The sequence below is a fragment of the Kitasatospora sp. NPDC093550 genome, assembly GCF_044764985.1.
GTDB lineage: Bacteria > Actinomycetota > Actinomycetes > Streptomycetales > Streptomycetaceae > Kitasatospora.
The window spans coordinates 114107-227820 of record NZ_JBIWJF010000008.1 but is presented as its reverse complement, the minus strand read 5'-3'; the positions used below and the strand labels follow the sequence as shown (position 1 = coordinate 227820).

Annotated in this window: 104 protein-coding genes and 3 tRNA genes (2 of these 107 running past the window's edge); 48 read left to right on the top strand and 59 right to left on the bottom strand. The window is 73.0% G+C overall.

Features of this window, described 5'->3' with window-relative positions:
* Positions 1-1026: the 5' portion of an HpcH/HpaI aldolase/citrate lyase family protein gene (locus ACIRD3_RS15515; RefSeq protein WP_402216021.1), read on the bottom strand. Its footprint begins 180 nt before the window's first position; 1026 of the gene's 1206 nt are visible here — the first part of the coding sequence; it begins with the start codon at positions 1024-1026; its stop codon lies beyond the left edge, outside the window.
* 371 nt (positions 1027-1397) lie between these two features.
* Between ACIRD3_RS15515 and ACIRD3_RS15510 the strand changes: the two genes are divergently transcribed.
* On the top strand, positions 1398-2612 hold the full coding sequence (locus tag ACIRD3_RS15510) for a TerD family protein (protein ID WP_402216018.1): 1215 nt from the start codon (positions 1398-1400) through the stop codon (positions 2610-2612).
* A gap of 99 nt (positions 2613-2711) precedes the next feature.
* Here ACIRD3_RS15510 and ACIRD3_RS15505 read toward each other — a convergent pair whose 3' ends face one another.
* The gene (locus ACIRD3_RS15505) at positions 2712-3464 is read right to left on the bottom strand and encodes a Tellurium resistance (RefSeq protein ID WP_402216015.1); all 753 of its coding nucleotides are present in this window, start codon (positions 3462-3464) and stop codon (positions 2712-2714) included.
* Between the two features lie 481 nt (positions 3465-3945).
* Here ACIRD3_RS15505 and ACIRD3_RS15500 point away from each other — a divergent pair, with 481 nt between their 5' ends.
* Positions 3946-5136 (top strand): DUF2637 domain-containing protein, encoded by a 1191-nt coding sequence (locus ACIRD3_RS15500; RefSeq protein ID WP_402216012.1) that lies wholly within the window; start codon positions 3946-3948, stop codon positions 5134-5136.
* A gap of 127 nt (positions 5137-5263) precedes the next feature.
* On the opposite strand, the gene ACIRD3_RS15495 is transcribed toward ACIRD3_RS15500, so the two are convergent.
* From ACIRD3_RS15495 to ACIRD3_RS15475, 5 genes are all read right to left on the bottom strand, one after another.
* A complete protein-coding gene (locus ACIRD3_RS15495; protein WP_402216010.1) occupies positions 5264-6358 on the bottom strand; it encodes a DUF475 domain-containing protein in 1095 nt (364 codons plus the stop codon).
* Positions 6359-6504: 146 nt separating this feature from the next.
* Positions 6505-7083: a TerD family protein gene (locus ACIRD3_RS15490; protein WP_402216007.1), complete on the bottom strand. Its 579-nt coding sequence runs from the start codon at positions 7081-7083 to the stop codon at positions 6505-6507.
* Between the two features lie 380 nt (positions 7084-7463).
* Positions 7464-8039 carry a TerD family protein gene (locus ACIRD3_RS15485; protein ID WP_402216004.1) on the bottom strand — a complete coding sequence of 192 codons (576 nt, stop codon included), beginning with the start codon at positions 8037-8039 and terminating at the stop codon, positions 7464-7466.
* A 280-nt stretch (positions 8040-8319) separates the two neighbouring features.
* Positions 8320-8778, bottom strand: a complete 459-nt coding sequence (locus tag ACIRD3_RS15480; protein ID WP_402216003.1) for a peroxiredoxin — start codon at positions 8776-8778, stop codon at positions 8320-8322.
* Between the two features lie 270 nt (positions 8779-9048).
* Positions 9049-9486: a DUF3052 domain-containing protein gene (locus ACIRD3_RS15475; RefSeq protein ID WP_402216000.1), complete on the bottom strand. Its 438-nt coding sequence runs from the start codon at positions 9484-9486 to the stop codon at positions 9049-9051.
* Between the two features lie 517 nt (positions 9487-10003).
* On the opposite strand from ACIRD3_RS15475, the gene aceE reads away from it, so the two are divergent.
* A complete protein-coding gene (gene aceE / locus ACIRD3_RS15470; RefSeq protein ID WP_402215997.1) occupies positions 10004-12754 on the top strand; it encodes a pyruvate dehydrogenase (acetyl-transferring), homodimeric type in 2751 nt (916 codons plus the stop codon).
* A 202-nt stretch (positions 12755-12956) separates the two neighbouring features.
* On the opposite strand, the gene ACIRD3_RS15465 is transcribed toward aceE, so the two are convergent.
* The gene (locus ACIRD3_RS15465; RefSeq protein WP_402215995.1) at positions 12957-14552 is read right to left on the bottom strand and encodes an MFS transporter; all 1596 of its coding nucleotides are present in this window, start codon (positions 14550-14552) and stop codon (positions 12957-12959) included.
* A 213-nt stretch (positions 14553-14765) separates the two neighbouring features.
* Between ACIRD3_RS15465 and ACIRD3_RS15460 the strand changes: the two genes are divergently transcribed.
* The 9 genes from ACIRD3_RS15460 (at position 14766) to ACIRD3_RS15420 (ending at position 26523) form a co-directional block, all read left to right on the top strand.
* On the top strand, positions 14766-15452 hold the full coding sequence (locus tag ACIRD3_RS15460; protein WP_402215993.1) for a TetR/AcrR family transcriptional regulator: 687 nt from the start codon (positions 14766-14768) through the stop codon (positions 15450-15452).
* A gap of 72 nt (positions 15453-15524) precedes the next feature.
* Complete coding sequence (locus ACIRD3_RS15455) at positions 15525-16826, top strand: sensor histidine kinase (RefSeq protein WP_402215990.1); 1302 nt, start codon at positions 15525-15527, stop codon at positions 16824-16826.
* Positions 16823-17497, top strand: a complete 675-nt coding sequence (locus ACIRD3_RS15450; protein ID WP_402215987.1) for a response regulator — start codon at positions 16823-16825, stop codon at positions 17495-17497. Before ACIRD3_RS15455 ends, ACIRD3_RS15450 begins: the two co-directional genes overlap by 4 nt.
* Before the next feature lie 174 nt (positions 17498-17671).
* On the top strand, positions 17672-18796 hold the full coding sequence (locus ACIRD3_RS15445) for an alpha/beta hydrolase (RefSeq protein WP_402215986.1): 1125 nt from the start codon (positions 17672-17674) through the stop codon (positions 18794-18796).
* 80 nt (positions 18797-18876) lie between these two features.
* The gene (locus ACIRD3_RS15440; RefSeq protein ID WP_402215983.1) at positions 18877-20106 is read left to right on the top strand and encodes an acyltransferase; all 1230 of its coding nucleotides are present in this window, start codon (positions 18877-18879) and stop codon (positions 20104-20106) included.
* A gap of 187 nt (positions 20107-20293) precedes the next feature.
* Positions 20294-22231 (top strand): galactose oxidase-like domain-containing protein, encoded by a 1938-nt coding sequence (locus ACIRD3_RS15435; RefSeq protein WP_402215981.1) that lies wholly within the window; start codon positions 20294-20296, stop codon positions 22229-22231.
* A 31-nt stretch (positions 22232-22262) separates the two neighbouring features.
* Complete coding sequence (locus ACIRD3_RS15430; RefSeq protein ID WP_402215978.1) at positions 22263-24671, top strand: Dyp-type peroxidase; 2409 nt, start codon at positions 22263-22265, stop codon at positions 24669-24671.
* A gap of 102 nt (positions 24672-24773) precedes the next feature.
* A complete protein-coding gene (locus ACIRD3_RS15425; RefSeq protein ID WP_402215975.1) occupies positions 24774-25109 on the top strand; it encodes an MmcQ/YjbR family DNA-binding protein in 336 nt (111 codons plus the stop codon).
* A 199-nt stretch (positions 25110-25308) separates the two neighbouring features.
* Positions 25309-26523 (top strand): alpha/beta hydrolase, encoded by a 1215-nt coding sequence (locus ACIRD3_RS15420; protein WP_402215972.1) that lies wholly within the window; start codon positions 25309-25311, stop codon positions 26521-26523.
* Between the two features lie 12 nt (positions 26524-26535).
* Here the strand turns inward: ACIRD3_RS15420 and ACIRD3_RS15415 are convergent, their stop codons facing one another.
* Positions 26536-27528 (bottom strand): helix-turn-helix transcriptional regulator, encoded by a 993-nt coding sequence (locus tag ACIRD3_RS15415; protein WP_402215969.1) that lies wholly within the window; start codon positions 27526-27528, stop codon positions 26536-26538.
* Between the two features lie 101 nt (positions 27529-27629).
* Here ACIRD3_RS15415 and ACIRD3_RS15410 point away from each other — a divergent pair, with 101 nt between their 5' ends.
* Positions 27630-28208 carry a TIGR03086 family metal-binding protein gene (locus tag ACIRD3_RS15410; RefSeq protein WP_402215968.1) on the top strand — a complete coding sequence of 193 codons (579 nt, stop codon included), beginning with the start codon at positions 27630-27632 and terminating at the stop codon, positions 28206-28208.
* A 72-nt stretch (positions 28209-28280) separates the two neighbouring features.
* On the opposite strand, the gene ACIRD3_RS15405 is transcribed toward ACIRD3_RS15410, so the two are convergent.
* Positions 28281-29294, bottom strand: a complete 1014-nt coding sequence (locus tag ACIRD3_RS15405; RefSeq protein WP_402215965.1) for an aldo/keto reductase — start codon at positions 29292-29294, stop codon at positions 28281-28283.
* Positions 29291-29794 (bottom strand): MerR family transcriptional regulator, encoded by a 504-nt coding sequence (locus tag ACIRD3_RS15400; protein WP_402215963.1) that lies wholly within the window; start codon positions 29792-29794, stop codon positions 29291-29293. The genes ACIRD3_RS15405 and ACIRD3_RS15400 overlap by 4 nt, the downstream gene beginning before the upstream one ends.
* 186 nt (positions 29795-29980) lie before the next feature.
* Between ACIRD3_RS15400 and ACIRD3_RS15395 the strand changes: the two genes are divergently transcribed.
* Positions 29981-30811, top strand: coding sequence for a serine hydrolase domain-containing protein (locus ACIRD3_RS15395; protein ID WP_402215962.1), 831 nt, complete (start codon positions 29981-29983; stop codon positions 30809-30811).
* A gap of 30 nt (positions 30812-30841) precedes the next feature.
* On the opposite strand, the gene ACIRD3_RS15390 is transcribed toward ACIRD3_RS15395, so the two are convergent.
* Positions 30842-31618, bottom strand: a complete 777-nt coding sequence (locus tag ACIRD3_RS15390; protein ID WP_402215959.1) for a pirin family protein — start codon at positions 31616-31618, stop codon at positions 30842-30844.
* Between the two features lie 229 nt (positions 31619-31847).
* Here ACIRD3_RS15390 and ACIRD3_RS15385 point away from each other — a divergent pair, with 229 nt between their 5' ends.
* The 5 genes from ACIRD3_RS15385 to fabF all read left to right on the top strand — a co-directional run bounded on the left by ACIRD3_RS15385 (position 31848) and on the right by fabF (position 36884).
* Entirely contained in the window at positions 31848-33044 is a 1197-nt protein-coding gene (locus ACIRD3_RS15385) for a PucR family transcriptional regulator (RefSeq protein WP_402216357.1), read from the top strand.
* Between the two features lie 91 nt (positions 33045-33135).
* A complete protein-coding gene (locus ACIRD3_RS15380) occupies positions 33136-34086 on the top strand; it encodes an ACP S-malonyltransferase (RefSeq protein WP_402215958.1) in 951 nt (316 codons plus the stop codon).
* Positions 34083-35114: a beta-ketoacyl-ACP synthase III gene (locus ACIRD3_RS15375; protein ID WP_402215955.1), complete on the top strand. Its 1032-nt coding sequence runs from the start codon at positions 34083-34085 to the stop codon at positions 35112-35114. The genes ACIRD3_RS15380 and ACIRD3_RS15375 overlap by 4 nt, the downstream gene beginning before the upstream one ends.
* Before the next feature lie 79 nt (positions 35115-35193).
* Positions 35194-35436, top strand: a complete 243-nt coding sequence (locus tag ACIRD3_RS15370; RefSeq protein ID WP_402215953.1) for an acyl carrier protein — start codon at positions 35194-35196, stop codon at positions 35434-35436.
* Positions 35437-35618: 182 nt separating this feature from the next.
* Positions 35619-36884: a beta-ketoacyl-ACP synthase II gene (gene fabF, locus ACIRD3_RS15365; RefSeq protein ID WP_402215950.1), complete on the top strand. Its 1266-nt coding sequence runs from the start codon at positions 35619-35621 to the stop codon at positions 36882-36884.
* 76 nt (positions 36885-36960) lie between these two features.
* On the opposite strand, the gene ACIRD3_RS15360 is transcribed toward fabF, so the two are convergent.
* Together ACIRD3_RS15360 and ACIRD3_RS15355 are read right to left on the bottom strand one after the other, a co-directional pair.
* A complete protein-coding gene (locus ACIRD3_RS15360) occupies positions 36961-37455 on the bottom strand; it encodes a DUF3145 domain-containing protein (RefSeq protein ID WP_188296478.1) in 495 nt (164 codons plus the stop codon).
* A gap of 365 nt (positions 37456-37820) precedes the next feature.
* Positions 37821-38846, bottom strand: a complete 1026-nt coding sequence (locus ACIRD3_RS15355; RefSeq protein WP_402215947.1) for an NADP-dependent oxidoreductase — start codon at positions 38844-38846, stop codon at positions 37821-37823.
* 101 nt (positions 38847-38947) lie between these two features.
* Between ACIRD3_RS15355 and ACIRD3_RS15350 the strand changes: the two genes are divergently transcribed.
* The gene (locus tag ACIRD3_RS15350; RefSeq protein ID WP_402215946.1) at positions 38948-39412 is read left to right on the top strand and encodes a MarR family winged helix-turn-helix transcriptional regulator; all 465 of its coding nucleotides are present in this window, start codon (positions 38948-38950) and stop codon (positions 39410-39412) included.
* Positions 39413-39531: 119 nt separating this feature from the next.
* Positions 39532-41058, top strand: coding sequence for an LCP family protein (locus ACIRD3_RS15345; RefSeq protein ID WP_402215943.1), 1527 nt, complete (start codon positions 39532-39534; stop codon positions 41056-41058).
* 30 nt (positions 41059-41088) lie between these two features.
* On the opposite strand, the gene ACIRD3_RS15340 is transcribed toward ACIRD3_RS15345, so the two are convergent.
* The 5 genes from ACIRD3_RS15340 to ACIRD3_RS15320 form a co-directional block, all read right to left on the bottom strand.
* Positions 41089-42021 (bottom strand): 1-aminocyclopropane-1-carboxylate deaminase/D-cysteine desulfhydrase, encoded by a 933-nt coding sequence (locus ACIRD3_RS15340; protein ID WP_402215940.1) that lies wholly within the window; start codon positions 42019-42021, stop codon positions 41089-41091.
* Between the two features lie 109 nt (positions 42022-42130).
* Complete coding sequence (locus ACIRD3_RS15335) at positions 42131-42760, bottom strand: GPP34 family phosphoprotein (protein ID WP_402215937.1); 630 nt, start codon at positions 42758-42760, stop codon at positions 42131-42133.
* A gap of 51 nt (positions 42761-42811) precedes the next feature.
* Positions 42812-43084, bottom strand: a complete 273-nt coding sequence (locus tag ACIRD3_RS15330; RefSeq protein ID WP_402215934.1) for a hypothetical protein — start codon at positions 43082-43084, stop codon at positions 42812-42814.
* 9 nt (positions 43085-43093) lie between these two features.
* A complete protein-coding gene (locus ACIRD3_RS15325) occupies positions 43094-44041 on the bottom strand; it encodes an SPFH domain-containing protein (RefSeq protein WP_402215933.1) in 948 nt (315 codons plus the stop codon).
* Between the two features lie 284 nt (positions 44042-44325).
* Positions 44326-44399 (bottom strand) — tRNA-Ile (locus ACIRD3_RS15320).
* A 191-nt stretch (positions 44400-44590) separates the two neighbouring features.
* Between ACIRD3_RS15320 and ACIRD3_RS15315 the strand changes: the two genes are divergently transcribed.
* Positions 44591-45484 carry a trypsin-like serine peptidase gene (locus ACIRD3_RS15315; protein ID WP_402215931.1) on the top strand — a complete coding sequence of 298 codons (894 nt, stop codon included), beginning with the start codon at positions 44591-44593 and terminating at the stop codon, positions 45482-45484.
* A gap of 119 nt (positions 45485-45603) precedes the next feature.
* The gene (locus ACIRD3_RS15310; protein ID WP_402215928.1) at positions 45604-46350 is read left to right on the top strand and encodes a trypsin-like serine peptidase; all 747 of its coding nucleotides are present in this window, start codon (positions 45604-45606) and stop codon (positions 46348-46350) included.
* 125 nt (positions 46351-46475) lie between these two features.
* On the opposite strand, the gene ACIRD3_RS15305 is transcribed toward ACIRD3_RS15310, so the two are convergent.
* Together ACIRD3_RS15305 and ACIRD3_RS15300 are read right to left on the bottom strand one after the other, a co-directional pair.
* A tRNA-Asn gene (locus ACIRD3_RS15305) sits at positions 46476-46548 on the bottom strand.
* 62 nt (positions 46549-46610) lie between these two features.
* Positions 46611-46683 (bottom strand) — tRNA-Asn (locus ACIRD3_RS15300).
* A gap of 252 nt (positions 46684-46935) precedes the next feature.
* Between ACIRD3_RS15300 and ACIRD3_RS15295 the strand changes: the two genes are divergently transcribed.
* From ACIRD3_RS15295 to ACIRD3_RS15280, 4 genes are all read left to right on the top strand, one after another.
* The gene (locus tag ACIRD3_RS15295; protein WP_402216355.1) at positions 46936-47232 is read left to right on the top strand and encodes a hypothetical protein; all 297 of its coding nucleotides are present in this window, start codon (positions 46936-46938) and stop codon (positions 47230-47232) included.
* Between the two features lie 107 nt (positions 47233-47339).
* Positions 47340-48776, top strand: a complete 1437-nt coding sequence (locus ACIRD3_RS15290) for an FGGY family carbohydrate kinase (protein WP_402215925.1) — start codon at positions 47340-47342, stop codon at positions 48774-48776.
* Between the two features lie 142 nt (positions 48777-48918).
* The gene (locus tag ACIRD3_RS15285) at positions 48919-50322 is read left to right on the top strand and encodes a glutamate decarboxylase (RefSeq protein WP_402215922.1); all 1404 of its coding nucleotides are present in this window, start codon (positions 48919-48921) and stop codon (positions 50320-50322) included.
* Positions 50323-50730: 408 nt separating this feature from the next.
* A complete protein-coding gene (locus ACIRD3_RS15280) occupies positions 50731-51891 on the top strand; it encodes a DUF2690 domain-containing protein (RefSeq protein ID WP_402215920.1) in 1161 nt (386 codons plus the stop codon).
* 3 nt (positions 51892-51894) lie between these two features.
* Here the strand turns inward: ACIRD3_RS15280 and ACIRD3_RS15275 are convergent, their stop codons facing one another.
* The 5 genes from ACIRD3_RS15275 to ACIRD3_RS15255 form a co-directional block, all read right to left on the bottom strand.
* Positions 51895-53127: an RNA polymerase sigma factor gene (locus tag ACIRD3_RS15275; protein ID WP_402215918.1), complete on the bottom strand. Its 1233-nt coding sequence runs from the start codon at positions 53125-53127 to the stop codon at positions 51895-51897.
* A 133-nt stretch (positions 53128-53260) separates the two neighbouring features.
* Positions 53261-55174, bottom strand: a complete 1914-nt coding sequence (gene dnaG / locus ACIRD3_RS15270) for a DNA primase (RefSeq protein ID WP_402215915.1) — start codon at positions 55172-55174, stop codon at positions 53261-53263.
* Positions 55175-55217: 43 nt separating this feature from the next.
* Positions 55218-56525, bottom strand: a complete 1308-nt coding sequence (locus ACIRD3_RS15265; RefSeq protein WP_402215913.1) for a deoxyguanosinetriphosphate triphosphohydrolase — start codon at positions 56523-56525, stop codon at positions 55218-55220.
* A gap of 163 nt (positions 56526-56688) precedes the next feature.
* Positions 56689-57687, bottom strand: coding sequence for an SGNH/GDSL hydrolase family protein (locus tag ACIRD3_RS15260; RefSeq protein WP_402215910.1), 999 nt, complete (start codon positions 57685-57687; stop codon positions 56689-56691).
* Positions 57688-57889: 202 nt separating this feature from the next.
* Complete coding sequence (locus tag ACIRD3_RS15255; RefSeq protein WP_402215908.1) at positions 57890-58834, bottom strand: PAC2 family protein; 945 nt, start codon at positions 58832-58834, stop codon at positions 57890-57892.
* Between the two features lie 649 nt (positions 58835-59483).
* On the opposite strand from ACIRD3_RS15255, the gene ACIRD3_RS15250 reads away from it, so the two are divergent.
* Complete coding sequence (locus ACIRD3_RS15250) at positions 59484-60218, top strand: GNAT family N-acetyltransferase (protein WP_402215905.1); 735 nt, start codon at positions 59484-59486, stop codon at positions 60216-60218.
* Positions 60219-60239: 21 nt separating this feature from the next.
* On the opposite strand, the gene ACIRD3_RS15245 is transcribed toward ACIRD3_RS15250, so the two are convergent.
* The gene (locus tag ACIRD3_RS15245) at positions 60240-61493 is read right to left on the bottom strand and encodes an ADP-ribosylglycohydrolase family protein (protein WP_402215902.1); all 1254 of its coding nucleotides are present in this window, start codon (positions 61491-61493) and stop codon (positions 60240-60242) included.
* 110 nt (positions 61494-61603) lie between these two features.
* Here ACIRD3_RS15245 and ACIRD3_RS15240 point away from each other — a divergent pair, with 110 nt between their 5' ends.
* Complete coding sequence (locus ACIRD3_RS15240; protein WP_402215900.1) at positions 61604-62599, top strand: hypothetical protein; 996 nt, start codon at positions 61604-61606, stop codon at positions 62597-62599.
* A 53-nt stretch (positions 62600-62652) separates the two neighbouring features.
* Here the strand turns inward: ACIRD3_RS15240 and ACIRD3_RS15235 are convergent, their stop codons facing one another.
* From ACIRD3_RS15235 to ACIRD3_RS15205, 7 genes are all read right to left on the bottom strand, one after another.
* Positions 62653-63165: a ribonuclease gene (locus ACIRD3_RS15235; protein ID WP_402215898.1), complete on the bottom strand. Its 513-nt coding sequence runs from the start codon at positions 63163-63165 to the stop codon at positions 62653-62655.
* Between the two features lie 262 nt (positions 63166-63427).
* Positions 63428-66136: a pyruvate, phosphate dikinase gene (gene ppdK / locus ACIRD3_RS15230; RefSeq protein ID WP_402215896.1), complete on the bottom strand. Its 2709-nt coding sequence runs from the start codon at positions 66134-66136 to the stop codon at positions 63428-63430.
* Between the two features lie 110 nt (positions 66137-66246).
* The gene (locus ACIRD3_RS15225; RefSeq protein ID WP_402215893.1) at positions 66247-66480 is read right to left on the bottom strand and encodes a hypothetical protein; all 234 of its coding nucleotides are present in this window, start codon (positions 66478-66480) and stop codon (positions 66247-66249) included.
* Positions 66481-66699: 219 nt separating this feature from the next.
* The gene (dusB, locus tag ACIRD3_RS15220) at positions 66700-67869 is read right to left on the bottom strand and encodes a tRNA dihydrouridine synthase DusB (protein WP_402215890.1); all 1170 of its coding nucleotides are present in this window, start codon (positions 67867-67869) and stop codon (positions 66700-66702) included.
* A gap of 102 nt (positions 67870-67971) precedes the next feature.
* Entirely contained in the window at positions 67972-68745 is a 774-nt protein-coding gene (locus ACIRD3_RS15215; protein ID WP_402215888.1) for a DUF4097 family beta strand repeat-containing protein, read from the bottom strand.
* Entirely contained in the window at positions 68742-69386 is a 645-nt protein-coding gene (locus ACIRD3_RS15210; protein ID WP_402215886.1) for a response regulator, read from the bottom strand. Before ACIRD3_RS15210 ends, ACIRD3_RS15215 begins: the two co-directional genes overlap by 4 nt.
* Positions 69374-70483 carry a sensor histidine kinase gene (locus ACIRD3_RS15205; protein WP_402215883.1) on the bottom strand — a complete coding sequence of 370 codons (1110 nt, stop codon included), beginning with the start codon at positions 70481-70483 and terminating at the stop codon, positions 69374-69376. The genes ACIRD3_RS15210 and ACIRD3_RS15205 overlap by 13 nt, the downstream gene beginning before the upstream one ends.
* A 240-nt stretch (positions 70484-70723) precedes the next feature.
* Here ACIRD3_RS15205 and ACIRD3_RS15200 point away from each other — a divergent pair, with 240 nt between their 5' ends.
* Together ACIRD3_RS15200 and ACIRD3_RS15195 are read left to right on the top strand one after the other, a co-directional pair.
* Entirely contained in the window at positions 70724-71257 is a 534-nt protein-coding gene (locus tag ACIRD3_RS15200) for a hypothetical protein (protein WP_402215881.1), read from the top strand.
* Positions 71254-71673 (top strand): hypothetical protein, encoded by a 420-nt coding sequence (locus tag ACIRD3_RS15195; RefSeq protein ID WP_402215878.1) that lies wholly within the window; start codon positions 71254-71256, stop codon positions 71671-71673. The genes ACIRD3_RS15200 and ACIRD3_RS15195 overlap by 4 nt, the downstream gene beginning before the upstream one ends.
* Positions 71674-71705: 32 nt before the next feature.
* On the opposite strand, the gene ACIRD3_RS15190 is transcribed toward ACIRD3_RS15195, so the two are convergent.
* On the bottom strand, positions 71706-72596 hold the full coding sequence (locus tag ACIRD3_RS15190) for a helix-turn-helix transcriptional regulator (protein ID WP_402216352.1): 891 nt from the start codon (positions 72594-72596) through the stop codon (positions 71706-71708).
* A gap of 111 nt (positions 72597-72707) precedes the next feature.
* Between ACIRD3_RS15190 and ACIRD3_RS15185 the strand changes: the two genes are divergently transcribed.
* The 3 genes from ACIRD3_RS15185 (at position 72708) to ACIRD3_RS15175 (ending at position 75313) form a co-directional block, all read left to right on the top strand.
* The gene (locus tag ACIRD3_RS15185) at positions 72708-74162 is read left to right on the top strand and encodes an MFS transporter (RefSeq protein WP_402215876.1); all 1455 of its coding nucleotides are present in this window, start codon (positions 72708-72710) and stop codon (positions 74160-74162) included.
* A gap of 252 nt (positions 74163-74414) precedes the next feature.
* Positions 74415-74843, top strand: a complete 429-nt coding sequence (locus ACIRD3_RS15180; protein WP_402216350.1) for a MarR family winged helix-turn-helix transcriptional regulator — start codon at positions 74415-74417, stop codon at positions 74841-74843.
* Entirely contained in the window at positions 74840-75313 is a 474-nt protein-coding gene (locus ACIRD3_RS15175) for a MarR family transcriptional regulator (RefSeq protein WP_402215873.1), read from the top strand. The genes ACIRD3_RS15180 and ACIRD3_RS15175 overlap by 4 nt, the downstream gene beginning before the upstream one ends.
* 48 nt (positions 75314-75361) lie before the next feature.
* Here ACIRD3_RS15175 and ACIRD3_RS15170 read toward each other — a convergent pair whose 3' ends face one another.
* A complete protein-coding gene (locus ACIRD3_RS15170) occupies positions 75362-75808 on the bottom strand; it encodes an Lrp/AsnC family transcriptional regulator (protein WP_402215871.1) in 447 nt (148 codons plus the stop codon).
* Between the two features lie 94 nt (positions 75809-75902).
* Here ACIRD3_RS15170 and ACIRD3_RS15165 point away from each other — a divergent pair, with 94 nt between their 5' ends.
* The 4 genes from ACIRD3_RS15165 to ACIRD3_RS15150 all read left to right on the top strand — a co-directional run bounded on the left by ACIRD3_RS15165 (position 75903) and on the right by ACIRD3_RS15150 (position 79203).
* Positions 75903-76715 carry an LLM class flavin-dependent oxidoreductase gene (locus ACIRD3_RS15165; RefSeq protein WP_402215869.1) on the top strand — a complete coding sequence of 271 codons (813 nt, stop codon included), beginning with the start codon at positions 75903-75905 and terminating at the stop codon, positions 76713-76715.
* Positions 76712-77146 carry a nucleoside deaminase gene (locus ACIRD3_RS15160; protein WP_402216348.1) on the top strand — a complete coding sequence of 145 codons (435 nt, stop codon included), beginning with the start codon at positions 76712-76714 and terminating at the stop codon, positions 77144-77146. The genes ACIRD3_RS15165 and ACIRD3_RS15160 overlap by 4 nt, the downstream gene beginning before the upstream one ends.
* A gap of 100 nt (positions 77147-77246) precedes the next feature.
* Positions 77247-77825, top strand: a complete 579-nt coding sequence (locus ACIRD3_RS15155; protein WP_402215867.1) for an NADAR family protein — start codon at positions 77247-77249, stop codon at positions 77823-77825.
* 244 nt (positions 77826-78069) lie between these two features.
* Positions 78070-79203 (top strand): hypothetical protein, encoded by a 1134-nt coding sequence (locus ACIRD3_RS15150; protein WP_402215864.1) that lies wholly within the window; start codon positions 78070-78072, stop codon positions 79201-79203.
* A 156-nt stretch (positions 79204-79359) separates the two neighbouring features.
* Here the strand turns inward: ACIRD3_RS15150 and ACIRD3_RS15145 are convergent, their stop codons facing one another.
* Complete coding sequence (locus ACIRD3_RS15145) at positions 79360-80742, bottom strand: glycine--tRNA ligase (protein ID WP_402215862.1); 1383 nt, start codon at positions 80740-80742, stop codon at positions 79360-79362.
* A gap of 191 nt (positions 80743-80933) precedes the next feature.
* Between ACIRD3_RS15145 and ACIRD3_RS15140 the strand changes: the two genes are divergently transcribed.
* From ACIRD3_RS15140 to ACIRD3_RS15125, 4 genes are read left to right on the top strand one after another with little or no spacing between them, the layout of a single operon-like run.
* Complete coding sequence (locus ACIRD3_RS15140; RefSeq protein ID WP_402215860.1) at positions 80934-81965, top strand: metal ABC transporter solute-binding protein, Zn/Mn family; 1032 nt, start codon at positions 80934-80936, stop codon at positions 81963-81965.
* Between the two features lie 13 nt (positions 81966-81978).
* Positions 81979-82743, top strand: a complete 765-nt coding sequence (locus tag ACIRD3_RS15135; RefSeq protein ID WP_402215857.1) for a metal ABC transporter ATP-binding protein — start codon at positions 81979-81981, stop codon at positions 82741-82743.
* Positions 82740-83672: a metal ABC transporter permease gene (locus tag ACIRD3_RS15130; protein ID WP_402215855.1), complete on the top strand. Its 933-nt coding sequence runs from the start codon at positions 82740-82742 to the stop codon at positions 83670-83672. Before ACIRD3_RS15135 ends, ACIRD3_RS15130 begins: the two co-directional genes overlap by 4 nt.
* 35 nt (positions 83673-83707) lie before the next feature.
* Positions 83708-84118 carry a Fur family transcriptional regulator gene (locus ACIRD3_RS15125; protein ID WP_189918013.1) on the top strand — a complete coding sequence of 137 codons (411 nt, stop codon included), beginning with the start codon at positions 83708-83710 and terminating at the stop codon, positions 84116-84118.
* A 165-nt stretch (positions 84119-84283) separates the two neighbouring features.
* Here the strand turns inward: ACIRD3_RS15125 and ACIRD3_RS15120 are convergent, their stop codons facing one another.
* From ACIRD3_RS15120 to leuA, 4 genes are all read right to left on the bottom strand, one after another.
* Positions 84284-85117 (bottom strand): isoprenyl transferase, encoded by an 834-nt coding sequence (locus tag ACIRD3_RS15120; RefSeq protein ID WP_402215853.1) that lies wholly within the window; start codon positions 85115-85117, stop codon positions 84284-84286.
* Positions 85118-85121: 4 nt separating this feature from the next.
* Positions 85122-85868: a DNA repair protein RecO gene (gene recO / locus ACIRD3_RS15115; protein ID WP_402215850.1), complete on the bottom strand. Its 747-nt coding sequence runs from the start codon at positions 85866-85868 to the stop codon at positions 85122-85124.
* Positions 85869-86081: 213 nt separating this feature from the next.
* Entirely contained in the window at positions 86082-86747 is a 666-nt protein-coding gene (locus ACIRD3_RS15110; protein ID WP_402215848.1) for a TerB family tellurite resistance protein, read from the bottom strand.
* 250 nt (positions 86748-86997) lie between these two features.
* Positions 86998-88794: a 2-isopropylmalate synthase gene (gene leuA / locus ACIRD3_RS15105; RefSeq protein ID WP_402215845.1), complete on the bottom strand. Its 1797-nt coding sequence runs from the start codon at positions 88792-88794 to the stop codon at positions 86998-87000.
* A 472-nt stretch (positions 88795-89266) separates the two neighbouring features.
* Between leuA and ACIRD3_RS15100 the strand changes: the two genes are divergently transcribed.
* Positions 89267-89533: a protealysin inhibitor emfourin gene (locus tag ACIRD3_RS15100; RefSeq protein WP_363570514.1), complete on the top strand. Its 267-nt coding sequence runs from the start codon at positions 89267-89269 to the stop codon at positions 89531-89533.
* A gap of 173 nt (positions 89534-89706) precedes the next feature.
* Here ACIRD3_RS15100 and era read toward each other — a convergent pair whose 3' ends face one another.
* The 15 genes from era to hrcA form a co-directional block, all read right to left on the bottom strand.
* Positions 89707-90636, bottom strand: a complete 930-nt coding sequence (era, locus tag ACIRD3_RS15095) for a GTPase Era (RefSeq protein ID WP_402215843.1) — start codon at positions 90634-90636, stop codon at positions 89707-89709.
* 73 nt (positions 90637-90709) lie between these two features.
* On the bottom strand, positions 90710-90871 hold the full coding sequence (locus tag ACIRD3_RS15090; RefSeq protein ID WP_402215840.1) for a hypothetical protein: 162 nt from the start codon (positions 90869-90871) through the stop codon (positions 90710-90712).
* 117 nt (positions 90872-90988) lie between these two features.
* Positions 90989-91342 carry a cytidine deaminase gene (locus ACIRD3_RS15085; protein ID WP_402215838.1) on the bottom strand — a complete coding sequence of 118 codons (354 nt, stop codon included), beginning with the start codon at positions 91340-91342 and terminating at the stop codon, positions 90989-90991.
* Positions 91343-91370: 28 nt separating this feature from the next.
* Positions 91371-91916 carry a DUF4383 domain-containing protein gene (locus ACIRD3_RS15080; protein ID WP_402215835.1) on the bottom strand — a complete coding sequence of 182 codons (546 nt, stop codon included), beginning with the start codon at positions 91914-91916 and terminating at the stop codon, positions 91371-91373.
* 26 nt (positions 91917-91942) lie between these two features.
* On the bottom strand, positions 91943-92179 hold the full coding sequence (locus ACIRD3_RS15075; RefSeq protein WP_402215832.1) for a hypothetical protein: 237 nt from the start codon (positions 92177-92179) through the stop codon (positions 91943-91945).
* Between the two features lie 33 nt (positions 92180-92212).
* A complete protein-coding gene (locus tag ACIRD3_RS15070; protein ID WP_402215829.1) occupies positions 92213-93538 on the bottom strand; it encodes a hemolysin family protein in 1326 nt (441 codons plus the stop codon).
* 19 nt (positions 93539-93557) lie between these two features.
* Positions 93558-94052 (bottom strand): rRNA maturation RNase YbeY, encoded by a 495-nt coding sequence (gene ybeY / locus ACIRD3_RS15065; RefSeq protein WP_030061268.1) that lies wholly within the window; start codon positions 94050-94052, stop codon positions 93558-93560.
* 14 nt (positions 94053-94066) lie between these two features.
* Positions 94067-95203: a PhoH family protein gene (locus ACIRD3_RS15060; protein WP_402215827.1), complete on the bottom strand. Its 1137-nt coding sequence runs from the start codon at positions 95201-95203 to the stop codon at positions 94067-94069.
* Positions 95204-95383: 180 nt separating this feature from the next.
* The gene (locus ACIRD3_RS15055) at positions 95384-96307 is read right to left on the bottom strand and encodes a ribonuclease Z (protein ID WP_402215824.1); all 924 of its coding nucleotides are present in this window, start codon (positions 96305-96307) and stop codon (positions 95384-95386) included.
* Positions 96308-96313: 6 nt separating this feature from the next.
* Positions 96314-96667, bottom strand: a complete 354-nt coding sequence (locus ACIRD3_RS15050) for a histidine triad nucleotide-binding protein (protein WP_402215821.1) — start codon at positions 96665-96667, stop codon at positions 96314-96316.
* A gap of 52 nt (positions 96668-96719) precedes the next feature.
* On the bottom strand, positions 96720-97448 hold the full coding sequence (locus tag ACIRD3_RS15045) for an RDD family protein (protein ID WP_402215818.1): 729 nt from the start codon (positions 97446-97448) through the stop codon (positions 96720-96722).
* Positions 97449-97550: 102 nt separating this feature from the next.
* Entirely contained in the window at positions 97551-100808 is a 3258-nt protein-coding gene (locus tag ACIRD3_RS15040) for a S41 family peptidase (protein ID WP_402215816.1), read from the bottom strand.
* Between the two features lie 124 nt (positions 100809-100932).
* Entirely contained in the window at positions 100933-101682 is a 750-nt protein-coding gene (locus ACIRD3_RS15035) for a 16S rRNA (uracil(1498)-N(3))-methyltransferase (protein WP_402215813.1), read from the bottom strand.
* 105 nt (positions 101683-101787) lie between these two features.
* A complete protein-coding gene (dnaJ, locus tag ACIRD3_RS15030; protein WP_402215811.1) occupies positions 101788-102927 on the bottom strand; it encodes a molecular chaperone DnaJ in 1140 nt (379 codons plus the stop codon).
* A gap of 79 nt (positions 102928-103006) precedes the next feature.
* Entirely contained in the window at positions 103007-104041 is a 1035-nt protein-coding gene (hrcA, locus tag ACIRD3_RS15025) for a heat-inducible transcriptional repressor HrcA (RefSeq protein WP_402215808.1), read from the bottom strand.
* A 320-nt stretch (positions 104042-104361) separates the two neighbouring features.
* On the opposite strand from hrcA, the gene htpX reads away from it, so the two are divergent.
* The 3 genes from htpX to ACIRD3_RS15010 all read left to right on the top strand — a co-directional run bounded on the left by htpX (position 104362) and on the right by ACIRD3_RS15010 (position 106818).
* Positions 104362-105282, top strand: coding sequence for a zinc metalloprotease HtpX (gene htpX, locus ACIRD3_RS15020; protein ID WP_402215805.1), 921 nt, complete (start codon positions 104362-104364; stop codon positions 105280-105282).
* Positions 105283-105368: 86 nt separating this feature from the next.
* The gene (locus ACIRD3_RS15015; protein ID WP_402215802.1) at positions 105369-105953 is read left to right on the top strand and encodes a hypothetical protein; all 585 of its coding nucleotides are present in this window, start codon (positions 105369-105371) and stop codon (positions 105951-105953) included.
* 31 nt (positions 105954-105984) lie between these two features.
* Positions 105985-106818: a DUF3097 domain-containing protein gene (locus tag ACIRD3_RS15010; protein WP_402215799.1), complete on the top strand. Its 834-nt coding sequence runs from the start codon at positions 105985-105987 to the stop codon at positions 106816-106818.
* Here the strand turns inward: ACIRD3_RS15010 and ACIRD3_RS15005 are convergent.
* From ACIRD3_RS15005 to ACIRD3_RS14995, 3 genes are read right to left on the bottom strand one after another with little or no spacing between them, the layout of a single operon-like run.
* Positions 106809-107363: a Uma2 family endonuclease gene (locus ACIRD3_RS15005; protein ID WP_402215796.1), complete on the bottom strand. Its 555-nt coding sequence runs from the start codon at positions 107361-107363 to the stop codon at positions 106809-106811. The genes ACIRD3_RS15010 and ACIRD3_RS15005 overlap by 10 nt on opposite strands.
* A gap of 40 nt (positions 107364-107403) precedes the next feature.
* Positions 107404-108633 carry a radical SAM family heme chaperone HemW gene (gene hemW / locus ACIRD3_RS15000; RefSeq protein ID WP_402215793.1) on the bottom strand — a complete coding sequence of 410 codons (1230 nt, stop codon included), beginning with the start codon at positions 108631-108633 and terminating at the stop codon, positions 107404-107406.
* Between the two features lie 58 nt (positions 108634-108691).
* Entirely contained in the window at positions 108692-110614 is a 1923-nt protein-coding gene (locus ACIRD3_RS14995; protein ID WP_402215790.1) for an AMP-dependent synthetase/ligase, read from the bottom strand.
* Positions 110615-110982: 368 nt separating this feature from the next.
* On the opposite strand from ACIRD3_RS14995, the gene ACIRD3_RS14990 reads away from it, so the two are divergent.
* Together ACIRD3_RS14990 and ACIRD3_RS14985 are read left to right on the top strand one after the other, a co-directional pair.
* On the top strand, positions 110983-112716 hold the full coding sequence (locus tag ACIRD3_RS14990) for an ABC transporter ATP-binding protein (RefSeq protein ID WP_402215788.1): 1734 nt from the start codon (positions 110983-110985) through the stop codon (positions 112714-112716).
* 203 nt (positions 112717-112919) lie between these two features.
* Positions 112920-113714: the 5' portion of an ABC transporter ATP-binding protein gene (locus ACIRD3_RS14985; RefSeq protein WP_402216346.1), read on the top strand. Its footprint extends 1104 nt past the window's final position; only the first 795 of its 1899 coding nucleotides appear in the window; the start codon lies at positions 112920-112922; the stop codon falls past the right edge of the window.

The window sequence follows — 113714 nt, the reverse complement described above, 5'->3', positions numbered from 1 at the left end:
GTCCCGGGCGTCGCAGTACTCCTCGTGCGTGACCACCGACAGGGCGTGCACGGCGGGCACGTGGCTGGGATGGATGCAGGTCTTGCCGAGCAGGCCGTTGGCCCGGTCGAGTTCGACCTCGCGGATCAGCCCGTCCAGGTCGTGCTCGATGATCCGCCGGCGGATCTCCTCGCCGGAGGCCCGGACCGTCCCGGCGGCCGTGAGCGAGGCCCCGGCGAACGGGGTGCGGCGCAGCTGCGGCTTGAACATGCGCTCCTGCACCGGGAAGTACTCCCAGACCGGCCCGGTGACGGTGTACCCGGTGCCGTCCGCCCGGCCGAGCACGTTGACCACGTCCCCGATCACCGCCGCGACCAGCGCGACGTCGTACGCGGTGAGGTCGGGCGAGCGCCGCAGGCCGTACGCGGAGCAGAGGTCGGTGACGCCGAGCCGGACGGCGAGCACCCGGTCCCGGTGCCCGGCGAGCAGGTCGGCGATGCCGAAGAGCTGCTCGCGCCGGGTCTCCAGGTGGGCGAGCTCGGGCGATTCCAGGACGGGCATGGCGAACAGCCGCCGCCCGGTCGCGGCCTCGGCGGCGGCGAGCGCGGCCAGGTAGGCGGCGCCGTTCTCCGGGGTGAACTTCGGCAGCACGAAACCGCTGAGCAGCTCGACGGCCGGACCGAGGCGCTCCGCCAGGTCGAGGATCTGGGAGGCCGCGCGGACTCTGATGAAGAGCAGTGGATGACTCTGTGCGCAGTCGGTGAAATCCTTGACCAGGTCATTCAACTGCTCGACCAGGTTCCGCTCCCCGGCGCCCACCTCGTGGTCGGCGATCGCGTCCTCCAGGCAGAGCACCATCGACACCACGCCGCGAGCAGCCTGTTTGCGGATGTCGGCGGCCAGCGCGGGCCTGGTGGCGGGGCTGTAGAGGGTGCCGCCGAGCGCGGTGGCGAGCACCTCGGGCTCGCTGCGCGCGGTGAAGGCGCGCGGCTGCTCCAGGAAGAGTCGACCGCGTACGTCCTCGGCGAGGTGGCCGAAATGGCGCAACGTGCTCTCCTCCACGAAGTGAACGGGCCTGCGGCCCCTTGCCGACGACGCCCCCGACGCCGGCCGCCGGGCCGACACCGTCCCACCAAGCCGACGCCGTCCCACCGAGCTGTCGAAGCCCTCCGTGGAAACCGGTCGGCACCCCTCTGCCGAACCCCGGGCGGGCCTCTCGACCGCCCATCGTACGGACGGGATCCGGCCGCTCCCGGTTCCCCGGCACTGAACTCCCGGAACATCCCGGTCCACTTGGTCGATCACGGGGGTGTCGGCGGCAAACCCCGGGAAGCGCAAGTCTTGGCAAAGTCCACCACGGCGCGGACCGGTCCGGTCACGTTGTCCGAAGGGGTGGCGAACAGGCAGGATGGTCCGCTATGACGCACGTGATGGCCAAGGGCGCCAACATCGCACTGCCGGCGGCGGCGGTCCGCGCCGTGCTGCGCTGGAGCGCCGCGCCCGGTGCGCCGGACGTGGACGCGTCCGCGCTGCTGCTCGGCGCCGACGGCAGGGTCCGTTCGGACGCCGACTTCGTCTTCTACAACCAGCCGCGCCACCCCTCCGGCCTGGTCCGCCACCTGCCCAAGCAGCAGACCACCGGCGGCGCCGAGATCACCGACACGATCGAGGTCGAGCTCGGCAAGCTGCCCGCCGACGTGGACCGCGTGGTGCTGGCCGGTTCCTCCGAGGGCGGACCGTTCCGGATGGTCCCGGGCCTGCGGCTTCTGCTGTTCGACGCCACCGCCGGTGAAGGCGCGCACGCGCTGGCCGAGTTCGAGATCAGCGACGCCGAGAGCGTCACCGCGCTGGTCGCGGGCGAGCTGTACCGCCGGGCCGGATCCTGGAAGTTCCGGGCGATCGGCCAGGGCTACACCTCCGGGCTGATCGGCCTGGCCACCGACTTCGGCATCACCGTCGAGGACGAGGCGGCGGGTTCCGCGCCCGCCCCGGCGCCGACCCCGGCTCCCGCCTCCACCGCCTCGCCCACCGGCGCCGTGGACCCGCGCAGCACCCCGCTGCCGGACCCGCGCTCGACCGCCGCCGAGCCGGGCACCTTCACCCTGGCCCCGGCCGTCCCCCAGCCGCCCTCGCCGGCGTCGGCCACCCCGGCCCCGGTCGCCGCCACCACCGGCGGCCCGACGGGGGCGCACACGGGCGCGCCGGCCAGCCCCCCGCCCGCCACGCCGCCGACCCCGCCGCCGCCCACGGCCCCGCCGACGTTGCCCCCGACCGCCCCGCCGGCCCCGCCCACCCAGCCGCCGGGCCACCAGCCCGGCGCCGGCTACGGCTACCCCCAGCAGCAGCCCGGCACGGGGTACGGCTACCCGCAGCAGCACCCCGGGACGGGCTACGGCTACCCGCAGCCCACCCAGCCGTACCAGCAGCAGGGCACCGGTTACGGCTACCCCCAGCCGAACCAGCCCGTCCCGCCACAGCAGCAGCCGCACCAGAGCGGCTACGGCTACCCGCAACAGCCCGGCACCGGCCAGCAGCCGCCCGTCCCGCCGCAGCCCCCGACGGCCCAGCCGCCGGCGCCCACCGGCGAGGAGTTCGCCCTGCCCCCGCAGGGCCCGCAGTTCCAGCCCCGCTGACACCCCCCACCCGGACGGCGGCCACCCCGGACGGCAGCCACCCGGGGCGGCAGCCGCCCGGGACACCACCCACCCGGGACGGCGGCCACCCGACGAGAGTCAGTCGCCGCCGCCCGGCTGGTTCTTGTAGCCGCGCTGCCACTGCATCCCGAAGCCGTACAGCCGGTCGATGTCCGCCTGGAAGCCGTTGACGTACCGCACCTCGCGACGCACGGTCAGCTGGTTGTCCCCCGCGTTCTCGATCAGCACCACCGCACAGGACCGGGCCGCCCGGGCCCGCTCCTCCAGCTTGATCTCGATCCGCGGCCCGGTCTGCGGCACGATCGTCACGACCGCCTGGGACTGCTCGAAGGCCGGCGTGCCGTCGTAGATGTAGACGAAGATCAACAGCCGCTTGAACTTGTCCTTCTTCTCCAGGTTGACGTACATCGTCTCGCCCGAGGGCGCCCCGTACTGGTCGTCGCCGCTGAGCTTGATGTACGGCGCCTTCTGGAGGTCGCCGAAGAGACCGCCGAGCGGCTGCACCACGCCGGTGGAGCCGTCGGAGAGTTCGTACATGCAGGCCAGGTCGAGGTCGACGTTCATCGGCTCGTTGCCCTGCGGCGAGTCCGGCTCCAGCGGGCTGAGGATCCGCGGGCTGAAGAACCGCTTGACCGATTCCCGGGTGCTCGGCCGGCCGGCGCCCGCACGCATCGACCAGTGCAGGTTGACGTAGAGGTAGCCGGTGGTGGCGGCCGACCCGGTGATCGCGTGCTGCGGGGCCGACTTGGTGAGTATGACCTTGTGCTGACCGCCGGGGTTGTCGAAGGTGTAGCTCTTGTCCCCGCGCAGGTACTCCCAGATCGAGACCATCCCGGCTTCTCCCCTCCCCCTGCTCCCGCCAGGCGATCTGACGGTCCGCCGACCAATGATCGGGCATCCGCCCGGCCGACCGATACCCCGTCCGCCCCCGCCCTACCCCGACCGGCCACCCGACCGGCCACCGGAGCGACCACCGGACAACCAAGCCAGCCGTCGGCCCGGTTACCGGACACCGGGAGCGATCACCGCCCCGACCACCCGCCCGATCACCGAACTGGCAAGCGAACCACGGGAGAACCGGAGGCGAACCGGCGGGCCGATTGGCCCCGTTCGACCGCCCTCCCGTAACATGCCGCCCCTTCGGACGCGATATCGTCTAGCCGCACAGGTGTCCCGTCCGCCCCTGCGCGGGCGCGGTCGGCACTCCGTGCGGCGACGAACGATCCGTCAGGCAGTGCCCACCCGGCGGGACCTGACCGCCTGTGTCGCACCGTGAACCTGTCCCCTTCGGAAACCCGAGGCCCGACCCGCAATGAACCTGACCTCCATACAGCTGGTCTGGACCGTCGTCGGCGGCGCAGCCCTGCTGTTCGTCGCCGTCCTGATGGCGACGCTGCGTTTCAAGAACTCGAAGAAGGACGAGTCCACCGACTCCTGGGAGCGCAGCGAGGAGCGCCGGCGCCGCAAGGAGATGATCTACGGCATCTCCTCCTACACGCTGCTGTTCTGCTGCGCGGGTGTCGCCGCCGCGCTGTCCTTCCACGGCCTGGTCGGCTTCGGCAAGGAGAACCTGGGCCTGTCCGACGGCTGGGAGTACCTCGTCCCGTTCGGCCTGGACGGCGCCGCGATGTTCTGCTCGGTCCTCGCCGTCCGCGAGGCCAGCCACGGTGACGCCGCGCTCGGCTCCCGCCTGCTGGTCTGGGTGTTCGCGATCGCCTCGGCCTGGTTCAACTGGGTGCACGCCCCGCGCGGCTTCGGCCACGCCGGCGCGCCGCAGTTCTTCTCCGGCATGTCGATCTCGGCGGCCATCCTGTTCGACCGGGCGCTCAAGCAGACCCGCAAGGCCGCGCTGCGCGAGCAGGGCCTGGTGCCCCGCCCGCTGCCGCAGATCCGCATCGTCCGCTGGCTGCGCGCCCCGCGCGAGACCTACGCGGCCTGGTCGCTGATGCTCCTGGAGAACGTCCGCAGCCTGGACGAGGCGGTCGACGAGGTGCGTGAGGAGCGTCAGGCGAAGCTGGACGCCAAGGCGCGCGCCCGCACCGCGGACCGCCGCGAGCGCGCCGAGCTGAAGGCCATCTCCCGCCAGGGCGGCGGCATGCTGGCCCGGGCCCGCGGTGGCCGCCAGGTGCCCGCCCTCACGGCTGCCGGAGACGGCCCGAGCGCTACGGAGCCTGCCCTAGCCGCGGGGTCCGACGCCACCACCTCGACCTCGCACGCCTCGACGGCCGGCACCTCCTCGCTGGAGCCCGCCGCCCTGGACTCCGGCCGCCGCCCCCGCGCCGCCGTCGGCTCCTCGTACTCCTCCTACTCCTCGCCCTCGACCTACTCGTCCGCGTCGAGCTCCGGGTCCGCTCCGTCCTCCTCGTCCTCGTCGTCCGACCTCTTCGGCTCCTCCCGCCGCAGCTCGTCGATCGACCTGACGGCCGACGACGACACCCTGTCGATGCCGAAGCTGGACTCGCTGGAGCGCAAGCTGCGCGCGATCGAGCAGCAGCTCGGCTGACGCTCGCCGCCGCGCCGGAACAACGGGAACGGCCGCCCCCGGGAAACCCCGGAGGCGGCCGTTCCCGCTTGCCCGCGAGCCACTCGCCCGGCGAAGCACTCACCCGGAAAGCCACTCGCCCTACGGGCTACTGCCCGCTGCCGACCAACTCCCGCTCCTCGTCCGCGCCCTCGCGGCGGTTGCGCACGATCGACGAGCCGAGCGCCAGCCCGATGAAGGCCACCCCGATCAGGCCGGTGACGATCTCCGGGATGTGGTACTTGATCCCGACGAGCAGGATCGCCGCCAACGCGCCGATCGCGTAGTGCGCGCCGTGCTCCAGGTAGACGTAGTCGTCCAGGGTGCCCTTGCGGACCAGGAAGACGGTCAGCGAGCGGATGTACATCGCGCCGATGCCGAGGCCCAGGGTGATCTGGAAGATGTCACTGGAGATGGCGAACGCGCCGACCACGCCGTCGAAGGAGAACGAGGCGTCCAGCACCTCCAGGTAGAGGAACAGGAAGAACGCGGCCTTGCCGCCGACCTGGACGATCGACTTGCCGGCCTTCTCCGCCTCCTCCTCGCGCTCCTCCTCGGCCTCCAGGCCCGACTCGAAGATCGAGGAGAGACCGTTGACCGCGAGGTAGGTGACCAGGCCCAGGACACCCGCGAGCAGCACCGTCTCGGCGTGCTCCCCGGCGAAGAAGTTGGAGGCCAGCAGCAGGGCGACCAGGGCGACGACGGTGGAGAAGGCCTCCAGCTTGCCGACCTTCTCCAGCGGGCGCTCGATCCAGGACAGCCAGTTGTAGTCCTTCTCCTCGAAGATGAAGTCGAGGAAGATCATGAGCAGGAAGACGCCGCCGAAGGCCGCGATGGCCGGGTTGGCCGCCTCCAGGTACTGGCCGTAGGTGAGGCCCTCGTACGTCTTGTCGGAGTGCAGCGCGAGGTCGATGACGGTCGCGGGGGCGAGCTTCGCGGTGAGGCCGACGACCAGCAGCGGGAAGATCAGTCGCATCCCGAAGACGGCGATGAGCACGCCCACGGTCAGGAAGATCTTCTGCCAGAACGGGTTCATCCGCTTCAACACCGTGGCGTTGACCACCGCGTTGTCGAACGACAGGGAGATCTCCAGGATGGAGAGGATCAGCACGATGCCGAAGCCTTCGGCCCCCCAGATCAGGCCGGCCGCGATCAGGCCGATGACGGTGATCGCGAACGACCAGCCGAATGTGCGGAGGAACACGGGAGTTGGCTACCTTTCGGGTTCTGGCCGTGCCGGGGGCGGCCTCGTCCCCGAGACGCCCTGACCGGGCCCGGCCCGGTCAGGTCACCCCCGCACTGCCCTTGGTTCTCATGGTCGGGTCGGGTGCGATGGTCCGATTTCCGCCCTTACTGTACGTTGACGCCGAAGTCGAGCGCGATACCGCGCAGGCCGGAGGCGTAGCCCTGGCCCACTGCGCGGAACTTCCACTCGCCCCCGTAGCGGTACAGCTCGCCGAAGATCATCGCGGTCTCGCTGGACGCGTCCTCGGACAGGTCGTAGCGGGCGATCTCCTGGCCGTCGACCGAGTTGACGACCCGGATGTAGGCGTTGCGGACCTGCCCGAAGTTCTGCAGCCGCGCCTCGGCGTCGTAGATCGAGACCGCGAAGACGACCTTGTCCGCCTGCGCCGGGACCAGCTCCAGGTTGACCAGGACCACTTCGTCGTCACCCGTGTCCTCGCCACCGGTGAGGTTGTCGCCCTGGTGCTCCACCGAGCCCTCGGGGCTCTTGAGGTTGTTGTAGAAGACGAAGTACTCGTCACCGAGCACTCGCCCGCCACCGCAGAGCAGGGCGCTCGCGTCGAGGTCGAACGGGGCGCCCGTGGTCGAACGGGCGGACCAGCCGAGGCCGATCTGGACCTGCGTCAGGTTCGGCGCGGCCTTGGTGAGCGAGACGTTGCCACCCTTGGCGAGCGTGACCACCATGACGTTCTTCCTCCCTTGCTTCTCCCGGGGCGCGCCTTCCAGGTGTAGTGCCCCGCGCCCCCGGCCGACCGGCTTTGGTCGGCTGAACTTCCTGAACTCACATCCTCGCAGCGCGGCGGACCCCCGCGGCACCGGATCGGACGAACCCCCGACCGGCCCGCGCCCGGCCGTACGAACACGGGCCGCACGACCACAGGCCGTACGAACACGGGCCGCACGACCACGGGCCGTACGAACACCGACGGCACGAACACCGATCGTACGAACGATCGCCGCACGGAACCGGGGCGGCCCCGGACCTCAGTGGTCCGGGGCCGCCCCGGGATGACCGCGCCGCTGCGCGCCGACGGGCGCCGACGAGGACTCAGACGTTGACGGACTCAGACGTTGACGCCGAAGTCCTGCGCGATGCCGCGCAGGCCGGAGGCGTACCCCTGGCCGATGGCACGGAACTTCCACTCGGCGCCGTTGCGGTACAGCTCGCCGAAGACCATCGCCGTCTCGGTGGAGGCGTCCTCGGAGAGGTCGTAACGGGCCAGCTCCGTGTTGTCGGCCTGGTTCACCACGCGGATGAAGGCGTTGCGCACCTGGCCGAAGTTCTGGCCGCGGGTCTCGGCGTCGTAGATCGACACCGGGAAGACGATCTTCTCCACGTCCGCCGGGACGCCGGCCAGGTTGACCTTGATGGCCTCGTCGTCGCCCTCGCCCTCGCCGGTGAGGTTGTCGCCGGTGTGCTCGACCGAGCCGTCCGGGCTCTTCAGGTTGTTGAAGAACACGAAGTTGCCGTCCGAGGCCACCTTGCCCTGGGCGTTGCACAGCAGTGCGCTGGCGTCCAGGTCGAAGTCCGCGCCGGTGGTGGTCCGGACGTCCCAGCCCAGGCCCACGACCACGGCCGTGAGGCCGGGGGCCTCCTTGGTGAGCGAGACGTTGCCGCCCTTGCTGAGGCTGACTCCCACGTGTCCTCCAAGAATCGGGAGGCACGTCCTGTCACGGTGCCCCCGGTGGTGCGGTCCGGGGCGCCGGGAGACGAATCGGCTCCCGCACCCCACTCCGCCAACGGCCCGAGCGTAGTACGCGGTTCCCGTCCGCAGCGCGGTTCGGGTCGGACACGGCCGTTCGACACCCGGCCGGACGTGGGCGGACGGGCGGCGGCACCCCCGGCGCCCCCGGCGCCCCCGGCGCCCCCCGACGCACCCCCCGACGCCCCGCGTCGGCGCGAGCCCCCGGGCGAGCGGCTCAGAGCCCGGCGAGGACCTTGAGGTACTCCTGCTCGTCCCGGGCGTCCGGGAGGCCGTTGACGACGCTCCAGCGCACCACGCCGGCCCGGTCGATCACGAAGGTGCCGCGCAGCGGGCAGCCCCGCTCCTCGTCCAGGACGCCGTACGCCCGGGTGACCTCGCCGTGCGGCCAGAAGTCGGCCAGCAGCGGGAACTCCAGGCCCTCCCGGTCGGCCAGCACGCGCTGGGAGAACTGCGAGTCGCAGGAGAGGCCGAGCACCTGGACGTCCTCGTTCTGCAGCCCGGCCAGCTCGCGCTGGATCGCGCCCAGCTCGCCGGTGCAGACGCCGGTGAAGGCGAACGGGTAGAAGACCAGGACGACGTTCTTCTCACCGCGGAAGTCGGCGAGCCGGACCGACTCCCCGTGCTGGTTGTTGAGCTCGAAGTCCGGAGCCTGGGTGCCGACCTCGACGGCCATGGGCGGGACCTTTCTGACGCGACCGCGCCGCGCGGCGGGCGCGGCCGGACCCATCCTCGCATTCGCTCACGGCCGTTCGGCCGAACGGATGACGCGACCCCGCCCGGCACCCGATCCCTTTCGCCCTGGGCGAACGCGCCGGGGGGCTCCGGACCCCCCGCAGCCCGGCCCCGGGCCGACAGGGGCCCACCGGGGAGCAGCGACCGCAAAGCGCCGGGCCCCGTCGGAGCGTGACTCCGACGGGGCCCGGCGCGGGGCTTCAGATCCCGTTCAGCGCTTGCTCGGCTTCGCCGTCGACTTGGTCGCGAGCCGGGTGGCCGCCCAGTCCTTGACGATGTTGATCGAGCTGGTCTGGGAGAGACCCGCGGTCTTGGCCGCGTCGTTGATCTCGGAAGCCTCGACGTGGCCGTCCCGCCCGGTCTTGGGGGTCATCAGCCAGATGATGCCGCCCTCCGCCAGGTACTCCAGGGCGTCGACGAGGGAGTCCGTGAGGTCCCCGTCCTCGTCGCGGTGCCACAGCAGGACGGCGTCCGCGACGTCGTCGTAGTCCTCGTCGACGAGATCCGTCCCGGTGATCTCCTCGATGCCCTCGCGGAGGTCCTGGTCAGTGTCTTCGTCGTACCCCAGCTCCTGGATGATCTGGCCCTCTTCGAAGCCGAGACGGGTCGCCGGGTTGGACTTGTCCGCGGGATCCGCGGTCGCGCTCACGGGAATAACCTCCAGTATTCGGCTCGGCGTCCATGCCGAGGCTGTGGCCGTAGTCCACACGGGCGCGGCGGTTCGCGCAAGTACCCGACCCCCGATCCCCTCCAAAGGTTGACGTGTCGCACCGGGACACGCCGCTTCGACGTGTCGGGAATCACACCGATTTGCCCTTCTCCGCACGAGACAAGGATGCTTCGGGTGGTCCCGGCCCACAGGCCGTACGCGTGCCCGAGATGCGAACGGCATTCGGGGTCCGCGCGTGCGCGGGCGTAGAGTCTCCTGTTGGCCCTCACCCCGGCCGCCCGCCATCGGGCGGACGGGACACCAGGTCGGACCACCTCTTTTCGTAACACCCGGGGGTGTGCGAGCGGACGAAGACGCCCGCGCAGCGCACCACCAGACCGGCCCGCCCACCAGGCGGAACGGTTACCGATCGGTAGAGATGACGGATCTCCGAGCGCGGTAGCACGATGGAGGCGGCGCGACACACCTCAGTTTCGACCGACAGTGAAGGAACAGCGTGGCTTCCGGATCCGATCGCAACCCGATCATCATTGGCGGCCTTCCGAGTCAGGTCCCGGACTTCGATCCCGAGGAGACCGCGGAATGGCTGGAGTCGCTCGATGCGGCCATCGACGAGCGGGGGCGTGAGCGTGCCCGTTACCTGATGCTGCGGCTGATCGAGCGCGCCCGCGAGAAGCGTGTCGCCGTGCCCGAGATGCGCAGCACGGACTACGTCAACACCATCGCCACCAAGGACGAGCCGTTCTTCCCCGGCAACGAGGAGATCGAGCGCAGGATCCTGAACGCGACGCGATGGAACGCGGCCGTCATGGTCTCCCGGGCGCAGCGCCCGGGCATCGGCGTCGGTGGCCACATCGCCACCTTCGCCTCTTCCGCGTCGCTCTACGACGTCGGCTTCAACTACTTCTTCCGCGGCAAGGACGCCGAGGGCGAGTCCGGCGACCAGATCTTCTTCCAGGGCCACGCCTCCCCCGGCATCTACGCCCGCGCCTTCCTGCTGGACCGACTCACCGAGCAGCAGCTCGACGCGTTCCGCCAGGAGAAGTCGAAGGCCCCGTACGGCCTGTCCAGCTACCCGCACCCGCGGCTGATGCCGGACTTCTGGGAGTTCCCGACCGTCTCGATGGGCCTCGGCCCCCTCGGCGCGATCTACCAGGCCCGGATGAACCGCTACCTGGAGCACCGCGGCATCAAGGACACCTCCGACTCGCAGGTGTACGCCTTCCTCGGCGACGGCGAGATGGACGAGCCCGAGTCGCTCGGCCAGCTCTCCCTGGCCGCCCGTGAGGGCCTGGACAACCTGACCTTCGTGGTGAACTGCAACCTGCAGCGCCTCGACGGCCCGGTCCGCGGCAACGGCAAGATCATCCAGGAGCTGGAGTCCCAGTTCCGGGGCGCCGGCTGGAACGTGATCAAGCTCATCTGGGACCGCAGCTGGGACCCGCTGCTCGCGCAGGACCGCGACGGCGTCCTGGTCAACAAGCTGAACACCACGGTGGACGGCCAGTTCCAGACCTACGCCACCGAGTCCGGCGAGTACATCCGCGAGCACTTCTTCGGCTCCGACCTGCGCCTGCGCAAGATGGTCGAGAGCATGACCGACCAGCAGATCCAGCACCTGGGTCGCGGCGGCCACGACCACAAGAAGATCTACGCGGCGTTCAAGGCGGCCCGCGAGCACAAGGGCCAGCCGACGGTCATCCTGGCCCAGACGGTCAAGGGCTGGACGCTGGGCCCCAACTTCGAGGGCCGCAACGCCACCCACCAGATGAAGAAGCTGACGGTCGAGGACCTGAAGCGCTTCCGCGACCGGCTGCACCTGCCGATCACCGACAAGCAGCTCGAGGAGGGCTACCCGCCCTACTACCACCCGGGCCGCGACTCGGAGGAGATCCAGTACATGCACGACCGCCGGCAGGAGCTCGGCGGCTACGTGCCGACCCGCAAGGTCCGCCCGCGGAAGCTGGAACTGCCCGGCGACGACGCGTACAAGGCGGTCAAGAAGGGTTCCGGCAACCAGACCATCGCCACCACCATGGCGTTCGTCCGGCTGCTCAAGGACCTGATGCGGGACAAGGGCATCGGCAACCGCTTCGTGCCGATCGCGCCGGACGAGTACCGCACCTTCGGCATGGACTCGCTCTTCCCGTCGGCGAAGATCTACAACCCGCTCGGCCAGACCTACGAGTCGGTCGACCGGGACCTGCTCCTCGCCTACAAGGAGTCCCCGACCGGCCAGATGCTGCACGACGGCATCTCCGAGGCGGGCTGCACCGCCTCGCTGATCGCCGCGGGCTCGGCCTACGCCACCCACGGCGAGCCGCTGATCCCGGTGTACGTCTTCTACTCGATGTTCGGGTTCCAGCGCACCGGGGACCAGTTCTGGCAGATGGCCGACCAGCTGGCCCGCGGCTTCGTGCTCGGCGCCACCGCCGGTCGCACCACCCTGACCGGTGAGGGCCTGCAGCACGCCGACGGCCACTCGCACCTGCTGGCCTCGACCAACCCCGGTGTCGTCGCGTACGACCCGGCGTACGGCTTCGAGATCGCGCACATCGTCCAGGACGGTCTGCGCCGGATGTACGGCTCCAGCGCCGAGCACCCGAACGGCGAGGACGTCTTCTACTACCTCACCGTGTACAACGAGCCGATCAAGATGCCGGCCGAGCCCGAGAACGTGGACGTCGAGGGCATCCTCAAGGGTCTGCACAAGTACGCTCCGGGCACCGCCGGCCAGATCCCGGCCCAGATCCTCGCCTCCGGCGTGGCCGTGCCGTGGGCCCTGGAGGCCCAGCGCATCCTCGCCGAGGAGTGGAACGTCAAGGCCGACGTCTGGTCCGCGACCTCCTGGAACGAGCTGCGCCGCGACGCGGTGGAGGCCGAGGAGTTCAACCTGCTGCACCCCGAGGAGCAGCAGCGCGTGCCGTACGTCACCCAGAAGCTCCAGGGTGCCGAGGGCCCGGTCGTCGCGGTGTCCGACTGGATGCGCGCGGTGCCGGACCAGATCGCCCGCTGGGTGCCGGGCCAGTACCAGTCGCTGGGCGCCGACGGCTTCGGCTTCGCCGACACCCGTGGCGCGGCCCGTCGCTTCTTCCACATCGACGCGCAGTCGGTCGTCCTGGCGGTGCTCACCGAGCTCGCCAAGCAGGGCAAGATCGACCGCTCGGCGCTGAAGGACGCGATCGACCGCTACCAGCTGCTGGACGTCACCGCGGCCGACCCGGGCGCCGCCGGCGGCGACGCCTGATCGGCCGGTAGGCACTGAAGGGCCGGACTCCCCCGGGGGGCCGGCCCTTCGTCGTCCTCGCGCACCGGCCCCGCCCGGGAACCGGCACGCCCCGCGACACGACGCCCCGGGACACGACGCCGCGGGGCACCACACCCCGGGACAGCGCGACGGCCCCGGACTCCGCCGAGTCCGGGGCCGTGGCGTGCGGGGCGGCCGGCCGTCAGATGTGCACGGCCGGGCCCGCGTCGGTGGCGCCGCGGCGGGTGAGCAGGCCGAGCACGGCGGCGGCGAAGGCCACCACGGAGGCGACCGCGAAGGCCAGCGACATGCCGCTGACGAAGGACTCGTGGACGGCTCCGGCCATCGCGTCCACCACCTGCTGCGGGGTGCCGGCCGGGGCCGGCGGGGCGATGCCGAGCTGGGCGGCCTGCTTGAGGCCCTCGGCCTCGGCGCCCTGGACGGGCGGCAGGCCGGCCCCGGCCCAGTTGCCGGGCAGCACGTCGCCGACCTTGGCGGCCATCAGCGCGCCCAGCACCGCGGTGCCGAGGCTGCCGCCGACCTGCATCGCGGACTGCTGCAGCCCGCCGGCCACGCCGGACAGCTCCAGCGGGGCGTTGCCGACGATCACCTCGGTGGCGCCGACCATGACCGGGCTGATGCCGAGGCCCATCAGGACGAACCAGAGCGACATCACGCCGGTGCCGGAGCCGGTGTCCAGGGTGGACATGCCGAACATCGCGGTGGTGGTGATCAGCATGCCGGCCACGATCGGGATCCGCGGGCCGAGCTTGCCGATCGCGACCCCGGCCACCGGCGAGCCGACGATCATCATCCCGGTCATCGGCAGCAGGTGGACGCCGGCCTCGACCGGCTTCATCCCGTGCACGTTCTGCAGGTAGAAGGTCACGAAGAAGATCGCGCCGAAGAACGCGAAGGCCATCAGCACCATCAGCAGCACGCCCGCCGACAGCGGCACCGAGCGGAACAGGCTGAGCGGGATCAGCGGCTCGCGGGCCTTGCCCTGCCAGAGCGCGAACAGCACCATCAGCAGCACCGCGCCGACCAGGAACAGCAGTGTCCTGGTGTCGCCCCAGCCCCACTCGGGGGCCTTGATGATGCCGAAGACCAGCGCGAACATCCCGGCCGAGAGCAGCACGATGCCGGGCACGTCGAAGGACTTGGCGGCGTTCTCGGCCCGTACGTCCTTGAGGATCCACAGGCCCAGCGCCAGGGCGATCAGGCCGACCGGGACGTTGATGAAGAACACCGACTCCCAGTTGACGTGCTCGACCAGCAGCCCGCCGACGATCGGGCCGGCCGCGGTGGAGGCGCCGATCACGCCGCCCCAGATGCCGATCGCCATGTTGAGCCGCTCGGCCGGGAAGGCCCCGCGCAGCAGGCCGAGCGCGGCCGGCTGGAGCAGCGCGCCGAACAGGCCCTGGAGCACCCGGAAGGCGATCACGGTCTGGATGTTGCCCGCGAAGCCGATCGCGGCCGAGGTGGCGGCGAAGCCGACCGCGCCGACCAGGAAGGTGTTCTTGTGGCCGAACCGGTCGCCGATCTTGCCGGCGGTGATCAGGAAGACCGCGAGGGCGAGCAGGTAGCCGCTGGTGACCCACTGGATCTCGGACGGCGCCGCGTGCAGCTTCTCCTGGATCACCGGGTTGGCGATGGCGACGATCGTGCCGTCCAGCGCGACCATCATGACGCCGACCGCGACGGTCAGCAGGGTCAGCCAGGGGTGCCCCTTGAGGCCCCCGGACGGTGGCGACGGCGGGGCGTCCGCCTCGGAGTTCTTGACGACGGACTGGCTCATCTGGGCCCTCCGGGGCGTGGCTCGTGCGGAACGTGGTCGTGGCGCCCCGGCCCACCCGTCCCCACAGGTGCCCGGCCCGACGGGCGCCACTCGCGGCAGATTATGTCAGCCGCTGACATTCGGCAAACAGTGACTTCTGGCCAAGGCTGACATTTGTCAGAACGCTAAGGTTGTGCTCCCACCCGCCACACCCGCGCTCCGGAAGGCCCCGCCATGGCCGCTCACACCCCCCGCCCCACCGGCACCCCGGAGGACCTCGGGCGGACACCCGGACTCCGCGAGCGCAAGAAGCAGCAGACCCGGGACGCCCTGGTCCAGGCCGCCCACATGCTCTTCCTCAGCCAGGGCTTCGCCCGGACCACCGTCGACGAGATCGCCACCGCCGTCGACGTCTCCCAGCGCACCTTCTTCCGCTACTTCGCCAACAAGGACGAGGTCGCGCTCGCCGTGATGGCCGAGGCCGAGGACTACTTCATCGAGTGCCTGCGCAACCGCCCGGCCGAGGAGACCCCGCTCCAGGCCCTGCGCGCCTCGATCGTCAAGGCCTGGCGCGACCTCGGGAACGCCGAGACCTCCGGCCCCGGCTCGATCAGCAGCGCCCTGGAACTGCTGCGGATCATCGAGGAGACGCCCGCGCTGCTCGCCGCCCACCTGCGCCGGGTCACCGAGCAGGAGCGGCTGGTGGGCCGGGTGCTCGCCGAACGCGAGGGGCTGGACCCGGCCCGGGACCTGCGCCCGGTCGTGCTCGCCGCCGTCTTCGGCAGCCTGCTGCGCTCCGCCCACCTGTCCTGGACCGCCGAGCACGAACCGGCCGGCCCCGAGGGCATGGTCGCCGTGATCGAGCGCTACTTCGACCAGCTCGGCCCCGCCCTGGCCGGCCACTGGCGCCCGGAGGAGTAGTACTCCGGTACTACCCGGGATCCGGCCCCACGGTCGGATCCCGGCCGGGCCGCCCACCCCTACGCTGACGGGATGATCCACGCGTCCACCGGGCAGTCCCGCGCCCCGTCCCCGCGCAGCCTGCTCGCCCCGCTGCTGCACCCGTCCGGCGACCACACACCGCTGCTGGCGCAGTCCCGGTTCCCCTGGCTGCGGCACCTGCCCCTGGTCGCCGCGGTCGCGGCGATCTCCTCGCTGCTGCCCAGCTCGATCAACGTGCTGGCCAACGACTACGGGCTCGACACCGGCCTCGCCGCGGCCCTCTCGGTGGCCCTGACCGCGCCCCTGCTCCTCGCGCCCACCCGGCCGCTGCCCGCCTGGTGGATGATCGGGCTGACGAACCTGCTGACCTTCGCACTGGTGCTCACGACCGGCCGGAACACCTCCCCCTCCTGGCCCTGGCCCGCCACGAGCGTGATCGGCTACCTGCTGCTGATGCTGCCGCTCGCCCTCCGCGAGTCCCGCCGGACCCTGATCGCGGTCTGGCTGGCCACCGCCGGGGCGAGCCTCGTCTTCTCGGCGATCGGCGCGGTCCGGGACTGGGGCGGGGACAACAGCCTGCTGGTGATCGCCCTGACCGGCGCGGTCCTGGTCCTCGGCGGCGCCCTCCGGGAACGCGCCGTGGCGCGCCGACTGCTCTCCGAGCAGGAGCAGATCAGCGAGGTCGAGCGCGAGCGGCGCACCCTGCTGGAGGAACGCGCCCGGATCGCCCGGGAGTTGCACGACGTGGTGGCCCACCACATGTCGGTGATCGCGGTGCAGGCCGCCAGCGCGCCGTACCGGATCCCCGAGGTGCCGGCGGAGGCCGTCGAGGAGTTCACCGCGATCGCCGGCACCGCGCGCGAGTCGCTGGCCGAGATGCGCCGACTGCTGGGCGTGCTGCGCAGCGAGGAGACCGGCGGGGAGCGGGCCCCGCAGCCCGGGGTCGGCCAACTCGCCCAGCTGGTCGAGACGGTGGGACGCGCCGGAGTGCCGGCCGAACTGGCGGTGGACGAGGGGCTGGCCGAGCGGGTGCCGCAGGCCGTCGGCCTGTCCGTCTACCGGATCGTGCAGGAGGCGCTGGCCAACGTGGTGCGGCACGCCCCCGGCGCGCGGACCTGGGTGTCGCTCTCGGCGGACGGCCCGGACCTGCGGCTGACCGTGGTCAACGCGCCCCCGCCGCAGCGCACCGAGTCGCTGGAGGCCTCGGTCGAGGGCACCGGTCACGGCCTGGTCGGCATGCGGGAACGCGTGCGGCTCGTGGATGGCAGGCTGGACACCGGCCCGCTGCCGGACGGCGGCTTCAAGGTGGCCGCCGTCCTGCCCCTCGACCTTCCCCGGGAGACCACCGCATGACCATCCGCGTGATCATCGTCGACGACCAGGCCATGGTGCGCGCGGGGTTCGCCGCCCTGCTGAACGCCCAGACCGACATCGACGTGGTGGGGGACGCGGCGGACGGCGCCCAGGCCCTGGAGGCCGTCGGCCGCACCCACCCGGACGTGGTGCTGATGGACGTCCGGATGCCCGTGATGGACGGCCTGGAGGCGGCCCGGCGGCTGCTCGACCCGGCCGTCCCCGGCGCGCACCGGCCCAAGGTGCTGATGCTGACCACCTTCGACGTGGACGACTACGTGTACGAGGCGCTGCGCGCCGGGGCCAGCGGCTTCCTGCTCAAGGACGCCCCGCCGGCCGACCTGATCGCCGCGGTCCGGGTGGTCGCAGCGGGCGAGGCGCTGCTCGCCCCCTCGGTGACCCGGCGGCTGATCGAGGACTTCGCCCGCACCCGCCCGCCCAAGCGCCACGACCCCAGGGTGCGGCTCAACGGCCTGACCCCGCGCGAGACCGAGGTGCTGGAGCTGATCGCCCGCGGCCTGTCCAACCAGGAGATCGCCGCGAAGCTGGTGCTCGCCGAACAGACCGTCAAGACCCACATCGGCCGCATCCTCGGCAAGCTCGACCTGCGCGACCGCGCCCAGGCGGTGGTCCTGGCCTACGAGTCGGGCCTGGTGACCCCCGGCCAGTAGCAGGGGGGTCGTCCCCCCTGCCGGAAGGGGGGCGCCCCTCTCCCGGCAGGGGGGACAACCCCCTGATACCCCGGTACCACACGGGAGTTGGCCCCGCGGTGTGACGTCCGCGGGGCCTTCGCGTTCCTACCTTCCTCCCCGTCGCCAACCGAACGGACGAGGGAGACCAGGGACATGCGCGGATTTCGGGCCGGACGCGCGATCGCCGCCGGAGCGCTCGCACTGGCGGCGGTGCTCGGCGCGGGCGGCTGGGCCGCCGACACCCAGACCCCGCTCACCGGCCCGCCGCCCGGCAGCGCCGCCTGGACGGCCGACACCTCGCTCGGCCTGCCGCTGCCCGACCCGGCCACCGCCGCACCCGGCCGAGTCGCCTCCTTCTTCGCCGAGTTGACCCGGCAGCAGCAGGACGCGCTGGCCGCCCGGCACCCGCTGGTGGTCGGCAACCTGGACGGCGCCCCGGTCGAACTCCGGTACCGCGCCAACGCCCTGGCCCTGGCCGCCGAACGTGCCCGCGAACTCGCCCTGGCCGCCGACCCCGCCCGCACCCCGCAGGACCACGCGGCCGCCCGCACCCGCGCCGAGCGCTACCGCACCCTGCTGGAGGGCGGCCGGCAGGTCCTCGCCTTCGACCCGCGCGGCCGCGGCCAGGTCGCCGAGGTGTACGGCGACCTCGCCGCCGCCCGCCGCACCGCCGTGATCGTGCCCGGCTCGGACATCGACCTGCTCGACTTCGACCGCACCGCCGACCCGTACGGCACCCCGGCCGGCATGGCCCGCGCGCTGTACGAGGCCACCGGCCGGCAGACCGCCGTGATCGCCTGGGCCGGCTACACCACCCCGGTCGGCCTCGGCCTGGACGCCGCCACCGAGGACCTCGCCCGGGCCGGCGCCGACCGCCTGTCCCGACTGCTGGACGGACTCGCCGCCGCCACCCGCCCGCGGACCCCGCCCACCCTCTACTGCCACAGCTACGGCTCGGTGGTCTGCGGCCTGGCCCGCCCCACCCCCGCCCGGGCCTCCGGCGTGGTGGTGCTCGGCTCCCCCGGCATGGGCGTCGGCTCGGCCGCCGAACTCGACCCGGACGTCCCGCTCTGGGCCACCGCCCGCAACGGCTCCGACTGGATCGGCGACGTGCCCAAGGTCCGGCTGCTGGGCCTCGGCCACGGCGCCGACCCGACCGCCCCCGGCTTCGGCGCCCGCCCGCTGCCCGCCACCGGATCCCACGGCCACACCGGCTACTTCGCCCCCGGCACCGCCTCGCTCGCCGCCTACGCCGCCGTCGCCCTCGGCCGCGCCTGACCACCCCGCGCGCCGGCACCACCCGCACCGCCCCTACCGCCGCCACCACCCGCACCGCCCCTACCGGAAGGAGCACCCCCATGGCCCACCCGCTCGCCACGCTGCGCCGCGCCGCCGAGAAGGTCGACGCCCGGACGCCCGCCACCCGCGACCGAGCCCTGGACGGACTGCGCGCCCTCGCCCTGCTCGCCGTCCCGGTCGGGCACTGGATGCTCGGCGGCCTCACCCGCACCCCCGACGGCGCCCTGCACAACGCCAGCCCGCTCTCCTCGCTCGGCTTCTTCGCCCCGGCCAGCTGGGTGCTCCAGATGCTCGGGGTGTTCTTCCTGGTCGGCGGTCACTCCTCGGTCCGCTCGCTGGAGCGGGCCCGCGCCCGCGGCGCGACGTACGGGGGCTGGCTGCGCGCCCGGACGGTCCGGCTGCTGCGCCCGGTGCTCGGGGTCACGGCGGTGTGGGCGTTGCTGGTCCCGCTGCTGCCCGCGCTCGGCGTGCCCGGGGACACCCTGCGCACCGGCGCGACGCTGGTGGTGCAGCCGCTCTGGTACATCGGCGTCTACCTGGGGCTGACCGCGCTGACCCCGCTCTGCGTGGCCGCCGGACGCCGGCTGGGCGGCTGGTCGGCGGGCCTGCTGGTGGCCTCGGTCGCCGCCGTCGACCTGCTGCGGTACGGGCCGTGGGCGCAGGCGGTGCCGTCCTGGGTCGCACTGCTGAACATCCTGCCGGGCTGGCTGTTCGGCTACCAGCTCGGCGTGCTCTGGGCGCAGGGCCGGTTCGGGCGGCCGACCGCCCGGGCGCTGCTGGTCGGCGGCGGCGCGCTGTTCGCCACGCTGCTGCTGGTGTTCCACTACCCGGCCAGCATGGTCGGCGTGCCCGGGGACGAGCGCACCAACTCGCACCCGCCGTCCCTGCTGGTGCTCGCGCTGGCGGCGTTCCAGTGCGGCGCCGCGGTGCTGCTGCGGGAGCGGCTGGGCCGACTGCTGACGCGCCGTCCGCTGCTGTGGCTGCCCGTGGTGGTGGTCAACCTGTCGGCGATGACGATCTTCTGCTGGCACCAGAGCGCGATGCTCGCGGTGGCGGTGCCCGGCGCGGCCGGCCTCGGCGCCGTCCCGGGGCTGACCACCGCGCCGGATTCGCTCGGCTGGGTGGCCGCCCGGCTGGCGCTGCTTCCGCTGTTCGCGGGTGCCCTGGTGGCGATCGGGTGGTTCACCCGACGGTTCGACGGTCCGTGGACGTCCTTCTCCCGGGCCGGGAAGGCGGCGGCCGGCACCGGGTCGGCGCTGTTCGCGGCCTACGCGCTGGGCGTGGTGTGACCGGGACCGGCCGGGACGCGGCCCCGCCGGACGGCTTCCCCGAGGAGATGTATCCGCATGCGAACCACCACGCACTGTGATCTCCTGTGACGGTCGGCGACCATCGCAGGACCGCGCCCGCCCACGGCCCGTCCGTCCGCATTCGCCACCCTCCCCCCGACACCACCCCACCCTTCCGAGGAGTCCCATGTCCCCGTCCCCACCCCGCCCCGAGCCGCGGCGCCGGGCCCGCCGCCGACTGCCGGGCACCGCCGTGGTCCTCGCGGTGACCGCCGGCACCCTGCTGGGCACCGTCGCCCCCGCCGTCGCCCACGGCGGACCGGCCGCCCCCGGGGCGGACGACCTCACCCCGCACGTCGACTCCCCCCGGGTGATGGCCGAACTGCGCGAGGACGAGGTCGCGGCGCTCGGCCAGGAGCACGCCGAGGAGCACGCCCGGATGCGCGCCGCCATCCGCGGCATCGGCGACTACCCGCAGACCACCCGCACCAACCGGTACAACGCGCTGACGGCCTCCCAGGCCGACCACAACAAGGCCTTCGACCCGGCGACCTTCGGCGCGTTCCGCCAGTACTTCGACTCCCCCGACTTCGGCGACCACGTCGCGCTGCTGCCGACCGGCAAGGTGCTGCTGTTCTCCTTCGAACGGATCGAGACCAACCCGGAGAAGGAGCCCGCCCCCACCCAGACCATCGGCAAGGAGAACGCCGGCCGGGCCTTCCTCTGGGACCCGAAGAAGAACTACGGGCCGGACGCGTTCAAGCAGGTCAACCCCCCGGTCATCGACATGCCGGACGGCCTCGGCGAGAAGCGCCCGGCACCGTTCTTCTGCTCCGGCCACTCCTTCCTGCCCAACGGCATGCTCGGCGTGTTCGGCGGCAACCTCGGTGGCAACGGCGGCACCGGAGCCAAGCTCTCGCTGATCTTCGACCCGTGGACGGAGACCTGGACCCGCAACCCCGACATGTCGGTCGGCCGCTGGTACCCCTCGGTGGTGACCGGCGCCGACGGCCGCCAGCTGATCATGTCCGGCCAGTCCGAACTCGGCTACGGCACCCCCACGCCGGTGGTCGAGCGCTTCCCCGCCAAGGCCTTCGCGGTCCCGCTGAAGAAGACCGACACGCCCAGGGACACCCCGGTGGAGCGGTTCAAGTCGGACGCCCCCTTCTCCACCGACTACCCGCACCTGTTCTCGCTCAACGACGGCAACGTCTACGGCTTCGGCCGCCAGCCCGCCGAGCAGTGGAAGTTCGACCCGGTCGTCGAGTCCCGCAGCGACCTGGCCGCCCGCCCCGACGGCCGCAGGCGCAACTACGGCTCCGCCGTGCTGCTCCCCAACGGCACCAACGGCCCGGACTCCGCGCTGGTCCTCGGCGGCGACCGGGACAACCCGAGCACCCTGCGCTTCTCCAACGGCACCTGGACGGCCGAGAAGTCCCGCGCCTTCGGCCGCACCCAGGACGACACGATCCTGCTGCCCACCGGCCGGTTGATGACCGTCAACGGCGCCTACGACATCCGCGACTACGGCAACGGCCCGTACAACCCGAACGCGGACCTCAAGTACCGCCAGATCGAGCTGCGCGACGACCAGGGCAACTGGCAGCTCGGCCCGGTCCAGCGCCTCCCGCGCGGCTACCACTCCAACGCGGTCGTGCTGCCGGACGGGCGCGTCCTGGTCACCGGCGACGAACTCCAGCAGCTGGCCAACAACACCGACGTCAACCGCACGGTGAGCGGCATCCCCGGCACCACCGGCCCGGTCACCATGAACGGCACCATCGAGATCTACGAGCCCGCCTACCTGCACCAGGGCAGTCGGCCCGACCTGGACGACGCGCCGACCGTGCCGATCGGCTACGACAAGCGGTTCACGGTCTCCAGCTCGACCTCGGACCAGGTGGTCAAGGCCGTCCTGCTCGCGCCGACCACCTCCACCCACTCGGTCAACACCAGCCAGCGGTACCTCGACCTGCGGATCACCAGCCAGGCCGGCAACCGGATCCAGCTGCAGGCCCCGCCGGACGCCAAGGCCGCGCCGCCCGGCTGGTACATGATCTTCCTCCTCGACGCCAAGGGCGTGCCCAGCGAGGCGAAGTGGATCCAGCTCACCCCGTCCGCCTGACCCCACCCCCCCCCGGAAGGAACCCCCACCCATGGCAACGGACCTGAGTCTGCGCGAGAGCGACGAGATCCAGGGCGACATCCTCGCCGGCTTCAAGAAGGACAACGTCAGCGTCCTCTTCCTCAAGTTCGAGGACGCGACCCGGGCGCGCGACTGGCTCCGCAAGCTGACCCCGCAGATCTCCACCACCCGCGAAGTCGCCGCGTTCAACGAGGCGTTCAGCGAGGCCAGGGCCGCGTCCGGCGGCGACGACCCGAAGTCGCTGACCGCCACCTGGCTCGGCATCAGCTTCACCTACGAGGGCCTGCTGATGCTCTCCGGCGCCGACCCGCTCCCGTCGCTCCCCCAGGGCGACACCGGCCTGAAGGCCTTCAAGGAGGGCGCGGCCAAACGGGCCGGCGGGCTCGGCGACACCGGCGACAACTCCCCGGAGAACTGGCTCTTCGGCAACGGCAGGACGCAGTCCGTCCACGCCGTCCTGAAGATCTCCGCGGACACCGAGAAGGACCTGCAGGCGGCCGTCGAGGCCCAGCGGATCGCCGCCGCCGAATCCCGGGTCCTGATCGTCTACCAGCAGAACGCGAAGACCCTCCTGGGCAGCCGCCGCGGCAAGGAGCACTTCGGGTTCAAGGACGGCATCAGCGAGCCCGGCGTCCAGGGCTTCGACCGGCCCAGCCCGAGCGATCCGGAGCAGGTGGACGGCCACCCCGGCACCCGGATCATCCCGGCCGGCGAGTTCGTCTGCGGCCTGGACAACGACCGGTTCAGCTTCCCCAAGGAGCAGTACCCGGCCTGGACGCACAACGGCTCCTTCCAGGTGGTCCGCCGGCTCGCCCAGGACGTCCCCGGCTGGTGGGCGCAGGTCGCGGTCAAACTGGCGGAGCTCCGCCGGGCCAAGGCCGTCCCGGACCACGCCACCACCGAGTGGCTGGCCGCCCGGATGGTCGGCCGCTGGCGCTCCGGCGCCCCGGTCTGCCACTTCCAGGACCGGGACGCCCCGAACAACCCGACCGCCGCCAGGGACAACGCCTTCGACTTCTCGGACGACCCGGAGGGCCTGGTCACCCCGCTCTGGTCGCACCTGCGCAAGACCGAGCCGCGGGCCGGCCTGCAGGAGAGCCCGGACAAGCCCCCGTTCCCCGCCAAGGACCTCAACGGCCGGCGGATCATCCGCCGCGGCACCCCGTACGGAGAGCCGTTCGACCCGGCCTCCGAGGGCCCGGGCGGCCCCGACGACCCGCGCGGGCTGCTGTTCATCTGCTACCAGGCCGACCTCAAGCGGCAGTTCGAGTTCATCCAGGCCAGCTGGATGGACCGGGCGAACTTCCCGCCCAACCGCGACTCGCAGGACACCACCCCGCCCGGGCACGCCAACCCCAGACCCGTGCCCGGCCGGGACCCGGTCACCCAGAACTGCACCGACCCGGACACCGGCGAGGTCACCCCGCTCGACTACGAGAGCCGGGACACCGCCGGCCTGATCCGGCACACCCCGCTGAACTTCGCGCAGTTCGTCCAGACCACCGGCTCGGTGTACGCCTTCATGCCCTCGATGAGCATCCTGCGGGGGCTCTGCGAGGGCCGGCTCGCCCCGGTCGGCGGGCAGACCGGCCAGACCGGCGGCCAGGGCGGCACCCAGACCGGCGGCCAGACCGGGCAGACCGGCGGCCAGCCCGCGCCCCAGCCGGTCAAGGCCTACCCCTGCGACGAGTTCGTCCCCGTCCCGGACCAGTACCGCAAGGGCGGCCAGAGCCGGTACTGGGCGTTCCACGGCGACCGCTGCCGGATGATCTCGGTGGCCGACGGCTCCTCGCACACCGACCGCAAGGTCGAGGACGACACCTGGCTGACCACCTGGTCCTGTCTGCAGGGCGTCGGCCGGGTGGACTGCTTCCTGCCCGTCCCGGACCAGCAGGACCCGGCGGGCAAGAGCTGGTACTGGGTGTTCCACAGCACCGGCGGCCGCCAGCAGTACCGGCTGGTCTCCATCACCTGCGGCGGCGGCCGGTACACCACGACGCTCGAACGCTCCGACCGCGACCTCACCTCCTGGGGCTCGCTCAGCGGCGTCGGCCAGGTGGACTGCTGGCTGCCCGTCCCGGACCAGCAGCGGGTCGGCGGCAAGAGCTGGTACTGGTGCTTCCACACCACCGCCGGCCGCCAGCAGTACCGGCTGATCTCGATCGCCGACGGCTCCTCGCACACCGACGTGCGCGAGCGCACCGACCGCGAACTCTCCCAGTGGAGTTCGCTGAGCGGCCTGAACCGGGTGGACTGCTTCCTGCCCGTCCCGGACCAGCAGCGGGTCGGCGGGAACAGCGAGTACTGGGTGTTCTCCGGCCAGAACTACCGCCGGATCTCGGTCTCCGACGGCAGCGGCCACCCGGACCGGCTGGTCGCCGCCGACCGCTCCTGCGACGCCTGGGCCTCGCTCTCCTGATCGGGCTCCGCCCCTGGAGGAGCCCTGCCGATCCACGCGCCCCCGGCGAGCCAGCGCGCGCGCCGGGGGCGTGTTGTCATCCCCCTGCCCTAACCTGCCGCCATGGTGACGTTCGACGAGTTCCGCACGATGGCCCTGGCCCTGCCGGAGGCCGCCCAGGAACCGACCTGGGAGATCGAGACGCTGCGGGTCCGCAGCAAGATCTTCGCGATGGGCGCCCCCGACGGCGACCGGGTCACCGTCAAGGCCTCCCCCGAGGACCAGGCCGAACTCCTCGCCGCCGAGCCCGAGGTGTTCTCCTCCGCCCCCTACGTCGGGCGGCACGGCTGGGTGAGCGTCCGGCTGGACCTGGTGGACCCGGAGGAGCTGCGCGACCTGGTCACCGAGGCCTGGCGGCGGACGGCGCCCAAGCGGCTGGTGCGCGAGTTCGACTCCTGAGCGACCGGCCGTACGGGCCGCCGCCAACCACTGGGAGACGCCGTCAGGACACCCCCGGTTCATGTGATCCATCCCACAGTTTGGGCGTGCCCGCCGCCCCTCCGGGCCCCCTAGGCTTGCGCAGGGAAGTCAGCAGTTCATATCGCACCCTCCGGGCACCGCCCGTGAAACGGTGACGGGCCCCAAGGGAGTTGGTGCGGTGCGCAACCGTCGACGCTGGAAGCGCGTACTGGTCGGGGCGTTCGCGGGGTGTGCCGTGCTCGCCGACGCCGGCGCCTCGGCGGCCGCGGCCGCGGTCTCCTCCGAGCAGCTGGCGATCTCCACGCCCCCGGCCGGCAGCGCCGCCTGGGTCCAGGACCACTCCTTCGGCCGCTCCCTGCCCGACCCGGCCACCACCTCCCCGGCCGCCGCCGCCGAGTTCTTCGCCTCGCTGGCGCCCACCGAGCTGGACCGGCTGATCCAGGCCTACCCGCTGGTCGTCGGCAACTACGACGGCGCCCCGCTGGACCTGCGCTACCGCGCCAACCGGATCGCCCTGGCCGCCGAGCGCGACAAGGCCCGGGCCCGCGCCCAGGACCACGAGCTCGACTCCGACACCCGCGCGCTGGCCGTCTCCCGCGCCAACGACGTCGAGCACCTGCTCGCCCCCGGCCGGCAGATCCTGGCCTTCGACCCGCGCGGCCGCGGCCTGGTCACCGAGGTCTGGGGCGACCTCGCCGACGCCGAGCGGATCTCCGTCCTGGTGCCCGGCTCGGACGCCGACCTCGGCCACTTCGACCAGACCGCCGAACCGCTGCGCTCCCCCGCCGGCATGGCCCGCGCCCTCTACGCCGAGGAGCAGCGCCAGGCCCCCGGCACCCGTACCGCCGTGGTCTCCTGGACCGGCTACGTCACCCCCTCCGGCCTCGGCCCGGACGCGGCCACCTCCCGGCTCGCCGACGTCGCCGCGCCCCGGCTGGAGCGGCTGCTCGCCGGGCTCAAGGAGACCACCCGCCCGGACGTGCCCCCGTCGCTGCTCTGCCACTCGTACGGTTCGGTGGTCTGCGGCACCGCCGCCCCGAAGATCCCGCGCGCGGCGGCCTCGCCGTCCGACACCTCGGGCATCACCGACATGATGGTGTTCGGCAGCCCCGGCATGGGCGTGCAGAGCACCGCCGAACTCGGCGACGGCGTCCACGTCTGGGCCGCCCGCAACCCCAGCGACTGGATCGGCAACGTCCCGTTCCTGGAGGTCGGCAAGCTCGGCCACGGTGCCGACCCGACCGGCGGCGGCTTCGGCGCCGAGCAGATCTCCTCGGCCCGCGCGGTCGGCCACAACGGCTACTTCACCGAGGGCACCGACAGCCTGCACAACTTCGCGGCGATCTCCCTCGGCCACTACCAGGCCGTCGTCCGCACCACCCCCAACTCGTAGGGCCCGCAAGCCCTACAGGGGCTGGTCCTGGTACAGCCGCAAGGCCTCCGTCGCCGCCCTGGCCAGTTCGCGCCGGGCGGCCGGCGGAGCCAGCACCTCGACCTCCGCGCCGAAGGCCAGCAGCGACCGGACGGCCGCCGGGGCCGGGAAGGCCATCGGCACCTCGACCCAGTCCTCGGCCGCTCCGACGCCCGTCTCCGCCGGCGGCGCGGTGACCCGCCCGCCGTGGATGCGCAGGAACACGTCCAGCCGGCCACGCCGGACCCGCACCCGTACCGGCAGTTCCTTGGGCAGCCGCTCCACCTGCTCGCGCAGCACCGTCCACACGTCGCCGAGCCCCACCCCGGCCCGGCGGCGCACCGCCTCCTCGGCGGTCTCGACGGCCAGCACCCGGTCGGCCCGGAACAGCCGCGGCTCGCCGTGCAGGTCGGCCACCAGGTACCAGACCGCCGCCTTGCAGACCAGTCCGTACGGGTCGACGGTGTAGTCCACCGGCGCGGGCGTGCCGCTGTGCCGGTAGCGCAGCCGCACCCGCCGGTCGGCGAAAACCGCGTACTGCAGCTCGCCCAGGTCCGGCCCGGCCACGGTGCCGGCCGCCCCGCCCTGGTGCATCCAGCGGACCGGGTCGACCAGGATCCGCTCGCTGATCCGCTCGGCCTCCGGGCGGTGCGGGGCGGGCAGTGCCGCCATCACCTTGCGCAGCGCCGAGCCGAGCGCGCCGTCCAGTCCGAGGTCGCTGTGCGCGCCCCGGGCGGAGAGCACGAACAGCGCCCTGGCCTCGTCCGCGGTCAGGCCCGTGACGTCGGTCCGGTAGCCGGGCAGCAGGCCGATGCCGCCGTGCCGCCCGCGCTCGGTGAACACCGGCACCCCGGCGGCGGAGAGCGACTCCACGTCGCGGTAGACGGTGCGGACGGACACCTCCAGCCGCTCGGCGAGTTCGGTGGCGGACACCCGGCCGCGGGTCTGGAGCAGCAGGAGGACGGAGAGCAGGCGGTCGGCCTTCATGGGACAAGAATCCCAGTAATCCTGACGGTCCTTGTCAGGTTTTACTGGGAGATTGCGTTCCGAGCCCGAAAGACCGCCCGACCACGGAGAGTTGACCACCCATGAACGCCGTCCAGGACGCCCGCCCGCAGTACCTGCTCGCCCTCGGCCAGTTGGAGAAGCTGTTCGCCACGATCACTCCGGCGGACCTCGACCGGCCCACCCCCTGCACCGAGTTCACCCTCCGCGGGCTGCTCAACCACGTGGTCGGCGGAATCCACCGCTTCGCGTACATGGGCGAGGGCGGCCGCGCCGCGGACATCCTGCCCGGCATCGAGGACCCGTCCGACGAGGGCTGGACGGACGCGCTGGCCCGGGCGAGCGCCCGCGCCACCGCCGCCTGGGCGGACGACGCCAAGCTGGCCCGCCCGACCTTCGCCCCCTGGGGCGAGGTGCCCGGCGGCATGGTGGTCGGCGGCTACGTGATGGAGGCGACCACCCACGCCTGGGACATCGCCCGGAGCCTCGACAACGGCTTCGTGCTGGACGACGCCCTGGCGCACACCGCGCTGGGGGTCGCCCAGGCCGTGCTGCCGCCCGAGAGCCGGGTCGAGGGCGTCCCGTTCGGCACGGTGCAGCCGGTCGCCGAGGACGCCGACGTCCACACCCGGCTGGCCGCCTTCACGGGCCGCGCGGTCTGAGCCCCCGGAACACGACGTGCCGGACGAGCCCGGGGAGCCACCGACTCCCCGGGCCCGTCCGGCCGCTCCCGGCTACTCCCTCCCGACCGAGGTGAAGGCCATGTCCGGGTAGCGGTCCCCCGCCACGGCGCCGGCCACCGGCTCCAGCAGCGCCAGCTCCTCGACGGTGAGCCGCAGCGTCGCCGCCGCGGCGTTCTCGGCGAGCCGGCTCCGCTTGCGGGTGCCCGGGATCGGCACGACGGTCAGTCCGTGCACCTCGGCCCGCTGGTGCACCCAGGCCAGCGCGACCTGGGCCAGGGTCACCCCGCGGGCCGTCGCGATCTCCCGCATCGGCGCCAGCAGTTCGGTGTTGGCCGCCGCGTTGGCGCCGGTGAAGCGCGGCTGGGTGCGCCGGACGTCGTCCGCCGCGAGCTGCTCGGCGGCCTGGAAGGCGCCGGTCAGGAAGCCCCGGCCGAGCGGCGAGTACGGCACGAAGGCGACGCCCAGCTCGGCCGCGGCCGGCACCGCCGAGCGCTCGACGTCCCGGGCGAACACCGACCATTCGGACTGCACGGCCGCGATCGGGTGGATCGCGTGCGCCTCGCGCAGCTCGACGCCGGTCACCTCGGACAGGCCGAGGTGGCGCACCTTGCCGGCCTCGACCAGCTCGGCCATGGCACCGACCGAGTCGGCCAGCGGCACGGCCGGGTCGCGGCGGTGCATGTAGTAGAGGTCGATCTCGTCCACGCCGAGGCGGCGCAGCGAGGCGTCCACGGCGGTCCGGATGTACGCGGGGTCGTTGCTGATGCCGCGGTAGCCCGGGTCCTCCTCCTTGCGGACGAGCGCGAACTTGGTGGCGAGCACCACCTTGTCCCGGTTGGCCCGGACGAAGGGGCCGATGAACTCCTCGTTGCGGCCGTAGCCGTAGGCGTCTGCGGTGTCGAACAGGGTGACGCCCGCGTCCAGCGCGGCCGCCAGGGTGGCGAGCGACTCGTCGGAGTCGGTCGGGCCGTAGAACTCGCTCATGCCCATGCAGCCGAGGCCCTGGAGGCCCACCAGCGGGCCGCCGGTGCCGAGTTCGGCGGTGGGGAGGACGGGGTGAGTCATGCGCTCTGCTCTTCCTCTGCGGGGACGTACTGGCATGGGGCCGGGGCGTCGCGGTCGGTGACCTTCCCGGCATAGAGATCGATCTTGTAGTCGAGGACGGCGAGGGTGGCCTGGAGGTCGACGATCCGCTGCCGGACCTCCTCGCGCTGGGCCTCCAGCAGCAGGCGCCGACCCTCGTAGGTCTGCTCGCCGCGGCGGGCCATGTCGACGTACTTGAGCATGTCCGCCACGGACATGCCGGTCAGCCGCAGCCGGCCGAGGAAGGCCAGCCGGTGCAGGTCGGCGTCGCAGTAGCGGCGCTGGCCGCCGGCGGCCCGGTCGACCGGGTCCAGCAGGCCGATCCGCTCGTACCAGCGCAGGGTGTGGGCGGTCAGTCCGCTCGCCGCGGCGACCTCGCTGATGGTGTGCCGCGGGGTCCGGTCCGGATCGCCGCCGGGCGCCCGGTCGAACACCTCGGAGCAGCTGCGCAGATCGATCTCGACCCGTGCGGGTGTGGCCATCGGACGTCTCCCCCTGTCCTGCGCGACCGTCCGGCGCGACGGTCCTGCGCGACGGGAACGACGCTACCGAGTTGGAGTGCACTCCAAGCAAGCCGACCGGGCCCGGCAGCCGGGTGCCCCCACCACCCGGCTGAACAGCGGGGTCCCCCCGCCGCCGCCCTCCCGCCCCGACTACAGTCGAGGTCCATGGAGAGCTTGCGCGTGATCGACAACTGGCCGGTGCCCCACGCCGCGGTGGCGGTGGTCCGGGGGGCGGACGGCGCGGTGCTGGGGGCGCACGGCCCGCAGCAGCACCTGTTCCCGCTGGCGTCGGTGACCAAGCTGCTCACCTCGTACGCGGCGCTGGTCGCGGTCGAGGAGGGCGTGTTCGAGCTGGACGACCCGGCCGGGCCGCCCGGTGCGACCGTCCGCCACCTGCTGGCGCACACCTCCGGTCTGGGTTTCGACGAGGACCGGGTGTTCGGCGAGCCCGGCAAGCGCCGGCTCTACTCCAACGCGGGCTTCGACGCACTGGCGACGGCGCTGTCCGAGGCCGCCGGGATCGAGTTCTCCCGCTACGTCGCCGAGGCCGTGTTCGAACCGCTGGGGATGGCCGACACCCTGATCAACACCGCGCACAAGTCCCCGGCCGGCGCCGGCGGCCTGTCCACCGTCGCCGACCTCGCCCGGTTCGCCGCCGAGCTGCAGGCGCCCAAGCTGCTGGACCCGTCCACCGTCCGGCGGGCCACCCGCGAGGTCGCCTTCCCCGGCACCGGCGGTGTGCTGCCCGGCTACGGCCACCAGCGCCCGAACGACTGGGGCCTCGGCTTCGAGATCCGCGACGGCAAGACCCCGCACTGGACGGGCACCGCCAACTCCCCGGACACCTTCGGCCACTTCGGCCAGACCGGCACCTTCCTGTGGGTCGACCCACGGGCCGGCGCGGCCTGCGTGGCGCTCACCGACCGGGACTTCGGCCCCTGGGCGGTCGAGGCCTGGCCGGCCTTCTCCGACGCGGTGCTCGCCGAACTCGGCTGAGTCCTCTCCTTCGGACCCGGCCCGTCGGCCTCAGCCGTACGAGACCGGCGAGTGCATCTCCCACAGCAGGAGTTGCGCGCCGGTCTCGCCCGCCGACGGATCGGCGAAGGCCTCGCCGGTGATCCGCACGCTGTCGCCCGGGGCCATCGAGCGCCCGCCGCCCTTGGGCCCCGGGATCGTCCGGTACCCGAGCGAGCCGGCCGTCAGGTGGGCGTACCGCCAGGGGGCGGCGGGCAGTTCGGGCAGCGGCTGCCACGGCCCGGCGGTCACCAGCCAGAGCGCGGCGTCACTGCGGCGCAGCCGCAGGGCGTCCGTCCCGGCGTCGCGCGCCAGACCGGAGGCGAGCAGCGTCAACCCGCCGTCCGCCGGTTCCACCTTGCGCAGCCCGTACGCGGGGGCCGCGTCGAACTCGTCCGGCTGCAGCCACATCTGGACGAAGCGCACCGGGCCGGTGGCGCCGCCGACGTTGCGCTCGGTGTGGGTGACGCCGGAGCCGGCGCTGAGGTGCTGGACCATCCCCGGGCGGACCACCCCGTCGTGGCCGTGGGAGTCGCGGTGCGCGAGCGCGCCCTCCAGCACCCAGGTGAGGATCTCGGTGTCCCGGTGCTTGTGCTCCTCGAACCCGGAGCCGGGGGCGAGGAGTTCCTCGTTGCACGCGAGCAGCGCGCCGAAGTGCGTGTTCTTCGGGTCGTAGTGGCCGGAGAAGGAGAACGCGTGGCGGGTCTCGATGCCTTCGGCCGGGGTGGAGCGGTAGCGCTCGGCGGTGCGGCGCAGGTCGGCACGGGGGCGGTCAGCGGCGTCGGTCACGCGCCCCACGGTAGTCGGTGCGGACCGCACCGTAGCGCGTGCGGGCCCTTGCCACCGCGCCGCTCCGCCGGGGGGTGTGCACGAGCAGTCACTCGCGTGAGGCAGTCTTGTCCTTGTGCCAGCCGTTTCCTCGAACTCCAAGAGCGAACCCAGTCCCGTACCCGAACCGACCGGGAAGAGTCCGGCTCCCCGGACGGGCCGCGACCGTCCCGGCCGCTCGGCGCCCCGCCTGACCGCGCAGGAGCGCAGAAACGCCGCCGAGCGCGCCGAGCGCCGGGCGGCGACGCTCAAGCGGCTGGAGAAGTCCTCGGGAAAGCTGGCCACCGCCGCGATCTCGCGGATGGACGACGAGCTCGGCTGGTACCGGCGGATGCCCCCGGAGCACCGGTCCTGGATCGGCTTGGTCGCCCAGGCCGGCATCGCGGCCTTCACCGAGTGGTACCGCCACCCCGACACCGCGCAGGCGATCTCCACCGACGTCTTCGGCACCGCGCCGCGCGAGCTCACCAGGGCGATCACCCTGCGCCAGACCGTCGAGCTGATCCGCACCACGATCGAGGTGATGGAGGAGGCCATCGAGGAGGTGGCCGCCCCGGGCGACGAGGCGGACATGCGCGAGTCGGTGCTGGTCTACGCCCGGGAGATCGCCTTCGCGACCGCCCAGGTGTACGCCCAGGCGGCCGAGGCGCGCGGCGCCTGGGACGCCCGGCTGGAGGCGCTGGTGGTCAACTCCCTGCTGTCCGGCGACGCCGACGAGGGCGTCCTCTCCCGGGCCGCGGCACTCGGCTGGGGCCAGCCCAGCCAGGTCCGGGTGGTGATGGGCAGCGCGCCGGACGGCGACAGCGAGCTGGTGGTCGAGGCGATCCGCCGGGCCGCCCGGTACGCCAAGCTGAACGTCCTGACCGGGGTGCTGGGCAAGCGTCTGGTGGTCGTGGTGGGTGGCGACAAGGAGCCGGTGCACGCCGCCCGGGCGCTGATCGGCCAGTTCGCGCCGGGCCCGGTGGTGGTCGGCCCGACCGTGCCCGACCTGCTCTCCGCGACCCGTTCGGCGCACGCCGCCGCGGCCGGGCTGCGGGCCTGCGCGGCCTGGCCGGACGCGCCCCGCCCGGTGCTGGCCGACGACCTGCTGCCCGAGCGGGCCCTGGCCGGCGACCAGGCCGCCCGCCGCCAGTTGGTGGAGGAGATCTACACACCGCTCGACGAGGCCGGCTCGGCCCTGCTGGAGACGCTGAGCGTCTACCTGGAGCAGGCCTCCTCGCTGGAGGGCGCGGCCCGGATGCTCTTCGTCCACCCCAACACGGTGCGCTACCGGCTACGACGTGTGACCGACGTCACGGGGTACGCGCCCTCCGACGTACGTTCGGCGTTCACCCTGCGGATCGCACTGGCCCTCGGCCGGCTGGATGCCACGGGGGAGCCCGGCTGAGCCGGAGTGTAGGGACCATACAATCCCGAATGGTTTTCTTCGTTACCGTCGCCTACCCGCCCCTGGGCGCCTGGCGAGAGAGGGTTGAACCGTGCTCGTAATCGTCGCCCCTGGACAGGGTGCCCAGTCCCCCGGTTTCCTCAGCCCCTGGTTGGAGCTCGACGGTGTCGCCGACCGCCTGCGCGGCTGGTCGGAGGTCGCCGGGCTCGACCTGGTGCACGCCGGTACCGAGGCGTCCGCCGAGGAGATCAAGGACACCGCCGTCGCCCAGCCGCTGCTGGTCGCGGCCGGTCTGGTGACCGCCCGGGCGCTGTTCCCGGACGAGGACGCCGCCCGCAAGCTGGTCGGCGCCGTCGCCGGCCACAGCGTCGGTGAGATCACCGCCGCCGCCGGCGCCGGGGTGCTCAGCGCCCACGACGCCCTGACCTTCGTCCGTGAGCGCGGCCGGGCCATGGCCGCGGCCGCCGCCGTCACCGAGACCGGCATGATCGCCGTGCTCGGCGGCGACGCCGAGGTCGTCGCGGCGAAGCTGGCCGAGCACGGCCTGACCGCGGCCAACAACAACGGCGGCGGCCAGATCGTCGCGGCCGGCACGCTGGCCCAGCTGGAGGCGCTGAAGGCGGACCCGCCGGCCGGCGCCAAGCTGATCGCCCTGAAGGTGGCCGGCGCGTTCCACACCGAGCACATGGCCCCCGGGGTCGAGCGGCTGGCCGAGCTGGCCCCGACCCTGACCACCGCCGATCCGCTGGTCCGCTACGTCTCCAACAAGGACGGCGAGGTCGTGGACTCCGGTGCCGAGGTGCTCGCGCGCCTGGTGTCGCAGGTGTCCAACCCGGTCCGCTGGGACCTCTGCATGGAGACCCTCGGGCAGCTGGGCGCGACGGCCGTGATCGAGCTGTCCCCCGCGGGCACCCTCACCGGGCTGCTCAAGCGCAACCTCAAGGGTGTGGCCACGCTCGCCCTCAAGACCCCCGCCGACCTGGACAGGGCCCGCGAGCTCGTCGCGGAGCACGGCGGTCAGGACCAGGAGCTCACCGCATGACCAAGCCCCAGATCCGTCCCGCCTCGGGTGCGCAGTACTCGCGCATCCACGGCGTCGGCGGCTACCGCCCGGTCCGGGTGATTCCCAACGCCGAGGTCCTGGAGTGGATCGACTCCTCGGACGAGTGGATCCGCACCCGCAGCGGCATCACCGAGCGCCGCTGGGCCGGCCCGGAGGAGTCCGTCGCCGAGATGTCGGTGCAGGCCGCCGGAAAGGCCATCGCCCACGCCGGGATCTCCCCGGAGCAGATCGGTGGCGTGATCGTCGCGACCGTCTCGCACCTCAAGCAGACCCCCGCGATCGCCACCGAGATCGCCGAGCGGCTCGGCTGCGGCACGGCCCCGGCCTTCGACATCTCGGCCGCCTGCGCCGGCTTCGGCTACGGCCTGGGCCTGGCGGACGGCATGATCCGCGGCGGCAACGCCGAGTACGTGCTGGTGATCGGCGTCGAGCGGCTCAGCGACCTGACCGACCAGTCGGACCGCTCGACCGCGTTCATCTTCGGCGACGGCGCCGGCGCCGCGATCGTCGGCCCGTCCGACACCCCCGGCATCGGCAAGCTGATCTGGGGTTCGGACGGCTCGCAGGCCGACGTGATCACCCAGACCGAGGCCTGGGACACCGCGTTCGCCAAGCCCGAGGCCATCAACGGCCCGGGTGAGGAGACCAAGTGGCCGCACCTGCGGATGGACGGCCAGCCGGTCTTCCGCTGGGCGGTCTGGGAGATGGCCAAGGTCGCCCAGCAGGCGCTGGACGCCGCCGGGGTGACCGCCGACCAGCTCGGCGCGTTCATCCCGCACCAGGCCAACATGCGGATCACCGACGCCATGATCAAGGCGCTCAAGCTGCCGGAGTCGGTGCCCGTCGCCCGCGACATCGCGGAGACGGGCAACACCTCCGCGGCCTCCATCCCGCTGGCGATGGAGCGCATGCTGGAGAGCGGCGAGGCCCACAGCGGCGACCTGGCGCTGATCATCGGGTTCGGGGCGGGTCTCGTGTACGCCGCGGCAGTCGTTACGCTCCCCTAGGCGCGTTTCGCCCACTGATAAACAAGCCTGTGCCCGGCCGCCGGCCGGACACGTTCAACACTGAAGAGGAGCAGCCAGTATGGCTACCAAGGACGAGGTCCTGGATGGTCTCGCGGAGATCGTCAACGAGATCGCCGGTATCCCGACCGAGGATGTCGCGCTCGACAAGTCCTTCACCGATGACCTGGACGTCGACTCGCTGTCCATGGTCGAGGTCGTCGTGGCCGCCGAGGAGCGCTTCGACGTCAAGATCCCGGACGACGAGGTGAAGAACCTGAAGACCGTGGGCGACGCGGTGGACTACATCCTCGCCAACGCCTGAGCGATCGCATCGTTCGACTCGGCCAGCCCGTCCGGCGTCCCGCACGCCACCGACGGCTGACCCGTCGGCCCGGCTCCCCGAGCCGGGTCGACCAGCCGGCCGGGACGCCCCAACCGGGGCGCCCGGCCGGGCCCGTCCTCGGCTCCCGCCGACCCCCGCACACGTGAGAGAAGAAGAAACCAGTGACCGCTGAAAACCGCACCGTGGTCGTCACGGGTATCGGCGCCTTCACGCCGCTGGGCGCCGACGCCGCCAGCACCTGGGAGAGCCTGGTCGCCGGGAAGTCCGGTGTGGCGGCCCTGACCGAGGAGTGGGCCGAGGAGCTGCCGGTGAAGATCGCCGCGCGCACCGCCGTCGAGCCCGGCGAGATCCTGCCCCGCCCGCTGGCCCGCAAGCTGGACCGCTCGGCCCAGTTCGCCCTGATCGCGGCCCGGGAGGCCTGGGCCGACGCCGGCTACGAGACCCCCGCCACCGACGAGTCCTCCAAGCTCGCCCCCGAGCGCCTCGGCACCGTGATCGCCTCGGGCATCGGCGGCGTCACCACCCTCCTGGACCAGTACGACGTGCTGCGCGAGAAGGGTGCCCGCAAGGTCTCCCCGCACACCGTCCCGATGCTGATGCCCAACTCCCCGGCGGCCAACGTCGGCCTGGAGGTCGGCGCCCGCGCGGGTGTGCACACCCCCGTCTCCGCCTGCGCCTCCGGCGCCGAGGCGATCGGCTACGCGATCGAGATGATCCGCACCGGCCGCGCCGACGTCGTGGTGGCCGGCGGCACCGAGGCGGCGATCCACCCGCTGCCGATCGCCGCGTTCGCCAGCATGATGGCGATGTCCAAGAACAACGACGACCCGCAGCGCGCCTCCCGCCCGTACGACAAGGCCCGCGACGGCTTCGTGCTGGGCGAGGGCGCCGGCGTGGTGGTCCTGGAGTCGATCGAGCACGCCGAGGCGCGCGGCGCCCGCATCTACTGCGAGGCCGTGGGCCAGGGCCTGTCCTCGGACGCCCACCACATCGCCCAGCCCGAGCCGACCGGCGCCGGCGTGGCCCGCGCGCTGGCCGACCTGTTCGAGCGCAACGAGCTGGACAAGGCCGAGATCGTGCACGTCAACGCGCACGCCACCTCGACCCCGCAGGGTGACACCGCCGAGCTGAAGGCGCTCCGCAAGGAGCTCGGCGACGACCTCGACCACATCGCCGTCTCGGCCACCAAGTCGATGACCGGCCACCTGCTGGGCGGCGCCGGCGGCATCGAGACCGTCGCCACCGTGCTGGCCCTGCACCACCGGCTCGCCCCGCCGACCATCAACGTCGACGACCTGGACGACGACGTGGACGCGGACATCGTGCGCGACGAGGCCCGCAAGCTGCCCGAGGGCCGGATCGCGGCGCTGAACAACTCGTTCGGCTTCGGCGGCCACAACGTGGTGCTGGCCTTCCGCACCCGCTGAGGCCACCCGCCCGGCACGACCGACGAAGGGGCCGGCGCTCTCCGTGAGCGCCGGCCCCTTCGTCGTGTCTCCGGTGTCAGACCACCTGGTGCAGCCAGCGCACCGGCGCGCCCTCGCCCGCGTACCGGAACGGCTCCAGCTCGTCGTCCCAGGGCTTGCCGAGCAGCCGGGCGATCTCGGCCTCCAGGTCGGCCCCCTCGCTGCGGGCGCGCAGCAGGACGGCGCGCAGCCGGTCCTCGGGGATCAGGATGTCGCCGTGGATGCCGGTGACGGCGTGGAAGATGCCGAGCGAGGGCGTGCTGCTGTAGCGCTCGCCCTCCGCCGTGGCGCAGGGTTCACTGGTGACCTCGTACCGCATCAGCTGCCAGCCGCGCAGGGCGGAGGCGAGCTTCGAGGCCGTACCGGGCTCCCCCTGCCAGGAGAGTTCGGCACGCCAATGCCCGGGTGCGGCCGGCTGGCGGATCCAGTCCAGGCTCACCCGCACACCGAGCACCCCCGCGACGGCCCACTCGACGTGCGGGCACAGCGCGCGGGGCGCGGAGTGGATGTAGAGAACTCCACGTGTCGTCACCGGGACCTCCAGGCTGTGGACGAGGGTCGCCTTCCCCAGCTGCCTCGTGCCTGCAGTTGATCCACAGTTACCCACGTTAGCCGACATTAAGCCACTAAATTGAGCAAAACGGACAGGCTTTCGCTCAATGCTAGTCGAATCCGCAACGGGGTCTACCCCTCGGTGGGATCTCTCCCCCGAACGGCCCCATCGCCGGGCGGGACCACCGTACCGCGCCGCCCCGCACGATGGCTGACGCACTTTCGGATCCGGCCGGAATGCGGTAGTGCGAGCGGACGCCCCGCGCCCGACTGCGAACCTTCCTGTGACGAACCGCCCCGCGCGCCCGGTCGGGCGGCGGGGCGGTCAGCGCTCCTGACGAATCGTCAGCCCTCCAGGCGGATGACCATCTTGCCGGTGTTGACACCGCGCAGCAGGCCGAGGAAGGCGTCCACCGCGCTGTCGATGCCCTCGGTCACCGTCTCGCGGTACTTGAGCTCACCCGAGCGCACCCAGGCCGAGACCTCCTCGACGAACTTCGGCTGCAGGTCGTAGTGGTCGCCGACGAGCAGGCCCTCCATGCGGAAGCGCTTGGCGATGATCTGCGCCAGGTTGCGCGGGGCCGGCGTGGGCTCGGTGGCGTTGTACTGCGAGATCATGCCGCACACCGCGATCCGGCCGTGCAGGTTGATCGCCTCGATCGCCGCCTCCAGGTGCTCGCCGCCCACGTTGTCGAAGTACACGTCGATGCCGTCGGGGGCCGCCGCCTGCAGCTGCTCGACCACCGGGCCGTTCTTGTAGTTGAACGCGGCGTCGAACCCGTACTCCTCCACGAGGAGCTTGACCTTGTCGTCCGAGCCGGCGGAGCCGATCACCCGGGCCGCGCCCTTCAGCTTGGCGATCTGGCCGACGATGCCGCCCACGGCGCCGGCCGCGCCGGAGACGAACACCACGTCGCCGGCCTTGATCTCCGCGATCCGGGTCAGCCCGGCGTACGCGGTCAGCCCCGGCATGCCGAGCACGCCGAGGTAGGTGGAGAGCGGCGCGGCCTGCGGGTCGACCTTGACGGCCGTCCCGGCGTCGAAGGTCGCGTACTCGCGCCAGCCGTAGTAGTGCAGCACGTAGTCGCCCTCGGCGAAGCCCTCGGCCCGCGAGGCGACCACCTGGCCGACCGCACCGCCCAGCATGGCCTTGCCCAGCTCATAGGGCTCCGCGTAGGACTTGCGGGCCGACATCCGGCCGCGCATGTACGGGTCCACCGAGAGGTAGACGTTGCGGACCAGGATCTCGCCCGGGCCCGGGGTCCGGACCGGGGCCTCGACCAGGGCGAAGTCGCTCGGCACCGGCCAGCCCTCCGGGCGGGCGGCGAGGTGCCATTCACGGGCGGTCGCGGGGGTGGCCTGCTCTGCCATGGGGCGCTCCTTGCGATTCAGGCGCATGAAAGGTTGAGAAACTGAAGTAACGATGGACATAAAAGGTTCACCTTGTCAACTTTTCAGGTAGACTCTGGCGCATGGACACTCAGCCGGCCCAGGACGCCACGCCGCAGCCCGACGAGATCACCCGCGAGGTCGTCGACCTGATGGCCAACCTGGTCGCGCTCTTCCACCGCGAGTACGAGGAGGCCGCCGCGGCCCGCTCGCTCACCGGCGCCCAGGCGAAGGTGCTCGCGCTGCTGCGGCGCGGGCCGATGCCGATGCGCCAGATCGCCCAGACGCTCAGCTGCGAGCCGTCCAACATCACCGGCATCGTCGACCGGCTGGAGACCCGCGGCTTCGTCACCCGGGAGGCCGACCGGCAGGACCGCCGGGTCAAGCTGGTCGCTGCCACCGACACCGGCTCGGCCGCCTCCGCGGAGCTGCGCGAGTCACTGAACTTCGCCCGCGAGCCGCTGGCGGCGCTCGGCCCGGACGAGCGGACGGTCCTGCGGGACCTGCTCCGGCGGATGCTCGCGGGCGCCTCCGGCCCCGGGGCGTGACCAGCATCACAGGCCCGGCGGGCGATCCGTTCGCCCATCGGGGGTAACCGAACCGCCCCCACGAACGTCTAACGTTCGAATCATCGAACGCGAGAGACGTGAAACGGGGGGCACGGGGGATGAGCACCAGCACGCGTCGGCGCCGCTACCTGCGGACCGCCATCGGCCTGGCCGCCGTTCTGGTGCTGTCGGTCGTGGGAGCCGGGGCCTGGTTCTACCACCGGCTGGACAGCAACATCACCACCTTCGACGCGGGCGGCGTCGCCACCGAGCGGCCGCCGGCGCCCGTCCCGGCCAGCCCGGGCGCCTCGGTGCCGGTCAACGTGCTGCTGCTCGGCTCGGACACCCGCGACGACGGCAACAACGCGCTGGGCGGCGGCGACGAGGGCGTCGGCCACTCGGACACCGCGATCGTGCTGCACGTCTACGCCGACCACAAGCACGCCGTCGGCGTCTCCATCCCCCGCGACACCCTGGTCACCATCCCGTCCTGCCGGCTGCCGAGCGGCACCTGGACGGCCCCCAGGAACGACCAGATGTTCAACTCCGCCTTCACCGTGGGCGAGGCCCCCAAGGGCAACCCGGCCTGCACCCAGAACACCGTGGAGAAGCTCACCGGGCTGCGGATCGACCACACCGTCGTGGTCGACTTCAAGGGTGCGGCCGCGATGGCCGACGCCGTGGGCGGCGTGGAGGCCTGCGTGCCCAACGACGTCAACGAGTACGGCATCCACCTGAAGAAGGGCCTGCAGAAGCTCTCCGGGCAGTCCGCGGTGGACTACCTGCGGGCCCGCCACGGCATCGGCGACAACTCCGACATAGGCCGGATGAAGCGCCAGCAGGCCTTCCTCTCCTCGATGATCAAGAAGGTCCAGAGCCAGGGCTTCTCGCTGCCCACCCTGCTGCCGCTGGCGGACGCGGCCACCAAGTCGCTCACCGTGGACGAGGGCCTGGGCACCGCGATGAAGCTGGTGGACTTCGCCCGCTCGGTGCAGGACATCAAGCTCTCCGACGTCACCTTCGTCACCGCGCCCTGGCGCTTCGCCGGCGACCGGGTCCGGCTGGTCCAGCCGGACGCCGACACCCTCTGGAAGCTGCTGCGCGAGGACCGCACCCTGGACGGGCAGAGCACCGCCGGGACGGGCCAGGTCACCACCTCCCCCAGCGCGACCCCGGGCGCCGGCGCCGACACCCCGCTCACCCCCGAACAGGCCGCGGCGCCGATCACCGTGGTCAACGGGGTCGGCACCCCCGGCCTGGCCGGCTCCGGCTCGGAGACGCTCAAGGGGCGGGGCTTCCGGAACATCACGCTCGGCAGCAACACCCCGGGGCACCAGGTCACCCGGGTCGCGTACGACCCCGCGCTGAAGGCCGCCGCCGACCAGGTGGTGGCGCTCTTCCCCGGCGCCCAGGCGGTCCAGGAGCCCGGCACGGAGTCGATCACCGTCACCCTCGGCGCCGACTACCGGCCGGCCGGCACCCGGATCGACTCGGTGTCCTCCCCGAGCCCGAGGCCCGGCACCGCGACCGACGCCACGCCTGGGGCCACCTCCGGAGCCACGCCGAACGGCGGCGTCCCCACCGGCATAGCGGAGAACACCCGCAACGCCGACACCGACCCGTGCGCCAACCTGACCTTCGGCTGACCGGGACCGGCCCGGCCCCGCGCACCCCGGCTACTCGGGGTCGGGCAGCCCGGTGACCACGGCGGTGAGGCGGGTACCGCGCGGAAAGGCACCCGCCCCGGTGAGCTGGAACAGCGCGGCCAGCAGCTTGGCGACGTAGCGGCGCTCCACCGGGATGCCGTGCCGGCGCTCGAACCGCTCCGCGAAGGCCGCCAGCTCCGCCGGCACCTTGCCGTAGCCGCCGCCGTGGTGCGCGTGGTCGATCCGCCAGCCGTCGAACTCGCGTCCGTACGCGGCCCGGTGGAGCCGGGCGACCTCCGCCTCCAGGTAGCCCTCGCCGCCGCGCAGCACGGCCACGCCGAGCGCCCGCGCGCCCGTCGGCAGGCCCGCCGCGATGCCGGCCAGGGTGCCACCGGTGCCGACCGGGCAGCAGACCACGTCACGCTCGCCCAGGTCGGGCAGCTCGGCCGGGATCGCGGCCGCGCCGACGGCGGCCAGGGCGTTGGAGCCGCCCTCCGGGAGCACCAGGCAGGGGCCCCAGCGGCGCTGCAGTTCGGCCGCGGCCTCCCCGGCGCCCTCCCCGACACCCTCGCCGGCGGCCCGGCCGGTGGCCTCCCGGTACTCGGCCCGGGTCAGGAACTCCAGTCGCATCCCGGCCGCCTCGGCGGCCCGCAGCGACCAGTTGCGAGGCCGCTCGGCCAGCTCCTCGCCGCGGACCAGGCCGACGCTCTCCAGCCCCAGCGCCCCGGCGGCGGCCGCGACCGCCCGCAGGTGGGTCGAGTACGCCCCGCCGAAGGTCAGCAGCCGGGTGTGGCCCCGCTCGACGGCGGCGGCCAGGTTGGGCGCGAGCTTGCGCCACTTGTTGCCGGGCACGGTCGGGTGCAGCAGGTCGTCCCGCTTGAGCCGCAGCTCCACCCCCGCCCGGGCGAGGAACCCGTCGGTGCAGTCCACCAGCGGGGTCGGCAGCAGCGCGGGTTCGAGCATCCGGCCAGCTTACGCGGGCCCCGGACGGCGGGAGCCCGGCCACCGTCAGCGGCGGCCGGGCCTGGTCCTGGTCCTGGTCCTGGTCCTGGTCCTGGTCGGGGCCGTCGGGTCAGCCCGCCCCGCCGTCGGCGCTCTTCGCGTCGATGGCCCGGCGCAGGGCACGCGGGACGGGGCCGGCGGCGGGGGCCAGCTTGTCGATCCGGGCCCGGAACTCGCGGCGCTGGCGCCACGTCAGGGCCGAACCCAACCGGGCGGCGTCGACCAGCGCGACCAGGGCGGCGTCGGCCGGGTCGACCCGGCTGAACGGGCCGCTCAGCGCCGACGCGACACTCGCCGCCAGCGCCTTGCGCATCCGGGGTTCCGGCAGGGTGACCCGCGCGACCGGGAAGAGCCCGAGCACCCGGTGCTCCTCGACCCGGATCCGGCCGGCGGCCGCGAGCCCGTCGCGGACCACCCGCGCCGACGTCGCCCGGCGACCGATCCAGCCCTTCCAGGTGCGCCGGCGTCCCTGACGGATCTGCTCCAGCAGCGCGGCGGAGAGCGGGTCGAGGCCGTCGGCCGAGCCGCCCACGCCGACCGGGTGCCGGCCGTCGTCGCGGATCAGCCCGCGGCGGAGGAGTTCGGTGAGCGCCGCCGCCCGCACCGCCAGGTCGAGGTGGAGGGCGCCGGTGAGCCGCTCGCGCTCGGGGTGGTAGGCCAGCAGGTACAGCTTCTCGGGGAGGGTGGCGGGCAGGTCCATGTCGGTCTCCGGAAGGTCTTTCGCGAAGGTCTTGGCGAGCCCGGCCGCCGGTCAGCTCCCGGTGGAGCCGTCGGGCTCCGAGCCGCCGTCGGCCGGGCTCTCGTCGGCGGGGCTCTCATTGGCGGGGCTCTCCTTGGGCGGGCGTCCGCGCCGGGGAAGCCGGTTCGCACCGCTGGGCATCCGGCCCGCGTCCGTGAGGGCGCGGCGGAGCAGGAACTCGATCTGCGCGTTGGTGCTGCGCAGGTCGTCCGCGGCCCATCTGGCGAGCGCGTCGTGAACTGAAGGGTCCAGTCGCAACAGGATCTTCTTCCGTTCCGTCGCCACTGCCGCGCCTTACTGGTAGAGGGAGCCCGTGTTGACGACGGGCTGGGTGCCGCGGTCGCCGCAGAGCACCACCAGGAGGTTGCTGACCATGGCGGCCTTGCGCTCCTCGTCCAACTCCACCACGTCGCGCTCGGCGAGCCGGTCCAGCGCCTCCTCGACCATACCGACGGCGCCCTCCACGATCAGCCTGCGCGCCGCCACCACGGCCCCGGCCTGCTGACGCTGCAGCATCACCTGGGCGACCTCCGGCGCGTACGCGAGCCGGGTGATCCGGGACTCGACCACCCGCACGCCGGCCGAGGCGACCCGGGCGGAGATCTCCGCGGAGAGCTTGCGGGCGATCTCCTCCGCGCCGTCGCGCAGCGACAACTGCCCCTCGTGGTGGGCGTCGTACGGGTAGCTGGTGGCGATGTGCCGGACGGCCGTCTCGGTCTGGATGGCGACGAAGTCGGTGTAGTCGTCCACCTCGAACACCGCCATCGCGGTGTCCTCGACCTGCCAGACCACCACGGCGGCGATCTCGATCGGGTTCCCGTCCGCGTCGTTGACCTTGGTGGTCTCGGTCTCGTGGTTGCGGATCCGCAGCGAGATGTGCCGACGGCTGGTGAACGGGTTCAGCCAGGTCAGGCCCTCGGCGCGGATGGTGCCCCGGTAGCGCCCGAGCAGCTGCACCACCCGGGCCTGGCCGGGCGAGACCACCGTCAGCCCGCAGAGCAGCAGCACCGAGCCCAGCACCAGGACCGGTCCGGCGGCCATCAGCGCGGCGCCCAACCCCTGGTCGTGCCCGGCCAGTCGGACGCCACCGGCGATGATCGCCCCGACCCCGGCGACCAGGCCGAGCAGCGAGCCGAACAGCACCGGCAGCCCGGCGGCACCGGTGATGACCCGCTCGGTGATCTTGGGGACCGGGAGGTCCAGGACAGGGCCGTCCTCGACGGCGATTTTCGGTGTGGCCATGAGAGCGACTCCTCCAGCGAGCGTCCGCATCGATGGCAAAGTGATATCACTTTTTCCGCGCGGAGCGCCAGGGGTCGACAGCGGGGAGCCGGGCACGCGGAGCAGCGGAACGGAGGCCACGGGGGGACGCCGGGCCGATGACCACGGGCGGGTGAATTCCGGCGCGCCACACGGGAAAGGAGGGGGCCGCGCCCTAGACTCTGCGTCGTCGCAGGCGGCGGAGCTCCGGCTCCGGGGCCTGCCCGCGGACGGTCTGTACGACCCTCGTCCGCGCAACGAGAAGGTGGGGCGGGTGGGACTCGAACCCACGACCAAGGGATTATGAGTCCCCTGCTCTAACCGGCTGAGCTACCGCCCCGGTTCGCCGCGCGCGCCGGTGATCCGCCACGGCAGCAGCAGACGGCCCCTGCGAGGCCGTCCCGGGCAGCATAGCCGGTCGATCACCCGTGGTGCGCGCCGGGGGCGCACCTGGGTGCGCGACCGTGCGCGCCTCTCCCGGCGGCCCAACCCGGGTGGCGGCGGGGCGCCCGCCCGGGGCAGCCTGGGCGGATGACGACACGTAGGGGGACGGCGGCCGGGGTGCCGGCGGTGGCGCTGACGGTGGCGCTGGCGCTGGCGGCGACGGGCTGCACCACGGCGGCGGGGCCCGGCGGGGGCGTGCCGACCGTCACCTCGGCACCGGCCACGGCGGCCGCGTCCGGCTCGGGGGGCGCGACCGGCTCGGGCGACGGCCACGGCTGGAACCGGCAGCGGTTCAAGGGCGCGGTCGGCCGCCACACCGGGGTCACCCGCACCGCCAAGCCCACCGTGCTCAACGGCCTGGTCGGCGCGGTGTTCACCCGCAACGCCGACGGCGACCACTTCTGCACCGCCAGCGTGGTCGACAGCGCCGGGCTCAACCTCATCGTCACCGCCGCGCACTGCGTCTGGGACCCGAAGCTCGGGCGGCGCAGCGACCTGGTCTTCGTCCCCGGCTACCGGGACGGCGAGACCCCCAGCGGCGTCTGGCCACTGCTGGCGGTCACCGTGGACGACGGCTGGAAGGACCACGCCGACCCGGACATGGACGTCGCCTTCGCGGTCGTCCAGGCCCAGAACGGCCGGCAGGTCCAGCAGGTGCTCGGCGCCAACCGACTGGGCGTCAACCGCGGCTACCGGCTCCCGGTGAAGGTCACCGGCTACCCCGGCAGCAGCGACGTCCCGATCACCTGCTCCAACACCACCTCCGAGCAGAGCCCGACCCAGCTGCGGATCGACTGCCCCGACTACACCGGCGGCACCAGCGGCAGCCCCTGGGTCACCGACTTCGACCCGGCCACCAGGACCGGCACCGTGGTCGGCGTGATCGGCGGCTACCAGGAGGGCGGCGACACCCCGGACACCTCGTACAGCAGCTACTTCGGCGACCGCGTGCAGGCGCTGTACGACCGCGCCACCGGCTGACCGGGAGCCGGGCGCGCACCCGGCAGTGGCGCCGCCCGGCACGGCCTGGTAGATCTTCCTCACGAACGGCGGAACGCACCCCTCCCGGTGTCCGCCCCGAGGAACGAGACGGAGCCCCGATGGCCCCCCGCCCGGCACCGACCGCGCGCACGGCACGTACGGCCGCCCTGGCCGCCCTGCTGCTCGCCGTCGGCACCGCCTGCGGCGGGCAGGGCGGGGCGCCCACCGCCGAGGTCGCCCAGCGGAGCCCCGCCCGGGACCGGATCGGCACGCTCTCCATCCACACCGCGCAGGGCCCCCGGGCGTGCACCGCGAGCGTGGTGCAGAGCCCCCGGCACAACCTGCTCGTGACGGCGGCGCACTGCGTGCAGAGCCGCCGGATCGGCCTGCTGGACGGTCTGGTGTTCACCCCGGGCTACCGCAACGGGTCCACCCCGTACGGGACTTGGCCGGTGCAGTCGGTGACCGTCGACCCGCACTGGGCGGCCGACGACGACCCGGAGTACGACGTGGCCTTCGTCACGGTCGGCACGGTCGACGGCCGGCAGGTCGAGGACGCGGTCGGCGGCAACCCGCTCGGCACCGGGCAGGGCTTCGGGCTGTCGGTCTCGGTGACCGGCTACCCGAACGAGAGCGACGAGCCGATCACCTGCTCGGTCCGGACCCGCTCGCAAAGCGCCACCCAGGAGCGCTTCGACTGCGGCGGCTACACCGACGGCACCAGCGGCAGCCCGTGGGTGACCGAGAAGGGCTCGGTGGTCGGCGTGATCGGCGGCTACCAGGAGGGCGGGGAGACCCCGAGCACCTCGTACAGCGTCGCCTTCGACCAGCGGGTCGCCGACCTCTACCGGAAGGCGACCACCTGATTCCGGGCCCCGCCGGGGCGGCGCCACGGCGTGACGCACGCGACACCGTGCGGCGACAACACGAAGGCCCCCCGGTGGACCGGGGGGCCTTCGCTCTGAGCAGTCACCGGGCGGACCCGGTGCAGCTCCCGCAATTGGACTCGAACCAATAACCTGCCGATTAACAGTCGGCTGCTCTGCCAATTGAGCTATGCGGGATCGCGGTACTCGACCTCCGTACCACGGACGGGAACCGAGCCCCCGAAGGGCCTCGTCCCGAGCTCCCCCAATTGGACTCGAACCAATAACCTGCCGATTAACAGTCGGCTGCTCTGCCAATTGAGCTATGGGGGATCGGCTTCCGCCCCGGCCCCCGGGTTTCCCGGGCTCCGCGGCGCTCGCTGCGGGACATACATTAGCGCACTCGGGGGGGTGGTCCGCCAATCGCTTTCCCCGGTCGCCCCGCGGTCGCCCCGCGGTTGCCGCCCGGCGCGCCCGGCGCGCGCCCGGCCCCGCCCCCGGGGATGCTGGGGGCGCGGACGGTTCGCCGTCCCGACGGACGGGTAGGGCAATGCGGCAGAAGGCCGCCAGGAGAGGGTGGATCCGATCATGTGGAAGCTGTCGTTGGCCGCGGGCTTCGCGGCCGGCTACGTGCTGGGCTCGAAGGCCGGACGCGAGCGCTACGAGCAGATCGCCAAGGTCTCCCGGCAGATCGCCCGGAACCCCGCGGTGCAGGGGGCGACCGAACGGGCCCGGCAGCAGGCCGGCGCGGTCGCCGGGAAGGCCGCGGGCGCGGTCGCGGACCGGGTCGGCGACCGGCTGCCGTCGGCCGTCACGGACCGGGTGCCGTACTTCAACCGGGCCCGGACGGAGGACGACGGCTGGGGTACCTTCCGCCCGTGACCGCCCGGTGACGGCACGGCCGAGAACGGCCCGATCCCGGGTCGCGAAGCGGCAACGGCTCACCCGGCCCGGACGCGTCCCGGGCCGGGCTGAGGCATGATCTCGACATGGCCATCGTCGCGGGGATAGACAGCTCGACCAGCCGCACCAGGATCGTCGCGTGCGACGCGGAAACCGGCGCCGTCCTGCGGTCCGGCAAGGCTCCGCACCCCGTCCCCGAGGACCAGGACCTGCGACCCGGCGAGGCCGACCCGCAGGTCTGGCTGCACTCGCTCGGCGACGCCGCGGCCGGCGGCCTGCTGGAGGGCGTCCGGGCGATCGGCGTCAGCGCTCAGCAGCACGGCATGATCGGCCTGGACGCGGGCGGGGTGCAGGTCCGGCCCGCGATCCTGTGGAACGACCCGCGCTCCAGCGGCGCCGCCGCCAAGCTGCTGGACGCCCTCGGCGGCCCGGCCGCCTGGACGGCCGCCATCGGTGCCGTGCCCGCCCCGACGTACACCATCGCCAAGCTGCGCTGGCTGGCCGAGTTCGAGCCGGCCAACGCCCGCCGGGTCGCCGAGGTGCTGCTGCCGCACGACTGGCTGGTCTGGCAGCTGCTCGGCCACCCCAAGCGCCGCACCACCGACCGCGGCGACGCCTCCGGCACCGGCTACTGGTCGCCGATCACCGGCGAGTACCGCCAGGACCTGGTCGAGCTGGCGCTCGGCCACCCGCTCAAGCTCCCGCACGTCCTCGGCCCCGCCGAGCCCGCCGGGCACACCCCCGAGGGCCTGCTGATCTCGGCCGGCACCGGCGACAACATGGCCGCCGCGCTGGGCCTGGGCCTGCGCCCGGGCGACGCGGTGGTCTCGCTCGGCAGCGCCGGGACGATCTTCGCGGTGCACGAGGAGGCCGTGGTGGACGCCTCCGGCCTGGTCTCCTCCTTCGCCGACGCCAGCGGCCGCCACCTGCCGATGGTCGCCACCCTCAACGCCGCCCAGGTCCTGCTCTCCACCGCCGCGATGCTCGGCCAGGACCTGGAGGGCCTGAGCGACCTCGCCCTGCACTCCTCCCCCGGCTCGTACGGGCTGGTGCTGCTGCCGTACCTGGACGGCGAGCGCACTCCCGCGCTGCCGCACGCGGCCGGCACCCTGACCGGCCTGCGGGCCGAGGCGATGACCCCTCAGCACCTGGCCCGGGCCGCCGTCGAGGGCATGCTGTGCAACATCGCGGACGCGCTGGACGTGCTGCGCGCCCGGGGCGTCGGGATCAAGCGGGTCTTCCTGCTCGGCACGGCGGGGCGGCTGCCCGCCGTCCGGCACGTCGCCCCGATGCTGTTCGGCGTCCCGGTCGTGGTGCCGCCGCCGGGCGCGCACGCCGCCCGCGGGGCCGCCCGGCAGGCCGCGTGGGCGCTGGCGGGCACCCCCGAGCCGCCGGAGTGGGAGCTGCCGGACGCCGAGACCGTCGAGCCCGACGGGGAACAGGACCTGGCGATCGGTTCGGCGGTGCGCCAGCAGTACCGGGCCGCCCGGGACCAGATCCACCCGGAGGCGGCGGCCGGCTGACCCCCGGACCACGGCCGCCGCCGGGGCGCCGGCGGCGGCGTCCGGGGTGCTCGCGGCCGCCCCCCGTGAAGATGCGTCACCCGGCGCCCGGTGGCAGCGTGGGACCGGACACGGCCACCGACGCGAAGGGCGGCAGGACGCCATGGCGCTGCACAAGGGGGCCAGCGGCGACCGCCGGCTGAGCATCGGTCCGTTCGCGGCCACGGCCGACCCGCTGGGCGCGATGAAGCTGGCCCCGCCGGTGCACCGGCTCGGCGAGGGCCCGGTGGCCGCCGAGACCGCGTACCAGCTGATCCACGACGAGCTGATGCTGGACGGCAACGCCAAGCTCAACCTGGCGACCTTCGTCACCACATCGATGGAGACCCAGGCGACCCGGCTGATGACCGAGTGCCTCGACAAGAACATGATCGACAAGGACGAGTACCCGCAGACCGCCGAACTGGAGCGGCGCTGCGTGGCGATCCTCGCCGACCTCTGGCACGCCCCCGACCCGGACGCCGCGGTCGGCTGCTCCACCACCGGCTCCAGCGAGGCCTGCATGCTGGCCGGCATGGCGCTCAAGCGCCGCTGGATGCGCCGCAACCCCGAGCGGTACGCGGCCGGGGCCCGTCCCAACCTGGTGATGGGTGTGAACGTGCAGGTGTGCTGGGAGAAGTTCTGCACCTTCTGGGAGATCGAGGCGCGCACCGCGCCGATGGAGGGCGAGCGCTTCCACCTCGACGCCGAGCAGGCGGTCGCGCTGTGCGACGAGGACACCATCGGCGTGGTCGGCATCCTCGGCTCCACCTTCGACGGTTCGTACGAGCCGGTCGCGGAGATCTGCGCGGCCCTGGACGCGTACCAGGAGCGGACCGGGATCAACGTCCCGGTGCACGTGGACGCCGCCTCCGGCGGCATGGTGGCGCCCTTCCTGGACTCCGAGCTGCTCTGGGACTTCCGGCTGCCCAGGGTGGCCTCGATCAACACCTCCGGGCACAAGTACGGCCTGGTCTACCCGGGCGTGGGCTGGGCGCTGTGGCGCGACCGGGAGGCGCTGCCCGAGGAACTGGTCTTCCGGGTCAACTACCTGGGCGGCGAGATGCCGACCTTCGCGCTCAACTTCTCCCGGCCCGGCGCCGAGGTGATCGCCCAGTACTACGTCCTGCTCCGGCTCGGCCGGGAGGGCTTCCGGGCCGTCCAGGGCGCCTGCCGCGAGGTCGCCACCTACCTGGCCGGGAGGATCGGGGAACTGGACTGCTTCCGGCTGCTGACCCGCGGCGACCAGGTGCCGGTGTTCGCCTTCACCACCGACGGGGACGTCCCCTTCGACGTGTTCGACGTCTCGCGACGACTGCGCGAGCGCGGCTGGCAGGTGCCCGCGTACAGCTTCCCGGCGAACCGGGAGGACCTGTCGGTGCTCCGGGTGGTCTGCCGCAACGGCTTCTCCCGGGACCTCGCCGACCTGCTGCTGGCCGACCTCGACCGGCTGCTGCCGGAGCTGCGGCGCCAACCCGTCCCGCTCAAGGAGCTCGGGGTGCCGGCCCGCTCGGGCTTCCACCACTGAGCAGAGGTCATGTGAGGAGGGGTCACGCGAGGAAGAGCCACGGCGGGAGGGCGCGGTGAAGCGCCCTCCCGCCGGACGTCCCGGAACAGCCGGGGCAGCCTCCCCCCGCGAGGCTGCCCCGGCTCCGTGGGGGGAGCCGGGACGGATTTCGGACGAGACGGTCCGTGACCGTCCGGTTTCCGAACGAACCGGCCGAGCGGCTGACCGCTCCGACCAGAGAACTCTGCCCGACCACCACATGGATGTTCGAGCGGCCCCGGGGCTTGTGAGACACTTCCGTCCGTCTCAGCGCCATGACCTGGGGATTGAGACGCCAGGCCGATGAGGTTGGAGACGCGGAGTCACCTGAACGGCCCGGGCCGGAGCCCGTTCCACCGTCCCCGTCCCCCCTTACCTTTGGAAGGCCGCATGGGTTCCGCCTGGAAGAACCTGCCCGAGGAGTTGTCCGAGCCCGCCAGACGTCTGGCCGAGGAACTCCGGGCCATCAAGGACGCCGCCGGGCTCTCGCTGTCCGAGCTCGCCGCCCGCACCCACTACAGCCGCGCCTCCTGGGAGCGCTGGCTGAACGGCAAGCGGGTCGTCACCGACCAGGCGCTGGACGCCCTGATCGGGGCGGTGGAATGCGACGGGCCCGCGCTGCGGGCGCTGTGGGAGCGGGCCGTGGCGGCACCGGGGAGCCCGGGGAGCCCGACCGAGCCGCCGGTGCGGGACTCCGCGGCCGCGGAGCCGGTGTCCGGTGTGCCGTCCCCCGACGGCGCGTCCGCCGACGAGCCGCCCCTGGGTGTGCCGTCCGCCGACGAGCCGTCCGTTGACGAGCCGTCCGTCGGCGAAGCGGACGAGGCGCTGGTGACGGGTCAGGCGCCGGAGCCCGCCCCCGTCGCCCGGTGGCGGCGCCCGGCGGTGCTGGTCTCCGGTGCGGCGGTGCTGGCGGTCCTGCTGGTGCTGGCCGGCCTGCGCGCCACCCGGCACGACGGCAAGCCGACGCCGCTCGCCGCCCCGGCGCCGACCACGGCCCCGACCACACCCCCGGCCCCGGCCCCCGCCAGCACCAGTGCCAGGCCCATCCCGGCCGAGCCGACCTGCCAGGCCGTCGGCTGCGACCACAAGGACCCCAAGTACAGCGCCTGCGGCAAGGACGCCCGCACCCTGTACACCGAGGTCATCGGCAAGGTGGTCATCTACCTCCGGTACAGCCAGAACTGCCGGGCCGCCTGGGCGGCGATCACCGAGGGCGAGCCGGGCGACTTCGCCACGATCATCGACAGCACCGGTGACAGCGAGCAGGGCCTCATCCACTACGGCTACGACAACTACTCGAACATGCTCACGGCGGCGGACCCGGCGGTCGGGTTCCGCGTCTGCGGGCACCAGCCGGCCGGGGACCGCTGCACCCCGGAGATCTACGACCTGGCGGGCGTGGTCGCCTCCACCCCGATCCCGGTCGGCCCCGCCTCCCCGCCACCGGGCACCGGCGCCGGCGCGGTGACGGCCACCCCGGCACCGACGGACACCGCAGCGCCCGCCCCGACGACGGCCGGTTCACCGACAACGCCCGCCCAGCCGGGGTAGCCCCTAGTCGAGGTAGCCGCGCAGCTGTTCGGCGAAGGCGTGGTCGCGGAGCTTGACCAGCGTCTTCGACTCGATCTGGCGGATCCGCTCCCGGGTCACGCCGAACAGCGCGCCGATCTCCTCCAGCGTGCGCGGACGGCCGTCGTCCAGCCCGTAGCGGAGCTGGACGACCTGGCGCTCCCGGTCGCCCAGGGTGGCCAGCACCGCGTCGAGGTGCTGGCGCAGCAGCAGGAAGGTCGCGGACTCGGCGGGCGAGGCGGCGTCGGCGTCCTCGATCAGGTCGCCGAGCGCGACGTCGTCCTCCTCGCCGACCGGGGTGTGCAGCGAGATCGGCTCCTGGGCGAGCCGGAGCAGCTCCCGCACCCGCTCCTCGGTCAGTTCCAGGGCGGCGGCGACCTCGGCCGCCGTGGGCTCCAGCCCGCGCTCCTGCAGCAGCCGCCGCTGGACCCGCACCACCCGGTTGATCAGCTCGACCACGTGGACCGGCACCCGGATCGTCCGGGCCTGGTCGGCCAGTGCCCGGCTCATCGACTGACGGATCCACCAGGTCGCGTACGTGGAGAACTTGTAGCCCCGGGTGTAGTCGAACTTCTCCACCGCCCGGATCAGACCCAGGTTGCCCTCCTGGACCAGGTCCAGCAGGGTCAGCCCGCGGCCGACGTAGCGCTTGGCGACGGAGACGACCAGGCGCAGATTGGCCTCGATCAGCCGGCGCTTGGCGATCCGGCCCCGGACCACCAGGGTGTCCAGCTCGCCCGCCAGCGGGTCCGGCGGGGGCGGGGACCCGTTCAGCCGCTCCTCGGCGAACAGGCCGGCCTCGACCAGGCGCGCCAGCTCGACCTCCTCGGCGGCGGTCAGCAGCCGGATCCGGCCGATCTCCCGCAGGTACTGGCGCAGCAGGTCCGCGGCCGGTCCGCCGCTCTCGGCGGGCTCGGGGCGCGCGTCCGCCGCGGCGTCGTCGGATTCGGCGTCGACGTCGGTCTCGGCCTCGGGATCCCCGTCGGCCTCGGGGGCGCCGTCGACACCGGAGGCGCCGTCGGATCCCGCTTCGGGTTCGAGTCCGGGCTCGGGACCGTCCGGATGGCCCTCCGGCAGGCCCTGGGCGGGGACCCGCGCGCCGTCCGGGGGCGCCGCCCCGGCCCGGCCGTGGTCGGTCTCCTGCTCCCCCGCCGGTTCGGCGGGGACCGCTCTCGTACTGGTGGTGGTCGCTGCGACGAGGCCTTGCTCCACGGGCATCCCCTCGGGGCGGGCGCGACTCTGGCGGACCCGCGCTGAACGGAGGTGGGACGCCCTCCAGTGTGCGGTACGCCACGCTCCGTGGCCGAGACTCGTGCGCCGACTTTCTGTGCGGCGAACTCTCCGGCGCGCCCTACAGCGCCGCGGCACCCCGGCTGCGCAGCTGCTGCCCGTACTGCTGGAGCTGCCACAGCTCGGTCTGCACCGCGTGCAGCTGCTCGGCGTCGGCCCGGGGGCCGAGCCGCTGGAGGTAGCCGCGGACCTCGGTGATCCGGCGGTCGACGGCCAGCAGGCGCAGCTTGACCAGGAACTCCCCCGCGTAGATCGCGTCCGCCTTGCGCAGCGAGCGGACCGGCTCGACGGTCAGTTCGGTGACCAGCGAGCGGACCCGGTCGTCCGGGGCGGCCTCGCGCACCACGCTGGTGAAGTCCGGCAGGGTCGCCCCGTACGCGGCGCCGCCGGCCTTGGCGATGGCCTGCCGGACGGCGGTGTACGGCGGGGTCGGGAACTCGTCCTCGCCGTAGTGGTCGAAGGCCGGGCTGACCAGGTCCGGGTGCTGCAGCGCCAGCTTGAGCAGTTCGCGTTCGACGAACTGGGCCGGGTCGCGCGGGTTGAGGCGGAAGGCGGGCTGCGCGGGGCGGACCGGGGCGACCGGCTGCTCGGTACGCCGCTGCTGGCTGCCGCGGGGGTTCTGCTGCTTCTCGCGCTCCCAGCGGGCCAGCTGCGAGATCCGGCGGACCACGAACTGCTCGTCGCCGGGGTTCACGCCGAGCATGCCGGCCAAGCGGATCGCGTAGCCGTGCCGGATCGACGGGTCCTTGATCTTCGCCACGATCAGGGCCGCCTCCTCCATGGCGGCGGCCTGCCCCTCGGGCGTCTCGACCCGGTGCTTGGACACCGCCGTGCTCAGCGCGAACTCGAACAGCGGGACGGGGTTGTCGATCAGCTGCCGGACCGCCTCGTCGCCCTGGGCCAGGCGCAGCTCGCACGGGTCCATCCCGCCCGGGCTCACCGCGATGGAGGTCTTGGCGGCGAACTTCTGGTCGTCCTCGAAGGCGCGCAGGGCGGCCTTCTGGCCGGCCGCGTCGCCGTCGAAGGTGAAGACCGTCTCGCCCCGGTACTGGGAGGTGTCCATCAGCAGCCGGCGGATGATCTTGATGTGGTCCTCGGCGAACGCGGTGCCGCAGGTGGCCACCGCGGAGGTGACCCCGGCCAGGTGGCAGGCCATCACGTCGGTGTAGCCCTCGACCACCACCGCGCGGCCGGACTTGGCGATCTCCTTCTTCGCCAGGTCGATGCCGTACAGCACGTGGGACTTCTTGTAGATCGGCGTCTCGGGGGTGTTCAGGTACTTGGGCCCGTTGTCGTCCTCGCGCAGGCGGCGGGCGCCGAAGCCGATCACCTCGCCCGCGATGTCCCGGATCGGCCAGACCAGCCGGCCCCGGAAGCGGTCGATCAGGCCGCCGCGCTGGCCCTGCGAGGCCAGACCTCCGAGCAGGATCTCCTTGTCGGTGAAGCCCTTGCCGCGCAGGTAGCGGACCAGGTGCTCCCAGCCGGCCGGGGCGTAGCCGACGCCGAAGGCCTTGGCCGCCTCCTCGTCGAAGCCGCGCTCGGCCAGGAAGCGGCGGCCGATCTCCGCCTCCGGCGAGGCCAGCTGCTCCTGGTAGTAGGCGGCGGCCACCTTGTGCGCCTCGACCAGCCGGGTGCGCTCGCCCTGCTGGTGGCGGGGGCTGTAGCCGCCCTCCTCGTAGCGCAGCGTGATGCCGGCCTGGGCGGCCATCCGCTCGACGGCCTCGGCGAAGGTGAAGTGCTCGATCTTCATCAGGAAGGCGATGGTGTCGCCGTTCTCCTGGCAGCCGAAGCAGTGGAAGACGCCCTTGGCGGGGTTCACGTAGAAGGAGGCGGACTTCTCGTCGTGGAAGGGGCAGACGCCCTTGTACTCGCCGCCGCCACCATTGGTCAGCTGTACGTAATCGCCGACCACCGCGTCGATCGGCAGTGCGCTGCGCACCGCCTGCACGTCTTCGTCCCTGATCCGCCCGGCCACCCCGGAAGTCTACTGGGGCGGCCGGGTTACCGGCCGTCGCGTTTCACGCCCAGGCGGCGCCGACCAGCTTGGTGTGCAGGGCGAGCGCCGAGGCGTCGGTGAGGGTGGCGATCTGGTCGATGACCGTACGCAGGGCGGCGCGGTCGTCCTCCGCCTCGTGGTACATCGCGGCGAACACCGGGTCCAGCCCCTCGGGGGCGCGCTGGGTGAGCACGTACGCCAGCTCGGCGATCACGATCCGCTGGCGGGCCCGCAGCTGGGCCTGCTCGTCGCGCTGCATGACGAAGCGGACGGCGACCGCCTTGAGCACCGCGCACTCCAGCCGGACGTCCCGGGGCACCACCAGCTCGGCCCCGTAGCGGCTCAGCCGGCCGGGGCCGTAGCGGGCCCGGGTGGCCTGCTCGGCGGCCAGGCAGAAGCGGCCGATCAGCTGGCTGGTGAGGTCCTTGAGCCCGGCCCGGGCGCGGGCGGTGCCGTCGTACGAGCGGGGCCACCACTCCTGGCCGAGCAGCCGGTCCAGCGCGGCGGCCAGTTCCTCCGGCTCGGCGTCGCGGGCGTAGCGCTCGGCGACCTTGAAGAGCTCGGCGCGCTCGCTCGGGGCGCGCAGCGCGGCCGGGTCGATGTGGCCGGCCTGGAGGCCGTCCTCGACGTCGTGGGTGGAGTACGCCACGTCGTCGGACCAGTCCATCACGGTGGCCTCGAAGCACTTGCGCCCGGCCGGGGAGCCGGCCCGCAGCCAGCGGAAGACCGGCAGGTCGTCGGCGTAGACGCCGTACTTGGGCGAGGCCGGGTCGGTGGGGTGGGCGCCCTTGGTCCACGGGTACTTGGTGGCGGCGTCGAGCGCGGCGCGGGTCAGGTTGAGGCCGACGCTGCGGCCGGGCCAGGGCGCGAGCCGGGTGGACGGCTCCTCCTGGGGGGCGAAGCGCTTGGGTTCGAGCCTGGTCAGGATGCGCAGGGACTGGGCGTTGCCCTCGAAGCCGCCGCACGCCTCGGCGGCCTGGTCGAGGGCCTCCTCGCCGGTGTGGCCGAAGGGCGGGTGGCCGATGTCGTGGGCCAGGCAGGCGGTCTCCACCAGGTCCGGGTCGCAGCCCAGGGCCGCGCCCAACTCCCGCCCGACCTGGGCGCATTCGAGGGAGTGGGTGAGCCGGGTGCGCGGGAAGTCACTGCGCATCGGGGCGACCACCTGGGTGGTGCCGGCCAGCCGCCGCAGCGCCGCCGAGTGCAGCACCCGGGCGCGGTCGCGCTGGAACGCCGTACGGCCCGGGCGCTTGTCGGGTTCGGGGACCCAGCGGGCCTCGGCGGTGTGGTCGTACGTGATCGGGTCGGCGAGGCGGTGCGTGGTGTCATCCATATGACCCTCACGGTACGCCGCGCCCCCGACACCCGGGGTGTGCCGCGCGCGAAGGGGCGCGGGCCGGGGCGTGAACGCCGCGCGGCACCACGGTGCCCGCTCCGGTGCCCCGGCCCCACCCGGACGGCGCAGCTCCGCGCGCCGCGCCGCCGGCCGCCTCCGCTCAGCCCCTGAGCGCCTTCAGCACGATGCCGGCCACCGCCTCCTGGCCCTTGGCGTTGGGGTGGATCGGTGCCAGGCCGCGCGCCGGGAACGGCGGCTCGACCCAGCGCTGTTCCCCGCCCGCGCACATGTCGTGCCCGGCCGAGGGCCCGGCGGTGTCCACGAACACCGCGCCGGCGGCCTGCGCGCGCTGCCGCAGCATCCCGTTGAGCTGCCGCTCCTTCTCCGCGAGGAAGCCCAGGTCGGGGCCGGCCACCGTGGTGCCGAGCACCGGCAGGCAGCCGGCCGGGTCGGCCGGGAACAGCGTCGGGTAGCCGATCACGTACACCCGGGCCTGCGGGGAGCGCCGTTTGACGTCCTGGAGGACCTTGCCGAGCCGGTCGCCGGCCTCGTCCACCTTGTGCTGGACCCGGTCGGTGCCGTCGTCGGCGGAGTAGTGCTCACGGCAGGGCGAGGCGGCGCGGGTCTGTTTGATCACGCCCTTCACCGCGTCCACCAGGTTGTCCCTGGCGCACTCGACCACGACCTCCGTGAAGCCGGCGTCGTTGCCGCCGATGCCGAGGGTGACCAGCCGGGTGTCCGGGCCCAGCGCGTCCAGTTGGGCCGGGTTGGTGCCGTTGCCGGTGTCCTGCGGCGCGGTGAGGTCCACGGTGGTGGCGCCGGTACAGCTGACGTCCCGGAACTGCCCGGGGGCGACCCCGAGCCCCTTGGCCACCAGGGACGGGTAGTTGGCCCCGGAGCGGGAGCAGCCGCGCGGCTCGCCGGTCTGCGGGGGCAGCTGCATCCCGGCCGTGTACGAGTCGCCGAGCGCGACGTACGGTCCGGTCGGGGGCGGTGTGGGTGTCGTCGACGGGGTCGCGCCGGGCTGGACGCGGCCGGGCACCGCGCCCGCGAAGCCCTTCCCCTGGCTGTCCGAACCGCTGCCGCCGGTGCATCCGGCCAGCAGCAGCGCGGTCAGCCCGGCCGTCACGGCGACGGCCGGGCGTGTGGTCCTCGGCATGGCATCCCCCCGGCGGTACGACGAGTCACGGTCGGCTCCCCACGGCAGCCCGTCCCCCGGGCACCTCAGGCTCCAACGAGCGGTCGCCACCGATGACTCCCGCCTGCGCGACATCCTCCCAAGGGGAGGCCGCCTCCCCGGCGGGGGGCCGTTCCGTACGGGGGAAGGGGCGTTACGGGCCCGCCGCGCGCCTTGCTCCGCGCTACTCCGCGCCGCGCTCGTGGTCGGCCAGGAACTGCTCGAACTGCCGGCCCAGTTCGTCCGCCGAGGGCAGGTCCGCCGGCTCCGCCAGCAGGCTCTCCCGGCCGTCCGCGCCCGCCACGGCGTCGTACTGGCCCTCCATGCCGCGGATCGCCGAGCGCAACTCGCCGTCCCCGTCCGTCAGCTGCTCCTCGATGTCGGCGTAGACCTCGCCGACCCGCTCGCGCAGCCGGGTGCCGGGCAGCACCAGCCCGGTGGCGGACTGCACCGCCTCCAGGATCAGCACGGCCGCCGCCGGGTAGGCCGAGCGGGCCACGTAGTGCGGCACGTGCACGGCGAAGCCCAGGACGTCGTGCCCGGCCTCGGCCAAGCGGTACTCCAGCAGCGCTTGAGCGCTGCCCGGGACCTGCGCCTGCTCGAACCACTGCGGGTACCCGGGCGCGAGGTCCAGCCGGTTGCCGTGCGGCGTCAGGCCGACCGGGCGGGTGTGCGGCACGCCCATCGGGATGCCGTGGAAGTCGATCGACAGGCGGACCTCGAAGCGCTCCACCAGCTCGCGGACGGCGCGCGCGAAGCGCTCCCACTCGACGTCCGGCTCCGGGCCGCTGAGCAGCAGGAACGGTGCGCCGGCGGCGTCGTGGACGAGCTGGAGCAGGATCTCCGGCGGGTCGTAGGACGTCCAGCGGTCGTGGTCGAAGACCATCGCCGGGCGGCGGGCGCGGTAGTCCACCAGGCGGTCGTGGTCGAACCGGGCCACCACCTGCGGCGATCCCGTCTCCAGCAGGTGGGCCACCACCTGGCCGCCGGCCTCCCCGGCGTCCATGAAGCCCTCGAAGTGCTGGAGCAGCACCAGGCCGGCGCCGGTGTCGCGCAACTGCTCGGTGGCGGTGGCCACCGCGGCCACGCCCTGCTGATCCAGCTCGTACAACGCCTGGAAGTCACGCACCGCGCACCCAACCCCGTTCTCTGCTCGTCCCGGCCGACCGGCTTCTCGTCCTCTCCAGCGCGTGGGGCGCCGACGGAATTCCCGCCACGCCGGACGACTCGTCCGACAGCCGTGGCCGACCGCTCCGGACCATGATCGCATCCGACCGAAGAGCCCCTGGTCACAGGCCTGCGGTACCGTGGTCGCAGGCCCTCCGGAGCGGCCCGCGCGGCCATTCGCGTGCCGCGAAGTGACGCACCGCCTTCTGGCGGGTATCGTCCTCTCGCTGCCTCGCATCGTCGCGTCGTCGTCACGTCGTCCCGTAACGCCGTCGGCCACGTCCCGGTCCGGTGCTCGGCCAGCCACCCACGACGCATCTTGCCTTCACCTGGCCGCCTGCTTCCCTTCGCGCTCTCGTTTCCTTCTCGGCCATTTCGCGGACGCACACTGTCCCCTCGCTCTTCCCGCCGGACCGGTCCGAGGACCCGTGTCCGTTCCGGCACCCGCGCCGCCCGTTCCGGGCCGCCGCCCCCGCCCCGCCCGACCGGAATCCTCCGGCGTGCACGGCTACCCGGCGGACGGTCGGGGACGGGGCGAAACAGTCCACCGCACCCCGTGCCGCACCCCGGCGCGGGAGGCATCCTCCGACCGATGAAGGACCGAAGGTTCCGTGCCCGTACCTGTCATCCTCACCGGCCGCACCGTGCGGCTGGAGCCCCTCGCCGCGCACCACGCCGAGGCCATCGCCGAGGCCGGCGCCGAGGACCGTACGACCTACGCCTTCACCCCCGTCCCGCACGGCCTGGAAGCGGCCCGCGACTACATCGCGCGTGCCCTCGCCGACCAGGCCGCCGGACGGTCGCTGCCGTTCGCGACGGTGAACGTCGCGGACGGCCGGGTCGTCGGCTCCACCCGCTTCCTGGAACTGGACTACTGGCAGGGCCCGATGGTGTGGCCGCCGGTGCCCGGCGTCCCGTTCGGCGATCCGGCCACCGCCGTGCCCGACGCCGCCGAGATCGGCAACACCTGGCTCTCGCCGCGCGCCCAGGGCACCGGCATCAACACCGAGGCCAAGCTGCTGATGCTGCGCCACGCCTTCGAGACCTGGGGCGTGCAGCGCATCTCGCTGCGCGCGGACGCCCGCAACATGCGCTCGCGCGCCGCGATCGAGCGGCTCGGCGCGACCTCCGAGGGCGTGCGCCGGGCCCACTCGCGCGGGCTGGACGGGGTGGTCCGGTCGACCGCGTTCTACTCGATCCTCCAGGAGGAGTGGCCCGCCGTCCGGGACATCATCGAGCTGCGGATCGCCGCCGCCACCTCGCCGAGCGCGCCGGATCCGGCGATCAACCAGGAGTGCCTTAGACAGGGCGGCAGCGGCGCCGGGCAGCTGATGATCACGGCCTGACCCGGGTCCGGCCCGACCAGGTCACCGTTCGACCGGAAGCCCGCCCGCGGCGTGGTCCAGCAGGCGGGCGAGGTGGTCGAGGTCCGCGCCCGCGGGCAGGAGCCAGCGGTTGCGGGCCGCCTCCACCACGGCCGAGACCGGGCGCCAGCCGTGCCGGACCCGGCGGACGGCGACCTCCCAGACGGCATGGCCCCGCCGGTGGCGGATCCGGAGGGTGCCCTCGCGGGTGTGGACGTCCGTCAGGCGGGCGTCCAGCGCGGCCAGGGACGGGCCGGTGCGCATCCGCCGCCACTGCGCGTCCGTCCAGACCACGTCGGGGACGGGGTGCGGACGCGGCAGGAGCATCTCCTCCCGGCCGACGCCGACCGCGACCCCGCCCGGTTCCGGGAAGGCCCAGCCGGGCAGCGGCTCGCGGGCGGCCAGCCAGGGCCCCGGGATGCCCCCGGTGCCGGTGCGGGCGGCCACCACGCCGCCGGTGATCGCGGCGACGGTGTCCATGTCGCCGCCGGCCGCGATCGCCTCCCACACGGCGGCGCGGTAGTCGGTGAGGTTCCGGGCCGCGCACCACAGCGCGTACGGGACGGTGTCGGCCGCCGAGGTCCGACCGCCGTTGCCGAGCACCCGGGCGGCGGCCCGGAGGTCCGGTTCGGCGAGCAGGTCGATCGCCTCGACCAGACCGTCGCGGACGGCGCCGACGGGAGTGTGGTGCCGGACGGACCCCAGGAAGGCCGTCGGCGTCACCTCCGTGCTCCTGGCCCGCACCGCGATCGCCGCCGCCACGGCCACCGCGATCGCGCCGTCCACCGCCTGCGGGTGGGTGTGGGTGATCACCGCCGTCCGGGCGGCCTGCCGGACCACCTCGTCCAGGTCCCCGGCGAGCGCCGCGCCCAGCGGGGCGACCCGCATCGCGGCGCCGTTGCCGTAGGAGCCCTGCCCGTCGAAGAGTTCGGCGGCCAGCGCCCGGGCGTCGCCGCCCTCGCGGACCAGCCGCAGCATCCGGTTGGCGGCCGGGCCGTAGCCGCGGTCGAAGTCGTGGCGGTCGGCGAAGGCGTGGGTGAGGTCGAAGGCGTCGATGGTGCCGCGCTCGGTGTGGGCGGCGTACACCGAGCAGGCCATCTCGGTGTCATCGGTCCACGGCCAGGGGCCGGGCGGGTCGGTGCGGGCGTCGAGGTGGGCGCGGGCGGTCCCGGGAACGAAGAACTGGGCGCCGAGGGCGTCGCCGACGGAGAGGCCCTGCAGCGCGTCGAGCGCGGGGCCGGGGTGGGGAGTCGTCATATGGGCACCAGCTCAGCCGCTCGACCGCCCGTCGTCAACACGTTTGCCGGGAGACCCCCGACGGGGGGATGTTTCGCATACCTCCGATCCGGGCGGGCAGCACACCTGGCATGACCCGCGCGAACCCGCTCGACCCGGTCGCCCTGCTCGGCGCCGACCAGCAGCACATCGCCACCCGGGCGCAGCTGCGCCGGCTCGGCGTGCCCTCCGGCACCATCGCCCACCGGCTGCGGCCCGGCGGGCCCTGGCAACAGGTGCTGCCCCGGGTGATCTGCCTGCAGAACGGGAGGTTGACGGCTCATCAGAAGCTGCGGGCCGCCCTGGCCTACGCGACTCCGAAGGGACGTGAGCCGCGCGCCGGGGAGGTGCTGCTGACCGGCTTCGCGGTGCTCGCCGACGCCGGGCTGCCGAGCGCCGGGCACCCGGCCGACCTCGATGCCGTCGATGTCCTGATTCCACGCCAACGACGGGTCAGGGAAAGGGATTTCGTTCGGATCCACCGGGCGAACGGGGCGCTGCCGGGCGGCTTCGAGCGGGACGACGGGTTGTGGAGCACCACGGTCGCTCGGGCGCTGGCGGACCTCGCGCCGAGGGAGACCGGGCAGCGCCGGTTCCGGGCGCTGTGCGCGGAGGCCGTCCAGCGGCGGCACTGCGAACTCGGCGAGCTGCTGGACCAGTTGCTGACCCGGCCGGGTGCGCTCGGGCTGCCGCAGGTGGCCCGGGTGGTGGAGGACCTCACCGCCGGGGTGCGCTCGGTGGTCGAGGGCGACACCCGCGAGCTGCTGGCGCACGCGGGCCTGCCCGAACCGCTCTGGAACCCGGTGCTCTTCCTGGACGGGCGCTTCCTCGCCGTCCCGGACGCCTACTGGCCGCACTCCTGCGTCGCCCTGGAGATCGACTCCCGCGCCTACCACCTGCGCCCGGCCGACCACGAACGCGGCCTGGCCCGCGCCAACCGCCTCACCGCCGCGGGCCTCCCGGTGGTCCGCACCACCCCGGTCCAGCTCCGCCGCGACCCGGCCCCGGTCCTGCACGAACTGACCGCCCTGGTCACCACCGGCCCCCACGGCCCGCACCCCCGGATCACCTGGCGCCGGGCGCGGTGAAGGGGGGTGGGGGCGGTGCGGAAGCGGGCCCGCGCGGAGTCGGGGCGACCCGTTCAGCAGCGGGGGTCGATCTCCTGGAAGGTCGCGTAGTGGTCGGCGGACCAGTACTGCTCGCCGGCGTTGCCGGTGACCACGCGGCGGGTGCCGCGGTCGTTGGAGCCCGGGGTGACGACGGTGTACTCGTGGTAGTAGCCGTCGGCCTTCCGGGGGAGGCGGCTCTCGCGGTTCTCGAAGACGATGCCGTCGCGGTTGTACGGGTAGGGGCCGCCCTTGGCGATCAGGCCGAGGGTGTCCTGGGCCTGGCTGGGGAGCTTGGTGCGGCAGACGTCGGCGAGCGCGGGGTCGGCGGGGACCCAGGTGCCGGCCGCGGCGGTGGCGCCCCCGGCGGGCGGGGACGGCTTGGGGGCGGAGGGCTTGGGCGCCGAAGAGCCCGCCGTGGCGGCCGCGGTGGGGCCGGCGGCCTTGGGGTGGCCGCCCCCCTTGTCGGCGAGGAGGTACCCGACCCCGGCCAGCAGCGCCAGGATCAGCACGGCCACGACGACGAGCGGGTTCTTGCGACTGGTCATGCGCCCCAGCTTGGCAGGCGGCCGGGCCCGCTCGCCCGAACCGCCGGCGTGGCAGCGGCCACACACCCCGCCGCCCGCCCTTCCGTCCGTCCGTCCGTGGACGCAAGACGTACGGCAGGGCGGGAACGGACGCCGTTGTCCGTTCCCGCCCTGCCGTGTCACGTACGCCGGTTCTCCTGCGCCGAGCTCCGGTGTACGCCCTCCCGGTGGGAGGGGGAGCGGTCAGTCGTGCCCGCGCGTGAGGAGGGGATGCCTCCCTCACTCAGCGCGAGTCGCTGCCCGCCGACTCGATGGCGGCGCGGCCGGCCTCCAGGCGCGCCACCGGGATCCGGAAGGGGGAGCAGGAGACGTAGTCCAGCCCCACCTCGTGGAAGAAGTGGACCGAGTCCGGGTCGCCGCCGTGCTCGCCGCAGACGCCGAGCTTGAGGTCGGGGCGGGTGGCCCGGCCGGCCTCGACGGCGTGCTTGACGAGCGAGCCGACGCCGTCGCGGTCGATGGTCTCGAACGGGGAGACCCCGAAGATGCCCTTCTCCAGGTAGGCGGTGAAGAACGAGGCCTCCACGTCGTCCCGGGAGAAGCCCCAGACCGTCTGGGTCAGGTCGTTGGTGCCGAAGGAGAAGAACTCGGCGGCCTCGGCGATCTGCCCGGCGGTGACCGCGGCGCGCGGCAGCTCGATCATGGTGCCGAGCTTGATGTCCAGCTGGACGCCGGTGGACTGGGCGACCTCGGCGAGCACCCGCTCGCACTCGTCGCGGACCAGCTCCAGCTCCTGGACGGTGCCGACGAGCGGGATCATCACCTCGGGGCGCGGGTCCCCGCCGGCCAGCTTGCGCTCGGCGGCGGCCTCGGCGATGGCGCGGACCTGCATGCCGAACAGGCCGGGGATGACCAGGCCGAGGCGCACGCCGCGCAGGCCGAGCATCGGGTTCTGCTCGTGCAGCTTGTGCACCGCCTGGAGCAGGCGCAGGTCGTTCTCGTTCGGGTCCTTGCGGGCCTCGGCGAGGGCGACGCGCACCGACAGCTCGGTGATGTCGGGCAGGAACTCGTGCAGCGGCGGGTCGAGCAGGCGCACGGTGACGGGCAGCCCGTCCATCGCCTGGAAGAGCTCCAGGAAGTCGCCCTTCTGCAGCGGCAGCAGGGTGGAGAGGGCGAGCTCGCGGTCCTTGTCGTTGTCCGCGAGGATCAGGTGCTCGACCTCCTTGCGGCGCTCCTCGCCGAGGAACATGTGCTCGGTGCGGCACAGGCCGATGCCCTGGGCGCCGTAGCGGCGGGCGCGCGAGCCGTCCTCGGCGTTGTCGGCGTTGGCGCGCACGGCGAGCCGGCGGCGGCCGTCGGCGTGCGACATCAGCCGGTGGACGGCCTGGACCAGCCCGCCCTGGACGTCGGCGCCGGCGTGCAGGGTGCCCTCGAAGTACTCGACCACGGGGGACGGCAGGACCGGTACCTCGCCGAGGTAGACCTTGCCGGTGGCGCCGTCGATCGAGACGACGTCGCCCTCGTGGACGACCAGGCCGTCGGCGGTGGTGAAGCGGCGGGCCTTGGTGTCGACCTCCAGCTCCTCGGCGCCGCAGACACAGGTCTTGCCCATGCCGCGGGCGACGACGGCGGCGTGCGAGGTCTTGCCGCCGCGCGAGGTGAGGATGCCCTCGGCGGCGATCATGCCGTCCAGGTCGTCCGGGTTGGTCTCGCGGCGGACCAGGATGACCTTCTCGCCGGAGCGGGACCACTTGACGGCGGTGTACGAGTCGAAGACGACCTTGCCGATCGCGGCGCCCGGCGAGGCGGCGAGGCCCCAGGCGATCTGGTGCGACTCGGCGTTCGGGGCGAAGCGGGGGAACATCAGCTGGGAGAGCTGGCCGCCGGTGACCCGCATCAGGGCCTCGTCGAGGTCGATCAGGCCCTGGTCGACCAGCTGGACGGCGATCCGGAACGCGGCCGCGGCGGTGCGCTTGCCGACGCGGGTCTGCAGCATCCAGAGCTTGCCGCGCTCGATGGTGAACTCGATGTCGCAGAGGTCGCGGTAGTGGTTCTCGAGCTTCTGCATGATCGCCATCAGCTCGTCGTACGACTTCTTGTCGAGCTTCTCCAGCTCGGCCAGCGGCAGGGTGTTGCGGATGCCGGCGACGACGTCCTCGCCCTGGGCGTTGGACAGGTAGTCGCCGTAGACGCCCTGGGCACCGGTGGAGGGGTCACGGGTGAAGGCGACACCGGTGCCGGAGTCCTCGCCGAGGTTGCCGAACACCATGGTGCAGACGTTGACCGCGGTGCCGAGGTCGTTCGGGATGCGCTCCTGGCGGCGGTACAGCCGGGCGCGGTCGCCGTTCCAGGAGTGGAAGACGGCGTGGATGGCGAGGTCCATCTGCTCGCGCGGGTCCTGCGGGAAGGCCCGGCCGGTCTCGCGCTCGACGATGCCCTTGAACACCTCGACCAGTTCCCGGAGGTCGGAAGCGTCCAGGTCCAGGTCGTTGACGGTGCCCTTGGCGTGCTTGGCCTCGTCCAGGGCCTCCTCGAACAGCTCGCCGTCGACGCCCAGCACGGTCTTGCCGAACATCTGGACCAGGCGGCGGTAGGAGTCCCAGGCGAAGCGCTCGTTGCCGGACTGGGCGGCCAGGCCGGTCACCGACGCGTCGGAGAGGCCGATGTTGAGGACGGTGTCCATCATGCCGGGCATGGAGAACTTCGCGCCCGAGCGGACGGAGACCAGCAGCGGGTTGTCGGCCTGGCCGAGCTTCTTGCCCATCTCCGCTTCGAGGGCGTCCAGGTGGGCGCTGATCTCCTCGTGGAGCGAGGTGGGCTCGCTGCCCGTCTCCAGGAAGACCTTGCAGGCCTCGGTGGTGATGGTGAACCCCGGAGGGACGGGGAGCCCCAGGTTGGTCATCTCGGCCAGGTTCGCGCCCTTGCCGCCAAGAAGATCCTTGAGGTCCTTGTTTCCTTCGGTGAAGGAGTAAACAAACTTCTGCTGGGACGGCACGGGTCGGTCTCCTCGTACGCGGTTGCCCTGACGCCGGAGAACATACCCATTTCGAAGGCACTTCTCTGCCCTGAATAGGCCACCCGAGGCCGGTACCGAGGGGTAACCCGCTAGATCGAATGCACATAAAGGCGTTCACCTCTGTTGGTGAAATCGTCCGCCTGACGCGAGCAAGCGTTCAACTCTTGAACGCAAAGAAACGCGAAGATCACACGATCCGGACGCTGGGTAGCGGCCGCGCTTCCGTCGCGTTGCCCCGGCTTGATTTCCTGCACCCGGATCGCCGATCCCCGGCTGACCGGCTTCGGGAAGCGATCCACGACCGACCTGTCCATTTCGTCCACTGACCCGACGTCAGTCCGCGAAGCATGTGGCAAGCGTCACCAGCGCATCTCATCGGTCGAACGTAGACCGCCTCCGCCGATCGTCGCACAGTGTCCAGAAATGTGCTCGTTCCGTGACATCCGGAGGACGAAAAGGAGCCCTCTTGTCCAGAATGGACAAGAGGGCCGGGACCTGGTGGCAATCGGCCCGTGAGGGCCGATTTCTACGGTCCGTATAGATCATCCACCGGAGGTGTCCGATTCGGCGTCCTCGCCCGGCCGGGCGCAGTCGTACGGATCGTCCAACCACCCCTCCGGCAGGACCACCCGGTTGTTGCCGCTGGTCCGCCCGCGCGGGCCGTCCGCGCCGGCCGGCCAGCCCTGGGACTGCTCCACCTCGGCCAGGGTTTCGGCCAGTTCGGCCAGGGAGGAGGAGTTGGCGAGCCGCACCCGCAGCTCGGAGCCCACCGAGAAGCCCTTGGTGTACCAGGCGACGTGCTTGCGGAAGTCGATCACACCGCGCGCCTCGTCCCCGATCCACTCCCCCAGCAGCTGCGCGTGGCGCACCATCGCCCGCGCCACGTAGCCGAAGTCCGGACGGGCGTAGTCGACGTCGCCCTCGAAGATCGCGACCAGGTCCTTGAACAGCCACGGCCGGCCCAGGCAGCCGCGGCCCACCACGACGCCGTCGCAGCCGGTCTCCCGCATCATCCGCAGGGCGTCGTCGGCCGACCAGATGTCCCCGTTGCCCAGCACCGGGATGTGCGACGGGACGGACTCGCGCAGCCGGGCGATCGCCGACCAGTCGGCCGTCCCCCCGTAGTGCTGGGCGGCGGTGCGACCGTGCAGGGCGATCGCGGCCACGCCCTCCTCCGCGCCGATCCGGCCGGCGTCCAGGTAGGTCAGGTGGTCGTCGTCGATGCCCTTGCGCATCTTCATGGTCACCGGGAGGTCGCCCGCGTTGGCCACGGCCTCGCGCAGGATCTCGCGCAGCAGGTTGCGCTTGTACGGCAGCGCCGAGCCGCCGCCCTTGCGGGTCACCTTGGGGACGGGGCAGCCGAAGTTGAGGTCGATGTGGTCGGCCAGGCCCTCGTCCGCGATCATCCGGGCGGCCTTGCCCACCGTCACCGGGTCCACGCCGTACAGCTGGATCGAGCGCGGCTTCTCGCTCGGGTCGAACTTGATCAGCTGCATGGTCTTGGCGTTGCGCTCGACCAGCGCCCGGGTGGTGATCATCTCCGAGACGTACAGGCCCTTGCCGCCGCTCTGCTCGCGGCAGAGGGTGCGGAACGGCGCGTTGGTGATGCCGGCCATCGGCGCCAGCACGACGGGCGGCCACACCTGGATCGGGCCGATGTCGAGCGGCGCGAACTCGGTGTCGGACGCGGTGGGTGCGGGCGTGGCTGTCATGCGCGGCTGACCTCGGGTCGGGGGACGGGACTCTCCATTGTCCCCCACCCGGGTGAGCGGCCCGCGCTGCGACCGGGGCTCCGGCCTTCCGCCGGGCCCCGGCTACGACGGATTGATGCTGATCGACCCCGAGGTGACCGTCGCGTGGATGTGGTTCGGGCTGTCGGAGTCGGCCAGCTCCGGGTCGATCCGGCCGTTGCCGGAGCCGGTGTCGCTGGAGAAGGCGTAGCGGCTGCCCCGCGGCAGGGTCATCGTCACCGAGCCCGAGGTGGCCTTGGTCGTCACCTGCTGCGGGGGCCGGTCGAAGTCCAGCTCCGTCGAGCCCGAGGTGGTCTGGACGTCCACCCGCCGCGCGTGCAGGTTCTTGCCCTGGACCAGCCCGGAGGTGGCGCGCGCGGACACGTCCCCGGAGACGTCGGCCAGCAGCAGCTCGCCGGAGGTGACCCGCACGTCCAGGTTCCCGCTCAGGCCCTCCACCTGGACCGAGCCGGAGCCCACCGACCCGGACACCTCGGTCGCGGCCGGCACGTCCACCTCGATCTCGGCACCGCAGAAGTCCGCGACCGGCACCAGCTGCCGGCACTGCACCCCGACGGTGACCAGGTCGTCCGTGAAGACGGTCGACACCACCGGCTTGCGCACCATCCACTCCAGCCGCTGGCGGACCACCACGTGGTCCACCCCGCCGGCCCGCACCTTGACCGCGGCGTTGCCGGTCTGCAACTTCAGCCGGTGGACCGGCCGGTCGTACGACCGTGAACTGCTCGACCGCTGCTGCGCCACCATCGACCAGGTCTGCAGCCCGCCGCCGATCATGACCAGGACGGCCGCGACCGACCCGGTGACCCGCCAGCCCCTGGCCGTCCCCGCCGTCACCCGACCTCCAGGAAGCGCAGCACCGCCATCACCCGGCGGTGGCTGTCCTCGGCCGGCGGCAGGTCCAGCTTGGTGAAGATCGCGTTGATGTGCTTGGCCACCGCGCTGTCGCTGACCACCAGCGAGGCCGCGATCGCGGCGTTGGAACGACCCTCCGCCATCAGCGCGAGCACGTCCCGCTCGCGCGGGGTCAGCTTCTCCAGCGGGTCCCGGTGGCGGCGCACCAGCAGTTGGGCGACCACCTCCGGGTCCAGCGCGGTGCCGCCCTCGGCGACCCGCTGCAGGGCGTCCAGGAAGTCGTCCACGTTGGCCACCCGCTGCTTGAGCAGGTAGCCGACGCCGCTGGTGTTGGTCGACAGCAGGTCGGCGGCGTACCGCTCCTCCACGAACTGGGAGAGCAGCAGGACGGCCGTCTCCGGCCACTGCCGGCGGATCACCATCGCCGCCTTCACGCCCTCGTCGTGGAAGCCCGGGGGCATCCGGACGTCCGCGACCACCACCTTGGGGCGGTGCTCCTCGACGGCGGCCAGCAGTTCGGTGGCGTCCCCGACGGCGGCCACGACCTCGAAGCCCACCGCCTCCAGGACCTTGACCAGGCCGACCCTCAGCAGGACCGAGTCCTCGGCGATCACAGCGCGCACGGCAACTCCACGGTGATGGTGGTGGGCCCCCCGAGGGGGCTGAGAACGGACAGCGTCCCGTCGACCGAGGCGGTGCGCTTGCGCAGACCGGTGAGCCCGGTGCCGCGCGAGGGGTCCGCGCCGCCCACGCCGTCGTCGCTGATGACCAGGCACAGCCGGCCGCCGACCGTCCGCACCGAGAGGTCGACCCGGCTGGCCCGGGCGTGCTTGGCCACGTTGGTGAGCGCCTCCGAGACGGTGAAGTAGGCCACCGCCTCGACGGTCGGGGCCACCGGCTCGGACAGCTCGACGTCCAGGCGTACCGGCAGCGGGGCGCGGGCGGCGATGCCGGACAGCGCCGCGTCCAGGCCGCGGTCCTCCAGGACCGCCGGGTGCAGGCCGCGGACCAGGTCGCGCAGCTCGTCGATGGCCGCCTGGGCCTCCTCGTGCGCGTCCACGATCACCTGCATGACCTCGGGCCGGACGTCCTTGAGGGTGCGCCGGGCCAGGCCCAGGTTCATCGCCAGGGAGGTGAGGCGCTGCTGGGCGCCGTCGTGCAGGTCGCGCTCGATCCGGCGGCGCTCGGCGTCCACCGCGTCGACCAGTCCGGCCCGGCTCTCGGCGATCTCCTCGACCCGCCGCTCCAGGGCCTCCGCCCGGTCCGGGCCGAGCAGCCGCTGCGCCGCCCACACGTCCAGCCGGGCCGTCAGCGCCGCCGCCCAGGGCGCCACGACCAGCAGCAGCGCCCCGGCGACGGTGAGCCCGGCGTCCAGCCCGGCCAGGTCCGAACGCAGCTCGGTGCCGGGCGGCATCAACCAGATCCAGCCGTACAGGGTCACCAGCACCAGGGCGCCGGCCGCGGCGTACACCACCGACAGGGCGGCCACCGCCAGCAGCGGGCCGACCAGCAGGTGGTGGAGGACCTGACGCCAGGTCATCCCCAGCAGCCAGATCCGGCGTCCGGTGAGCGGCCGCGGCGGCGGGATCTCCACCCCGTACAGGGCGCGCAGCCGGCCGCGCTGCAGCGCGGTCAGCGGGCGGGTGCAGAGCAGGGCGGCGGCGAGCACCGGGAAGAGCAGCTTGGACTCGGTGACGGCCAGCAGGACCGGTACGGCCACGGGTATTCCGGCGGATATGAAGCGGACGTCCCGCCAGACCTCGGGCGACCACGGTGGACGCCGGAGGCTCCTGACGAGCGCTCGGCGCAGCGTGGTGGAGGGCATGGCCGACAGCGTAGGGCCCGATGATCACCGGCCGCCATGAAGGGGGGTGCCCGCCGGGGGTGTACCTAGCTACACCCCCGATTCGGTGTGGGACACCACCGACAGGGAGGGGGCCGCGGAGGAAAGCTTGGGGCCATGACGACCACCGCAGCGCACTCCGCCACTCCGCCGCACGGGCGGCCCGTCCCCGGGAACCACGGGGGTGTTCCCGGGGGCGCGCTCCGCCCGGCGTCGGAGCCGGAGGGGACGCTGTCGGCCGGGGCCGGGCCCTGGTCGGTCCGCAGCGTCGGGTCCGGCCGCGGCCGGGCCGCGCTGGAGCTCTACCAGCACGGCGAACTGGCCGACGTCCTGGTCGCCTCCCGGCTCACCCCGCAGCTGCTGCGCGGGGCGCGGCGCAGCCCGTCCGGCGGGCGGGACCGGCACGCGCTCGCCTGGGGGCGGCTGCCGGCCGACGGTACGGCGCCCTCGGTGGTGTTCACCGGGCGGCGGGGGCTGCGGCCCCGCGGGCACCGGGTCGCGGCCGAGGTGGTCACGGTGGCCGGGCGGTTCTGGCTGGCCTGGGCCGAGGGGCCGGTCGACGCGGTGCTGGTCGAGCACCCGGCGGACGGGCCGGCCGAGCGGCTGCCGCTGGAGCGGGTCGCGGCGCGGCCGGCCGGGGGTGCGGCATGAGCACCGCCGTCCTCTCCGCCCGGTGCGCCGCGTCCGCCCCGGCGTTCCCCGCCTCCCCCGGCTCCTCGTCCGTCCTGCCGGAGCGCTTCGCCCGGGTGCCCGTCACGGCGGCGGTCGCGCTGCTGCCCTGGCTGGCCGTCCTCGCCGTCTGCCACGAGACCCCGTGGGTCGTCCTGGACCTGGTGGAGTTCTCCGCCCTGCTCTCGCTGGACGCGCTGCTGCGCCGACGCAGCCCGGCCGCGCTGTGGGCGGGCGCGGCGGTGGCCCTGCTGCTCACCGGGGACGCGCTCGCCGACATCGCCTGCGCCGGGCCGGGGTACGCGGTGCTCGCGGCGCTGGTCATGGCGGGCTGCGTCGAGCTGCCGCTCGCGGCGGTGTGCCTGCTGCTCGGCCGGGACGCGGCCGGGCGGGCCTAGTCGGCCGTACGGGCTCAGCCGGCCGTACGGGCTCAGCCGGCCGAACGGGCCCGGGCGTTCGTCGGGAGCCGCTCCATCAGGGCGCGGGTCTCGTCGTCCAGCGGGGTGTAGGTGATCATCCGGGTACCGAGCTGGGGGCTGAGCCAGAAATTGGTGTACTCGCAGCTCAGCAGCCCGACACCGGGCACCTGGAAGCGCTTGACGCCGTTGCCCGGCCGCATCACGTCGTGCCGCTGCCAGAGCTCGGCGAAGTCCGGCGAGGCCTTGAGCATCCGGGCCAGCAGGGCCTTCCAGGCCGGTTCCGAGCTGTGGTCGGCCATCGCCGAGCGGAACCGGGCCACCATGCCGAGGCGCTCGGTGCGGTAGTCGACCAGCACCTCGCGGAACCGCGAGGGCGTGAACGCCAGCCACATCAGGTTCCGGTCCTCGGGCGCCATCGCGTCGAGGTCGCCGACGATCCCGGTGTACGGCGCGTTGTACGCCAGCACGTCGTAGCGGGAGTTGGCCACCACGGCCGGGATCGGCGCCAGTTGCTCCAGCAGCAGCCGCACGCTCGGGGTCACCGACGGGCACTCCTTCACCGGTGCCGGGTCGTCCGCGCCGGCCAGGGTGAACAGGTGCGCGCGCTCGCTGGGGTCCAGCAGCAGCGCCCGGGACACCGCGTCCAGCACCTGGGCGGACACCTGGATGTCCCGCCCCTGCTCCAGCCACGTGTACCAGGTCACCCCGACCGCGGCGAGCTGCGCGACCTCCTCGCGGCGCAGCCCCGGCGTACGGCGGCGGCCGGTCATCGGCAGGCCCACCTGCTCGGGCGCGATCCGCTCGCGGCGGCTGCGCAGGAACGCGGCCAGCTCGTGCCGGCGGGCGTCGTCGGGCGTGGCCGGGCTCGCGGGGGCCGTACGGGCTTGCCCGGTGGGGGTCATGAGGCTCATGCTCCCCAGCATGCGGCAGTCGCCATCCTGTTGCCAGGTACTTCTTATACCTGGATAACCACACTCTGGTACCAGGGTACGGAGCGGCGGATCGTATGACCCGTGACCCAACAACTCGCCGTCGCCCCCGCCCCGCACCGCACCGCCACCACCCCCGGCACCGCGGCCCCCGGCGCCCCCGCCCTCGGCACCGCCGGTCTGGTCACCGTCCTGCTCGGGGCCTTCCTGCCGATGCTCGACTTCTTCATCGTCAACGTCGCCCTGCCCACCATCGACAAGGACCTGGCCGCCGGGCCCGCCGTCCTCGAACTGGTCGCCGCCGGCTACGGCATCGCCTTCGCCGTCCTGCTCGTCCTCGGCGGCCGCCTCGGCGACAGCTTCGGCCGCCGCCGGCTCTTCGTCGTCGGTGCCATCGCCTTCGCCCTCACCTCGCTGGCCTGCGGACTCGCCCCCGACGCGTGGTCCCTGGTCGCCGCCCGGGCCGCCCAGGGCGCCTCGGCCGCACTCCTCATCCCGCAGGTGCTCGGCACCATCACCGCCGCCACCGACGGCGCCCGGCGCGGCCGCGCGCTCAGCGTCTACGGCGCCGTCGGCGGGATCTCGGTGGTGATCGGGCAGGTGCTCGGCGGGATGCTCGTCGCCGCCGACCTGTTCGGCACCGGCTGGCGCTCGGTGTTCCTGCTGAACGTGCCGTTCGCCCTGCTCGCCGTGGTGCTCGCGGTCCGCTACGTCCCGGAGAGCAGGGCCGCCGAGGCCGCCCGGGTCGACGTGCCCGGAACCGTGCTGCTCACCGGCACGCTGCTCTCCCTGCTGATCCCGCTGATGGAGGGCCGGGCCGCCGGCTGGCCGCTCTGGTCCTGGGTGCTGCTCGGGCTGTTCCCGCTCCTGGCCGCCGCCTTCGCCCTGGTCGAGCGCCGCGCCGAGCGGCGCGGGGACACCCCGCTGGTGCCGCCGACCCTGCTGCGCATCCCCGAGATGCGGCGCGGCCTCGGCATCGCCCTCCCCTACTTCGCGGGGTTCGGCGGCTTCATGTTCGTCATCGCGGTCGCCCTCCAGCAGGGTCTGGAGCTCGGCCCGGTCGCGGCCGGCTGGGCGCTCGTCCCGATGGCGGTCGGCTACTTCAGCGCCTCGCTCGCCGGTCCCCGCCTGATCGGCCGCTGGGGCAGCCGGGTGCTCAGCGCCGGCGCCGTCGTCCAGGCCCTCGGCCTCGCCACCCTCGCCGTGACCGTCCTCGCCGACTGGGCGCACTTCTCCCCGCTGCGGATGGCCCCCGGTGTCGCCCTCGCGGGCATCGGGCAGGGCCTGATCGGCACCCCGCTGTTCCGGGTCGTCCTCTCCAAGGTGCCCGCCGCCCGGGCCGGCGTCGGCAGCGGCGTCCTCGCCACCGGCCAGCAGTCCAGCCTCGCCCTCGGCGTGGCCACCCTCGGCACCCTGTACCTGTCGCTCTCCCCCGGCCTGGGCATGGACCGCGCGCTCGCCCTCTGCCTGGGCATCCAGCTCCTCGGCTCGTTCACCATCCTCTACCTGACCACCCGCCTCCCCCGCTCCATCGGCTGACCCGCCGGGCCTCCGGGCCCCGGGCGGCGGCGGACGGCCCCGCGATCGCGTGTCGATCGCGGGGCCGTCGGCGTCCGGGCACCGGGCACTCCCACGACCTCGTGCCCACCGCTCGGGCGCGAAGGCTCCGTCCGGCACGGAAAACAGTAGCCATGGACATAGTAGCCATGTACCGTATATCCCGTGAGCACAACGGAAGCGAGTTCGACGGCCGAGGGCGCGACAGCGGGGTTCCTGGTCTGGCGCCTGTCGATGAAGTGGCGGGTGGCCGTCGACCGGGCGGTCGCGCCGCTCGGACTGACCCACGCCCAGTACGCGGTGATGGCGTCGCTGTACGGCATGGCGCGCTCCGGGCTACGGCCCAGCCAGCGCCGGCTCGCCGACCACACCGGCATGGAGGCGCTGTACGTCTCCAAGCTGGCCCGCGCCCTGGAGGCCAACGGGCTCGTCGCCCGCACCCGGGACCCGCACGACCCGCGCGCCATGCAGCTGGCGCTCACCGAGCAGGGCCGCGAGGTCACCGGCCGCGCGATCACCGTGGTCCAGGGCCTCCTGGACCGGCTGCTGGAGCCGCTCGGCGGCCAGGACAGCCCGCGCGCACGGCAGTTCACCGCCGAACTCACCGCCCTGCTCGACGCACCCCTTGATCCGCCCACCGAGAACGACGAGGAGCGACCATGACCACCACCGCCCCCAGCCCCACCCCCACCGTGAACGGCCGGGTCATCGCCCTGGCGCACTACGCCGCGCGCGCCCTCCTGGAGGGGGTGCTGGACCGCCACGGCCTCACCTTCCACCAGAGCGTGACGCTCCGGGCCGTCGCGGTGGCCGGCGGCTCCATCGCCCGGGAGGAGCTCGTCCGCGACGTCACCGGCTCGCTCAAGGCCGACGCACCGGCCGTCCGCACGGTGATCGAGGAGCTGACGGCCGGACAGCTGCTCGCGGACGACCCGGCGGAGGCCTCCCGGCTGCGGCTCACCGGCGCCGGGCGCGACCGGTACGAGCGCACCACCGCCGAGACCGCCGAGATCACCGCCCGCCTCTACGCCGGCATCCCGGCCGAGGACCTCGCCGCCGCCGGCCGGGTGCTGGCCCTGGTCACCGAGCGCGCGAACGCCGACCTGGCCGCGGGCGGGGGCACCCCCGCCTGAGGCCACGAGCCCGGCCTCGCCCCGCAGGCGGGGGTCCGGGGACGGGCCCTACGGCCGGGCGGGCCCGCGCAGCGGCAGGGTCCGGCTGTAGACGACGCTGGTGGTGGTGCTGCCGAAGCCGGCCAGCTCGTCGACCAGGGCCTCCAGGTGCTCCATGGAGGTCGCCGCGAGCTTCAGGGTGTAGCAGTCGTCGCCGGTGGTGCGCAGGCACTCCAGGATCTCGCGCCGCTCGGCGAGCAGTCGGCGCAGCGGCTCGTGGCGGTTGCCCGGGTACTTCAGCCGGACGACGGCGAGGACGGGGTAGCCGACCTTCGCCAGGTCCACCGAGGCGTGGTAGCCGGTGACGACGCCCAGCGACTCCAGGGTGCGGACGCGTTCGGTGGTGGCGGAGGGGCTGAGGTTCACCCGTCGCCCGAGCTCACTGAGCGAGATCCGGGCCTCGCGCTGCAGCTGCTCGATGATCGCCCAGTCGGTGTCGTCAAGATTCACGGCCATCACGCGAATCTACCGGGAGAACCACGGCAGACCACCCCTCATGACGGTGAAGACGGGGTTCCGACCGCCATGATCACGGGGATAGCCTCGGGTCATGCAACTCGGCGTCAACGTACCGAACTTCGGCCCGGGGACGGACCCCGGCGCCCTGCGCGACTGGGTCCGGACCGCGGAGGGCCTCGACCTCGACCTGCTCATGGTCTCCGACCACATCGCGGTCACCGCGGACGTGGCCGAGCGGTACCCCGAGCCGTTCTACGAGCCGTTCACCACGCTGTCCTGGCTCGCCGGGATCACCACCCGCCTGCGGCTGGGCACCACCGTCCTCGTGCTGCCCTACCGCAACCCGCTGCTGGTGGCCCGGATGGCCGACACCCTCGACCGGCTCAGCGACGGCCGGTTCGTCCTCGGGGTCGGGGTCGGCTGGGCGCGCCAGGAGTTCGACGCCCTGGGCGTGCCGTTCGCCGCGCGCGGCCGGCTGACCGACGAGTACCTGGACGCGCTGCGCGGCTCGTGGGAGGAGCGGGGCCGGGCCGTACCGGTCTGGATCGGAGGCCACAGCGAGGCGGCGCTCCGACGGGCGGCCCGCTTCGGCGACGCCTGGCACCCGCTGCGGCTGCCGGTCGCCCGGATGCGGTCGGTCCTGGCCGAACACCCGGTGCCCGGCTTCGCACCCCGCATCGCCCTACGGCTCACCACCGCCCCGGTCGAGGATCCTGAGCGCCCGGCCGGCGTCGGCACCGTCGAACAGGTCCTGGACGACCTGCGGCAGTTGCGCGAACTCGGCGCGGGGACCGTGGTGTTCGACCCCTACCACGGGGACCCGGAGGAGACCCGGCACCCGCAGACGGCCCGACAGGCCCTCACCACCGTGGCCACCCACTGGAGGACAGCGTGTTCGACCTGACCACCGAAACCGACCGGACCCTGCTGCGCCGCGCCATCGCCATCGCCGCGACCGCGGTCACCCTGGGCGACGCCCCGTACGGCTCCCTGCTGGCCGGCCCGGACGGCGAGGTCCTCGCCGAGGCCCACAACACCGTCCGGCGCGACGACGACATCACGGCCCACCCGGAGCTGAAGCTCGCCCGCTGGGCGGCCCGCGAACTCGACCCGGACACCGCCGCCCGCACCACGATGTACACCAGCTGCCAACCCTGCGGGATGTGCCACGGCGGCATCGTCCGCTCCGGCATCGGCCGGGTCGTGTACGCGCTGTCGACGGAGCAACTCGTCGCCCTCAACCCGCAGTCGGGCGCCTGGCCGGCGGTACCGACGGAGGGGCCGGCGCTGTACGAGGAGGCCCGGCAGCCGATCGAGACGTACTACCGGCCGTAGCCCCCGGGGCCCTGACCCCGGGGGAAGGTCCCCCGGCTGCGCAGTGACGGCCGGGGGAATCGGTTCGCGGCCCCGGGACCCTTTGTGTCACTATGACGATATGAGCGAGATGCATGCGGGGGACCCCGCCGCCGTCCGCAGCCGCGAGGAGCTGGCGGCGCTGATGGCCGACGGGGTGCACCCGAAGTGGGTGATGTTCTGGGGGCACACGGCCCGCAAGGGCGGCGGCCACCGGCAGGAGTGCCTGAGCCAGTGGTGGCCCGGGGAGTTCACCGTCGACGGGGTGACGTACGCCTCCGCCGAGCACTGGATGATGGCCGGCAAGGCCCGGATGTTCGGGGACGAGGCCATCGCGCAGCAGGTGCTGGCGGCCCGGACGCCGGCCGAGGCGAAGAAGCTGGGCCGCCTGGTCAAGGACTTCGACGACGAGACCTGGGCGGCCGGGCGGTTCGAGCTGGTCGTGGCGGGCAACGTGGCGAAGTTCGGGCAGGACGAGGCGCTGCGCGCCTACCTGCTGGGCACCGGCAGCCGGGTGCTGGTCGAGGCCAGCCCGGTGGACCGGATCTGGGGCATCGGGCTCGCGGCCGACGACATCCGGGCGCAGCAGCCCTCGGAGTGGCGCGGGCTGAACCTGCTGGGCTTCGCGCTGATGGAGGCGCGGGCGCGACTGAGCGCATGAGCACGGTCGCCCCGCCCCTGGACGGGACGGTGGCGGTCTCCGCCGCCGCCTCGCTCGCCCCGGGCCCGTAGTGCGAGGCCACCCTCCTACGGAGCGCGACCGGCGCACTTCTTGCCACGACCGCCCTCTGCGCGCTCCTTGACACCACTCGGGCACGACTGGTCGTGCGCTCTTAACTCGCCAGCCACATAACGACGCGAGGATGTCCCGCAGTCAGGGTCTGGATGGACAGGTTGGGGCGATCATGCGCATGCGGCCGACGGCACAATCCGCAGGCCTGCAGCAGGAGGGCGAGCAAGAAGCCGCCGAACTCCGCTCAGAGCTGGACGAGTTACTCCGTGCGAGCCGCTACGCGAGCCAGCGTGAACGGCGGCTGAACGAGGCGATCCGGGCGAGCCCGGGGCGCCAGCGGCCGGACGGCGATCTGCTGCGGCAGCTCGCCCAAGCCCGCACCCTCCGCGAGGGGCTGGCCGTCAGGTGCCGCCAACTCAGCGACCGGCTGGAGGCGTTGGAGATACGCCTGAGACACGAGCAGCAGGAGCCGCCACCGCAACACCCACACCAGCAACACCAGCAACACCGACAGCACCAACCGGAGCCCGACCCCCAGCCGGCCCCGCCACCCCCCACCCGCCCGGACATCGGCGCCCTCACCGAGCGGATCACCACCCTGCACCGCACCGGCGCCCTCACCGAGGCCACGGAGCTGCTCGACCAGGCCGCCGCCCTCCTCACCCCCGCCGACGCCGGGCTGCTGGTGGGCATGCTCGCCCAGTACGGCCCGACCGGCGCTTCGCTCCACCTCGCCCGCAACGCCGCCCGCCTGGCCCCCGAGCAGGCGGTGGCCGTCCTGGCGGAGTTACGCGAACTGGGCCTGGCCGAGGAGGCCGCCGAACTGTTCCACGCGTTCTGGACCTATCCGGCCGCGTCCGTGCCCGGGCTGCTCTCGGCACTGGAGCGGGCCGGGCAGAACGCCGACGGGGCGACGCTCCTGTGGGAGTGGGGCTCGGCACCGACGCCCGAACTGACCTCGCTGGCCGCCTGCCTCCAGCAGCACGGCCGCGACGGCGACGTCCGGACCCTGCTGCGCCAGGCGGCGGGCCGGCCCACCGCGGACCTCACCGCACTCGCGGCCGAGCTGCCGCCCGCCCTCGCCACCGCCCTGCTGCACGAGCTGGTGGCGCTCCGCCCGCCCGTCGAACTCGTCCGCCTGGCAGCCGCCTTGGACGGCACCGGCAGCCGGGAGCTGTACGGGCAACTGCTGGGCGCGCTGCTCGTCGACGAGGCCCGGCACCGGACCACCCTCGCCGCCCTCCGCGCGGCCGGCCTGCCGACCGCCCCGCCCACGGCCCCCCGTTCCCGCTGGGGCCGGAGGTAGCGGCCCCACCGAGGCCGAACCGCGGCCCACCGGGGCCCACCGGGGCCCACCGCAGCCCCACCATCGCCGCCCCACCGCACGCGACGGAACGGCAAGGAGCCCCCGTCCGCCCCTTCAGCAGGGCGGACGGGGGCTCCCCGGCCGGGAAGGCCCGACCTAGCAGCCGATCAGGCGCGCGCCCAGGTACGCCTTGACCTGGTCCAGCGAGACGCGCTCCTGCGACATGGTGTCGCGGTCACGGACGGTCACCGCGTTGTCCTCGAGGGTGTCGAAGTCGACGGTGACGCAGAACGGCGTGCCGATCTCGTCCTGGCGGCGGTAGCGCTTGCCGATGGCGCCGGCGTCGTCGAACTCGACGTTCCACGCGGTGCGCAGGTCGGCGGCCAGGCCGCGGGCCTTCGGCGACAGCTCGGCGTTGCGCGACAGCGGCAGGACGGCGACCTTGACCGGGGCCAGGCGCGGGTCGAGACGCATGCCGACGCGCTTCTCCATGACGCCCTTGGCGTTCGGCGCCTCGTCCTCGAAGTAGGCGTCGATCAGGAAGGCCAGCATGGCGCGGTTGAGGCCGGCCGCCGGCTCGATGACGTACGGGAAGTAGCGCTCGCCCGACTCCTGGTCGAAGTACTTGAGGTCCTTGCCGGAGGCCTCGCTGTGCACCCGCAGGTCGTAGTCGGTGCGGTTGGCCACACCCTCCAGCTCGGAGAACTCGGAACCGCCGAAGTTGAAGCGGTACTCGATGTCCACGGTGCGCTTGGCGTAGTGGGACAGCTTCTCCTTCGGGTGCTCGAAGAAGCGCATGTTCTCGGTGCGCAGGCCGAGGTCGACGTACCAGTCCCAGCGCTGCTGCAGCCAGTACTCGTGCCACTGCTCGTCGTCGCCCGGCTTGACGAAGAACTCCATCTCCATCTGCTCGAACTCGCGGGTCCGGAAGATGAAGTTGCCGGGGGTGATCTCGTTGCGGAAGCTCTTGCCGGTCTGGGCGATGCCGAACGGCGGCTTCTTGCGCGAAGTGGTCTGGACGGCGCTGAAGTTGGTGAAGATGCCCTGGGCGGTCTCGGGGCGCAGGTACGCCAGGCCGCTGGCCTCCTCGGTGACACCGAGGTGGGTCTTCAGCATGCCCGAGAAGTCCTTGGGCTCGGTGAACTGGCCCTTGGTGCCGCAGTCGGGGCAGTTGACGTCCTTGAGGCCGTTCGGCGGCGGGAAGCCGTGCTTGGCCTCGTACTTCTCCTCCAGGTGGTCGGCCCGGTGGCGCTTGTGGCAGGAGAGGCACTCGGTCAGCGGGTCGTTGAAGGTGGCGACGTGGCCGGAGGCCTCCCAGACCTCGCGGGCGAGGATCACCGACGAGTCGAGTCCGACGACGTCCTCACGGGCCTGGACCATCGCGCGCCACCACTGGCGCTTGATGTTCTCCTTGAGCTCGACGCCCAGCGGCCCGTAGTCCCAGGCGGCACGCGTGCCGCCGTAGATCTCGCTGCAGGGGTAGACGAAGCCACGGCGCTTGCTCAGGCTGACGATCGTGTCGATCTTGTCGGCGGCCACAGTGCTCTCTTCAGTACGTACGGCACGGTCAGGGCACGGCTGGTTGCGCGTACCCGAATACCTCAGGTTACCGGCCATATGGGTACGTGGTTCAAATCGGTATCGTCCGGCCGCCCCCACCCACCGTCACCCGCCGTTCACCCATTCGAGTGAGTTGACAATCATTTCCATCTGAGATGAGAATGATTGTCATGATGATCGGACTTGCTCGTCGCCGAACCCGCCGCACCATAGCCCTCGCCGCCTCCGCCCTCACCGCGTCCCTCGCCCTCACCGCCTGCGGAGGCAGCAGCAGCGCCGACAGCGGCAACGGCAAGCTGAAGGTCGTCGCCTCCTTCTACCCGATGGAGTTCCTCGCCCAGCAGATCGGCAAGGAGCACGTCGCGGTCACCGACCTCACCGCCGCCGGCGTCGAGCCGCACGACCTGGAGCTCACCGCCAAGCAGGTCGGCACCGTCCAGAAGGCCGACGCGATCATCTACCTCAAGGGCCTGCAGCCCACCGTCGACCAGGCCGTCGCGCAGTCGTCCAGCAAGCACAAGATCGACGCCACCGCCGCCAGCCCGCTGGTCGACCACCACCTCGACGAGGGCGCCGAGGGCGAGGGCCACGGCTCCGACGGCGGCCACAAGCACGAGGGCCCGGCCGGCGACCCGCACATCTGGCTCGACCCGACCCGCTACGCGGCGATCGCCAAGAGCGTCGGCGACGGGTTCGCCGAGGCCGACCCGGCCCACGCCGAGGACTACCGCAAGAACACCGACGAGCTGGTCACGAAGCTCACCGCGCTCGACCAGGACTTCCGGACCGGTCTGCAGTCCACCCGGACCAAGACCTTCGTCACCAGCCACGCCGCCTTCGGCTACCTCGCCGACCACTACGGCCTCACCCAGGTCGCCATCAACGGCGTCGACCCGGATTCCGAGCCCACCCCGGCCCGCCTCGCCGCCGTGCAGAAGGCCGCCAGGGACAACGGCGTCACCACCGTCTTCTTCGAGACCCTGGTCAGCCCCAAGCTCGCCGACACCGTCGCCAAGGACCTCGGCCTCAAGACCGCCGTGCTGGACCCGCTGGAGGGCGTCAAGGACCCCGCCAAGGACGACTACCTCACCGTCATGAAGCAGAACCTGGCCAACCTCCGGGCCGCCCTCGGCTCCCCCGCCGCCCCGGACGCCACCGCCCCGGCCACCCCCGACGCCACCACCCCTGCCGCCACCAGCTGACGGGACGGAAACCATGACCCACCCGATACCCCCGGCCGTCCGCCTCCGTGACGCCGTCGCCTCGCGCGGCGGCCGGCCGGTGCTGCGCGGCGTCGACCTCACCGTCCGGCCCGGCGAGGTCGTCGCCCTGCTCGGCGCCAACGGCTCCGGCAAGTCGACCACCGTCAAGACCGTCATCGGCTCCGTCCCGCTGGAACGCGGCATCCTGGAGCTGTTCGGCACCCCGTACGGCTCCTTCCGCGCCTGGCACCGCATCGGGTACGTCCCGCAGCGCACCACCGCCGCCTCCGGCGTCCCGGCCACCGTCCGCGAGGTGGTCTCCACCGGACGGCTGCCGCAGCACCGGCTGCTGCCCTTCCGCCGAGAGGACCGCGCGGCGGTGGACCGCGCGCTGGCCGCCGTCGGCATGCTGGAGCGGGCCGGGGACGGCGTGGCCGACCTGTCCGGCGGCCAGCAGCAGCGGGTGCTGATCGCCCGCGCCCTGGTCGGCACCCCCGACCTGCTGATCATGGACGAGCCGATGGCCGGGGTGGACGCCGCCAGCCAGCAGGTGCTCGCCGACACCCTGCGCGCCGAGGTCGGCCGCGGCGCCGCCGTCCTCCTCGTGCTGCACGAACTCGGCCCGCTGGAACCGCTGATCGACCGCGCCGTGGTGCTGCGGGACGGCTGCGTCGCCCACGACGGCCCGCCCGTGCCCAACACCGGCCTGCACGCGCTGCCCGGCCACGACCACGTCCACCCGCACGCCGACCTGACCCCGCCGAGGCTGCTCGCATGACCGAGATGCTGTCCTACGACTTCATGCAGCGCGCCCTGCTCGCCGCCGTCCTGGTCGGGATCACCGCCCCTGCCGTCGGCATCTACCTGGTGCAGCGCCGCCAGGCCCTGATGGGCGACGGCATGGGCCACGTCGCGATGACCGGCGTCGGCCTCGGCTTCATCTTCCAGACCAGCCCGGTCTGGATGGCCGTGCTGGTCTGCGTGCTCGGCGCCGTCACCATGGAGCTGGTCCGCTCGCGCGGCAACCAGCGCGGGGACATCGCCCTCGCGATGCTCTTCTACGGCGGCATGGCCTGCGGCAAGCTGCTCGTCTCGCTCTCCGCCGAGGCCGGCGCCGGCTCGCTGGAGAGCTACCTGTGGGGCTCGATCCTCACCGTCGCCCCCGCCGACCTGGCCGCCATCGCGGTGCTCGGCGCGGTGGTCATCGCGGTCACCGTCGGCCTGCGCCGCCAGCTCTTCGCGATCTGCCAGGACGAGGACTTCGCCCGGGTCACCGGCCTGCCGGTGCGCACCCTCAACCTGCTGCTCGCCGTGATGGCCGCGGTCACCGTCACGGTCGCCATGCGGGTGGTCGGGCTGCTGCTGGTCAGTGCCCTGATGGTGGTCCCGGTGGTCGCCGCCCAGCAGCTCACCCGCTCCTTCGCGGCCACCCAGGCCGCCTCGATCGCGCTCGGCGTGGTGGTCTCGCTGGCCGGCGTCACCGGCTCCTACCACCTCGACGTGCCCTCCGGCCCGGCCATCGTGCTGCTCGCCATCGCGGTCTTCGCGGTGTTCAGCGCGCTCGCCGCGCCGCTCGCCCGGCGCCGCCACCGCGGCGACACCGAGCAGGGACCCCAGGTCTGCGAGGTCCGGCTGCCGCTCCAGTCACCGGAGCGGACTTCCTCTGACGCGACCACGCCTGAGGGGCGGGCGGGGCTGGCACAATGATGTGCGAGACGCCCACGACCCCAGGAGGACCCACGGTGACCACCGCAGGCCCGTCGCCGCGCGCCCGCTCGACCCGGCAGCGTGCCGCCGTCTCGGCGGCCCTGGACGAGATCGCGGACTTCCGCAGCGCGCAGGAGCTCCACGACCTGCTCAAGCACCGCGGGGACTCCGTCGGTCTGACCACGGTCTACCGCACCCTGCAGTCGCTCGCGGACGCCGGTGAGGTGGACGTGCTGCGCACCGCGGACGGCGAGGCCGTCTACCGCCGGTGCAGCAGCGGACACCACCACCACCTGGTCTGCCGGCACTGCGGCGCCACCGTCGAGGTGGAGGGCCCCGCGGTGGAGCGCTGGGCCAACTCGGTAGCCGCCGAGCACGGGTTCAGCGACATCGCGCACACGCTGGAGATCTTCGGCACCTGCGCGGAGTGCGCCAAGAAGGCCTGAACCGGCCGCGCGTCGCCGCGGGCGACGGGAGCAACGCGAAGGACCCACCGGGCACGTCCCGGTGGGTCCTTCGCGTGGTCGGCCCCGTGCGAACCGATCGGCCCCGGCCCGGCCGCGCGGACTCGGTCGACCCCCGGCCGGACCGGCGGCCCGGTCGGGCGCTCCTCAGCGCTGGGACGGCCGCTGCCCCGGGAGCTCGTTCGGGATCGCCCCGCCGAAGCGCCGGTCGCGCATCGCGTACTGCTCGCAGGCGCGCCACAGGTCGCGGCGGTCGAAGTCCGGCCAGAGCACGTCCTGGAACACGAACTCGGCGTAAGCCGACTGCCAGAGAAGGAAGTTGGAGGTGCGCTGCTCGCCGCTGGGGCGCAGGAAGAGGTCCACGTCCGGCATGTCCGGGTGGTACATGTACTTGGAGAGGGTCTTCTCGCTGACCTTCTTCGGGTCCAGCTTGCCGGCCGCGACGTCGCGCGCGATCGCCTGTGCCGCGTCCGCCAGTTCGGCCCGGCCGCCGTAGTTGACGCACATGTAGAGCGTGACGGCGTCGTTGCCCTTGGTCTGCTCCTCGGCGACCTGCAGCTCCTGGACGACGCTCTTCCACAGCTTGGGCATCCGGCCGGCCCAGCGGATCCGCACGCCCATCGCGTCCATCTCGTCGCGACGGCGGGCGATGACGTCCCGGTTGAAGTTCATCAGGAACTTCACCTCGTCGGGGGAGCGCTTCCAGTTCTCGGTGGAGAAGGCGTAGAGCGAGATGTTCTTGACCCCGAGCTCGATGGCGCCCGCGAGGACGTCCAGCACGACGGCCTCGCCGACCTTGTGGCCCTCGGTGCGCGGCAGACCGCGCTCCTTGGCCCAGCGGCCGTTGCCGTCCATCACGATGGCGACGTGGTCCGGGACCAGCTCGCCGGGGATCTTCGGGGGCTGTGCACCGGTGGGGTGCGGGGTCGGGGGCGCGTACGCCCGCTGCTTGCCGCCGCCGAAGAGCCGTCGCGCTGCCATGTGCTCACTTCTCCACGTATCTCATCGAGCGGATGCCCCGCTCCAGGTGCCACTGCAGATAGGCCGCGACCAGGCCGCTGCCCTCCCGCCAGTACCGCGGCTCGCAGGCGTCGGCCGTCCGCCAGTCCCCTGACAGCAGCGCCCCGAGCAGTACCAGTGTCTCAGGGGAGGGTACGGCACATCCGGGCACTCGGCAGTCCGTGCAGAGCACCCCGCCCGCCGGGAGCGAGAAGAAACGGTTCGGCCCCTCCAGGCCGCACTTGGCGCAGTCGGTGAAGCTCGCGCCGTACCCGTTCACCGCGAGCGAGCGCAGCAGGAAGGCGTCCAGCACCAGGTGCGACTCGTGCGAGCCGGCCGCCAGCGTCCGCAGCCCGCCCACCAGCAGCAGGTACTGCTGGACGGCGGGCTCGCCCTCGTTCTCGGCGAAGCGCTCGGCCGTCTCCAGCATCGCGGTGCCGGCGGTGTAGCGGCCGTAGTCGGTCACGATCGAACCGCCGTACGGCGCGATGGTCTCCACCTGGGTGCAGAGCGGCAACCCGCGGCCGACCAACTCACTCCCCCGGCTGAAGAACTGCACGTCCACGTGCGAGAACGGCTCCAGGCGGGCACCGAACTTGGACTTGGTCTTCCGCACCCCGCGCGCCACCGCGCGCACCTTGCCGTGCTGGCGGGTCAGCAGGGTGATGATCCGATCGGCCTCGCCGAGCTTCTGCGCCCGCAACACGACGCCGTCGTCCCGGAAAAGACTCATGCAGACCATTCTCCCCCAGCCGCGGACAGCGGCGGACAGCCGTGTTGCCCGCACCGGGGCCGTGGGGGAGGACCCAAGCGGTGCGGGTCACGGCGGGCCCGGAGGGGGATTCGGGCCCGTTTGTGGGGGTCTCGGAGACGGTCCACGGCTTCGGAGGGGGGCCCACGGCCGGCGGCCGGGGCCTCCCGGTGGGACGGCTACGTGTCGGGACGGCTACTTGTACGGCGTCCTGGTCGCCGCCTCCAGCAGCGCCCCGACCCGGGCCTGCGGAAGGTCCAGGCAGCGCCCGACCGCGGCCAGCGCCTCGCGCTCCTGCGGCAGGTAGCGCCCGTCGGCCAGCGCGATCGCCGCGCCCTGCAGCAGCAGCCGCTCGCGGCCCTGGTGGGCGAGGTGGGGGGTGAGCGGTTCGAGCACCGCGTGCAGTTCGACGGCCAGGCCGCCCGCCATCCCGTGGGCGTCGTAGAGTTCGCCGCCGAGCCCGGAGAGCGCGGCGAGCGCGGCCAGCACCTGGGCCTCGCCGCAGTCCTCGAACCCCGCTTCGCGCACCGCCGCGCACGCCGCGTCGCGGGCCGCCCGGTGGGCGGTGCCGCCGGCCGCGAGCAGGGCCAGCGCGATGGTGTACTGGGCGTCCCGCAGCATGGCGCCGAGCCGTACGCAGGTGGGCTGTTCCAGGCTCTCGACGCCGTACCGGCCGTGGCAGCTGGTGCACTGCACGCTGCCGATCACCGGTCCGAGCGGGACCACCGGCGTCCCGAGCAACCGCAGCCACCGCCGGCCGTGCTGCCGGCGGTAGTTGCGGTCCCCGCCGCAGCCCGGGCAGAAGAAGTCACCGAGAACGTCAGTCCGCCACCGCGGGCGAACACCCCACAACCTGGTCACGGCGCCACTCCCCAGACATGGCAGGCGGCCTGCTCGACACTGGGCAGGTCACGCGACCGGACAACGGGCCGTCCCACCGACCCGGCTTTCCGGTGGATCGATGTTGCCACGGTTACCGGCACGTGTCAGTACCTCGAACGGCTTCCGATCCCAAAAAATGTGGCGCAGGCCACAGCACCCCCGCCGGGGTGCCGGGGCACGGCGAAGGGCCGCCCCGCAGGACGGCCCCGCCGCGTGCCACTCGTACGAACTACCCGCGCTGCGAACGGTTGACGGCGCTGATCATCGCCTTCAGCGAGGCCAGCACGGTGTTGCCGTCGATGCCCACGCCCCACAGCACCTTGCCGTCCACCGCGCACTCCACGTACGCGGCGGCCTGGGCGTCCCCGCCCTCGCTCAGCGCGTGCTCGGCGTAGTCCAGGACCCGGACGTCGAAGCCGATCCGGGCCAGCGCGTCCGCGAAGGCCGAGACCGGGCCGTTGCCGGTGCCGCTCAGGGTCACCGGCGCGCCGTCCACCAGGGCCTCGGCGGTCAGCGCGTCCCGGCCGTCCTCGGTGGTCAGCGTGCGCGAGCCGCTCAGCGACAGGCGGCCCCACGGGTTGTCGGTGGTCGGCAGGTACTCGTCCGCGAAGACCCGCCAGATCTCGGCCGGGGTGACCTCGCCGCCCTCGGCGTCGGTCTTGGCCTGGATGATCCGGGAGAACTCGATCTGCATCCGGCGCGGCAGGTCCAGCTTGTGGTCGTTCTTCAGGACGTACGCGACACCGCCCTTGCCGGACTGGCTGTTGACCCGGATGACCGCCTCGTAGGTGCGGCCGACGTCCTTCGGGTCGATCGGCAGGTACGGCACGCCCCAGGTGTGCTCCTCGACCGGTACGCCCGCCGCCCGCGCGTCCGCCTCCAGGGCGTCGAAGCCCTTCTTGATGGCGTCCTGGTGCGAGCCGGAGAAGGAGGTGTACACCAGGTCGCCGGCGTACGGGTGGCGCGGGTGCACCTCCATCTGGTTGCAGTACTCGGCGGTGCGGCGCACCTCGTCGATGTCGGAGAAGTCGATCTGCGGGTCGATGCCCTGCGAGAACAGGTTCATCCCCAGCGTCACCAGGTCGACGTTGCCGGTCCGCTCGCCCTGCCCGAACAGGCAGCCCTCGATGCGGTCCGCGCCCGCCATGTAGGCCAGTTCGGCGGAGGCGACGGCGGTGCCGCGGTCGTTGTGCGGGTGCACCGACAGGCAGACGAACTCGCGGCGCGACAGGTTGCGCGACATCCACTCGAACTGGTCGGCCTGGACGTTCGGGGTGGCCCGCTCGATGGTGGCCGGCAGGTTCAGGATGATCTCGCGGCCCTCGCCCGGCTGCCAGACGTCCATGACCGCCTCGCAGACCTCCAGCGCGAAGTCCAGCTCGGTGTCGACGAAGATCTCCGGCGAGTACTGGTAGCCGAAGACGGTGTCCTCGCCCAGCAGCTTCTCGGCGTACTCCATCACCAGCCGGGTGCCCTCGGTGGCGATCGCCTTGGTGGCCGCCTTGTCGTTGCGGAACACCACCCGGCGGAACAGCGGCGCGGTCGCGTTGTACAGGTGGACGGTCGCGCGCGGGGCGCCGACCAGCGACTCCACGGTCTTCTCGATCAGCTCCTCGCGGGCCTGCGTCAGCACCGAGATGGTGACGTCCTCCGGGATCGCCCCCTCCTCGATCAGCGACCGCACGAACGCGTGGTCGGTGGCGCCGGAGGACGGGAAGCCGACCTCGATCTCCTTGTAACCCATCGCGACCAGCAGGTCGAACATCTTGCGCTTGCGGGCCGGGGACATCGGGTCGATCAGCGCCTGGTTGCCGTCCCGCAGGTCGGTCGAGAGCCAGCGCGGCGCCTTGGTGATCACCTTGCTCGGCCAGGTGCGGTCCGGCAGCTCGACCGCACCGAACGGCAGGTAGCGCCCGTACCGCATGCCGGACGGCTGCTGGCGCACGGAGGCGGCGGTGATCGGGGTGGGCCGGTCGACGAAGGGGCGAGCGGCGGGGATGGACGCGGCGGAGGTCTGCTCGGTCATGGAGGTGACTCTCGGCTTCCTGTGGATGCGTGGTGCGGGCGGGTCGGGAGGGATCAACACCGACTGGCCGGCCTCGGCTGCCGCTCGCGACCCGCCGTCGGATCGCCCAATTCGCGCACAGCTCGTTCCCCGCGGCGAGGGAGCCGGCCCCAGTGGACTACAGGCCCTCGACGCGGCAGCTAAGAAGAAGCAGCCCGTTGCGCATGATGAGAGCCAGCGTAACCCAGTGCCGCGCGCCCCCGAAGTGATCCGGGCTTCCGTTCCACTCCTTGAGACGCCGACCGGGCACGCACGACCCGGTGACACCCGGCCGTCGAAGCATCGCGCTGGGTGACCCCACTGTCGCCGTTCCGCCGCCCGCTCCCGACCCGCCGGCGGCCCGACACCGGTCGAGACCGGGTTGAGGTGCGCTTAAGGTCACGGTCCGGGAAAAGCGCCGCAAAAGCCTTCCCTGGGTAGCACCATGGACACCATGCGTATCCAGGTGACCCGGACCGGCGGCTTCGCGGGAATCGTCCGCCACGCGGAGCTCGACACCGCCGAGCGCACGGACGCCCCGCACGTCCACGCACTCGCCCGCGAGGCCGTCGCGGGCGGGCTGCGCGCCCCGTCGTACGGCGTGCCGGACGGCTTCCACTACGAGATCACCGTCGACGGCCGGACGGTGCACTGCGCGGACCCCAAGCTCACCGACTCGCAGCGGGAGCTGGTGTCCCTGGTGCTGCGCGAGGGCGCCTGACCCCGACGCCGGCTCCGACACCACCGGAAGCCGACTCGGCCGCCCCGCACGACGCCTGACGCGTCGCCATCCCCCTCCACGGCCGGGGCCCGCCCGGACGCGGTGCGTCCGGGCGGGCCCCGTTGTTCCACGACCGTCCCGGTCCTTCTCCCCCGGACGCTCGAACTCCCGTGTCAGAAGCCGAGCTTGCGCAGCTGCTTCGGGTCGCGCTGCCAGTCCTTGGCGACCTTGACGTGCAGGTCGAGGTAGACCGGCGTGCCGAGCAGTGCCTCGATGTGCTTGCGGGCGGTGGTGCCGACGTGCTTGAGCCGCGAGCCCTTGGCGCCGATCACGATCGCCTTCTGGCTCTGCCGCTCGATGTAGACGTTGGCGTGGATGTCCAGCAGCGGCCGGTCGGCCGGGCGGCCCTCGCGCGGGAGCATCTCCTCGACCACGACGGCCAGCGAGTGCGGCAGCTCGTCGCGCACGCCCTCGAGCGCGGCCTCGCGGATCAGCTCGGCCACCATGATCTGCTCGGGCTCGTCGGTGAGGTCGCCGTCCGGGTAGAGCTGGTCGCCCTCCGGCAGCAGCTTGGTGAGGAGGTCGGCGACCAGGTCGACCTGCTTGTCGCCGACGGCGGAGACCGGGATGATCTCGGCCCACTCGAAGCCCAGCTCGACGCCGAGCTGGTGGATGGCGATCAGCTGCTCGGCCAGGCGCTTGGAGTCGACCAGGTCGGTCTTGGTGACGATGGCGACCTTCGGGGTCTTCTTGATCCCGGCGATCTCCTTGGCGATGAACTTGTCGCCGGGGCCGATCTTCTGGTCGGCGGGCAGGCAGAACCCGATCACGTCGACCTCGGCCCAGGTGGTGCGGACCAGGTCGTTGAGGCGCTCGCCGAGCAGGGTGCGCGGCTTGTGCAGACCGGGGGTGTCGACCAGCACGAGCTGGGCGTCCGGGCGGTGCACGATGCCGCGCACGGTGTGCCGGGTGGTCTGCGGGCGGTCGGAGGTGATCGCGACCTTCGTCCCCACCAGGGCGTTGGTCAGGGTCGACTTGCCCGCGTTGGGCCGGCCGACGAAGCACGCGAACCCGGAGCGGTACGAGGAGGAAGGGGCATTCATGGGCTCCATTCTCCCTGATCACCGGAGCCCCGCCGTCCGGGGTCGTCCGAGGGGCCGCCCCGGCGGCCCGAGGCTACTTGCCGCCCTTGCCGTTCCCGGGGATCAGCGAGACCACCACCAGCACCAGCAGGAACCCCAGCGAGCCGAACAACCAGACCGGCGAACCGGTCTCCTGCCACTTGCCCAGCCCCATCACGAACAGCAGCAGCCCGGCGAAGAACGCCACCGCCCCCATGTCCCAGCCCCCTCACCGACTCCACTCCCCCGGTGAGATTATCGGCAGAACCCTGGGGGGCAACCACGCCGGGCCACCCTGGCCGGGAAAGGTCCCACCGAGACCCCCGGCCGCCCCTCAGCGGGCCTGCGCGGCCAGCCGCAGCACCCCGTCCGGACCGGCCAGCAACACCGGGGTCCCGGCCCCGCCCAGGTCCCGCACGGCCGCGAGGTCCGCCTCGGCCGGCTGCTCCGCCTCGCTCACCACGGCCGCCGCCTCCAGCGACTTGGCACCGCTGGCCACGGCCATCGCCACCGCGGTCTGCAGCGCGCTCAGCCGCAGCGACTCCAGCGCGACCGTCCCGGCCACGTAGGTGCGGCCGGTCTCGTCACGCACCGCGGCCCCCTCGGCCACGCCGTTGCGGGCGCGGGCCGAGCGGGCCAGGGTGATGATCTTCTTGTCCTCGGGGTCGAGCTCGACGATGTCACTCATGCCGCCGAGCATAGGCACCCCGGCCCCCTCAGTGGCCGACCGGGTGGGTCGGGCCCGGGTTCGGGTTCATGACCTTGACGAAGGTCTTCGGTCCGGACGGCAGCGGTTCCTCGCGCTCGACGCGCCGCCGCCAGAAGGGGTTGTCGTGCGGCAGGTGGCTGCTCACCCGGCCGTACATCCCGAAGGTGGTCAGGATGATCCCGAAGACGAACGCGAACAGCACGTTCGACATCCGGAAGTTCAGGATGTTGGCGTCCGGCCGCCCGAGCACCGTCAGGCCGTAGAAGCCGGACAGGACGAACAGCACGCCCACCGCCATGTTCAGGTTGGACGCGAAGTTGCCTCCGATCACCGCCCCGACGACCAGGATCGCGCCCGCCACGATGGACAGGATGGCCAGCGCACCGTTGGTCGACAGCCCCGCGACCCGGTCACCTTCCGTGTCCAGGAACCCCGGGTGGTCGGCGAGCCCCAGGCACCCGAACACGATCAGGAAGACCCCTCCGAGCCCCGCCCCGATCCGCCACACCGTGACGAGCCGGTTGTCGACGGGCAGTTCGTCTTGCAGCTTCATGGCGACCTCCAGAGCTCAGCCACGGCCTAGCTGTAGGGGTGGCTCCCCTGCATGTGCGGTGTCTCGTGCAGGTAGAGCGAGCCGCACTGCTGGCAGCACCGCAGCCCGGTCCCCCACTCCTGCTCGGGCCGCGTCTCGGCGTCGTCGGGGATGGTCCGGCCGCAGAGCGCCGTCGACGGGTCCTCGTCCCGCACCACGTGCCAGGACTTGACTCCGCCGGCCGCCCCCTGCGGGCCGTATTCCGCGCGCAGTTTGTGCGTCATGCCCTCCATGGTCGCGCGGCGACCGCCCACCCGCTACTCGCCCGCGGGCTCCTCGGGAGTGTCGGTGGCGCGGACCGGGGAGGCGACCATGGAGCCGATACGGTTGCGGCGGCCGGCCGAGGACTCGGCGGTCAGCAGGATGCCGGTCAGGCCGTCCTCGACCGGCTCCGGCAGCGGGATCTCACAGGCGGAGCCGGGGATCGGCACCCGGCCGAGGTGCTTGGCCAGCAGGCCGCCGACGGTCTCGACGTCCTCGTCCTCCAGCTCGATGCCGAACAGCTCGCCCAGGTCCTCCACCAGGAGGCGGGCGGTGATCCGGTACGAGCCGTCGCCGAGGTCCTCCACCGGCGCGATCTCCCGGTCGTACTCGTCGGTGATCTCGCCGACGATCTCCTCCAGGATGTCCTCGATGGTGACCAGGCCGGCCGTGCCGCCGTACTCGTCGATCACGATCGCGACGTGCGAGCGGCGCTGCTGCATCTCGCGCAGCAGGTCGCCGGCCGGCTTGGAGTCCGGGACGAAGACGGCCGGGCGCATCACCGCGCCGACCTCCTCGGCCTCGGCCTCCCGGTTGATGTGGGTGCGCCGGACCAGGTCCTTGAGGTAGACGATGCCGACCACGTCGTCCTCGTTGTCGCCGACCACCGGGATCCGCGAGAAGCCGGAGCGCAGCGCCAGGGTGAGGGCCTGCCGGACGGTCTTGTGCCGCTCGATCATCACCAGGTCGGTGCGCGGCACCATCACCTCGCGCACGATGGTGTCGCCCAGCTCGAAGACCGAGTGCACCATCCGGCGCTCCTCGTCCTCGATCAGGTCGTCCTTCTCGGCGAGGTCCACCAGCGCCCGCAGCTCCGCCTCGGAGGCGAACGGCCCCTCCCGGTAGCCCTTGCCCGGGGTCAGCGCGTTGCCGAGCAGGATCAGCAGCCGCGGGATCGGGCCGAGCACGGCGGCCAGCGGCAGCAGCACGAAGGAGGCCGCGGTCGCCGTGGTGAGCGGGTGCTGGCGCCCGATCGTGCGCGGCGAGACCCCCACCGCGACGAAGGACACCAGCACCATCACGCCGAACGCCAGCAGGACGGCCTGCCAGGTCGGCGTCACGTTGCGCACGCACACCACGGTGACCAGGACGGCCGCCGCCATCTCGCTGGCCACCCGGATCAGGGTGGCCAGGTTGAGGTAGCGGATCGGGTCGGAGGCGAGGGTCAGCAGCCGCGCGGAGCCCCGCCGACCGACCCGCACGGCCTCCTCCGCCCGGAACCGGGAGACCCGGGAGATGCCCGCCTCCGCGCACGCGGCCAGCCAGCCGAGCACGACGAGCAGGACGGCACCGAGGATGAAGCTCGTACTCTCACCACTCACAGGGGTTCGGGCTCCGCGCTCAGTGGGTGGTGGGGGCCGGGGAGATGCCGCCGAGGCCGCGGCCCGCCCGCCAGTCGTCCAGGATGCGCTTCTGGAGGGCGAACATCTCCTCCTCCTCCTCGGGCTCCTCGTGGTCGTAGCCGAGGACGTGCAGCACGCCGTGCACGGTGAGCAGCTGCAGCTCCTCGTCCATCGAGTGCTTGGAGGGGGCGGCCTTGCCCTGCTGCTCGGCGACCTCGGGGCAGAGCACGATGTCGCCGAGCAGGCCCTGCGGCAGCTCCTCGCCCTCCTTGCCGGGACGCAGCTCGTCCATCGGGAAGGACATCACGTCGGTGGGCCCGGGCAGGTCCATCCACTGGATGTGCAGCTCCTCCATCGCCGCGCCGTCCACCAGGATCACGGACAGTTCGGACTGCGGGTGGATCCGCATCTTGTCCAGGGCGAAGCGGGCGACGTCGAGGATGGCTTCCTCGTCGGCGTCCCAACCGGACTCGTTGGCGATGTCGATCGACATGACGGGCTGTGTGCTCAGCTTTCGGTGCGGTGGGACTGTCGGGGTGCGCGGGGCGGGGTCGCCGTCTTGCCCGGGCGCCGCTGGGCGGGCTTGCGGGCGGCCGGGGAGGGCTCCTCGGCCTCCTGACGGGCGTCCCAGCGCTCGTAGGCGTCCACGATCCGGCCGACCAGCTTGTGGCGGACCACGTCGGTGCTGGTGAGGACGGAGAAGTGGATGTCGGGCACGTCGGCCAGGATCTCCTGGACGACCTTGAGGCCGCTCCTGGTGCCGCCCGGGAGGTCGATCTGGCTGGTGTCGCCGGTGACGACCACCCGGGAGTTGAACCCGAGGCGGGTGAGGAACATCTTCATCTGCTCGGGCGAGGTGTTCTGGGCCTCGTCGAGGATGATGAAGGCGTCGTTGAGGGTGCGGCCGCGCATGTACGCGAGCGGCGCGACCTCGATGGTGCCGGCCGCCATCAGGCGGGGGATGGAGTCCGGGTCCATCATGTCGTGCAGCGCGTCGTAGAGCGGGCGCAGGTACGGGTCGATCTTCTCGTAGAGGGTGCCGGGCAGGAAGCCCAGCCGCTCCCCCGCCTCGACCGCCGGGCGGGTCAGGATGATCCGGTTGACCTCCTTGGCCTGCAGGGCCTGGACGGCCTTGGCCATCGCCAGGTAGGTCTTGCCGGTGCCGGCCGGGCCGAGGCCGAAGACGATCGTGTGCTTGTCGATCGCGTCGACGTAGCGCTGCTGGTTGAGGGTCTTGGGGCGGATCGTGCGGCCCCGGTTCGACAGGATGTTCGCGGTGAACACCTCGGACGGCGCCGGGCTGTCCGGGTCCTGCTCCTGGCTGCGGAGCATGGCGATGGAGCGCTCCACGGAGTCCTCCGTCAGGGGCTGGCCGGTGCGCAGCACCAGCATCATCTCGTTGAAGAGCTTCTTGACGAGGGCGACCTCGGTCCGCTCCCCGGTGGCGGTCACCTCGTTGCCGCGGACGTGGATGTCGGCGGCGGGGAAGCCCCGCTCGATCACGCGCAGCAGCGAGTCCGCGGTGCCGAGCAGGGTGACCATCGGGTGCTTCTCGGGGATGACGATCCGGGCGCTGACGCGGCCGTCGTCGGCCGGTTCGGGGCGCGACTGTCCGTCGGTACGGGTCTGCGATGTGTCACTCATAGGTCGGCGCTGGGGCCTGCCTCATCCCATCCGTGGTGTCGTGTGCCGCTCGGATCTCTCCGGGGCACCAGGGTACGCCGCGAGCGTGATCGCCGCGGCGGGCGGCGGGGCCGCACCCGTCGATGCTGCGGCAGTTCGGGGGACGGCGCGAACCCTTTTTCCCGCGGGCCCCGGCGCGGGTCACGGCTGGCGGCGGGCGGGGACGGGCACCCGGGCGAGGTCGGCGGCCAGCACCAGCTCCCCGTCGAAGTGCTTGCGGGCGTCCGCGAGGTGCTGGCCGAGGTCCGGGTAGCGCTGGGAGAAGTGGGTCAGCACCAGGGTGCGCGCGCCGGCCTCGGCGGCGACCTTGGCGGCCTGGCCCGCGGTGAGGTGGCCGTGGTCCTCGGCGAGGCGGGCGTCGGCGTCGGTGAAGGTGGCCTCGACGACCAGCAGGTCGGTGCCCTCGGCGAGCGCGTACACGCCCTCGCAGAGCCGGGTGTCCATCACGAAGGCGAACTTCTGGCCCGGCCGGGGCTCGCTGACCTCGTCGAGGGTGACCCGGCGGCCGTCCACCTCGACCGCGCCCTCGTGCTGCAGCCGGCCCACCGCCGGGCCGCGGACGCCCAGTCCGGCGAGCCGCTCGGGCACCAGCCGGCGGCCGTCCGGCTCGGACAGCCGGTAGCCGAAGGACTCCACGGGGTGGTCCAGGCGCACCGCGTCCAGCGCGAAGCGGGCGCCGGGCGCGGGCAGCGGGCCCGGCTCGTCGATCGGCCGGGGCCGCAGCACGGCGGTCTCGTGGTAGGCGGTGGCGTGCCGCAGCCGCTCGAAGTAGACCTCGCCGGAGGCCGGGAAGTAGACGTCCACCGGATGCGGGACCCGGTCCAGGTTGATCCGCTGGATCACCCCCGCGAGGCCCAGGCAGTGGTCGCCGTGGAAGTGGGTGACGGCGATCCGGGTGATCTGGGTGGCCGTGACCCCGGCGTGCAGCATCTGGCGCTGGGTGCCCTCGCCGGGGTCGAACAGCAGGCCCTCGCCGTCCCAGCGCAGCAGGTAGCCGTTGTGGTTGCGGTGCCGGGTGGGCACCTGGCTGGCGGTGCCGAGGACGACGAGTTCGCGCTGGGACACCTGGGATCAGACCATGCTCTCGGTCATGTGCGTGCCGCCGAGCACGTGGACGTGGGCGTGGAAGACGGTCTGCCCGGCGCCCGCCCCGGTGTTGAAGATCAGCCGGTAGTCGGCGATGCCCTCGTCCTCGGCCACCCGGCCCGCCTCGGCGAGCAGTTCGCCGGCGATCTCCGGCTCGGCGGCGGCCAGCGCGGCCGCGTTCGGGTAGTGGACGTGCGGGATCACCAGGACGTGCACGGGCGCCTTGGGGGCGATGTCGCGGAAGGCGAGGGTGCGCTCGGTCTTGCGCACGACCGTCGCCGGGATCTCGCCCGCCACGATCTTGCAGAACAGGCAGTCGGGCTGCCGCTCGCCGGCCATCGGCTTCTCCTCGGGATCGGTGCGTCGGGTGGTGGGGCGGTACGGGCGCAGCCTAGCCGAGCCCGGCCACGGCCTGCTGGTACTCCTGCAGGTGCTTCCAGCGCACCGCGCGCATGCCGACGACGTCGCCGTCGTCGGTGTCGTAGTCCTCGGTGAGGAAGGACACCGCGAGGATGACGAAACCGATCAGCCAGCGCCTGGTGAGCCGCCAGGTGTTCGGCCGCATCACCCGCTTGGTGCGCACCACCCGCATCGCCAGGATCCCCTTGCCGACGCTGAACCCGGTCAGGCGGGCCAGCACCACCTGGTTGAGGAAGGACACGGCCAGGCCGACGAGGAGCAGCGCCACGAAGTACGGCACCGCCGGGCCGCCGCTGTGGACGGTGTGCCCGGCCACCTGCCGCACCTTCGGCCGGCTGGCGGCGTTGGCGGCGACGAAGCCGAGGGTGACGGCGAACAGGAAGTCGAGCACGATCGCCAGGAAGCGCCGGCTGCCGGCCGCCTCCTTGGGGCACGGCGGCAACGCGGCGGGGCGCTGCGGGTGCTGGGGCTGCTGCGCGTACTGCGGCTGCTGCGGATAGGGGTTCGGGTACGGCTGCGGCTGCGGCTGCCCGTACTGCTGGGGCGGCTGCTGCGCGTACCCCTGTTCGTACCCCTGCTGTCCGTACCCCTGCGGCTGCCCGTACTGCGGGGGCGGCGGGTACGCCTGCGGCTGCGGCGGTGACTGCGGCTGTGCGTAAGGGTTCTGGCCGTACTGCGGCGGCGGGTAGCCCTGCGCCATGGTGGTTCCCCCGTGGGCTGTAGATCAAGAAACAGCCCCGCATCCTACCCAGACCGCGGCACGGGAAGTCGGCCCGTCCGACTTCCCGTGCGGGCGCGGCCGTCACCGCCAGGGCAGCGGTGGCGCCGTGCGGGCCGGGGTCTCGGCGAGCGCGGCCAGGGCGATCCGGACGCCCTCGGCCAGCTGCGGGTCCTCGCCGGCCGCCCAGTGGTGCGGGGCGATCGGCACCTCGACGTCCGGGTCGACGCCGTGGTTCTCCACGCCCCAGCCGTAGTTCTCCAGCCAGAACGCGTACTTGGGCTGGGTGACCAGGGTGCCGTCGACCAGCCGGTAGCGGCTGTCGATGCCGATCACCCCGCCCCAGGTGCGGGTGCCGACGACCGGGCCGATGCCCAGCGCCTGGATGGCCGCGTTGACGATGTCGCCGTCCGAGCCGGAGTCCTGGTCGGCGAGCGCGACGACGGGCCCGCGCGGGGCGTCGCCGGGGTACGGGACCGGGCTGTCGGTGTCCCGGCTGAGGTTCCAGCCGACGATCCGCCGGGCGAGCTTCTCGACCACCAACTGCGAGGTGTGGCCGCCGCGGTTCTCCCGGATGTCGACGATCACGCCCTCCTTGGCCATCTCCGAGCGCAGGTCGCGGTGGATCTGCGCCCAGCCGGTGGTCTGCATGTCGGGGACGTGCAGGTAGCCCAGCCGCCCGCCGGACAGCTCGCGCACCGCGGCCCGCCGCCCGGACACCCAGTCGTGGTAGCGCAGCGCCTCGTCGTCGGCGAGCGGGACGACCACCGGGTGGCGCCGGTCGGTGCCGTCCTTGCCGGCCACGGTCAGCTCGACCGGCTGCCCGGCGGTGCCGGCCAGCAGCGGCGCCGGCCCGGTGACCGGGTCCACCGGGCGGCCGTTGACCGCCAGGACGGCGTCGCCCGGGCGGATCGCGGCGCCGGGCGCGGCCAGCGGCGAGCGGGCCCTCGGGTCGGAGGACTCCCCGGGCAGGATCCGGGCGATCCGCCACTGCCCGCCCTCCTTGACCAGGTCCGCGCCGAGCAGGCCCTGGCGCCGCGCGGGCTCGGTGTGCGGGCCGTACGGGACGACGTAGGCGTGCGAGGTGCCGAGTTCGCCGTGCACCTCCCACAGCAGGTCGATCAGGTCGTCGTGCGAGCCGACCCGCTCCACCAGCGGCCGGTAGCGCTCCAGGACGCCGGCCCAGTCGACGCCGGAGAGGTCGGGGCGCCAGAAGTTGTCGCGCATCAGCCGGCCGTTCTCGGCGTACATCTGCCGCCACTCGGCCGCCGGGTCGACGGTGACCCGCAGCCGGGCGAGGTCCACGGTGATCTCGTCGTCCTCGCCGCCGGCCTTGTGGTCGGCCGGGACGATCCGCAGCTCGCCCTCGTCCAGGACGGCGACCCGGCTGCCGTCCCCGCTGACCGCGAACCCGTCGACGTCGTGCACCAGTTGCTCGACCCGGCGCTTCCTCAGGTCGAAGCGCTCCAGCACCGGCCGGGGCCGCTCGTCCTCCAACGAGGCCGCCTCGTCGCCGAGTTCGCCGAGCAGCGGGACCCTGGTCCACAGCACGCCGTCCTTGGCCGCCCGCAGGGTGCCGAACAGCCCGCCCTCCACCGGGAACGGGACGATCCGGTCCGCGATGCCGTCCAGGTCCACCCTGGTCACCGGCGCGGCCGCGTCGCCGCCCTCCTCGCCGTCCGCCTTCTTGGCCCGCGGCTCGTCCTCCTCCCCGCCGAGCGGGCGCCCGGCGCGCTGCGGCCCGAACGGGGACGGGGTGTCGGCGGCCAGCGTGATCAGGTACGGGCGGCAGCCGTTGGGGAAGGACAGGTCGAAGACGTGCGAGTCGTAGACCGGGTCGAAGTTGCGCACCGACAGGAACGCCAGGTAGCGGCCGTCGGCGGTGAAGGCCGGCGAGGTGTCGATGAAGCGCTGCTGGGTCGCCTCGCTGACGGTGCGGGTGGCCAGGTTGGCCAGCACGATCTGGCGCAGCGAGTACGGGCCCAGCCCCGGCACCGGGCGGGACCAGGCCAGCCAGGCCGAGTCCGGGCTGAACACCAGCCCGCTGACCTCGCCGTCGGTGCTGCGCTCCAGTTCGTGCACGGTGCCGTCGGCGAGCGCCACCAGCAGCACCCGGCCGTCGTGGACGCCGAGCGCGGCCTGCTTGCCGTCCGGGGAGACGGCCAGCGCGTTGACCCGGCCGAGTTGCCCGGCGGCCAGCCGGCGGCGCTCGGCGCCGTGCACGGCGGGCGCGTACTCCAGGGCGTCCTCGCCCTCGGCGTCGGACACCCAGAGCACGCCCTGGGCGCCGTCCTCCCCGGGCACCACCCGGGCCAGGCGCCCGCGCACGCCCGGCGTCTCGTCCAGCACCCGGGCCGGGCCCTCGCGGTGGGTCAGCCAGTGCACGCTGCCGCGCACCACCACGGCGCCGGCCCGGCCGGTGCGGTCGGGGGCGACCGACTCCAGCCAGTGCGCGGCGGTCACCGGGCGGGGGCGGCGGCCGCTGCGCGGACCGGCCAGCCGGACGTCCAGGCGGCGCGGCTCGGCGCCGGCCAGGTCCTCCAGCAGCCAGAGGTCACCGGCCCGGTGGTAGACCACCCGGGTGCCGTCGGTGGCGGCGTTGCGGGCGTAGAAGCCGTCCGCGCCGGTGGTGTGGCGGCGCAGGTCGGACCCGTCCGGGAGGCTGGACCACAGCTCGCCGACGCCCTCGTGGTCCGACAGGAAGGCGATCCGGGCGCCCGGCCCGGCGTCCGGACCGGCCACCCACAGCGGCGAGGACAGCTGGCCGTCCAACTCCTCGTGGACCCGGGCGAATTCGTCCCGGCCCAGCCACAGCTTGCCGGCCCGGCCGCCCCGGTAGCGCTTCCACCAGGCCGGTTCGGGGATCGCGGCGCTGGCCAGCAGCACCCGGTCCCCGCCCGGCTCGAAGGCGATCCCGCCGACCGGCCCGTACGGCAGCCGCACCGGCTCCCCGCCGTCCAGCGGCACCGCGTGCGCCCAGGTACGGCGCGGGGTCGCCTGCCCGGCGGCGGTGGTGGCGATCGGGCGGCCGTCGGCCGTCCAGCCCTGCACCCTGGTCTGGCCGCTGCCCCAGTGGGTGAGCCGGCGGGAGGGTCCGCCGTCCACCGGCACCACGTGCACCTCGGGCGCGCCGTCCCGGGTGGAGGTGAAGGCGATGCGCCGCCCGTCCGGGGAGAACCGGGGGTTCTGCACCGGCAGGTGGTCGGCGGTGAGCCGCCAGGCCCGTCCGCCGTCCAACGGGGCGAGCCAGAGGTCGTTCTCGGCGACGAAGGCGACCAGGTCGCCGTGCAGGTGGGGGTGGCGCAGGTACGCGCCCGAGGAGGTGCTCAGGGAGTCCGTCACGCGGCCAGCGTAGGCACGTACGCGTACGAGCCGCCGCGCTTTCGGACAGAGTCGGGCCCCCCGGGCGAGCCCGCTGGACCCTCGCGCCGCGCCGTAGTACGGGCCGCTCCCGGGACGGTCCGGGCTACGCCCAGCGGCCGGTGCGGCCCAGCAGCAGTGCCCCGGCGGCCACCCCGGCGGTGGAGGTGCGCAGCACCGAGGGGCCCAGACGGTACGGCTTCGCGCCCGCCCCGGCGAAGACGGCCAGCTCCTCCGGGGAGACCCCGCCCTCCGGGCCGACCACCAGCACCAGGTCCCCGGCCCCGGGCAGCACGGCGTGCGCCAGCGGCTCGGCGCCCTCCTCGTGCAGCACGGCGGCGAACGCGGCGCCCGCCAGGAGCGGCGCCAGCTGCTTGGTGGTCATCGGGTCCCGCACCTCGGGGAAGCGCAGCCGGCGGGACTGCTTGCCGGCCTCGCGGGCGGTGGCCCGCCACTTGGCGAGCGCCTTGGCGCCGCGCTCGCCCTTCCACTGGGTGATGCACCGGGAGGCCGACCAGGGGATCACCACGTCCACGCCGACCTCGGTCATGGTCTCCACGGCCAGCTCACCGCGGTCGCCCTTGGGCAGCGCCTGGACGACGACGATCCGCGGCGCGGGCTCCGGCTCGCGGCGCACCGCGGCGACCGCCACGTCGACGGCGTCCTTGCCGAACACCTCGGCGACCGTCCCGTCCACGCCCAGCCCCAGCCCGTCGGCCAGGGTGATCGCCTCGCCGGCCTCCAGCCGCTTCACCGCGGCGGCGTGCCGCCCCTCCGGGCCGTCCAGGCGCACCACGGCGCCGGGCGCGGCGGCGGCGATCCGCTCGGTGTCGACGACGAAGACGGGCGCGGTCATGCGGGGGAACCTTTCCGGAGGGGGCCCGGCCGGCGCGCGGCCGCGGCGGGGAGGAAACGCGGGAGGGGTGCCGGGGGTCGGCCCCCGGCACCCCTCCGCGGACGGCTACCGGCCGTTGAAGGCGTCCTTCAGCCGGGAGAACAGGCCCTGCTGGCCCGGCGCGAACTGGCCGGAGGGCCGCTCCTCGCCGCGCAGCACCGCGAGACGGCGCAGCAGCTCCTCCTGCTCGGCGTCGAGCTTGGTGGGCGTCTTCACCTCGACGTGCACTATCAGGTCGCCCCGGCCGCCCCCGCGCAGGTGGGTGATGCCCCGGCCGTGCAGCGGGATCGACTGGCCGGACTGGGTGCCGGGCCGGATGTCGACCTCCTCCAGGCCGTCCAGGGTCTGCAGCGGCACCTGGGTGCCGAGCGAGGCCGCCGTCATCGGGATGGTGACGGTGCAGTGCAGGTCGTCCCCGCGCCGCTGGAAGATCGCGTGGGTGGTCTCGGCGATCTCGACGTACAGGTCGCCGGCCGGGCCGCCGCCCGGGCCGACCTCGCCCTCGCCGGCCAACTGGATCCGGGTGCCGTTGTCGACACCGGCCGGGATCTTCACGGTCAGCGTGCGGCGGGCGCGGACCCGGCCGTCGCCGGCGCACTCCGGGCACGGGGTCGGCACGACGGTGCCGAAGCCCTGGCACTGCGGGCAGGGGCGGGAGGTCATGACCTGGCCCAGGAAGGACCGGGTGACCTGGGAGACCTCGCCCTTGCCGCGGCACATGTCACAGGTCTGCGCCGAGGTGCCGGGGGCCGCGCCCTCGCCGCTGCAGGTGGTGCAGGTGACGGCGGTGTCGACCTGGAGCTCCTTGGTGGTGCCGAACGCGGCCTCCTCCAGGGTGATCTCCAGCCGGATCATGGCGTCCTGGCCCCGGCGGGTGCGCGAGCGCGGGCCGCGCTGGCCGGCCGCGGCGCCGAAGAAGGCGTCCATGATGTCGGAGAAGCCGAAGCCCGCCGCGCCGGCCCCGAAGCCGCCCGCACCGCCGCCGCCCGGGGACAGCGGGTCCCCGCCGAGGTCGTAGACCTGGCGCTTCTGCGGGTCGGAGAGCACCTCGTAGGCGGCGTTGATCTCCTTGAACCGCTCCTGCGTCTTCGGGTCCGGGTTGACGTCCGGGTGCAGTTCGCGTGCCAGGCGCCGGAACGCCTTCTTGATCTCGTCCTGCCCCGCATCCCGTCGGACGCCGAGTACCGCGTAGTAGTCCGTGGCCACCAAATGCTCCGCTTGTTCCGCCTGTAGTAGTGCTGCGACTGGTCACCGCGCGTCACCGGTACGGCGCGCGGTCGTATTGCTACGACTCGGCCAGGATCTGGCCCACGTACCGCGCCACCGCCCGCACCGCCCCCATTGTGCCCGGGTAGTCCATCCGGGTCGGACCGATCACACCCAGCTTGGCCACGCTCTCGTCCCCCGAACCGTAACCGACCGAGACCACCGAGGTGGAAATCAGCCCCTCGTAGGCGTTCTCCCGCCCGATCCGGACCGTCATCGCGGCGTCGTTGGTCTCACCCAGGAGGCGGAGCAGGATGACCTGCTCCTCCAGCGCTTCCAGCACCGGCTGGATGGTGAGCGGGAAGTCGTGGCCGAAGCGGGTCAGGTTGGCCGTGCCGGCCAGCATGATCCGCTCCTCGTTCTGCTCCGCGAGCGTCTCGAACAGCGTCGCCAGGACGGTGGCCACGATCGGCCGGTCGGCCTCCTCGAACGTCGCCGGGAGCTCCTCCAACAGCCCCGGGACCTCCGGCAGGAGGCGGCCGGCCGCCCTGCTGTTGAGCGCGGTGCGCAGATCCGCCAGGACGGTCTCGCCGACCGTGCCCGGGCAGTCCACCATCCGCTGCTCGACCCGGCCGGTGTTGGTGATCAGCACCAGCATCACCTTCGCCGGGGCCAGCGCCACCAGCTCGATGTGCCGCACCGTGGAGCGCGTCAGCGAGGGGTACTGGACCACCGCGACCTGCCGGGTCAGCTGGGCGAGCAGCCGCACGGTGCGCGCGACCACGTCGTCCAGGTCGACCGCGCCGTCCAGGAAGTGCCGGATCGCCCGGCGCTCGGGGGCGCTCATCGGCTTGATCTCGGCGAGCTTGTCGACGAAGAGGCGGTACCCCTTGTCGGTCGGGATCCGGCCGGCGCTGGTGTGCGGCTGGTGGATGTAGCCCTCCTCCTCCAGCGCCGCCATGTCGTTGCGGACCGTCGCCGGCGAGACCCCGAGGTTGTGCCGCTCCACCAGGGCCTTGGAGCCGACCGGCTCCTCGGTGCCCACGTAGTCCTGCACGATCGCGCGGAGCACGGCGAGCTTGCGGTCGTCCAGCTGGCGGACCTCACCGGCCATGGGGCACGCACCTCCGTCTTCGCACGTTGTCCGTCTGTGTCCCGCTGTACTGCTCTGTCCTGCCTGTACCGCTCTGTCCTGCGGCGGGCCGCTCCCGGCGGCCCCGACCTTGGCACTCTGAACACCCGAGTGCCAAAACCGTACCTGCCAGTGTAAGGCCCGGGTCCTACGGCAGGAACGGCCCGACCGGGGTGATCCTGCCCGCAGTTCCGGGTACGGCCCGCACGGCGGCGGCCGTTCACGGTTCCGGGCGCCGGGGTGGTGCCCCCGGGCCGTCCGGGTGGCAGCATCGAAGGCGACGGCGAATGGAGGAGCAAGCGATGTCGAGCTCGGGCCAGCACACCCGTTTCGCGCCCGACCGCGGCCTGACCGGCCGCATGGTCGCCACGATGTTCGTGATCGGGCTGCTGTACGTCGGTTTCACCGGCCTGCTGATCGCGCTGCTGCGCGGCGCCTGGCCGCTGATCGTCCTGATCTCCGGCGGGCTGTTCGTGGCCCAGTTCTGGTTCAGCGACAAGATCACCGAACGGGCGATGGGCGCCCACCAGGTGTCCCCGGAGGAGTTCCCCCAGCTGCACGGCACGATCGACCGGCTCTGCGCCCTGGCCGACATGCCCAAACCCCGCGTGGCGGTCGCCGACAACGACATGCCCAACGCCTTCGCCACCGGCCGCAACCCGCAGAACGCGGTGGTCTGCGTGACCACCGGCCTGCTGCGCCGACTGGAGCCGGAGGAGCTGGAGGGCGTCCTCGCGCACGAGCTGTCCCACGTGGCCCACCGGGACGTCGCGGTGATGACGATCGCCGGCTTCCTCGGCGTGCTCGCCGGCGCGATGACCAGGATCGCCGTGTACGGCGGCTTCATGGGCGGCGGCCGCAACGACAACGACCAGAACGCGGCCATCGTCGCGCTGCTCATCCCGCTGGTCTCGATGGTCGTCTACGCGATCAGCTTCCTGCTCACCCGGCTGCTCTCCCGCTACCGCGAGCTGGCCGCCGACCGAGCCGCCGCCCAGCTCACCGGACGGCCCAGCGCCCTCGCCTCCGCCCTGACCAAGGTGACCGGGCAGATCGCCGCCATCCCCAGCAAGGACCTGCGCCAGGCGCAGCCGTACAACGCCTTCTACTTCGCCCCCGCGCTGAGCGCCCGGGAGACCGCCTCGCAGCTGCTGTCCACGCACCCGACGCTGGAGAAGCGGCTGGAGCAGCTGGCGAAGATCTCCGAGCAGCTCGGCCGCTGAGCCCGAGCCCCTGTGACCCGAAGTGGCCCGTGTGGCCCGCGTGACCCATCCGACCCATCTGACCCATGTGACCCGAGAGGACAGCCGTGGGATTCCTGGACGCCCTGTTCGGCCGCACCAAGCCCGTCAAGCCCGACCTCGACCAGCTGTTCGGCGTGCCGTCCGCCGCGCTCACCCTGGAGGCCGGCGCCGGGTTCACCCCGACCGGGCTCGGCTCGGTCTGCTTCGCGGCCGTCGAGGGCGCGGCCTTCGTCCAGGTCGAACAGCAGGTGCGGGCCCTGCTGGACGCCGACACCGAGCGCGGCGGCGTCCCGGTGGAGGCCTCCAAGGACGACTACGGCTACTCCTGGCTGCTGGCCCGGCACACCCCCGAGGAGCTGCCGGAGCTGGTCAACGACCTCCACGCGGTCAACAGCGAGCTGGAGGCGAACGGCTTCGGGCCGCAGCTGCTCTGCTCGCTGGTGGGCTTCCGCAACGCCGAGGGGCAGCCGCTGGCGCTGGTCTACCTCTACAAGCGCGGCACCTTCTACCCCTTCGCGCCGGTGCCCGGTGGCGGGGAGAAGCGCAACAGCCCGCTGGAACTGCAGGTCAACGCGATGCTGGGGAACGACCTGCGGCTGGAGAAGGACCTGAGCCGCTGGTTCCCGGTGTGGGGCGCGCCGGGCCTCTGACGGTCCGTCCGCCGTCCCTATGATCACCCGTATGCGCAGCCGCCAGTACGGACCCGACCTGACCCCGCCGTGGAAGAAGCAGACGCCCGCCCCGGAGGTGCCCGCCGAGCGGGACCTGGTGGTCGAGGAGGCCACCACCGGCTACTGCGGGGCGGTGGTGCGCTGCGAGAAGACCGCCGAGGGGTTCACCGTGACCCTGGAGGACCGCTTCGGCAAGCACCGGGTCTTCCCCCTGGTCCCGCGCGGCTTCCTGCTGGAGGGCCGGGTCGTCACCCTGGTGCGCCCCGCCGGCCCGGCGGCCCCCCGCACCCCGGCCCGCACCGCCTCGGGCTCGATCGCCGTGCCCGGCGCCCGCGCCAGGGTCGCCCGCGAGTCGCGGATCTACGTCGAGGGGCGTCACGACGCCGAACTGGTCGAGCGGGTCTGGGGCGACGACCTGCGCGTCGAGGGCGTCGTCGTGGAGTACCTGCGCGGCATCGACGACCTGCCGGCGATCGTCGCCGACTTCGCCCCCGGCCCCGGCCGCCGCCTGGGCGTCCTGGTCGACCACCTGCTCCCGGGCACCAAGGAGCACCGCATCGCCGCCCGGGTCACCGGGGAGTCCGTCCTGGTCGTCGGCCACCCCTACATCGACGTCTGGCAGGCCGTGAAGCCCGCCTCCGTCGGCATCCCCGCCTGGCCCGCCGTGCCGCGCGGCGAGGACTGGAAGGAGGGCACCTGCCGCCGCCTCGGCTGGCCGGTGGACACCCCGGCGGCCTGGAAGCACATCCTGTCGAAGGTGGACAGCTACAAGGACCTGGAGCCCGAACTGCTGGGCCGGGTGGAGGAGTTGATCGACTTCGTAGCCCTGCCGGGTCAGGAGTAGGTCTGGAACTCCGAGGTGTCGATCATGCTGCCCAGCGGATCGACCGGAATCGACTCACCGAACTTCGCGGTGCGCTCGACGGCGTAGTCCGGTGCCCCCGAGGCAGTCCGACCGGGCTCCGTGAGCAACACGCTGATCCCCTTGATCGGATCGACGATCAGGTACGCAGGAATCTGTCCCTCCGCGTACAGCTCCCGCTTGGTCCTGTAGTCACGCAAGACGCTGGTCTTGGAGACGACCTCGACCACCAGCGTGAGCACAGCCGCGGGGACCAGACGTCCGGGCCCCTCGTAGGCCTCCCGCTCGAACACGACGAGATCCGGCTGAGGCTCGCTCGTCAGGCCGGGAAGATCGATGTCCTGGGTGGTCAAGCGGTGCCACCGCGCCCGGGGAAGCTGGTCCCGAATGGCTTCGACAATGATGTTGTGGACCATGTCCGGCCCGGCCGTCATCACGATTTCCCCCCTGATGAGCTCGGCCTTGAAGCCTTCGGGGACCTCCAGGTTCTCGAAGATCCCCGTCACCCGGTCATCGATGGCGGTCATTGCGCGCTCCCTCCGACGGCTGACACCACGTTAACGACACTCAGTCCACCAGGTCACGTACGACGGCGTCCGCCAACAGCCTCCCCTGGAGGGTGAGCGCGGCGCGGCCGTCGGCGTACGGCCCGGGGGCGAGGAGGCCGTCGGCGAGGGCACGGGCGGCGGCCTCGCGGCCGGTGCCGGTGAGCAGGTCGAGGGAGACGCCGTCGACCAGGCGCAGCTCCAGCAGGATGCGCTCGACCCGGCGGTCCTCCTCCTCGAGGACCTCGCGGCCCAGCGCCGGGGTGCGGCCCTCGGCGAGGGCCCGGGCGTAGGCGGCGGGGTGCTTGGCGTTCCACCAGCGGACGCCGCCGACGTGGCTGTGGGCGCCGGGGCCCGCGCCCCACCAGTCGGCGCCGGTCCAGTACAGCTCGTTGTGGCGGCAGCGGCCCTCGGGGGTGGTGGCCCAGTTGGAGACCTCGTACCAGGAGTAGCCGGCGGCGGCGAGCGCCTCCTCGGCGATCAGGTAGCGGTCGGCGTGCACGTCGTCGTCGATCATCGGCAGTTCGCCGCGCTTGACCCGGGCGGCCAGCCGGGTGCCCTCCTCGACGATCAGGGAGTACGCGGAGACGTGGTCCGGCCCGGCGCCGATGGCGGCGTCCAGGGAGGCCCGCCAGTCGTCGTCGGACTCGCCCGGGGTGCCGTAGATCAGGTCGAGGTTGACGTGCTCGAACCCGGCCGCGCGGGCCTCGGCCACACAGGCCTCGGGGCGGCCCGGCGTGTGGTGGCGGTCGAGCAGCCGCAGCACGTGCGGGCGGGCGCTCTGCATGCCGAAGGAGATCCGGTTGTAGCCGCCCTCGCGCAGCTCGGCCAGGTACGCCGGGTCGACCGACTCCGGGTTGGCCTCGGTGGTGACCTCGGCGTCCTCGGCGAGCCCGAACTCCTCGCGGATCGCGGCGAGCATCTTCACCAGGTCCCGGGCGGGCAGCAGGGTGGGCGTTCCGCCGCCGAGGAACACCGTCCGCACGGGCAGGTCGGCGCCACCCAGCACCTTCCGGGCCAGCCGGACCTCGGCGACCACGTTGTCCGCGTACGTCTCCTGGGAGGCGACGGCGCCGGAGGAGCGCAGCTCGGTGGCGGTGTAGGTGTTGAAGTCGCAGTAGCCGCAGCGGCTGGCGCAGTACGGCACGTGCAGGTAGAAACCGAACGGCCGGCCACCGAGCCCGTCGAGGGCGTGCGCGGGCAGGGAACCGTCGGACGGCACCGGTTCGCCGTCGGGGAGTGCGGAGGGCATGACCCCATTGTCCCGTACGGCTCACCCGAACCGGTGAGCCGTACGGGAGCTGGGCGGATCAGGCCTCGTTGGCGCCCGCGTACATCGCGGTGACCGCGTCCGCGTAGGTCCGCTCGACCACCGGGCGCTTGATCTTCAGGCTCGGCGTGAGCTCGCCGTGCTCGATGTCGAGGTCGCGCGGCAGCAGGTGGAACTTCTTGATCGTCTGCCAGCGCTGCAGCCCCGCGTTGAGCCGCTTCACGAAGCCCTCGATCAGCTCGTGGACGGCCGGCTCGGCGGCCAGCTCCGCGTAGGACTTGCCGGCCAGGCCGTGCTCGGCGGCCCACGGCAGCAGGACCGACTCGTCCAGGCCGATCAGCGCGGTGCAGTAGTTGCGGCCGTTGCCGATCACCAGGATGTTGCTGACGAAGGGGCAGACCGCCTTGAACTTGCCCTCGACCTCGCTGGGCGCCACGTACTTGCCGCCGGAGGTCTTGAACAGGTCCTTCTTGCGGTCGGTGATCCGCAGGAAGCCGTCCGCGCTGAGCTCGCCGATGTCCTCGGTGTGGAACCAGCCGTCCGGCTCCAGCACCTCGGCGGTCTTCTCCGGCAGGTTGTGGTAGCCGCGCATGATGCCCGGGCCGCGCAGCAGGATCTCGCCGTCCTCGGCGATCCGCACCTCGGTGCCGGGCAGCGGCCGGCCCACCGTGCCGATCCGCACGTCCTCCTCCCGGTTGACGCAGGACCCGGCGCTGGTCTCGCTCAGGCCGTAGCCCTCCAGGATCGGCACCCCGGCGCCGAGGAAGAAGAAGCCGATCTCCGGGGCCAGCGCGGCGCTGCCGGAGACCGCCCCGCGCAGCCGCCCGCCGAACGCCGCCCGGATCTTCGCGTACACCAGCCGGTCCGCCAGCGCGTGCTGCACCCGCAGGCCCAGCGGGGCGGTGCCGGTGCCGGTGGCGACCCGGCTCTCCTGGACCGCCCGGGCGTGCTCGCGCGCGACCTTGGCGGCCCACAGGAAGATCTTGTACTTGGCGCCGCCCTCGGCCCGGGCCTTGCCCGCGATGCCGTTGTAGACCTTCTCGAAGATGCGCGGCGCCGAGGCCATGATCGTCGGCCGGATCACCGGCAGGTTGTGGATGATCCGGTCCACCCGGCCGTCCACCGCCATCACGTGCCCGGTCGCGATCTGCCCGGAGATCAGCGTCTTGCCGAACACGTGCGACAGCGGCAGCCACATGAACTGCACGTCGTCGGAGCGCAGCAGCCCGCTGGACTCCTGCGCCCGGCCCTCGTACGCCCAGCAGTCGTGCACCAGGCGCACGCCCTTCGGGCGGCCGGTGGTGCCGGAGGTGTAGATCAGGGTCGCCAGCTGCTCCTTGCCGAGCCCGTCGACGGCCTTCTCCACCGCGTCCGGGTGCTGCTCCAGGTACTCGGCGCCCCGGCGCTCCAGCTCGGCGAGGGTGATCACGTCGAGGCCGGCCGCCTCCGGGGCCCCGTCCGGGGCGTCGAAGAGGATCACGGTGCGCAGCTCGGGCAGCCGGTCGAGCTGCTCGACGGCCTTGGCCAGCTGGGCGGCGTTCTCCGCGAACAGCGCCCGGGAGCCGGAGTCGGACAGGATGAAGGCGGTCTCGTCCGCGTTGGTGCTCGGGTAGACGGTCGTGATCGCGGCGCCCGCGCACATGGCGCCGAGGTCCGTGATGATCCACTCGATCCGGGTGGAGGAGGCCAGGGCGACCCGGTCCTCCGGCTGGATGCCGAGCGCCATCAGGCCGGCCGCCACCGCCTTCACCCGGGTCGCGGTCTGCGCCCAGGTCAGCGAACGCCACTGCTCGGCACCGGGCGCGCCGTCCGCGGCGTGCTCGTCGACCGGAGCGGGGTGGCGGTAGGCCTCGGCGTTCGGGGTCGCGGCGACGCGCTCCAGGAACAGGTGGGCGACGGAGGCGGGACGCCCGGCGACGAGGTCGGGCCTGCCGGAGTCGATCAGGGACTGCGCGGAACTCAACGAGGACCTCCGGGGGCGGGTGGCCGTCTGAGGGAATGTCGCGGCGGCCGTGGGGGCGGTCACCGGGCCCCGGTTCACCTGAACGGTACCGGTCAGTAACAAGGGGGCAATCAGCAGCCTAGGGGGAAACCGGTCATTCCGTAAGGGGGCGGAGCCGGTCGGCACGCCCCCACACCCCGGGTGACCGCCCCCGCGGGGCGCGCCGCACCGGCCGACACGCCCCGCGAGGCGACCGAGGGACGAACTGCCGGACCGTACGGCAAAAGCCCGGCAAACCTCCGGTTCCCGCACGCCGAATGGCCTGTACGACGCTACAGAACAACGAGAATCGGGGTGCGAACCCGACCGGCGACGACAAGAGTGTGCTAGTGCTGATCAGACTGCTGCGGGCGTACCTGCGCCCCTACTCCCGACCGATCACCCTGTTGGTGACCCTCCAGCTGGTGTCCACCCTCGCGGCGCTCTACCTGCCGACACTCAACGCCGACATCATCGACGACGGCGTGGTCAAGGGCGACACCGGCTACATCCTGCGCGTCGGCGCGGTGATGATCGGCGTCACCCTCGTCCAGGCGGCCTGCTCCATCGGCGCCGTCTACATCGGCGCCCGCGTCGCCATGGCCTTCGGCCGGGACGTCCGCGCCGCCGTCTTCGACCGGGTGCAGAGCTTCTCCGCCCGCGAAGTCGGCCAGTTCGGCGCGCCCTCCCTGATCACCCGCACCACCAACGACGTCCAGCAGATCCAGATGCTCGCCCTGATGAGCTTCACCCTCATGGTCGCCGCACCGATCATGTGCGTCGGCGGCATCATCATGGCGCTCAACCAGGACGTCCCGCTGTCCGGCCTGCTGCTCGCCGTCATCCCCGCCCTCGCCGTCGTCGTCATCCTCCTGGTCCGCGCGCTGCGCCCCCAGTTCCGCAGCATGCAGGAGCGCATCGACACCGTGAACCGGATCCTGCGCGAACAGATCACCGGCATCCGCGTCATCCGCGCCTTCGTCAAGGACGACCAGGAGCAGGCCCGTTTCGCCGGCGCCAACGAGGACCTCACCGCCGTCGCCCGCCACGTCGGCCGGCTGATGGCCGTCATGTTCCCGGCCGTCATGCTCGTCGTGAACGTCTCCAGCGTCGCCGTGCTCTGGTTCGGCGCCCACCGCATCGACAGCCACGACATGGAGATCGGCGGACTCACCGCCTTCCTCTCCTACCTGATGCAGATCCTCATGAGCGTCATGATGGCCACCTTCATGTTCATGATGGTGCCCCGCGCCGAAGTCTGCGCCGAGCGCGTCCAGGAGGTCCTCGGCACCCACTCCAGCGTCGTCCCGCCCGCCGAGCCCGTCACCGAGGTCCTGCGCCGCGGCAACCTCGAACTGCGCGACGTCGACTTCCGCTACCCCGGCGCCGAGGCCTCCGTCCTGCGCGGCATCGACCTCACCGCCCGCCCCGGCGAGACCACCGCCATCATCGGCTCCACCGGCAGCGGCAAGTCCACCCTGCTCGGCCTCGTCCCCCGGCTCTTCGACGCCACCTCCGGCCAGGTCCTCCTCGACGGCGTCGACGTCCGCGAACTCGCCGCCGACACCATCGCCGACAACATCGGCATCGTCCCCCAGAAGCCCTACCTGTTCACCGGCACCGTCGCCAGCAACCTCCGCTACGGCCGGCCCGACGCCACCGACGAGGAACTCTGGCACGCCCTGGAGATCGCCCAGGCCAAGGAGTTCGTCGAAAAACTCCCCGAAGGCCTCGACGCCCCCATCGCCCAGGGCGGCAGCAACGTCTCCGGCGGCCAGCGCCAGCGCCTCGCCATCGCCCGCGCCCTGGTCCGCAAGCCCTCCGTCTACCTCTTCGACGACTCCTTCTCCGCGCTCGACTACGCCACCGACGCCAAACTGCGCAAGGCCCTCTCCCGCGAGACCGCCGACGCCACCGTCCTCATCGTCGCCCAGCGCGTGTCCACCATCCGCGACGCCGACCGCATCATCGTCCTCGACGAAGGCGCCGTCGTCGGCACCGGCACCCACCACGAACTGATGGCCGACAACCCGACGTACCGGGAGATCGTGCTCTCCCAGCTCACCGAGCAGGAGGCGGCGTGACCACCCCCGGAAAGCCCCCGACGGACACCCCGAAGGCCGCCCCGCTGAAGGACGGCGGGAAAGCCGATCTGCGGAAGATCGGTGGAAAGACCGACCTGCACAAGAGCGGTGGAAAAGCCGACCGGAGAAAGTCCGACGCCGAACTGCCCAGCGACTCCCAGGCCGCCGCCGCCCGCCGCGGCCCCGCCGGCCCCGGCCGCTTCATGGGCGGCCAGGGCGCCGAGAAGTCCATGGACTTCAAGGGCTCCGGCAAACGCGTCCTCGGCCTGCTGCGCCCCGAACGCGCCCTCCTCCTCGGCGTCCTGCTCCTCGGCGTCCTCGGCATCGGCTGCGCCGTCATCGGCCCCAAGATCCTCGGCGACGCCACCGACCTGATCTTCGCCGGCGTCGTCGGCGCCCGCTTCGCCCCCGGCACCAGCAAGGCCCAGGTCATCGACGGCCTGCGCGCCCACGGCGACAACGGCATCGCCGACCTGCTCGCCGCCGTCGACTTCACCCCCGGCCAGGGCATGGACTTCGACGCCATCGGCTCCGTCCTGCTCTGGGTCCTCGGCATCTACGTCGCCTCCGCCGTCTTCGGCATCTTCCAGGGCCGGCTCGCCACCACGGCCATCCAGCGCGCCAGCTACCGGCTGCGCCAGGACGTCGAGGCCAAGCTCGCCCGCCTCCCGCTCAGCTACTTCGACAAGCAGCCCCGCGGCGAGGTGCTCAGCCGGGTCACCAACGACATCGACAACATCGGCCAGTCCATGCAGCAGACCATGGGACAGGTCGTCAACTCGCTGCTCACCGTGGTCGGCGTGCTCGCGATGATGTTCTGGATCTCCCCGCTGCTCGCCGTGATCGCCCTCGTCTCCGTCCCGCTCTCGGTGGTCGTCGCCACCAGGGTCGGCAAGCGGGCCCAGCCGCAGTTCGTCCAGCAGTGGAAGTCCACCGGCCAGCTCAACGCCCACATCGAGGAGATGTACACCGGCCACACCCTGGTCAAGGCCTTCGGC

Bases quoted from the DNA above. Each gene is read 5' to 3' on its own strand.
- ACIRD3_RS15510 (WP_402216018.1), top strand. From the start codon at position 1,398: ATGACGCACGTGATGGCCAAGGGCGCCAACATCGCACTGCCGGCGGCG.
- ACIRD3_RS15505 (WP_402216015.1), bottom strand. From the start codon at position 3,464: ATGGTCTCGATCTGGGAGTACCTGCGCGGGGACAAGAGCTACACCTTC.
- ACIRD3_RS15500 (WP_402216012.1), top strand. From the start codon at position 3,946: ATGAACCTGACCTCCATACAGCTGGTCTGGACCGTCGTCGGCGGCGCA.
- ACIRD3_RS15490 (WP_402216007.1), bottom strand. From the start codon at position 7,083: ATGGTGGTCACGCTCGCCAAGGGTGGCAACGTCTCGCTCACCAAGGCC.
- ACIRD3_RS15480 (WP_402216003.1), bottom strand. From the start codon at position 8,778: ATGGCCGTCGAGGTCGGCACCCAGGCTCCGGACTTCGAGCTCAACAAC.
- ACIRD3_RS15465 (WP_402215995.1), bottom strand. From the start codon at position 14,552: ATGAGCCAGTCCGTCGTCAAGAACTCCGAGGCGGACGCCCCGCCGTCG.
- ACIRD3_RS15460 (WP_402215993.1), top strand. From the start codon at position 14,766: ATGGCCGCTCACACCCCCCGCCCCACCGGCACCCCGGAGGACCTCGGG.
- ACIRD3_RS15455 (WP_402215990.1), top strand. From the start codon at position 15,525: ATGATCCACGCGTCCACCGGGCAGTCCCGCGCCCCGTCCCCGCGCAGC.
- ACIRD3_RS15450 (WP_402215987.1), top strand. From the start codon at position 16,823: ATGACCATCCGCGTGATCATCGTCGACGACCAGGCCATGGTGCGCGCG.
- ACIRD3_RS15445 (WP_402215986.1), top strand. From the start codon at position 17,672: ATGCGCGGATTTCGGGCCGGACGCGCGATCGCCGCCGGAGCGCTCGCA.
- ACIRD3_RS15440 (WP_402215983.1), top strand. From the start codon at position 18,877: ATGGCCCACCCGCTCGCCACGCTGCGCCGCGCCGCCGAGAAGGTCGAC.
- ACIRD3_RS15435 (WP_402215981.1), top strand. From the start codon at position 20,294: ATGTCCCCGTCCCCACCCCGCCCCGAGCCGCGGCGCCGGGCCCGCCGC.
- ACIRD3_RS15430 (WP_402215978.1), top strand. From the start codon at position 22,263: ATGGCAACGGACCTGAGTCTGCGCGAGAGCGACGAGATCCAGGGCGAC.
- ACIRD3_RS15425 (WP_402215975.1), top strand. From the start codon at position 24,774: ATGGTGACGTTCGACGAGTTCCGCACGATGGCCCTGGCCCTGCCGGAG.
- ACIRD3_RS15415 (WP_402215969.1), bottom strand. From the start codon at position 27,528: ATGAAGGCCGACCGCCTGCTCTCCGTCCTCCTGCTGCTCCAGACCCGC.
- ACIRD3_RS15410 (WP_402215968.1), top strand. From the start codon at position 27,630: ATGAACGCCGTCCAGGACGCCCGCCCGCAGTACCTGCTCGCCCTCGGC.
- ACIRD3_RS15405 (WP_402215965.1), bottom strand. From the start codon at position 29,294: ATGACTCACCCCGTCCTCCCCACCGCCGAACTCGGCACCGGCGGCCCG.
- ACIRD3_RS15400 (WP_402215963.1), bottom strand. From the start codon at position 29,794: ATGGCCACACCCGCACGGGTCGAGATCGATCTGCGCAGCTGCTCCGAG.
- ACIRD3_RS15395 (WP_402215962.1), top strand. From the start codon at position 29,981: ATGGAGAGCTTGCGCGTGATCGACAACTGGCCGGTGCCCCACGCCGCG.
- ACIRD3_RS15375 (WP_402215955.1), top strand. From the start codon at position 34,083: ATGACCAAGCCCCAGATCCGTCCCGCCTCGGGTGCGCAGTACTCGCGC.
- ACIRD3_RS15370 (WP_402215953.1), top strand. From the start codon at position 35,194: ATGGCTACCAAGGACGAGGTCCTGGATGGTCTCGCGGAGATCGTCAAC.
- ACIRD3_RS15355 (WP_402215947.1), bottom strand. From the start codon at position 38,846: ATGGCAGAGCAGGCCACCCCCGCGACCGCCCGTGAATGGCACCTCGCC.
- ACIRD3_RS15350 (WP_402215946.1), top strand. From the start codon at position 38,948: ATGGACACTCAGCCGGCCCAGGACGCCACGCCGCAGCCCGACGAGATC.
- ACIRD3_RS15345 (WP_402215943.1), top strand. From the start codon at position 39,532: ATGAGCACCAGCACGCGTCGGCGCCGCTACCTGCGGACCGCCATCGGC.
- ACIRD3_RS15340 (WP_402215940.1), bottom strand. From the start codon at position 42,021: ATGCTCGAACCCGCGCTGCTGCCGACCCCGCTGGTGGACTGCACCGAC.
- ACIRD3_RS15335 (WP_402215937.1), bottom strand. From the start codon at position 42,760: ATGGACCTGCCCGCCACCCTCCCCGAGAAGCTGTACCTGCTGGCCTAC.
- ACIRD3_RS15325 (WP_402215933.1), bottom strand. From the start codon at position 44,041: ATGGCCACACCGAAAATCGCCGTCGAGGACGGCCCTGTCCTGGACCTC.
- ACIRD3_RS15315 (WP_402215931.1), top strand. From the start codon at position 44,591: ATGACGACACGTAGGGGGACGGCGGCCGGGGTGCCGGCGGTGGCGCTG.
- ACIRD3_RS15310 (WP_402215928.1), top strand. From the start codon at position 45,604: ATGGCCCCCCGCCCGGCACCGACCGCGCGCACGGCACGTACGGCCGCC.
- ACIRD3_RS15290 (WP_402215925.1), top strand. From the start codon at position 47,340: ATGGCCATCGTCGCGGGGATAGACAGCTCGACCAGCCGCACCAGGATC.
- ACIRD3_RS15285 (WP_402215922.1), top strand. From the start codon at position 48,919: ATGGCGCTGCACAAGGGGGCCAGCGGCGACCGCCGGCTGAGCATCGGT.
- ACIRD3_RS15280 (WP_402215920.1), top strand. From the start codon at position 50,731: ATGGGTTCCGCCTGGAAGAACCTGCCCGAGGAGTTGTCCGAGCCCGCC.
- ACIRD3_RS15275 (WP_402215918.1), bottom strand. From the start codon at position 53,127: ATGCCCGTGGAGCAAGGCCTCGTCGCAGCGACCACCACCAGTACGAGA.
- ACIRD3_RS15265 (WP_402215913.1), bottom strand. From the start codon at position 56,525: ATGGATGACACCACGCACCGCCTCGCCGACCCGATCACGTACGACCAC.
- ACIRD3_RS15260 (WP_402215910.1), bottom strand. From the start codon at position 57,687: ATGCCGAGGACCACACGCCCGGCCGTCGCCGTGACGGCCGGGCTGACC.
- ACIRD3_RS15245 (WP_402215902.1), bottom strand. From the start codon at position 61,493: ATGACGACTCCCCACCCCGGCCCCGCGCTCGACGCGCTGCAGGGCCTC.
- ACIRD3_RS15240 (WP_402215900.1), top strand. From the start codon at position 61,604: ATGACCCGCGCGAACCCGCTCGACCCGGTCGCCCTGCTCGGCGCCGAC.
- ACIRD3_RS15235 (WP_402215898.1), bottom strand. From the start codon at position 63,165: ATGACCAGTCGCAAGAACCCGCTCGTCGTCGTGGCCGTGCTGATCCTG.
- dusB (WP_402215890.1), bottom strand. From the start codon at position 67,869: ATGACAGCCACGCCCGCACCCACCGCGTCCGACACCGAGTTCGCGCCG.
- ACIRD3_RS15200 (WP_402215881.1), top strand. From the start codon at position 70,724: ATGACGACCACCGCAGCGCACTCCGCCACTCCGCCGCACGGGCGGCCC.
- ACIRD3_RS15195 (WP_402215878.1), top strand. From the start codon at position 71,254: ATGAGCACCGCCGTCCTCTCCGCCCGGTGCGCCGCGTCCGCCCCGGCG.
- ACIRD3_RS15190 (WP_402216352.1), bottom strand. From the start codon at position 72,596: ATGACCCCCACCGGGCAAGCCCGTACGGCCCCCGCGAGCCCGGCCACG.
- ACIRD3_RS15180 (WP_402216350.1), top strand. From the start codon at position 74,415: ATGAAGTGGCGGGTGGCCGTCGACCGGGCGGTCGCGCCGCTCGGACTG.
- ACIRD3_RS15175 (WP_402215873.1), top strand. From the start codon at position 74,840: ATGACCACCACCGCCCCCAGCCCCACCCCCACCGTGAACGGCCGGGTC.
- ACIRD3_RS15170 (WP_402215871.1), bottom strand. From the start codon at position 75,808: ATGGCCGTGAATCTTGACGACACCGACTGGGCGATCATCGAGCAGCTG.
- ACIRD3_RS15165 (WP_402215869.1), top strand. From the start codon at position 75,903: ATGCAACTCGGCGTCAACGTACCGAACTTCGGCCCGGGGACGGACCCC.
- ACIRD3_RS15155 (WP_402215867.1), top strand. From the start codon at position 77,247: ATGAGCGAGATGCATGCGGGGGACCCCGCCGCCGTCCGCAGCCGCGAG.
- ACIRD3_RS15150 (WP_402215864.1), top strand. From the start codon at position 78,070: ATGCGCATGCGGCCGACGGCACAATCCGCAGGCCTGCAGCAGGAGGGC.
- ACIRD3_RS15140 (WP_402215860.1), top strand. From the start codon at position 80,934: ATGATGATCGGACTTGCTCGTCGCCGAACCCGCCGCACCATAGCCCTC.
- ACIRD3_RS15135 (WP_402215857.1), top strand. From the start codon at position 81,979: ATGACCCACCCGATACCCCCGGCCGTCCGCCTCCGTGACGCCGTCGCC.
- ACIRD3_RS15130 (WP_402215855.1), top strand. From the start codon at position 82,740: ATGACCGAGATGCTGTCCTACGACTTCATGCAGCGCGCCCTGCTCGCC.
- ACIRD3_RS15120 (WP_402215853.1), bottom strand. From the start codon at position 85,117: ATGGCAGCGCGACGGCTCTTCGGCGGCGGCAAGCAGCGGGCGTACGCG.
- recO (WP_402215850.1), bottom strand. From the start codon at position 85,868: ATGAGTCTTTTCCGGGACGACGGCGTCGTGTTGCGGGCGCAGAAGCTC.
- leuA (WP_402215845.1), bottom strand. From the start codon at position 88,794: ATGACCGAGCAGACCTCCGCCGCGTCCATCCCCGCCGCTCGCCCCTTC.
- ACIRD3_RS15100 (WP_363570514.1), top strand. From the start codon at position 89,267: ATGCGTATCCAGGTGACCCGGACCGGCGGCTTCGCGGGAATCGTCCGC.
- era (WP_402215843.1), bottom strand. From the start codon at position 90,636: ATGAATGCCCCTTCCTCCTCGTACCGCTCCGGGTTCGCGTGCTTCGTC.
- ACIRD3_RS15090 (WP_402215840.1), bottom strand. From the start codon at position 90,871: ATGGGGGCGGTGGCGTTCTTCGCCGGGCTGCTGCTGTTCGTGATGGGG.
- ACIRD3_RS15085 (WP_402215838.1), bottom strand. From the start codon at position 91,342: ATGAGTGACATCGTCGAGCTCGACCCCGAGGACAAGAAGATCATCACC.
- ACIRD3_RS15080 (WP_402215835.1), bottom strand. From the start codon at position 91,916: ATGAAGCTGCAAGACGAACTGCCCGTCGACAACCGGCTCGTCACGGTG.
- ACIRD3_RS15075 (WP_402215832.1), bottom strand. From the start codon at position 92,179: ATGACGCACAAACTGCGCGCGGAATACGGCCCGCAGGGGGCGGCCGGC.
- ybeY (WP_030061268.1), bottom strand. From the start codon at position 94,052: ATGTCGATCGACATCGCCAACGAGTCCGGTTGGGACGCCGACGAGGAA.
- ACIRD3_RS15060 (WP_402215827.1), bottom strand. From the start codon at position 95,203: ATGAGTGACACATCGCAGACCCGTACCGACGGACAGTCGCGCCCCGAA.
- ACIRD3_RS15050 (WP_402215821.1), bottom strand. From the start codon at position 96,667: ATGGCCGGCGAGCGGCAGCCCGACTGCCTGTTCTGCAAGATCGTGGCG.
- ACIRD3_RS15045 (WP_402215818.1), bottom strand. From the start codon at position 97,448: ATGGCGCAGGGCTACCCGCCGCCGCAGTACGGCCAGAACCCTTACGCA.
- ACIRD3_RS15035 (WP_402215813.1), bottom strand. From the start codon at position 101,682: ATGACCGCGCCCGTCTTCGTCGTCGACACCGAGCGGATCGCCGCCGCC.
- hrcA (WP_402215808.1), bottom strand. From the start codon at position 104,041: ATGGCCGGTGAGGTCCGCCAGCTGGACGACCGCAAGCTCGCCGTGCTC.
- htpX (WP_402215805.1), top strand. From the start codon at position 104,362: ATGTCGAGCTCGGGCCAGCACACCCGTTTCGCGCCCGACCGCGGCCTG.
- ACIRD3_RS15010 (WP_402215799.1), top strand. From the start codon at position 105,985: ATGCGCAGCCGCCAGTACGGACCCGACCTGACCCCGCCGTGGAAGAAG.
- ACIRD3_RS15005 (WP_402215796.1), bottom strand. From the start codon at position 107,363: ATGACCGCCATCGATGACCGGGTGACGGGGATCTTCGAGAACCTGGAG.
- hemW (WP_402215793.1), bottom strand. From the start codon at position 108,633: ATGCCCTCCGCACTCCCCGACGGCGAACCGGTGCCGTCCGACGGTTCC.